The 115,343-nt window shown below is 70.7% G+C and carries 91 protein-coding genes, 1 tRNA gene, 1 other RNA gene and 3 pseudogenes (1 of these 96 running past the window's edge); 44 read left to right on the plus strand and 52 right to left on the minus strand.

Translation table 11 applies throughout. The features are described 5' to 3' along the window. The coding region (locus ACYVGD_RS00005) for an IS30 family transposase (protein WP_460740912.1) at positions 1–290 on the plus strand (290 nt) is incomplete at its 5' end. Positions 291–584: 294 nt separating this feature from the next. On the opposite strand, the gene ACYVGD_RS00010 is transcribed toward ACYVGD_RS00005, so the two are convergent. The 3 genes from ACYVGD_RS00010 to ACYVGD_RS00020 all read right to left on the minus strand — a co-directional run bounded on the left by ACYVGD_RS00010 (position 585) and on the right by ACYVGD_RS00020 (position 3,436). Beyond that, entirely contained in the window at positions 585–1,448 is an 864-nt protein-coding gene (locus ACYVGD_RS00010; RefSeq protein WP_070638156.1) for an exopolyphosphatase, read from the minus strand. A 198-nt stretch (positions 1,449–1,646) separates the two neighbouring features. Beyond that, positions 1,647–2,831: an MFS transporter gene (locus tag ACYVGD_RS00015; RefSeq protein WP_070638153.1), complete on the minus strand. Its 1,185-nt coding sequence runs from the start codon at positions 2,829–2,831 to the stop codon at positions 1,647–1,649. A 17-nt stretch (positions 2,832–2,848) separates the two neighbouring features. Then, entirely contained in the window at positions 2,849–3,436 is a 588-nt protein-coding gene (locus tag ACYVGD_RS00020) for a TetR/AcrR family transcriptional regulator (RefSeq protein ID WP_460740913.1), read from the minus strand. Positions 3,437–3,550: 114 nt separating this feature from the next. Between ACYVGD_RS00020 and mobF (ACYVGD_RS00025) the strand changes: the two genes are divergently transcribed. Next, positions 3,551–6,220: a MobF family relaxase gene (gene mobF, locus ACYVGD_RS00025; protein WP_460740914.1), complete on the plus strand. Its 2,670-nt coding sequence runs from the start codon at positions 3,551–3,553 to the stop codon at positions 6,218–6,220. A gap of 102 nt (positions 6,221–6,322) precedes the next feature. After that, entirely contained in the window at positions 6,323–7,021 is a 699-nt protein-coding gene (locus tag ACYVGD_RS00030; protein WP_460740915.1) for a hypothetical protein, read from the plus strand. A gap of 73 nt (positions 7,022–7,094) precedes the next feature. On the opposite strand, the gene ACYVGD_RS00035 is transcribed toward ACYVGD_RS00030, so the two are convergent. The 5 genes and pseudogenes from ACYVGD_RS00035 to mobF (ACYVGD_RS00055) all read right to left on the minus strand — a co-directional run. Then, a complete protein-coding gene (locus ACYVGD_RS00035) occupies positions 7,095–8,915 on the minus strand; it encodes an ABC transporter ATP-binding protein (RefSeq protein ID WP_460740916.1) in 1,821 nt (606 codons plus the stop codon). A gap of 30 nt (positions 8,916–8,945) precedes the next feature. After that, entirely contained in the window at positions 8,946–9,935 is a 990-nt protein-coding gene (locus ACYVGD_RS00040; protein WP_460740918.1) for an SRPBCC family protein, read from the minus strand. Further along, positions 9,932–10,177, minus strand: a complete 246-nt coding sequence (locus ACYVGD_RS00045) for a hypothetical protein (RefSeq protein ID WP_270238493.1) — start codon at positions 10,175–10,177, stop codon at positions 9,932–9,934. The genes ACYVGD_RS00040 and ACYVGD_RS00045 overlap by 4 nt, the downstream gene beginning before the upstream one ends. Before the next feature lie 155 nt (positions 10,178–10,332). Beyond that, a complete protein-coding gene (locus ACYVGD_RS00050) occupies positions 10,333–11,337 on the minus strand; it encodes an AAA family ATPase (RefSeq protein ID WP_460740919.1) in 1,005 nt (334 codons plus the stop codon). Between the two features lie 493 nt (positions 11,338–11,830). Next, positions 11,831–12,790 (minus strand): annotated as a pseudogene (gene mobF / locus ACYVGD_RS00055) (MobF family relaxase); the annotation flags it as partial. Positions 12,791–13,009: 219 nt separating this feature from the next. Between mobF (ACYVGD_RS00055) and ACYVGD_RS00060 the strand changes: the two are divergent. After that, positions 13,010–14,263 carry a DUF6880 family protein gene (locus ACYVGD_RS00060; protein ID WP_460741115.1) on the plus strand — a complete coding sequence of 418 codons (1,254 nt, stop codon included), beginning with the start codon at positions 13,010–13,012 and terminating at the stop codon, positions 14,261–14,263. On the opposite strand, the gene ACYVGD_RS00065 is transcribed toward ACYVGD_RS00060, so the two are convergent. From ACYVGD_RS00065 to ACYVGD_RS00085, 5 genes are all read right to left on the minus strand, one after another. Further along, on the minus strand, positions 14,260–15,072 hold the full coding sequence (locus tag ACYVGD_RS00065) for a hypothetical protein (RefSeq protein WP_460740921.1): 813 nt from the start codon (positions 15,070–15,072) through the stop codon (positions 14,260–14,262). The two genes, ACYVGD_RS00060 and ACYVGD_RS00065, sit on opposite strands and share 4 nt — an antisense overlap. Next, positions 15,065–16,147: a helix-turn-helix domain-containing protein gene (locus ACYVGD_RS00070; RefSeq protein WP_460740922.1), complete on the minus strand. Its 1,083-nt coding sequence runs from the start codon at positions 16,145–16,147 to the stop codon at positions 15,065–15,067. Before ACYVGD_RS00070 ends, ACYVGD_RS00065 begins: the two co-directional genes overlap by 8 nt. 173 nt (positions 16,148–16,320) lie before the next feature. Continuing rightward, positions 16,321–17,514 carry a tyrosine-type recombinase/integrase gene (locus ACYVGD_RS00075; protein WP_460740923.1) on the minus strand — a complete coding sequence of 398 codons (1,194 nt, stop codon included), beginning with the start codon at positions 17,512–17,514 and terminating at the stop codon, positions 16,321–16,323. Then, positions 17,507–17,713 carry a helix-turn-helix transcriptional regulator gene (locus tag ACYVGD_RS00080; protein ID WP_460740924.1) on the minus strand — a complete coding sequence of 69 codons (207 nt, stop codon included), beginning with the start codon at positions 17,711–17,713 and terminating at the stop codon, positions 17,507–17,509. The genes ACYVGD_RS00075 and ACYVGD_RS00080 overlap by 8 nt, the downstream gene beginning before the upstream one ends. 175 nt (positions 17,714–17,888) lie before the next feature. Next, a tRNA-Met gene (locus tag ACYVGD_RS00085) sits at positions 17,889–17,962 on the minus strand. A gap of 500 nt (positions 17,963–18,462) precedes the next feature. Between ACYVGD_RS00085 and ACYVGD_RS00090 the strand changes: the two genes are divergently transcribed. From ACYVGD_RS00090 to ACYVGD_RS00100, 3 genes are read left to right on the plus strand one after another with little or no spacing between them, the layout of a single operon-like run. Next, positions 18,463–19,071, plus strand: a complete 609-nt coding sequence (locus ACYVGD_RS00090; protein WP_460740925.1) for a DUF4352 domain-containing protein — start codon at positions 18,463–18,465, stop codon at positions 19,069–19,071. Beyond that, positions 19,068–20,360, plus strand: coding sequence for a M16 family metallopeptidase (locus ACYVGD_RS00095; protein ID WP_460740926.1), 1,293 nt, complete (start codon positions 19,068–19,070; stop codon positions 20,358–20,360). The genes ACYVGD_RS00090 and ACYVGD_RS00095 overlap by 4 nt, the downstream gene beginning before the upstream one ends. Further along, on the plus strand, positions 20,357–21,670 hold the full coding sequence (locus ACYVGD_RS00100; RefSeq protein ID WP_460740927.1) for a M16 family metallopeptidase: 1,314 nt from the start codon (positions 20,357–20,359) through the stop codon (positions 21,668–21,670). Before ACYVGD_RS00095 ends, ACYVGD_RS00100 begins: the two co-directional genes overlap by 4 nt. On the opposite strand, the gene ACYVGD_RS00105 is transcribed toward ACYVGD_RS00100, so the two are convergent. The 4 genes from ACYVGD_RS00105 to ACYVGD_RS00120 all read right to left on the minus strand — a co-directional run bounded on the left by ACYVGD_RS00105 (position 21,671) and on the right by ACYVGD_RS00120 (position 26,695). Beyond that, on the minus strand, positions 21,671–24,517 hold the full coding sequence (locus tag ACYVGD_RS00105; RefSeq protein ID WP_460740928.1) for a UPF0182 family membrane protein: 2,847 nt from the start codon (positions 24,515–24,517) through the stop codon (positions 21,671–21,673). It abuts the gene before it with no gap. Between the two features lie 62 nt (positions 24,518–24,579). Then, the gene (locus ACYVGD_RS00110; RefSeq protein ID WP_460740929.1) at positions 24,580–25,143 is read right to left on the minus strand and encodes a PPA1309 family protein; all 564 of its coding nucleotides are present in this window, start codon (positions 25,141–25,143) and stop codon (positions 24,580–24,582) included. Continuing rightward, on the minus strand, positions 25,140–26,255 hold the full coding sequence (locus ACYVGD_RS00115) for a YlbL family protein (RefSeq protein WP_460740930.1): 1,116 nt from the start codon (positions 26,253–26,255) through the stop codon (positions 25,140–25,142). The genes ACYVGD_RS00110 and ACYVGD_RS00115 overlap by 4 nt, the downstream gene beginning before the upstream one ends. Beyond that, positions 26,252–26,695, minus strand: coding sequence for a molybdenum cofactor biosynthesis protein MoaE (locus ACYVGD_RS00120; RefSeq protein WP_460740931.1), 444 nt, complete (start codon positions 26,693–26,695; stop codon positions 26,252–26,254). Before ACYVGD_RS00120 ends, ACYVGD_RS00115 begins: the two co-directional genes overlap by 4 nt. A gap of 213 nt (positions 26,696–26,908) precedes the next feature. On the opposite strand from ACYVGD_RS00120, the gene ACYVGD_RS00125 reads away from it, so the two are divergent. Together ACYVGD_RS00125 and ACYVGD_RS00130 are read left to right on the plus strand one after the other, a co-directional pair. Continuing rightward, positions 26,909–28,336: a zinc-dependent metalloprotease gene (locus ACYVGD_RS00125; protein WP_460741116.1), complete on the plus strand. Its 1,428-nt coding sequence runs from the start codon at positions 26,909–26,911 to the stop codon at positions 28,334–28,336. Beyond that, positions 28,333–28,878: an NUDIX hydrolase gene (locus ACYVGD_RS00130; protein ID WP_460740932.1), complete on the plus strand. Its 546-nt coding sequence runs from the start codon at positions 28,333–28,335 to the stop codon at positions 28,876–28,878. Before ACYVGD_RS00125 ends, ACYVGD_RS00130 begins: the two co-directional genes overlap by 4 nt. Here the strand turns inward: ACYVGD_RS00130 and ACYVGD_RS00135 are convergent. Further along, entirely contained in the window at positions 28,835–29,440 is a 606-nt protein-coding gene (locus ACYVGD_RS00135; protein ID WP_460740933.1) for a YgjP-like metallopeptidase domain-containing protein, read from the minus strand. The two genes, ACYVGD_RS00130 and ACYVGD_RS00135, sit on opposite strands and share 44 nt — an antisense overlap. Positions 29,441–29,789: 349 nt before the next feature. Between ACYVGD_RS00135 and ACYVGD_RS00140 the strand changes: the two genes are divergently transcribed. The 3 genes from ACYVGD_RS00140 to ACYVGD_RS00150 are packed head-to-tail and all read left to right on the plus strand — an operon-like array spanning position 29,790 to position 32,230. Continuing rightward, the gene (locus ACYVGD_RS00140) at positions 29,790–30,695 is read left to right on the plus strand and encodes a hypothetical protein (RefSeq protein ID WP_460740934.1); all 906 of its coding nucleotides are present in this window, start codon (positions 29,790–29,792) and stop codon (positions 30,693–30,695) included. A gap of 42 nt (positions 30,696–30,737) precedes the next feature. Beyond that, entirely contained in the window at positions 30,738–32,069 is a 1,332-nt protein-coding gene (locus tag ACYVGD_RS00145) for an ABC1 kinase family protein (protein WP_460740935.1), read from the plus strand. Beyond that, positions 32,054–32,230, plus strand: coding sequence for a hypothetical protein (locus ACYVGD_RS00150; RefSeq protein ID WP_460740936.1), 177 nt, complete (start codon positions 32,054–32,056; stop codon positions 32,228–32,230). Before ACYVGD_RS00145 ends, ACYVGD_RS00150 begins: the two co-directional genes overlap by 16 nt. Before the next feature lie 27 nt (positions 32,231–32,257). On the opposite strand, the gene ACYVGD_RS00155 is transcribed toward ACYVGD_RS00150, so the two are convergent. From ACYVGD_RS00155 to ACYVGD_RS00175, 5 genes are all read right to left on the minus strand, one after another. Next, a complete protein-coding gene (locus ACYVGD_RS00155; protein WP_460740937.1) occupies positions 32,258–32,542 on the minus strand; it encodes a WhiB family transcriptional regulator in 285 nt (94 codons plus the stop codon). 101 nt (positions 32,543–32,643) lie between these two features. Next, entirely contained in the window at positions 32,644–32,841 is a 198-nt protein-coding gene (locus tag ACYVGD_RS00160) for a hypothetical protein (protein ID WP_460740938.1), read from the minus strand. A gap of 1,099 nt (positions 32,842–33,940) precedes the next feature. Next, entirely contained in the window at positions 33,941–35,185 is a 1,245-nt protein-coding gene (locus tag ACYVGD_RS00165) for a radical SAM protein (RefSeq protein WP_460740939.1), read from the minus strand. Then, positions 35,131–35,538, minus strand: coding sequence for a hypothetical protein (locus ACYVGD_RS00170; RefSeq protein ID WP_460740940.1), 408 nt, complete (start codon positions 35,536–35,538; stop codon positions 35,131–35,133). The genes ACYVGD_RS00165 and ACYVGD_RS00170 overlap by 55 nt, the downstream gene beginning before the upstream one ends. 392 nt (positions 35,539–35,930) lie before the next feature. Beyond that, complete coding sequence (locus tag ACYVGD_RS00175; protein ID WP_460740941.1) at positions 35,931–36,095, minus strand: hypothetical protein; 165 nt, start codon at positions 36,093–36,095, stop codon at positions 35,931–35,933. A 173-nt stretch (positions 36,096–36,268) separates the two neighbouring features. On the opposite strand from ACYVGD_RS00175, the gene ACYVGD_RS00180 reads away from it, so the two are divergent. Together ACYVGD_RS00180 and ACYVGD_RS00185 are read left to right on the plus strand one after the other, a co-directional pair. After that, the gene (locus ACYVGD_RS00180) at positions 36,269–37,459 is read left to right on the plus strand and encodes a sensor histidine kinase (protein ID WP_460740942.1); all 1,191 of its coding nucleotides are present in this window, start codon (positions 36,269–36,271) and stop codon (positions 37,457–37,459) included. Further along, the gene (locus ACYVGD_RS00185) at positions 37,456–38,073 is read left to right on the plus strand and encodes a response regulator (RefSeq protein WP_460740943.1); all 618 of its coding nucleotides are present in this window, start codon (positions 37,456–37,458) and stop codon (positions 38,071–38,073) included. The genes ACYVGD_RS00180 and ACYVGD_RS00185 overlap by 4 nt, the downstream gene beginning before the upstream one ends. Positions 38,074–38,076: 3 nt before the next feature. On the opposite strand, the gene ACYVGD_RS00190 is transcribed toward ACYVGD_RS00185, so the two are convergent. Continuing rightward, the gene (locus ACYVGD_RS00190) at positions 38,077–38,703 is read right to left on the minus strand and encodes an MMPL family transporter (RefSeq protein WP_460740944.1); all 627 of its coding nucleotides are present in this window, start codon (positions 38,701–38,703) and stop codon (positions 38,077–38,079) included. Next, positions 38,634–40,049, minus strand: coding sequence for a class I adenylate-forming enzyme family protein (locus ACYVGD_RS00195; RefSeq protein WP_460740945.1), 1,416 nt, complete (start codon positions 40,047–40,049; stop codon positions 38,634–38,636). The genes ACYVGD_RS00190 and ACYVGD_RS00195 overlap by 70 nt, the downstream gene beginning before the upstream one ends. A gap of 128 nt (positions 40,050–40,177) precedes the next feature. Between ACYVGD_RS00195 and ACYVGD_RS00200 the strand changes: the two genes are divergently transcribed. After that, the gene (locus tag ACYVGD_RS00200; protein ID WP_460740946.1) at positions 40,178–40,882 is read left to right on the plus strand and encodes a GAP family protein; all 705 of its coding nucleotides are present in this window, start codon (positions 40,178–40,180) and stop codon (positions 40,880–40,882) included. Here the strand turns inward: ACYVGD_RS00200 and ACYVGD_RS00205 are convergent. After that, positions 40,868–43,024, minus strand: a complete 2,157-nt coding sequence (locus ACYVGD_RS00205; RefSeq protein WP_460740947.1) for an ATP-dependent DNA helicase UvrD2 — start codon at positions 43,022–43,024, stop codon at positions 40,868–40,870. The two genes, ACYVGD_RS00200 and ACYVGD_RS00205, sit on opposite strands and share 15 nt — an antisense overlap. Before the next feature lie 49 nt (positions 43,025–43,073). Here ACYVGD_RS00205 and ACYVGD_RS00210 point away from each other — a divergent pair, with 49 nt between their 5' ends. The 4 genes from ACYVGD_RS00210 (at position 43,074) to recD (ending at position 51,910) form a co-directional block, all read left to right on the plus strand. Beyond that, on the plus strand, positions 43,074–43,316 hold the full coding sequence (locus ACYVGD_RS00210) for a mycoredoxin (RefSeq protein ID WP_460740948.1): 243 nt from the start codon (positions 43,074–43,076) through the stop codon (positions 43,314–43,316). 70 nt (positions 43,317–43,386) lie between these two features. After that, positions 43,387–46,683, plus strand: coding sequence for an exodeoxyribonuclease V subunit gamma (gene recC, locus ACYVGD_RS00215; RefSeq protein ID WP_460740949.1), 3,297 nt, complete (start codon positions 43,387–43,389; stop codon positions 46,681–46,683). Beyond that, on the plus strand, positions 46,680–50,081 hold the full coding sequence (locus ACYVGD_RS00220; protein ID WP_460740950.1) for a UvrD-helicase domain-containing protein: 3,402 nt from the start codon (positions 46,680–46,682) through the stop codon (positions 50,079–50,081). The genes recC and ACYVGD_RS00220 overlap by 4 nt, the downstream gene beginning before the upstream one ends. Beyond that, positions 50,078–51,910 carry an exodeoxyribonuclease V subunit alpha gene (gene recD / locus ACYVGD_RS00225; RefSeq protein WP_460740951.1) on the plus strand — a complete coding sequence of 611 codons (1,833 nt, stop codon included), beginning with the start codon at positions 50,078–50,080 and terminating at the stop codon, positions 51,908–51,910. The genes ACYVGD_RS00220 and recD overlap by 4 nt, the downstream gene beginning before the upstream one ends. A gap of 25 nt (positions 51,911–51,935) precedes the next feature. On the opposite strand, the gene nudC is transcribed toward recD, so the two are convergent. From nudC to moeB, 4 genes are all read right to left on the minus strand, one after another. After that, entirely contained in the window at positions 51,936–52,805 is an 870-nt protein-coding gene (gene nudC / locus ACYVGD_RS00230) for an NAD(+) diphosphatase (protein WP_460740952.1), read from the minus strand. 20 nt (positions 52,806–52,825) lie between these two features. After that, positions 52,826–56,116 (minus strand): ATP-dependent DNA helicase, encoded by a 3,291-nt coding sequence (locus tag ACYVGD_RS00235; RefSeq protein WP_460740953.1) that lies wholly within the window; start codon positions 56,114–56,116, stop codon positions 52,826–52,828. After that, complete coding sequence (locus ACYVGD_RS00240) at positions 56,113–59,367, minus strand: ATP-dependent helicase (RefSeq protein WP_460740954.1); 3,255 nt, start codon at positions 59,365–59,367, stop codon at positions 56,113–56,115. Before ACYVGD_RS00240 ends, ACYVGD_RS00235 begins: the two co-directional genes overlap by 4 nt. Before the next feature lie 122 nt (positions 59,368–59,489). Beyond that, positions 59,490–60,662 carry a molybdopterin-synthase adenylyltransferase MoeB gene (gene moeB, locus ACYVGD_RS00245; protein WP_460740955.1) on the minus strand — a complete coding sequence of 391 codons (1,173 nt, stop codon included), beginning with the start codon at positions 60,660–60,662 and terminating at the stop codon, positions 59,490–59,492. Between the two features lie 42 nt (positions 60,663–60,704). Between moeB and ACYVGD_RS00250 the strand changes: the two genes are divergently transcribed. The 13 genes from ACYVGD_RS00250 (at position 60,705) to ACYVGD_RS00310 (ending at position 76,123) form a co-directional block, all read left to right on the plus strand. Then, entirely contained in the window at positions 60,705–61,664 is a 960-nt protein-coding gene (locus ACYVGD_RS00250) for a DNA polymerase domain-containing protein (protein WP_460740956.1), read from the plus strand. A 54-nt stretch (positions 61,665–61,718) separates the two neighbouring features. Beyond that, the gene (locus ACYVGD_RS00255) at positions 61,719–62,339 is read left to right on the plus strand and encodes a TetR/AcrR family transcriptional regulator (protein WP_460740957.1); all 621 of its coding nucleotides are present in this window, start codon (positions 61,719–61,721) and stop codon (positions 62,337–62,339) included. 107 nt (positions 62,340–62,446) lie between these two features. Continuing rightward, on the plus strand, positions 62,447–63,724 hold the full coding sequence (locus tag ACYVGD_RS00260) for a toxic anion resistance protein (protein ID WP_460740958.1): 1,278 nt from the start codon (positions 62,447–62,449) through the stop codon (positions 63,722–63,724). 5 nt (positions 63,725–63,729) lie between these two features. Then, positions 63,730–64,389, plus strand: coding sequence for a hypothetical protein (locus ACYVGD_RS00265; protein WP_460740959.1), 660 nt, complete (start codon positions 63,730–63,732; stop codon positions 64,387–64,389). A gap of 2 nt (positions 64,390–64,391) precedes the next feature. Beyond that, positions 64,392–66,098, plus strand: coding sequence for an AAA family ATPase (locus ACYVGD_RS00270; RefSeq protein ID WP_460740960.1), 1,707 nt, complete (start codon positions 64,392–64,394; stop codon positions 66,096–66,098). Beyond that, entirely contained in the window at positions 66,095–67,420 is a 1,326-nt protein-coding gene (locus ACYVGD_RS00275; RefSeq protein WP_460740961.1) for a hypothetical protein, read from the plus strand. The genes ACYVGD_RS00270 and ACYVGD_RS00275 overlap by 4 nt, the downstream gene beginning before the upstream one ends. After that, entirely contained in the window at positions 67,417–68,346 is a 930-nt protein-coding gene (locus ACYVGD_RS00280; protein WP_460740962.1) for a transporter substrate-binding domain-containing protein, read from the plus strand. Before ACYVGD_RS00275 ends, ACYVGD_RS00280 begins: the two co-directional genes overlap by 4 nt. Next, the gene (locus ACYVGD_RS00285; protein WP_460740963.1) at positions 68,343–69,521 is read left to right on the plus strand and encodes a hypothetical protein; all 1,179 of its coding nucleotides are present in this window, start codon (positions 68,343–68,345) and stop codon (positions 69,519–69,521) included. The genes ACYVGD_RS00280 and ACYVGD_RS00285 overlap by 4 nt, the downstream gene beginning before the upstream one ends. Further along, positions 69,518–71,893, plus strand: a complete 2,376-nt coding sequence (locus ACYVGD_RS00290; protein ID WP_460740964.1) for a serine/threonine-protein kinase — start codon at positions 69,518–69,520, stop codon at positions 71,891–71,893. Before ACYVGD_RS00285 ends, ACYVGD_RS00290 begins: the two co-directional genes overlap by 4 nt. Continuing rightward, positions 71,890–73,023 carry a PP2C family protein-serine/threonine phosphatase gene (locus ACYVGD_RS00295; RefSeq protein ID WP_460740965.1) on the plus strand — a complete coding sequence of 378 codons (1,134 nt, stop codon included), beginning with the start codon at positions 71,890–71,892 and terminating at the stop codon, positions 73,021–73,023. Before ACYVGD_RS00290 ends, ACYVGD_RS00295 begins: the two co-directional genes overlap by 4 nt. A 46-nt stretch (positions 73,024–73,069) precedes the next feature. Continuing rightward, a complete protein-coding gene (locus tag ACYVGD_RS00300; protein ID WP_460740966.1) occupies positions 73,070–74,350 on the plus strand; it encodes a vWA domain-containing protein in 1,281 nt (426 codons plus the stop codon). 2 nt (positions 74,351–74,352) lie between these two features. Continuing rightward, positions 74,353–75,519 (plus strand): FHA domain-containing protein, encoded by a 1,167-nt coding sequence (locus ACYVGD_RS00305; protein WP_460740967.1) that lies wholly within the window; start codon positions 74,353–74,355, stop codon positions 75,517–75,519. Positions 75,520–75,898: 379 nt separating this feature from the next. Next, entirely contained in the window at positions 75,899–76,123 is a 225-nt protein-coding gene (locus ACYVGD_RS00310) for a DUF3107 domain-containing protein (protein ID WP_460740968.1), read from the plus strand. Positions 76,124–76,126: 3 nt separating this feature from the next. On the opposite strand, the gene ACYVGD_RS00315 is transcribed toward ACYVGD_RS00310, so the two are convergent. Both ACYVGD_RS00315 and ACYVGD_RS00320 read right to left on the minus strand, forming a co-directional pair. Then, a complete protein-coding gene (locus ACYVGD_RS00315; RefSeq protein ID WP_460740969.1) occupies positions 76,127–76,783 on the minus strand; it encodes an NUDIX hydrolase in 657 nt (218 codons plus the stop codon). Between the two features lie 57 nt (positions 76,784–76,840). Then, positions 76,841–77,515, minus strand: coding sequence for a ferritin-like fold-containing protein (locus ACYVGD_RS00320; RefSeq protein WP_460740970.1), 675 nt, complete (start codon positions 77,513–77,515; stop codon positions 76,841–76,843). Positions 77,516–77,914: 399 nt separating this feature from the next. Here ACYVGD_RS00320 and ACYVGD_RS00325 point away from each other — a divergent pair, with 399 nt between their 5' ends. The 7 genes from ACYVGD_RS00325 (at position 77,915) to ACYVGD_RS00355 (ending at position 86,103) form a co-directional block, all read left to right on the plus strand. Next, positions 77,915–79,429, plus strand: coding sequence for a DEAD/DEAH box helicase (locus ACYVGD_RS00325; protein ID WP_460740971.1), 1,515 nt, complete (start codon positions 77,915–77,917; stop codon positions 79,427–79,429). Positions 79,430–79,539: 110 nt separating this feature from the next. Further along, on the plus strand, positions 79,540–81,234 hold the full coding sequence (locus ACYVGD_RS00330) for an AMP-binding protein (RefSeq protein ID WP_460740972.1): 1,695 nt from the start codon (positions 79,540–79,542) through the stop codon (positions 81,232–81,234). A 74-nt stretch (positions 81,235–81,308) separates the two neighbouring features. Next, positions 81,309–81,857, plus strand: a complete 549-nt coding sequence (locus ACYVGD_RS00335; RefSeq protein WP_460740973.1) for a cysteine hydrolase family protein — start codon at positions 81,309–81,311, stop codon at positions 81,855–81,857. Positions 81,858–81,862: 5 nt separating this feature from the next. Continuing rightward, positions 81,863–82,771 (plus strand): GlxA family transcriptional regulator, encoded by a 909-nt coding sequence (locus ACYVGD_RS00340; RefSeq protein ID WP_460740974.1) that lies wholly within the window; start codon positions 81,863–81,865, stop codon positions 82,769–82,771. Between the two features lie 283 nt (positions 82,772–83,054). After that, positions 83,055–83,255, plus strand: a complete 201-nt coding sequence (locus ACYVGD_RS00345) for a hypothetical protein (protein ID WP_460740975.1) — start codon at positions 83,055–83,057, stop codon at positions 83,253–83,255. Positions 83,256–83,310: 55 nt separating this feature from the next. Beyond that, a complete protein-coding gene (locus tag ACYVGD_RS00350) occupies positions 83,311–84,003 on the plus strand; it encodes an MOSC domain-containing protein (RefSeq protein ID WP_460740976.1) in 693 nt (230 codons plus the stop codon). 552 nt (positions 84,004–84,555) lie between these two features. Next, the gene (locus ACYVGD_RS00355; RefSeq protein ID WP_460740977.1) at positions 84,556–86,103 is read left to right on the plus strand and encodes an HNH endonuclease signature motif containing protein; all 1,548 of its coding nucleotides are present in this window, start codon (positions 84,556–84,558) and stop codon (positions 86,101–86,103) included. A gap of 634 nt (positions 86,104–86,737) precedes the next feature. Here the strand turns inward: ACYVGD_RS00355 and ACYVGD_RS00360 are convergent. Genes ACYVGD_RS00360 through ACYVGD_RS00370 form a run of 3 tightly spaced genes read right to left on the minus strand, consistent with a single transcriptional unit; the run spans position 86,738 to position 92,882 of the window. After that, positions 86,738–87,202: an S-ribosylhomocysteine lyase gene (locus ACYVGD_RS00360; protein ID WP_460740978.1), complete on the minus strand. Its 465-nt coding sequence runs from the start codon at positions 87,200–87,202 to the stop codon at positions 86,738–86,740. 15 nt (positions 87,203–87,217) lie between these two features. Then, positions 87,218–88,075, minus strand: coding sequence for a PHP domain-containing protein (locus ACYVGD_RS00365; RefSeq protein WP_460740979.1), 858 nt, complete (start codon positions 88,073–88,075; stop codon positions 87,218–87,220). A 25-nt stretch (positions 88,076–88,100) separates the two neighbouring features. Continuing rightward, positions 88,101–92,882, minus strand: coding sequence for an NAD-glutamate dehydrogenase (locus tag ACYVGD_RS00370; protein ID WP_460741117.1), 4,782 nt, complete (start codon positions 92,880–92,882; stop codon positions 88,101–88,103). Between the two features lie 240 nt (positions 92,883–93,122). Between ACYVGD_RS00370 and ACYVGD_RS00375 the strand changes: the two genes are divergently transcribed. Beyond that, the gene (locus ACYVGD_RS00375; protein ID WP_460740980.1) at positions 93,123–93,596 is read left to right on the plus strand and encodes a DUF2505 domain-containing protein; all 474 of its coding nucleotides are present in this window, start codon (positions 93,123–93,125) and stop codon (positions 93,594–93,596) included. Between the two features lie 67 nt (positions 93,597–93,663). Here the strand turns inward: ACYVGD_RS00375 and ACYVGD_RS00380 are convergent, their stop codons facing one another. Then, positions 93,664–93,939 (minus strand): hypothetical protein, encoded by a 276-nt coding sequence (locus ACYVGD_RS00380; RefSeq protein ID WP_460740981.1) that lies wholly within the window; start codon positions 93,937–93,939, stop codon positions 93,664–93,666. A gap of 27 nt (positions 93,940–93,966) precedes the next feature. Here ACYVGD_RS00380 and ACYVGD_RS00385 point away from each other — a divergent pair, with 27 nt between their 5' ends. Beyond that, positions 93,967–94,770, plus strand: coding sequence for a class I SAM-dependent methyltransferase (locus ACYVGD_RS00385; RefSeq protein ID WP_460740982.1), 804 nt, complete (start codon positions 93,967–93,969; stop codon positions 94,768–94,770). Here ACYVGD_RS00385 and pruA read toward each other — a convergent pair. The 4 genes from pruA to ACYVGD_RS00405 are packed head-to-tail and all read right to left on the minus strand — an operon-like array spanning position 94,767 to position 99,354. Then, positions 94,767–96,425, minus strand: coding sequence for an L-glutamate gamma-semialdehyde dehydrogenase (gene pruA / locus ACYVGD_RS00390; protein WP_460740983.1), 1,659 nt, complete (start codon positions 96,423–96,425; stop codon positions 94,767–94,769). The genes ACYVGD_RS00385 and pruA overlap by 4 nt on opposite strands. A 48-nt stretch (positions 96,426–96,473) precedes the next feature. Continuing rightward, on the minus strand, positions 96,474–97,307 hold the full coding sequence (gene ku, locus ACYVGD_RS00395) for a non-homologous end joining protein Ku (protein WP_460740984.1): 834 nt from the start codon (positions 97,305–97,307) through the stop codon (positions 96,474–96,476). A gap of 2 nt (positions 97,308–97,309) precedes the next feature. Next, positions 97,310–97,756 carry a DUF6912 family protein gene (locus ACYVGD_RS00400; protein ID WP_460740985.1) on the minus strand — a complete coding sequence of 149 codons (447 nt, stop codon included), beginning with the start codon at positions 97,754–97,756 and terminating at the stop codon, positions 97,310–97,312. Further along, positions 97,753–99,354: a wax ester/triacylglycerol synthase family O-acyltransferase gene (locus ACYVGD_RS00405; protein WP_460740986.1), complete on the minus strand. Its 1,602-nt coding sequence runs from the start codon at positions 99,352–99,354 to the stop codon at positions 97,753–97,755. Before ACYVGD_RS00405 ends, ACYVGD_RS00400 begins: the two co-directional genes overlap by 4 nt. 175 nt (positions 99,355–99,529) lie before the next feature. Here ACYVGD_RS00405 and ACYVGD_RS00410 point away from each other — a divergent pair, with 175 nt between their 5' ends. Next, the gene (locus tag ACYVGD_RS00410) at positions 99,530–100,006 is read left to right on the plus strand and encodes an Rv3235 family protein (protein ID WP_460740987.1); all 477 of its coding nucleotides are present in this window, start codon (positions 99,530–99,532) and stop codon (positions 100,004–100,006) included. On the opposite strand, the gene ACYVGD_RS00415 is transcribed toward ACYVGD_RS00410, so the two are convergent. The 6 genes from ACYVGD_RS00415 to uxaC form a co-directional block, all read right to left on the minus strand. Further along, positions 99,988–100,902: a polysaccharide deacetylase family protein gene (locus ACYVGD_RS00415; protein ID WP_460740988.1), complete on the minus strand. Its 915-nt coding sequence runs from the start codon at positions 100,900–100,902 to the stop codon at positions 99,988–99,990. The genes ACYVGD_RS00410 and ACYVGD_RS00415 overlap by 19 nt on opposite strands. Before the next feature lie 29 nt (positions 100,903–100,931). Continuing rightward, positions 100,932–103,745 carry a preprotein translocase subunit SecA gene (gene secA, locus ACYVGD_RS00420; protein ID WP_460740989.1) on the minus strand — a complete coding sequence of 938 codons (2,814 nt, stop codon included), beginning with the start codon at positions 103,743–103,745 and terminating at the stop codon, positions 100,932–100,934. 229 nt (positions 103,746–103,974) lie between these two features. Beyond that, positions 103,975–105,216 (minus strand): winged helix-turn-helix domain-containing protein, encoded by a 1,242-nt coding sequence (locus ACYVGD_RS00425; RefSeq protein WP_460740990.1) that lies wholly within the window; start codon positions 105,214–105,216, stop codon positions 103,975–103,977. Between the two features lie 278 nt (positions 105,217–105,494). After that, on the minus strand, positions 105,495–106,568 hold the full coding sequence (locus ACYVGD_RS00430; protein ID WP_460740991.1) for a sugar kinase: 1,074 nt from the start codon (positions 106,566–106,568) through the stop codon (positions 105,495–105,497). 46 nt (positions 106,569–106,614) lie between these two features. Further along, positions 106,615–107,937 carry a mannitol dehydrogenase family protein gene (locus ACYVGD_RS00435; protein ID WP_460740992.1) on the minus strand — a complete coding sequence of 441 codons (1,323 nt, stop codon included), beginning with the start codon at positions 107,935–107,937 and terminating at the stop codon, positions 106,615–106,617. A gap of 11 nt (positions 107,938–107,948) precedes the next feature. Beyond that, positions 107,949–109,361 (minus strand): glucuronate isomerase, encoded by a 1,413-nt coding sequence (uxaC, locus tag ACYVGD_RS00440; protein WP_460740993.1) that lies wholly within the window; start codon positions 109,359–109,361, stop codon positions 107,949–107,951. A 122-nt stretch (positions 109,362–109,483) separates the two neighbouring features. Between uxaC and ACYVGD_RS00445 the strand changes: the two genes are divergently transcribed. Then, positions 109,484–110,785, plus strand: coding sequence for a lactate racemase domain-containing protein (locus ACYVGD_RS00445; protein WP_460740994.1), 1,302 nt, complete (start codon positions 109,484–109,486; stop codon positions 110,783–110,785). Positions 110,786–110,821: 36 nt separating this feature from the next. Here the strand turns inward: ACYVGD_RS00445 and ACYVGD_RS00450 are convergent, their stop codons facing one another. Further along, on the minus strand, positions 110,822–111,847 hold the full coding sequence (locus ACYVGD_RS00450; RefSeq protein WP_460740995.1) for a LacI family DNA-binding transcriptional regulator: 1,026 nt from the start codon (positions 111,845–111,847) through the stop codon (positions 110,822–110,824). Positions 111,848–111,895: 48 nt separating this feature from the next. Then, positions 111,896–112,441: pseudogene (locus ACYVGD_RS00455) on the minus strand (NADP-dependent phosphogluconate dehydrogenase); the annotation flags it as partial. 1 nt (position 112,442) lies between these two features. Here ACYVGD_RS00455 and ACYVGD_RS00460 point away from each other — a divergent pair. Continuing rightward, positions 112,443–112,724 (plus strand): annotated as a pseudogene (locus tag ACYVGD_RS00460) (IS30 family transposase); the annotation flags it as partial. Positions 112,725–112,795: 71 nt separating this feature from the next. Here ACYVGD_RS00460 and ssrA read toward each other — a convergent pair. The 4 genes from ssrA to ACYVGD_RS00480 all read right to left on the minus strand — a co-directional run. After that, positions 112,796–113,163: a transfer-messenger RNA gene (gene ssrA, locus ACYVGD_RS00465) on the minus strand. A gap of 73 nt (positions 113,164–113,236) precedes the next feature. Next, positions 113,237–113,959: a DUF1707 domain-containing protein gene (locus ACYVGD_RS00470; protein ID WP_460740996.1), complete on the minus strand. Its 723-nt coding sequence runs from the start codon at positions 113,957–113,959 to the stop codon at positions 113,237–113,239. A 125-nt stretch (positions 113,960–114,084) separates the two neighbouring features. Then, the gene (locus ACYVGD_RS00475; protein ID WP_460741118.1) at positions 114,085–114,462 is read right to left on the minus strand and encodes an FKBP-type peptidyl-prolyl cis-trans isomerase; all 378 of its coding nucleotides are present in this window, start codon (positions 114,460–114,462) and stop codon (positions 114,085–114,087) included. 26 nt (positions 114,463–114,488) lie between these two features. Further along, a protein-coding gene (locus ACYVGD_RS00480) for a DUF2207 domain-containing protein (RefSeq protein WP_460740997.1) crosses the window boundary here: on the minus strand, positions 114,489–115,343 show its final stretch. It continues 975 nt past the right edge of the window; only the last 855 of its 1,830 coding nucleotides appear in the window; its start codon lies beyond the right edge, outside the window — the gene reads right to left on this strand; the stop codon is at positions 114,489–114,491.

Below are 115,343 nucleotides of genomic sequence, written 5' to 3' on the forward strand. Positions count from 1 at the left end.
GCCGCACCCACGTCCACTACCGGGACGAGGACAGCGACCGCGCTACACCACTATCGGGGACTCAACTCGACATGGACGTGTACTTCTGTGACCCGCACAGTCCTTGGCAGCGCGGAAGCAACGAGAACACCAACGGGCTCCTGCGCCAGTACTTCCCCAAAGGCACCGATCTGAGCCTCCACAGCCCCGAAGACCTCGAGCTCGTCGCGCAACGGTTGAATGGCCGACCACGCAAAACGCTCGACTGGGCGAACCCAGCCGAGCGTTTGCGTGATCTACTACCGGCCTAGACCATCAGGTGTTGCGAGGACCGCAAGAATCCACCTGAGTCGTTCAGGGTGCGGGGCCGTCGCGTCTCTCCGCGACGGACGCGCGCATGGAGCGCGGGGCGGTGCAGAGTCCGCGCAGTTTGGCCAATACCGCAGGATCGTTCACGGCGGTAGCGAGGCCCTGTGCGTGCCGCGAAGCAGCGGCGAGTCGCGCGCCGAGCGTGGCGTCAGGTGATGGTGTGGGGGCGGTGGACGTAGCGGCGGGGGTTTCGGTGTAGGTGCTCATACCGTTAGGTGCGGAGTCCCACCCCCAAATCAAGGCGCGGCGCGCTCGGCGGGGTTCGCGGCGTAGATCATCTTCAACAGCGCCTCATCGTCGCGCAGACTGTCCAGCGTTTCACCGTTCAGTAATCGCAGCAGCACACCATCACCCATCGGAGTGCCCGCATGCTTCGGGTCAGGGTGCCCGAGCACGATCCGCAACAGCGCAGACCACGAGCGGGGCGGTATGCCGAGCAGTATCGGGATCGCGTGGTCACGGCGCAGTACCTCAACGCCGCGCTGCCGAGAAGACAGATCGGCAAGCCGGTAGGCCACATGTTCGACGCACTCGGCAACGAGCGCAGCATCCCAGCCCGCAGACTCTAATAGCGTGACCGTGGCAGAGAGCATCGCGGCCACCCGCGCCTCGTGCTCGCTCTCGTCCGCGTCGCCGTCATCATGGTGCGTGAACGCCGGATGGTAGTCAGCCAAGCGCTCACGCTCGGCAAACCGCACAGCATCGTGAAACCCGGCGATCCGAGCGGTGTGACGCACCTTGCTGGCAGAGGTCAGCATCCCAGCGGCACGAGTCTCCGCGTGACAGGTGATCTGCACAGCACGCGTCACCACCGCCCACGGGTTGACAGCGTTCCTGGTCGAGGGCGCGAGCATCACCTCGAACGCGGCGGACGCCACCGCCCAAGCATCCAAGCCATGCTTACGTGCAAGTGGTCGGTACTTGATCGCCGTATAGCGCATGAGGTCGGCGGCTTCAGGCTCACCCCGCCATGCGCCCGGCCCGGCGTCGTGTAACCGGATGAGGAGGGAACGTAGAACTTCTGGGCTCTCGAAGCTGCTGCTGGTCGAGCCAGTCGTTCCCGCAGCATCGTTGGTAGCGGGTGAGGTGTGTTCGTCCACGGTGACGCCTCCCACAAGGGAGGTGCGGCACCGGAACCCAAATCAAGACAGGCGTTAATGCGCCAGCTACGCCTGCCGTTCGTCAGCAGAAGTACTGTCCTGTCACCCCTCGAGTCGGGTATGCGATCCAGCAATCGGGCGGAACCGTCTGCGGACGACAGGCCCGCAGTGGTTCCGCCCGATTGCTGATCCGATGGGCTATTCGGCTTGTCGTGCTGCCTGTGGGAGCCGCGCGAGGGCTGCCCCGCCGATCACAGCGAGCATGGCGGCGGTGATGACCATCGCGCTGGTGAAGCCCCACTGTCCGGTGCTGATGCCGGTGAGGAGTGGGCCGCCCGCGAGTCCTGCGGCGTAGGCGAGGTTGTAGAGCGCGAATGAGCCGCCGAGCGTCGGTGGCGTGGACTTGTATCCCTGTTCGCTGATGAGCGTGGTGGCCGGGGCCAGCAGCAGTGCCGAGGACGCTCCGAGGAGGATCATGCCGATGCAGGTCTGCCACAATTCGGTGGCGAACCCGGTCACCACGAGTGCGGCGGTGACCGCGACGACCCCCGCACCGACGAGCAGCCTGGGTGATGCGGTGGACACCAGGCGACCGACGATGGGGTTCGCGATGATCGAGGCGAGGGCAGCGAGCCCGAACAGCAACCCGATCGTCAGCGAACTTGCCCCCAAATGGACCGGGAGCACCGGCTCGATGCCAGAGAGCACTGCCGCGCCGACCGCGACGGCGAGAACGATAGAGAATGACCCCGGCACTTTGAGTACCGCGAGCGGCCCCGCCGTGTCATCGGTGACGCGGGGCGAGTCCTTCACGAGCACGATCCGCAACACTCCATCGGCCAGTGCGACCGCGGCAGCGAACAGAAACGGAGATGCGGTGCCGAAGTGCTCGACCAGAAACCCGGCCAACGGCGGACCGATCAGCACACCGAGGGTAATGGTGGACAGTGCGATACCCATCGACTGGCCGCGCTTTTCCATCGGGGTGGTGGCCGCGATCAGCGAGAGGGCTGCGACCCACGACATGCCACCCGCGATGCCTTGGGCGAGGCGGGCGACGAGCAGCAGCCAGTACGGGCCGCCGGTGGCGAACAGCAGCGTCGCCGCCGCAAGCCCCACCAGGCCGATCAGCAGCGGTGTGCGGGGGCCGTACCGGTCCACGATGCGCCCGGCGAACAGCGTTGCGATGATCATCGCCGCTGCGTACGAGGAGAACAGGATCCCGGTTGCCTCCGGCCCCACTTCAACGACGGAGGGCAGGAGCGGGAGAACTGGGACGGCGAGGCCGTGCACGAGCATGTCGGTGAACAGCGCGGCGGACGATACGACCAGCGCGCGCGTGGGAGTGGTGCCCCCGGCAGGGGCGGTGTGTGGAGTTGTCATGGAAATGAGTGGTCTTTCTAGGAGATCAACCCCCGAACCAGCGCGGCGACCGCGCTTTCAAGGTGTGGGGATTGTGGAAGGTCTTGTGGGCGGGTCACCGCGGTCACGGTGAGCCCCTGAAGCAGGACGAGCGCCAAGCCCGCGATCTGCGCGGGAGGCAGGGCGGTCGTCACGGAAGTGTCGGCAGCGATCAGCTCGCTCAGGCGGGCATGCCAGACATCCAGACCGGCCCCCTTCTCCGAAGCGTCATCGAACGCCTGCGGTGCGACCAGCACCGTCGAAGACGCCAGCGCCCTGAACAACGGATCAGCACTCAATAGGCGCACGTACTCCGACAGCAGGCGGGCCAGCCCGGTGGCTGCGTCCGGGGTCACCTCGGACGGGAACAGTCGGTCGGCATACTCACCCCAGCCCCATGCGAGGGCATCGCGCAGGAGCGTGGCCTTGTCTCGGAAGTGATGATGCAACGCACCGCGGGTCACTCCCGCCTGTTCTGAGATCGCCTCGAACGTTGCCCCCCGCCACCCCTTCTCCTCGAAGGCCATCAACGCCGCCTCACACAGCGACAGACGCGTATGCTCCGCGTCCTCAACCGAACGTCTCATACATACAGGCTAACACGTACGTAAATGACCGCCACAACCTTCTCCCGCCAACAAGCAGTGATGCACGTATGCCACCGTGGGTGGGGCGTGCGCACCTCCCTCATGAGACGACTCATGAGGGAGGCCGAGATGAAGGGCGGGGTGATCCTGTTTCGCGGCAGCGGGGCTGCCGCGCGCCGGTATGTCGAGGCTGACCGTTCCCGCGCCGACGAGTATTACCTCGGCGCAGATAACGCCGTCGCGGAGTACGCCGTGCTCGACTCTCGCGGCGAGGTCACCGCTACCCGTTCCCTCAGTGCCGAGGAGTATGAGGGGTGGGTGGACTGGACGGAACCGATCACGGGCGAGTCGATGGGCACCCCACGCGCGGCCGCAGAGGGCACTAAGGGTTCGCCGTTGTTCGCGGAAATGACAATCAACGCCCCTAAGTCCTTGTCAGTCGCTGCCGCTCTACATCCCGAAGTGTCGGCGGCGCTCGATGCTGCGCAGCAGGACGCGCTGGCTGAGATTCGCCGCTGGCTCGGCCAGCACTCCGTCACGAGGGTCGGGCCACGTGACGCACGGGAAGTGCTGCCCATCGAGCAGATGCAAGTCGTCGGCATCACTCACAAGACCTCACGGGCGGGTGATCCGCACCGGCACATCCACATGCAGATCGGCACTCGGGTGTGGGCGGCTGGAAAGTGGCGGGCGCTCGATACGGCGGCGTTGTTCAAGCAGCAGGGCGCGATCCGTGCGATGGGCGCTGCTGTGATCGCCGCGCACCCCGAACTTGCCCAGGCGTTGAGCCGCCACGGTCTGACCCTCAATCCTGTATCCGGTGAAGTGGCGGAGTTGCAGCCGTTCAATGGGGTGATGTCGAAGCGGTCGGCGCAGATCAGACGCAACCTTGACCGGCTCGAAGCCGAATGGGAAGCGGCGCATCCCGGCGAGACGCTCGGCCCGGTGATGACGGCGAAGTTGCAGGGCATCGCCTGGACACATCAGCGGCCAGGGAAGAAGCCCGCTGATTTGAAGGATGAGCAGTGGTGGGTGCAGGAACTCGCCGACGCCGGATACGACCCCGCTGAGCGGCAACGCAGCACCGTGCAGCGCCCAGCGCAGGTGGATGGTCTTGCGGTGCAGGAGGTTGCATCGCGGGCGCTGGATCGCTGCGCCGCCGCATCATCCGCATGGACTAGACACAGCGTGCAGGAGCATGTCACCCGCATCACCACCGAGGCAGGCGTGCAGGCAGCACCCGCTGAGTTGCGCGAGTTCATCACGATAGCGACCGATCTTGCGGTCGCGGATTGCTTCTCCGTGCTCCCGCCGGATGCCGCGACACCGGAGCATGTCGCCCACCTGACCAATCTCATCGTGGTCGCCGCGGAAACCGCGCTCCGCGACCAACTCACCGCCGCTACACCGGAGCAAGAACTGGAGAATCCGGACGTGACCCATGCTGCACGAACTGCGGGGCTGGATGAAGGGCAGGCGGTGGCTGCTGCTGCGGTTGCCTCGTCTGACCCGTTGGTGATCGTGGAGGGCGCGGCAGGGAGCGGGAAGACGACGATGCTGCGCACCGCCATCGACGTCAGCGCTGAGCACGGGCGTGCATCGCGGGTAGTTGCACCAACGCTGCGCGCCGCGCAGGTCGCGCACGACGAACTCGGCGTCCCCGCCACGAGTGTTGAGGCGCTCGTGCATGCGCACGGATGGCGCTGGAACTCCGATGGCGTATGGACACGCCTCACCGTCGGAGACGTTGACCCCGACACCGGACGCACCTACACCGGCCCAACCGAAGAGGCACGACTGTCGCGGGGTGAGCGGGTGATTGTGGACGAGGCCGGGATGCTCGACCAAGACACCGCCCGCGCACTCCTCACCATCACCCAAGAGGCAGGCGCGACCGTCGCGCTCGTCGGAGACCGCGCCCAACTCCCCGCTGTCGGACGGGGCGGGGTGCTCGACATGGCCGCACAGCTCAGAGGCCGCACATATGACATGGCCGAACTGCACCGCTTCGCCGACGCCGAGTACGCGTCACTCACGTTGACGATGCGCGACCGGGAGAACCCCGGCGAGTTGTTCGACCGGCTCGCCACGATGGGCCTCGTGACGCTGCACGCGGATGAGGAGCACGCCCGCGACCACATCACGGACCACGCGAGCGTGGGTGAGGCGATCACGGTCGCCTCGAATGATGAGGCAGCTGCGTTGAACGAGCGCATCCGCGCGGCGCGAGTCGACCGTGGTGAGGTCGATGACACGATCACAGTGACCGGGAGCGACGAGCTGCCTATCGGACGGGGTGACCTGATCCAGACTCGGAAGAACGACACCGGGTTGGGTGCGGCGAACCGGCAGCAGTGGATCGTCCAGCACGTCGCTGAGGATGGCACCGTCTACGCCCATGAAGCTCCTAGCGGGCGCAAGAACCTTCGTACCGTCGCCCTGCCGCCTGAGTATGTGAGCGAGCATGCGCACCTGTCCTATGCGGCGACCGCTTACGGTGTCCAAGGCGCGACCGTCGATGCCTCCAACACTGTGCTGTCGGAGGCCACCAGCGCGGCAGCCGTCTACGTCGGTATGACCCGAGGACGCGACACCAACAGGCCGCACATCATCGCCGAGGACATGGCGGATGCGCGGGCGCAGTTCATCGAGGCGATGAAACGAGACCCCGCCGACCGTGGCCTTGACCATGCCACCGCACATGCTGTTGAAGCTGTGCGGGGCATCGTCAAGAACGGCCCGATACGCCGAGTCACGGCCGAACTCGCCAGGCTCGACCGTTAAGCCGAGCGTGCAGAACAGGCGGCGGAGCGATGGGAGCAGACCAGCTACAGGGTCGACGCTCAACGCGCCGCGCACCGGGCCGAGACCGATGAGAGCACCGCCGTGCTCCGCAACGCCGAGGAAGAGGCCGCACGGGTGCGTGCCGAGGTCGCTGCGCCCCTCACCGCGCAAGCCGAACGCGACGGAGCCGCGTACCTCGCCAGCGCCGAAGAAGAGCGGACAGCGAGCACGCGCCTCGCTGCCGTTGGGCGGTTCGGGCGGCGTAAGGCTCGCGATGAGTACCGCACCGCGAGAGAACAGACGCAGGTCATGCGAGATCGCGTCCGCGATGTGTGGGAGGCCGAGCCGCCGCGAACTCCCAGTGCGCTACCCGAATGGGCTGCACGGGTAGCGGAGCGGCGAGCAGAGGATGATCCGCGAGTGCGGGACGTTGCCCAAGCTGTCGAAGTCGCGCACGCCGAGCGAGTCGCAACGGGTGAGCGTCACCGGAACGAACGCCTGGTGCTTCTGGCGAGCGAGTACGGGTCTGAGAACGCGCGTGCTCACCAGTACGGGATGCGCGCCCTCAACCCCAGTCGTAACGCCCGCGACGCTCGCGCACGCGCAGCGCTCCTTCGTGCCGAGAGTGAGGAGATCCGCGGCCTCCCGGTCAACGATGCCGCCAAGCTCATCGAGTCCAAGCGTATGGAACGAGAGCGTGCGCAGCAGCAAGCCGAACAGAGGCAACGCCAACTCTCTTCGCCCGAACCGGTGGCGCGTCAAGGCCGGGATTCGCGGCCTGAACGCGGGATCGGACTGTGAACCGCCCTCCTGCGGTGCGCGCGCTCGTAACCCCTGGCTGAGGTGTGTTCATGGTGAGGCCCTTTGACCGTTCCTATGCTTCGGTCGGGGCGAGGTCGGTGTCTGTATGGATGCGTAGCGCGGTGATGAACTCTTGGTAGAGGGTGTCGCGGTTGAGGAGTTCGCGGTGGGTTCCTGCATCTCGCACACTACCGTTTTCGAGGACGACGATCTGGTCGGCATCGAGCACGGTGGATAGGCGGTGCGCGATAGTGACGACTGCGCCCTCTCGCGAAGCGGTGGCGATGACGTTTTGGATGGCCGCTTCGGTCGTCGCGTCGAGCTGGGCGGTTGCCTCGTCCAGTAGCAGCACGTTCGGGCGGCGAACCAGTGCTCGCGCGACGGCGAGGCGTTGACGCTCCCCGCCCGAGAGACTGGTCTCGGCAACGTTCGCGTCCAGTCCGCCATTGAGGGATCGAATCTTCTGATCCAGTCGCACTGACGCGAGCGCCTCCCATGCTTCGTCGTCGGTGGCGTCGGGAGCGCGGAAGAGCACGTTGTCGCGAACGGTGCCGGGGATGACAGGGGTTTCTTGTTCGACGTAGGCGATGCGGGACCTGACATCATCAATGCTCAACCGGTCATAGGGAATACCGTTCAGTTCGAGTCGCCCTGAGGTGGGTTCGATGAAGCGCAGCAGCAGCGAGAAGACAGTGGTCTTTCCCGCACCGGACGGGCCGACGAGTGCGACGTGCCCCTTGCGTGGAATGGCGAGCGTTACGTCGTGCAGTGCGGGGGCTTCTGCGTCGGCGTAGCCTGCGGTGACCGCACGGAGCGCGAGGACCGGAGCATCGGGGTTGCTCAGGTGGGCAGATGCGTCGGCGGGGCGAGCGTGCGTGTCTTCGAGTTCGAGGTGTTCGGTCTCGCGGATGCGCGCGGCGGCGGCGAGGCCGCTCTGGAGGGTGGCGAAGGCCCCGGCCAGTGCGGTGATTGGGTCGACGATGTTGAAGGCGTACAGCAGGAACGCAACGAGAGTGGACACGGCAAGCTCGCCGAGCGCGACTCGTCCCGCGCCGAGGCCGAGGATGACGATGATCGCCAGTTGCATCCCGCCGCCCGCGACCGTCCACGCCAGTGCCGAGAACCAGACCGAGCGGATAGCGTGCCGGGCAGATTCTTCGGCTTTCGTGTTCACGCGTGCGATCTCGCGGTGCTCGGCGCGGCTGGATTTCACCGTGCGCAGGGCTCGCACCCCGCCCTCCAATGTCGCACCGAGGTCTCCGATGGCGTCCTGGGCGCGTTTGTCTGCTTTACCGATCTGCGGGACGAGCACACCGAACAATGCGCCGACTACGACGAGTGCGAGGAGCGTGGTCAACAGGAGAGGCCAGTCGAGGATCGCCATCAACACGATGGTTCCGACCAGGGACACCATGCCGTTGATAAGTTGCACGAGACTGTTCGTCGTCGCCTCCCGCAAGAGCAGCGTGTCGCTAGTTACGCGGGTGATGAGTTCGCCGGTCCGGAAGCGCTGAATCTGTTCCAGCTTCGCCAGGAAGAACCGGCTGACCAGGCCACGGCGAGCATCAAGCACGATGCGTTCCGAGAGCCTGCCTAGCAGCACGCTCTGGGCGAGGTTCGCGATGATCCCGACGATCAGGATCAGCACCAGGACTGTGACCGGACCGGCGAGGTCGAGATCGGTGCCGAGCGAGTCGAGCACCCACTTGGTGACCATCGGTGTTGCAAGCGTGATCGCCGTCGCGAACAATCCCAGTAGCACGCCGATGATGAGGGTTCGCAGGTGCGGACGCGAGTACGACCACAACAGTGCGATGCCTTCGCGGAACGGGACCGCAGGGCTACCCGACTTCGTGTCGTCGATATCGTCAATCGGAGATTCAGAGGCGTTCATCGTGTCTTTCGTGATCGTCTTCAGTGTGCGTTATCGGAAAGCGCGGCTGATGGCGCTGCCGGTCTGGAACAGGTGAAGCCAGACCATGAGTTTCTGCAGCGGACGCAACGGCACCCCGACCAAGCGCCGCCAACCTGTGCGCCTGGTCCATGAGGTGGTGATGGTGACCTGCGTGCCACCGGTCGTCGGTGCAAGCGTGAACTCGGTGAGGATAGGACGACTCTGCGACGCATCCGGATACTCGAAGCTCCACGCCAGCCGGTGAGGGCATTCTGCGGTCACGAGTTCGATGAGGCGACGACGGAAAAGCGGCTTGATCTTCAGGGGCTTCCCATCCTGGCGCGCTTCGGGCGCTCGGCCTTCCCATACCGCGCCAGGGCGCGCCTCCTGGCCCGAGAGCTCGATCGAGCCGACGCTGACCTCCCACTCGGGCACGCGCACAGGGTCGGCAAGGAAGGCCCAGACCTGTGCGGCTGGGGCGGGGACGAATGTCTCCTGCGTGCCGGTAGTCCGGCCCTTCGACACGCTCGGCTCAGGCGCTGTCGCCATACCACCTGCGACGCTCCGGTCGAGGCGTTCCAAGACTTCCTGCGGCGTCGCATCGAGTCGGTGCAGAATATCCGCGATCAGGCCGCTGGGCTCGGCCAGGAGTTCACGGAGCACCGCCGCCGCGCTGCCATCCCGACTCTTCCCGCCTGCACGCCCGATCAGGTCAGCGGCGCGCTGCTTCAACTCGTAGCCATCGGTCTCGTGGAACACGATCCGTCCAGGATCGGGCAGCACCGCCCGTACGCCCAGGGACGCCAGCTGCGCGTCATGCTGCTCGCGCACCGCCCGGCGCGCATCATCGATGCCGATCCCCATCTCCCGAAGCACGCGTCCTGCGACCTGATCCGACAACACGAGCGCAAGGAAGAGATGCTCGATGTCCGCCTCCCGTAGCCCTTGTCGCGACGCCTCTTCCAAAGCCGTCAAGGACAGCACCTGACTCGTCTGCGCGGCCTGAACGAACTTACTCATGGCTTCCTCCTGGCAATCGGGATCGAGGGATCGACCCTCTTGGAATGCTTCTTGTGCGCGGCCTGACGGCTCACCCCAAGCGCATCAGCGATCTCCTGCCACGTCATCCCCGCCCGCAGCGCTGCCTCGACCTGCCGCAACTCCAACGTGTCTGCAAGCACCCGCAACGACGCGACCGCCCGCAGCCCCGCCCTCGGATCGGTGGTGTCCGCCGCGACCTCGGCGACTTGTGAAGACTCCATACTGTCAACCTACGTTGCACATGCCTGCCTGTCAACCTGAGTTGCAGATTGCGGATGATCGTCGCCTGGAGAGAGCGTTCGTTACAAAGGCAGCTTGATAAGCTGTAACCTCGAAATACGCACGATCATAGGTGAGTGCGTTTGGGGTACCTCGGCTAGCCGAGGTCGAGGTGTTCTGCAACATATGCCGCAGGGAGGACTACAGCTCCGCTGTGGCGGTCCTGGCGTCGGACGACGAGTGAGCCGTCGGGGCGTACGTCCTTGACGGTCCAGCGGTCGCCGTTCCGGACCCAGCCGTTGCGCAGGGTGCGCAGGCGACGATCGTTCTTGCGGGTGATGATCCAGTCGCCAGCAGACGCATGGGTGCCGTCGATCAGGGTGACAACTCGCCCGTGGGCGACACCGCGCTCGGCTTGGGCGCGGATGTTGAGGTCGCGCACTGTGCCGCTGGTGTCGGCGATCAGGATGCTGGCTCGCCCGTGGGCGATGTCGTGCTTCCAGGCGGCGTACGCGACCTCGGTCATGGACTCGCCCGTGCCATCGTCGACTCGCCCGTGGCCGATGTAGGTGTCGATGATCTCGGCTCGCCCGTGGCGCAGATCGAGGCTGGCAAGCTTCTCCCACTCGTTCGTGAACCGGTGGATGTCGGAGAGCTCCGGCGCTTCGCCCCTCGCCTCGACGAGCATCCCGAAGGCGCCTCCGGCTTCGACCGACTGGAGTTGCGCCCAGTCGCCGACCAGGAGCACCTTCGCTCCGGCCTGTTCGGCGTGGGCGGTGATCCGATCGAGCGTGAGGGTGCCGGCGAGGGTGGCTTCGTCGATGATGACGAGCTGACCGCGACTGAAGCGCACGTGACCCTGCTGGTGCTCGTACAGCCACTTCGCGGTGTTCTCGGTGCCGACGCCGAGCTCCTCCGCGAGGACAGCCGCGGCCGCGGCGCTCGGGGCGGGGCCGACCACGCTGTTGCGTCCGTGCTGGTGCGTCCATGCCTGCTTGAGTGCGCGCAGGGCGGTGGTCTTGCCAGCTCCGGCCGGGCCGACGAGCAGATCGAGTTGCCGCCCGGAGACGGCGACCTTCGCGATGGCCTCGGCCTGCTCGGAGCTGAGTCGATGGCCCTTGACCGGTTGTCCGGTGACCGTGTCGACGACCTCGATGTCCACCGTTGGGGGCGGCGATCGCCTCCGCCCGTTTCAGGAGTCGGTTCTCGGCCGCGAGCAGGTGTTCAGCGGAGAAGACCGTGGAGTGCTTCGGACGGAACTCGCTGCTGCCATCGGGGCGCGTGAATGCGGCGGGTGTCGTCGCCAGGTTGGGCGGGGTTAGCCGGAGAGAGCCCTGCTCAGCGGCCTCGACGATCAGCCCCGTGATGGCTTCCCGGTCGCGGGCGGAGGCGAATCGCCAGCCGAGGGTCTGGCGGGCCGTCTCGGCGTACAGGTTGGCGCGTCGCCAGGTCGATCGCTTCTCGCCGACCGCCATCACCACGGAGCCGCCGATTTCCTCGACGAGGTCGAGTGGGACGTCGTCTGCGCGGAGCAGGCGCTGCGGGGTGTTGGCGAGAGTGTTCTGCGCCCAGGTCGTCGCGTCCTCTCCGAGCAGGTCCGTCGCGCGGCTGCGCCACTCGGCTGTGAGGGCGACGAGCGAGTGGAGGTGCTTCGAGGGCCGGGTGGTCAGGTTGGCGGTCTGGCGCAGCTTGTTGATCGTCGAGCGTTTGGGTTGGTGGCCGTGCTTGGCGACGTACTCCTCGATCGCGGTGGCCGTCGCGGCGTCGATGTCCCGCGACCGTTGCGAGAAGGCCGTGACGACCTTGTGCGGTACGCCGGTGATCTCCCAGGCGGGGTTGCGGTCGCGGCCCCGTGCTCGCCGTTCCCAGTCGACGCCGAGCGCTCGGGTGAGGTGGTCGCTGAAGATCGCTTCGTGCAGCTCGGACACGGTGACGGTCCAGTGGTGCAGCGGGGTGCCGTCGAGGGTGCGCCACTTGCCGTCGCGCACGGTCTTGACCTTGTTGGAGATGACGACATGGGTGTGTAGGTGCGGGTCGTTGGCGCGTGAGTCGTAATGGTCGAACGCGGTCGCGACCACGCCGGTGGTGTCGAGCTGCACGACCGATCCACGCGGTTCCTTCGCACCCGCCCGCGTGGCGACGATCTCGCGCTCGACGAAGTCGAGTGCCTCGGCGACGGCCTGAAGGTGGGCGTCGGCAATGATCGCCTGCGTCCCGGCATCGGCGACCGCCCACAGGATGCTGGCGGACTTCGGGATCGAGAACGTCATGTCGAACCCGGCCACCGCCTGCCTGCACCTGCCCGTGTCGGGCTGCTTGTAGGCGCGGAAGCGGGAGCCGAGTTGCTCGCCCGTGACCGGGTCCTGGCCGTGGCCGATGAGTCGTCGGAGATGCTCCTCGGTGACTTCGTCGCCGACCTTGATCTCGGTGTCGAGGCTGGCGACGCCGGAGCCGAGCCAGTAGCCGGGCGGGGTGCCCTCCTCTGCGTAGTAGCGAGTCAGCGGACTACGCAGGGACCTGTCCCCGTCTCCCACCGCGACCGTACGCAGCAGGTAGTCGACCCCCTGGCCGGTATGCATCGACTTGATCGTCACGGTCACCACGACCACCTCCATTCAGGAGGTAGGTGTGAGGGCGGGACCGCCGCTGCGTTCGGCTGTCAGCCGGGGACGGGCGACCTCGGTTGCAAGAAGCGTGGAACGAGGTCAGAGGAGGCGGAGGAGCGGGACGGGCGGAGACTCAGGAGCCAAGAAAAGGACAATGAGGAAGTGGACGAGCAGGAAGACGATAAGCAGAAGAAGCGAGACGCGGGTAGAGACAGGCGGGACGAGAGAATGGCGCCCGTGAGCACCCTGGCCGACGCCGTACTCCCGCTGATCCGCACGCGGTCCGACCTCTACCGCTACAGCGCCGCCAACGCGCACGGCCGGGACATGCACGAGGCGGTCGACATTTTGGAGGCCGCGATCCCGACGACCGATCCGGGCGAGATCTACTCGGTCACGCACAAGGCGCTCGCGTCGTCGCTGAAGGTGATCGCGCGTGCGGACGATTCCAGCGGCATCATCGGCGACGCTTGCCGCAGGTTGCTGGAACTGCACCCGCGGGCGGCTGCCGCGGCTCGGACGCCGGTCGGGAAGCTGATCGACTGGATGATGAAGTTCCAATTTGATGACGACGAGGTCGACTACTTCGAACTCGACCCGGTGGCGTACGCGCCGGCCCTCGGCGAGGTCGGCATGGCGTCGTACCGGAAGCGGCTGGCCGAGATCGAGGCGAGGCTCGGTCCTCGACCCGCCGAGCGGTGGAACTCCGGCCACTCCCACGAGTGGTTCGCCCTGGACTGGAACGCCCAGCGGCTCGCCGTGCTCGATCACGACATCGACGCGATCATCCGCACCCACGCCAAGGACCGGAAGGTCGCGGCGTGGTTGGAGGACACCGCCGAAGCCTTCGAGGAGATCGGTGAGATCGAGCTCGCCATCGACTGGGCGAAGCAGGCGACAGACTTCGACCGCGGTCACCAGTCGCTCAAGGCGGCGGACTATTGGTGCGGGCTCCTGGAGGCGCATCGGCCGGCCGAAGCGCTCGACGCGCGCCTAGCGGTGTTCCGCAAATGGCCCTCGTCGACCTCGGCGGCCCGGCTGCACAAGGCGGGGGGCAAGGCTTGGCCAGATTACCGGGACGAGGTCGTCTCGACCCTCGCAGCGAGTCCGCGGGACGCGGTCCTGTTCGCACTGCTCACCCTGAAGGACGCCGAGTTCGCGTGGAACCTCGCGCACTCGTTGGCGCTCGACAGTGATCACACCTGGAGCGAGCTGGTGAAGGCCTACGAGAAGGTCGACCCGATCGCCGTGCTCCCGATCCACCAACGGCTCGTGGAGAACGAACTGGCCGAGGCAAGCGCGCAGCACTACCGGCTGGCCGCTCGGCGGCTGGCGAAGATGCGGGAGCTGAGTGCCGGGTCCGAGAAGTCAGCCGAGGTCAACGACCTCATCGCGGATCTGCGCGAGATCCATCGGCGTCGTCCGCGCTTGCAGCAGGAGTTCGACCGCGCCGGGCTCCCGCGCGCCGCCCCCGAAAGCTAGGAGCCCAGGGCAACAAGGAGGTCTTGGGCCAGCAGCGCCACGCTCTCGGAGACGGCGGTCGGGTCACCGACCAGTTCCTCGGCCGCGCCAGCCATCACCGACGCGCGGGCAGCCGGGCCCTCCGCAAAGAGAACACGGAGCAGGGCAATCGCCTTGCGAGTGACGTCGCCGCTCACGGCTTGCTCATTCAGGCGCTCGATCGCCTCGACCAACACCGGCGTCTCGACGGCACGAAGCAGGCGGTAGACATCGTGTGCGTCCTTGTTGTCACTCCTTGACGGGTTGTCGATCCGGTCGTGGATCTTGTGCAGTTTCGCCACGAGCAGAGCGGCAGGACCGGCCACCGATACCTCGAATTCGCGCGGGTCGGTGGCGGGGTCCAACGATCCGATGACCATCTTGGAGTTGTCGACGAGCGTTGCCTCGATGCCGCGCGCCTTCCGCATCGATTTCGAATCGTGCGGCGGCACGCGGACGCCGCGGCGACCGTCGCCAGCGACCGCGGCCGGCACCATCAGGTCGACCGGCACGCCGCGCGGCGAGATCCAGGACCCGATCGCGTCGGGCCTCGGGTCCGGCGTGAAGCCGGCTGCACCCATGGCCGATTCGACGAGTGGGTCGGAACTGAGCAGGTCGGGGTCGACGGCCACGTCGCCGTCAGTAGTGAACTCGGCCAGGGCGACCTCGAGGGAACCGGTGTGGAGGTAGATGGCTTGGGCGCCAATGACGACGAGCGCGTCAAGGTGCGACTCCAACGCCTCGAAGGCGTCGAGCAACCCTGCGCGAGCCATCGTCACTTCGTCAGTCACGACGCCAGCGCTCCTCGTTCGCCTTCATCCACTCGATGAGGTAGTCCCCCTCGGCAGGCTCCCGTCCAGGCCCGTTGAGCAAGTCGGCGGCAACCTGCGCCGTCGCAGCGACTGGATACCCGGTCGCCGAATCGATCCTGTTGACGAAGGGCACGTCTCCGACGGTCTTCGGCTCCAACAGAATCACGTTCGGGGCAGCAGCGTTGGGGCGCAGACCCCACTGCTCAGATGCCTCCTGGATGGACGAGACGTAGACGTAGACCGCCTTGGCTGGCGCGTAGGTTGCCCACTCTTTCGCAGCGACCGAACCGGTCACCGCCACTGGAAACGGTGGCTTCGCGCCGATCTTGCCCAGCAGGTTGTCTACGCCGCGAGGGTCGATGAAGGCCATCGTGCGCGTGGTCGTCTGGAAGGACGCATCAGCGCTCCACATGCGCAGCAGTCGCTCCCAGTCGGTCACGCGATAGCGCTTGTCGTCTTTGACGACAAGGTCCTCGCGCTCCAGGTACTCCAGCACGCGATACGCGGCTCCGGTCGACGCCCCGGAGGCCGCGACAAGCTCCCGCACAGTCCAGGGGCGGCGATAGTCCAGCAGAGCGCGCGAGATGCGAGCGGCCGGTTCGCCCTTGAGAGTCCCCCGCGGTCGGCCCTTGCGCCACGGATCCCGATCCTCGCCTCGGGAGGCGATGAAAATGGCCGGCCGGTCGAGCACGATGCGCATGTTGCCGGTGGCGTCGGCGTAGGACAGGCCTTCGGCCGCGAGCGCATCCCGTACGGACGAGGCGAGGTATCGGGCTGCGACCACCGGGACATCGGTTGGCTGCGTGGCCATGGTCCATGCCTGTTCGACGATGCGCGGCACGTCGCGGCGTTCGAGCACCTGTTTGAGTTCGACGATCAGACGAGCGGTGGCGCCATCGGGAGCGTCGATGTCGATCTCCAGGTCTGGACGCAGCGCTCCCCGCCGTGGCTCCATCCGTTCGGACACCTTCCAGCTCTCGGGCAGGCGCTCGCGCACGGATGCGATGAGGAGGCGTGCCACCTCATCGTTCGTGGGTGCGTCGCTGGTCGCCATCTCGCCACCTCCGTTCTGGCAATTGGTTAGTTCCGCTGACGGCGGAATGTCTCAATAACATGAACAGGCTAGCAGAACGTTCGGATAACTACCCTGTTCCGTCGTCGGCGGAATCACACATTTCCCGGAACATCTGGCAGAAGTGTCACGGGAACCGTGACACTTCTGCCGGCTCAAGTCGCCCCGCCCTCCTCACGAGCGAACGCCTGGTCGAGCAGCTCCGCTGTCAGCGGGTTCACCTGCTCGTTGCGGCGGACGTAGTGCTCGATCGTGACCTTAGGGTCGGTGTGGCCGAGCAGCTCCGAGGCCAAGTTGAGGCTGGCCTGCTCGTTGATCACCGTCGCGACCGTGCGCCGGAACAAGTGCGGGCTGACGCCCTCGATGCCGGCGTCGCCGAGCACCTTGCGGAGCTGTCGTCGCACGTTGGCGGTGGTGAGCGGCGTCCCCTCACGGCTGCGGAAAACCAGCCCGTCCAGGGAGTGGTCGGCCATGATCGACAGCCGGCGGCGGAGTGCCTCGGCCGTGAAGGACGGCAGCGCGATCACCCGGTTGGAGCGGTCGGTCTTCGGATGCTCCTGCCGGTAGGTCCCAACACCACGTTCCGAGATCACGGTGCCGCAGATCCGCAGCGTCGCCGGCGTCATCGTCAGGTCCAGGTCGCGGCGACGGATCGCGAGCACCTCGCCGATCCGGGCCGAGGTGCCGAGCATGACCTCGACGATTTGGCCGAGCTGCCCGTCCGGGTTCGGGCCCGACGTGCCCCGCGACAGCTCCCATGCCTTGATCACGGCCCGGATCGCATTGACCTCGGTCGCGATCAGTGCCGTTGGCGTCCTCTTCGGCTTGTGCAGCCGCGCCACACCGTCGATCGGGTTGCGGTGGATCACCTCGTGCCGCACCGCGAGGCCGAACGCGAGGCGGAGCACGGTCTTGGCCCGCTTGGAGCGGGCGTACGACTGTTTGCCGAGCTCCTTGAGCAGCGCATCGCATCGGGCGACGCCGATCTCGCGCAGGGCGTAGCCGCGGAAGGCCGGGAGGACCAGCCGGTTCATGTCGCGCTCGTAGTTGAACCGGGTCGCGGGCGCGATCCTGTTCTCCAGATCGAGATCGGCCAGCCAGTAGTCGACGAGAGCCGGGAACGGGCTGTCCGGCGTGAGCGTCGTGTCGACCGGCTGGAACGCATTGCGCTCGGCGAGCCGCCGCTTCAACTCGACCTCGGCCGCCGGCCTCGACGTAGCAGTCGCCTGCACCAACCGAGTCTGGCCGTCCCAGTCGCGGAAGCGGGTGCGCGCCTCGACCTTGCCCTTCGCGCGCTGGATGAACGCGATCTCGCCGTACCCGCCGATGGGGATGCGCGGCCTACTCATGCGAGCCGCCCTCGTGCCGCTCCTCCAGCCAAGCGGCGATGTCGCTCGCCGCGAACCGTAGGTGCTTGCCAAGCTTGAAGGCTCGCGGCGCCCGTCCGGACAGCCGCCAGTCGTAGATGGTCTGTACGGGCACACCGAGGTACTCAGCGAGTTCCTCGACCCCGATGAGGGGCTCCAGCCCCAGTTTTGTGCTGTTCATGCCCATCAGGTGTGCGAGCCGAACCGAGCAGCCCCGAGGCAACCGGAACCGACGACGATGACACCTGGCCGGACGGCGCTGCGCACCTGCCAATGTGATGGGTAAACGATGGGATCGCATCTCGCCCCCAAAGCGAAAGTCCAGGTCAACCGTGGGCTGACCTGGACTTTCTTCGTAGCGGGGACAGGATTTGAACCTGTGACCTCTGGGTTATGAGCCCAGCGAGCTACCGAGCTGCTCCACCCCGCGTCGACCTGCTCTACTTTACACAACGGTGAACGAAAACCCAAATCGAGGCGTGGAGCGGCGCTGCAGGCAGCCCTCCGGGAACCCTGCCGAGGGATATCCTGCCCCAGACGTAGCGGCGCCGCCGCATCTCGCGAAGGGACTCCAGCATGACCAATCCGCCGTCCGGCCAGAACCAGTGGGGTTCCTCGGGGTTGGGTGGCTCCGACCAGGGCTGGCCGTCCCAGCAGGGTCCCTCGGGTCAGCAGGGTCAACAGCCCGGTTGGGGCCAGGGTCAGCCGGCGCAGTCCGGCTGGCACTCTTCGCAGTCCGGATGGGGCTCGGCATCCGGCGGGTCCATGTCCGATGGGTCGATGTCCGGGTGGCCGCAGCCGGGACAGGCTCAGGGCCATCCCCAATGGGGCCAGCCGGGCCAGCCCGGTGCTGGCGGCACGGCCGGCCCAGGCGGTAGGCCCGGCCCGGGAGGACCGCCTCCGAAGGCCGGCGGCTCGAAGCTACCCCTCGTGATCGGCGCCGCCGTCACCGCGTTCCTCGTCCTGGCCGGCGTGCTGTGGCTCGTGCTCGACCCGTTGAAGGACAACGACGCGCCCCCGCCGCCCACGACCACCGGCCACGTCCCCACCCCCACAGCGAAGCCCTCGCCGACGCGTACGACCAGGACTCCCAAGACCGCGCCGCCCACCGAGATCGATCCCTATCCGACCGGGCCCACCACCCCGCCGCAGGTGATCAACGGCGAGATCGGCAAGCCGATCCCCCTCAAGAGCTACAACGGGTCGGCCGGCGAGATCATCATCCACGCGGTCAACTACAGCAACGAGGGCATCATCCCGCCCGACAACGGCTCCTACCTGAACCTCGACGTCGAGTTCAAGAGCACCAGCGGCTCGCTGCGCTACGGGTCCTCGTCGTTCCGCGCACGCGACGAGGCCGGCCGCGAGTACATGATGGGCATCGGGTCGCGGGCGACCCCGCGGCTCAGCGTCGGCACGCTGCCTGCGGGCCAGAACGTCCGCGGCTGGGTCTCCCTCGACACGCCCCGCGCCCCGCTCAACGTCCTCGTCACCAACGACCTGATGGAACCGGTCGCCATGATCAAGGTTGCCCCGTGACGGCCGGCCCCGCCCCCGCGTACCGCCTCCACCGGCGCACGCTCGCCAACGGCCTGCGCGTGGTCGTCAGCCCCGACCATCTCGCGCCCGTGGTCGCGCTGAACCTCTGGTACGACGTCGGCTCGCGCCACGAGCAGCCCGGCCGCACCGGCTTCGCCCATCTCTTCGAGCACCTGATGTTCCAAGGCTCGAGGAACGTCGGCGCCGGCGAGCACATCGCGCTCATGCAGTCCACCGGCGCCTCGGTGAACGCCACGACGTGGTTCGACCGCACCAACTACTTCGAGGCGCTGCCCACCGGCGGCCTCGAGCTCGCGCTGTGGCTCGAGGCCGACCGTCTCGGCTCGCTGCTCGACGCCGTCACCCAGGACAACCTCGACAACCAGCGCGAGGTCGTCAAGGAGGAGAAGCGCCAGCGCTACGACAACGTTCCCTACGGCGACCTCATGGAACGCCTCGTCGGCGTCCTCTTCCCCGCCGATCACCCCTACGGCCACACGACCATCGGGTCGATGGGCGACCTCGACGCCGCCACGCTCGACGACGTGCACGCGTTCTTCCGGCGCCACTACCTGCCGAGCAACTGCGTGCTGACGATCGTCGGCGACATCGAGCCCGAGGAGGCGTACGCGTTGGTCGAGCGCCACTTCGGCGACCTTCCGACCGGCCCGAAGCCCGAGCGCGCGCTCGCCGGTCCCCTGCCCGCGCTGACGGGCCTCCCCCGCGATGAGCGCGACGCCGACGTGCCCGCCTCGTCGGTGGCCTTCGCCTGGCGCCTACCCGCACTCGGCGAGCCGGAGCTCGACGCCCTGGAGCTCGCCTGCTCGATCCTCGGTGGCTCGCAGACGTCGCGGCTCCACCGCGAGCTCGTACGCCGGCGCGAGCTCTCCCAGGGTGCCGGCGCGTCGCTGCTGGCGCTCGCGGGCGGGACCTCGATCGGCTTCGCCACCGCGCGCACCCGCGACGGCGTCGAGGTCGAGACGCTCGAGGAGGCGCTGGTCGACGAGATCGACCGGTTCGCCGATGAGGGCCCGACCCCCGACGAACTCGAGCGGGCCCACGCCCGCTTCGAGCGCGACTGGCTGCAGTCGCTCTCATCGTTCGACACGCGCGCCGACCAGATCGGAGCGTACACGACGCTGCTCGACGACCCCGGTCTCATCAACCGACGCATCGCCGTCATGCGTGGGATCGACGCCGACGCCGTGCGGGACGCCTGCCGTACCCACCTGCGCAGCGACCAGCGCGCCACCGTCGTCCACCGCGCCACCATCAAGGAGGACTCGTGAGCCGTCCCGCGGTCGCACCGCCCGCCCCCTGGGCGTTCCCCGTCCCCGCCGAGCACCGGCTCACCAATGGTGTGCGCGCACTGCTGCACGACATGCCCGGTCAGCACGTCGTCTCGGTCGAGGTCGTCGTCGAGCTGCCGGCCAGCGCCGAACCCCGTGACCAAGAGGGCGTCGCCACGATCCTGTCCCGCGTCCTCGACGAGGGCACCCACGCCCATCCGGGCGACGCGTACGCCGACGCGCTCGAGTCCGTCGGCGCGGCGTTCCACGCCGCGGTCGGCGCCTCGGGCCTGCGCCTGATGGTCGACGTCCCCGCCAGCCGGCTCGGCGCCGGCATCGACCTGCTCGCCGAGGCCGTGCGTACGCCGGAGATCCGCGACGACGACGTACGCCGCCACGTCGCGCTGCGCCTGGCCGAGATCGAGCAGCAGCGGGCGTCGTCGGCCACGCGCGCGGGCATGGAGCTGCGCGAGGCGCTGTGGGACCCCACCGATCGCACCCACCGCGCGCTCGCCGGCGAGCCCGACACCGTCGCGACGCTGACCGCCGACCACGCCCGCGCCCACCACGCGCTGCTGGGCCCCGCCCTGACGACGGTCGTCGTCGCCGGCGCGCTCCCCGAGGACACCCTCGAGCGGCTCGAGCGCGCGTTCGGCGACTGGGCCGGCGTTCTCGACGAGCGCCCCGCCGAGAGGCTCCCCCACCCCGCTGCACCGACCGTGCGGCTCGTCGACCGACCCGGCTCCGTCCAGGCCGATCTGCGGCTCGCCGGCCAGGGCATCGACCGCCTCGACCCGCGCTGGGCGGCCTTCCAGGTCGCCGTCCACGGCGTCGGCGGGGGCTTCCTCAGCCGTCTGAACGCTCGCCTGCGGGAGGACCTGGGCTGGACCTACGGGGTGGGGCTGCAGCCGTCGCCGCGCCGAACCGGCGGCTCGTGGTCGGTCGCCGGCTCGTTCCGCACAGAGGTGGCGGCCGATGCGGTCGTCGAGGCGCGGCGCCTGCTCGACATCGCTGGCTCCCCCATCACGGGCTCCGAGGTCGCCGACGCCGTCAACCACCTCGGCGGCACCACCCCCCTGCGCTACGCGACCGCGGAGGGGGTGGCCGACCAGCAGGCGGCCAACGTGCTCAACGGCACGCCGACCGACCACGTCACCCGCTGGCTCGCGGCCCTGCGCGACGTCACGCCCGAGCAGGCCACCGCGGCGTACACCGAGATCGTCGACCTCGCCGCGCTGACGCTGATCGTGGTCGGCGACGCCGCCGCGATCCGCCCGGGGCTCGTGGCGGCGGGCTGGATCGCTGACTGACTACCCCGTGCCGCCGAGGGCCTTCGAGGCCTTCTTCACGGCGGCCGCGGCCTCCCTGTTCTTCGCCTGGTAGGTCGCGAGGTCGCCCTCCTTGAGCGCCTTCTCGGCGGCCGCATACGCGGCGTCGGCCTCTTGGATGGCCGCCGACGCGGCCGCCGGGTCGACCGGGCCCGGAGCCTGCTTCGGGGCGTCGGGGTCGGCCGGCTGGTTGGGCGTCGCCTGCGTACCGTTCTCGCCGGTGTCGGCACCCGCGTCACCGGCGAAGACCTGGTCGAGGGCCTCCTTCAGTGTGTCCCCCACGCCGACGGTCTCCCCGAAGCGCACGACGACGAACGACAGCGTCGGGTAGGAGCCCTGACCCTTCTTCTGGGTGTACACCGGCTGCACGTAGAGCAGGCCGCCGCCGACGGGCAGCGTCAGCAGGTTGCCGTGGATGACTTGGGCGGTCTGTTGGTAGCTCAGCAGGCGCCTGGCCACCTCGGGATGGGTGTTCATCTCGTTGAACGTCTGGCCCGGACCGGAGATCTGGCGCGTGTCGGACATGCGCAGGATGCGCAGCTGGCCGTAGCCCGGCGAGGCCGCGTCGGCGTTCACGGCCATGTAGGCGGCGAGGTTGTCGCGACCACGCGGCGTGAACACCGTCGTCTGGGAGAACACGGGCGCCTGGTCGCCCGGCCACTTCACCGACAGGTAGAAGGGGTTCTCCTTCTGGTTGGGTGTCACGGGGTCGGCCGGGATCTGCCACTGGTCGTTGCCCTGGAACCACAGCATCGGGTCGGTCACGTGGTAGCGGCCCAGCACCTCGCGCTGGATCTTGAACAGGTCCTCGGGGTAGCGCAGGTGGTCCAGCAGGTCGGCCGGAATGGTCGAACGGTCCTGGACGACGTTCGGGTAAGCCTTCCGCCACGTCTGGAGGACGGGATCGGCCTCGTCCCAGGCGTACAGCTTCACCGTGCCGTCGTACGCGTCGACGACGGCCTTGACGGAGTTGCGCACGTAGTTGACCTGCTTGTCGGGTGCGACGCCGGTGGTGCCGACGCGCGACTGGGAGTCGGCCGTCGCCTCCATCATCCCCAGGCGGTGGCTGTTCGGGTAGTCGTTGGAGGTCGTGTAGCCGTCGACGATCCACACGATGCGGCCGTCGACCAGCGCCGGGTAGGCATTCGAGTCGACGGTGAGCCACGGCGCGACATTCGCGACGCGCTCCTTCGGGGTGCGGTCGTAGATCAGCCGCGACGCCGAGTTCACGCGCCCCGACAGCAGAAGGTTCACGTCGACGAACCGGCCCGCGTACAGCACGCGGTTGAACCAGTTGCCGATGGGTACGCCGCCCTTGCCCGTGTAGGTCGTGGTCGGGCCACCAGGGGTGTCGATCTCGATCGGCGGCGTGCCCGGGGGCGCACCGACGACCGAGTACTCGTCGAACTGCTCGCCGAAGTAGACGCGCGGCTCCGGCTGGTTGAGCTTGCCCTTCGGCGGCAGGTCGCCGACGATCCACTCGGGTTCGCCGCCCACTGTGCGGTTGCCGTACGCGGCCACCAGCCCGTAGCCGTGGGTGTAGACGGTGCGCAGGTTGTTCCAGGACTGGGACTCCAAGCCGTCGGTCTCGAGGTCACGGACGGCCACGACGGCGTCGGTCTCCTGGCCGTCGATGTTGTAGCGGTCGACATCGAGCACCTGCGGGAACGTGTAGAAGCCACGAACCTGCTGGCGCTGCTCGAACGTCGTCCCCACCACGGCCGGGTCGACCAAGCGGATGCCGGGCAGCGCCTGGGCGTCGGCGCGCAGCTGTCCGGCGGCGGTCTTGGTCTCGGCGGCGTACTCGGTGATCTGGGTGCCGTCGATGCCGTACGCCTGCCGCGTCGCAGCGATATGGCGCTCGATGAACGGTTTCTCCATGTCGGGCTCGTTCGGGCGGACGGTGAACGTCTGGAGGATCGCCGGGTAGATCGACGAGAGCACGATGCTCGACACCAGCGTCAGGACGACGGCGGTCGCCGGCAGGATCCAGCGGCGCAGCCAGATGTTGGCGAAGAACAACAGCGCGCAGATCGCGGTGATGACGGCGACGACGAGGCTGCCGGTCACGCGAGCGTGGTCGTCGGTGTAACCGATGCCGGTCAGCAGCGAGTTCGTCGTGGTGGTGTAGGCGTAACGGTCGAGGAAGCTGTTCGCGGCGAACGCCAGCGCGGTGAAGCCCATGAGCGCCGACAGCTGGGCTTGGGCGGCTCCTGCCGCCGGTGACGGCGCGGCGGTGCGCGCCACGCGCAGCGCCCCCATGACGTAGTGGACGACCGCGGCAGCGAGCGTGGCGAAGATGCCCACGGCGATGAAGAACCCCGCGACGAAGCGCCACCACGGCAGGTCGAAGACGTAGAAGGCGAGGTCGTGGCCGAATTGTGGGTCGACCTGGCCGAAGGGGGTGCGGTTGCGCCATGCGAGGTAGGTCGGGAGCGCCGACGACGCGGACAGGCCTGCGAGCAGTCCCACGATCAGGCCGATGGCCATCATGATCTGGACGAACCCGGTCTCCATCGCGTCGCGGTAGCGCTCCAGCAGCTGGCTGGCGATCGGCCCGCGCGTGGGGGGACGCATGCGGTAGGCGAGGGCGATCGATCCGACGACGGCACCGGCCATCACGAGACCGAACACGGTGAACAGGCCCACCTGCGTCCACAGGCCGATCGAGAAGACCTGCGGGAACTCCACCGACGTGAACCACAGGCGGTCGGTCCACACCGTCATGAAGCCGTAGAACACCAGACTCGCCACGCCCAGAACCGCGATCGTCGGGACGAGGGCGGAGCGGCGGGCTCCCCCGGGGGCGGTCCTCGTGGCCTGGGACACGTGCTCTCCTTCTCCAGCGGGGTCGACGGTCGACGTCGACCGTCGGGGTCAGCGTAGTCGGGTCAGTCCAGCGTCGCGGCGAGAGCCGCGGCGATGCCAGGGGCGAGCTCCTCGCCACCCAGCAGGTCGTCCGGGTTCGACACGAGCCGGGCGACGCCGTGGGTGATGCCGTCTCGCGTCGCACCGACGACGACGCGGAGGTCCTGCCGCTGGGGGTGGCCGGCCACGAACGCGGCCGCGTCCTGGGGGTCGGCAGGGATCTCGGACTCCGCCGAGGGTGGCAGGAAGCTGCGCTCGAGCGCGATGGCGCACCCGTGCACGGCGTCGGGCCAGGCGATGCGGCCCAACACCTGCGGCAGGTCGGACTCGTCGCCGCCCTGTCCCACCTCGCGGAAGTCCTCCTGCTCGACCGACGTCAGCGCGTCGATGGGAGCGCCCTCCGCCGACGGGCGCAGCCCCAGGTGGGCGGCGAGGTCGGGCTCGGCGGCGATGAGCTCGTCGGTCTTGACGAGCGCGAACAGGCGGGCCGGCTGGTCCCAGCCCAACGTGCCGACGTGGCGCTCGATGTCCATCAGGGCCGCGATCAGCGCATCACGGGCGTGGGCGGGCGGAGTTAGGTCGGTCATGAGCAGCGCGGAACCTCGTGGACGGTGGCGGGGACGGCGGCCTTCTTCAGCGCGTCGACGGTGGAGACAAGCGAGTCGGCCCGGATGAGGTCCATCTTCGTCGACAGGCCGGCGAGGTCGCGGCAGTTGCCCGCCGGGACCAGGAACGTGGTCGCGCCGGCTTCCTCGGCACTGGCGATCTTCTCGTGGATGCCGCCGATGACGCCCACCGTGCCGTCGGCTCGGATCGTGCCGGTGCCGGCGACGCGGCGCCCGGCGAGCAGCGGCTCGGGGGTCAGCTTGTCGTAGAGGCCCAGCGCGAAGATCAGGCCGGCTGACGGGCCGCCGACCTCCTGGTTGATGCCGAAGCGCACCACCTGGTCGTAGCGGTAGCCCGTGCCCAGGTCGACACCGACCGTCGCCGCCTTCGCGTCGCTGTGGCGTCCGGTGGAGGTCACCGACACCTGCTGTTCGCGGCGGTCGCGCCACACGGTGAACCCGATCACGTCGCCCGCGGTGTGACGGGCAATGGCGGTCTTGACGTCGTCGATGGTGTGGGTCGGCTCGCCGTCGACGGCCAGCACGAGGTCGCTGGGACGCAGCCGGTTGTTCGCCGGGCCGGAGACAGTGACGGACGCGACGACGGGCCACGACTCCACGGGCTGGCCGGCCGCGCTCAGCGCCGCCACGACGGCGTCCTGCTGCGAGGTGTCCATCTTGCGCTTCTCCTCGGTGCGGACCTGGTCGACGGTCTGGCCGTCGGCGTACACCGTGTCGCGCGGCAGGGCGTCACGCTTGGGCAGCACGTACGCCAGCAGCACCTCCGGCAGGCTGACCCGCGCGTCGGAACGGCTCACGGCCACCGTCGTCATGCTGAGGCTGCCCGGGGTGTCGTAGGTCTTCGCGCGCTCGATCTGGAGGATCGGGCGTCCGTCCGCGTTGTTGCCCATCACGTCGTACGCCCGGCCCGGGCTGTAGACCACGTAGGGCACCGGCATGAACGCCAGCCCGAGCGCCAGCCCCACGAACGTCAGCGCGGCCGTGAGCGCCGTCCAGGTCTGCCGGGTGAGGATCTTCGCGCGCGTCCGGACCACGGGCTGGTCGCCGGTGGTCGGAGGGACCTGCACGCTCATGGCAGGCCCACCCACTCGGTGTCGCCCTCGGTGAAGGCCTGCTTCTTCCAGATCGGCACCCGCGCCTTCAGCGTGTCGATGAGGTCGCGGCAGGCCTCCAGAGCGGGTGCGCGGTGGACGGCGCTGACGGCGATGACGACAGCAAGGTCGCCGATCTCGAGGTGGCCGACGCGGTGGTCGACCGAGACCGCGACGACGTCGTGGCGGCCGGCGACGTCGTCGGCGACTCGTTGCAGCTCCGCGAGTGCGCTGGGGTGGGCCGTGTAGTCGAGGTGGGCGACCCCACGGCCGCCGTCGGCGTCACGCACCGTGCCGAGGAAGGTGGCGACTGCTCCCGCCCGCTCGTCCTGCACCGACGAGAGCAGGGCGTCCACGCTGAGCGGGGTCGTCTCGAGTCGGGCCTGGACACGTGTCGGGACCGGGGCAGGAGGCTGCGGCACACCCCGACCCTACCCCGGGGGCGCAACATCGGGCACATCCCCTTCTCGGGCGGCCGGCACGCCCTCGCACCCCTGTCTTGCCGCGTACGGTTCAATGGAGCACACGCCGATCCCACAGGAGTGAGCTCGATGGCCGAGAACCACGACCCCGAGAAGGGTCCCCACGACGACGACCGCCAGCCCCAGAACCCGTTCGAGATGCTGTTCGGGAACATGGGCCTGGGCGGGGCCGCCTTCGGCCAGCCCGGCGCCGGCGGCCAGCAGCCCGATCTCCAGGCGATGATGCAGCAGTTCCAGCAGGCGTTGTCGCAGATGGGCATGGGGGGCCTCTTCGGCGGCGCACCCGGTGCCGGCGGTGATGCCGGCGGAGCCCGCTGGACCCAGATCCGTGACATCGCCCGGCGCGTGGTCGCCGTCGAGGGCCCCGACCCCTCCCCCACCTCGCGCGACCTCGACGGCGTGCGCGATGCCGTGCGCCTCGCGGACGCCTGGCTCGACGCCGCCACCCAGTTCCCCGCCACCGGCGGCCCGGTGGCGGCCTGGTCGCGCGCCGAGTGGGTCGAGAACACCATGCCCACCTGGCGCCGGCTCATCGACCCGGTCGCTGCCTCGCTGGCCGAGGCGATGGCCAACTCGATGAGCCCCGACGAGGGCGAGGGCGACGACATGCTGGGCGGTCTCGAGGCCCTGCTGCGCCCCTGGTTGCGCTCCAGCGGCGCCACGATCTTCGGCCTCCAGGCGGGCCAGGCCATCGGCGCGCTCGCCGCGAGCGTCGTCAGCCCCACCGAGACGGGGCTGCCGCTCGACGGCGACCGGGGCAACGTCATCGCGCTCGTCCACCACAACGCCGCCGCGTTCGGCGAGGGGCTGTCCCAGACGCCCCAGGACGTCACGCTCTACCTCGCGCTGCGTGAGTGCGCCCGCCAGCGCCTGTTCGCGTCCGTGCCCTGGCTGGGTCCCCAGATGCTCGCCCTCGTCGAGCAGTATGCGCGGGGCATCACGATCGACCTGTCCGGGATCGAGGAGGCCGTCGGCGAGCTCGACCCGGCCAGACTGACCCCCGATCGGCTGCAGGAGCTCTCGGAACAGCTGCAGGGCAATCTCTTCGAGCCCAAGCAGACGCCCGAGCAGCGCGCCGTCCTCGAACGCCTCGAGACCCTCCTGGCCCTCGTGGAGGGCTGGGTCGACGAGGTCGTCACACAGGCGACCGCCCGGTGGATGCCCAGCTCGGGCGCGCTGGCCGAGGCCGTCCGGCGCCGCCACGCCTCCGGCGGCCCGATCGAGGCCACTTTCAAGACCCTCGTCGGTCTCGAGCTGCGCCCCCGGCGCCTGCGGGACGCGGCCAACCTGTGGGCCGCGCTCCGCGACGCGCGCAGCGCCGACGGCCGCGACGCCGTGTGGAACCACCCTGACCTCCTGCCGACCTCGGCCGACCTCGACGACCCCTTGGGCTTCGTGGCGGGCGAGCGTCGAGAGGCCGCGACCACCGACCCTCTCGACACCGTCGACGACGAGGTCGACGACATGGACGCCGAGCTCGAGCGTCTCCTCGACGACGCCGCGCGTGCACGCGACGACTCCGACCGCGGCGACGACGCACCCGGCGACGACCCCGCGGCCGGCGACGGGCCGAAGCGGTGACCCCGCTGACGCAAGCCTGCCGGGCCGAGCTCGAGGCTTGGGAACCCGCAGACGAGCTCCAGGGCGGGCTGCGGCGTACCTTCCTGCGCCATCTCGACGACACCTACGAGGGCTGGTCGCGCGACTGCCCCGGCGCCCACCTGACCGGCAGCGCGATCGTGGTCTCCCCCGACGCCGGACGCGTGCTGCTGGTGATGCACAAGCGGCTGGGCCGCTGGCTCCAGACCGGGGGCCACGTCGAGGCCGACGACGCCGACCTGGGCGCCGCCGCGCTGCGGGAGGCACGCGAGGAGTCAGGCCTCCGCACGCTCGAGCTCGTCCCTGGAATCCTCCAGCTCGACCGCCACGAGGTGCCGTGCGGGACCGTCCGCCCGACCTTCCACCTCGACGTCCGCTACCTGGCCATCGGCGACCCCGTCGAGGAGCCCGTGGTGAGCGACGAGTCCGAGGAGGTCCGCTGGTTCGACGCCGACGCGCTGCCGGAGACCGACGAGTCGGTCACGAGCCTGGTGCAGGAGGCTCGTCTGCGGTTGCGGGGTTGACCGGGTCGCCGTCGTCCACCGGGTCGTCGGGGCGGATCCTCGCGTACGCCTGGCTCCAGCCCTCGAGGAATCCCTGGGCCCGCTCGGAGCGCTCGTAACGGTTGACCAGCGCCCAGAACCGTGGCGAGTGGTCGGCTTCGTACAGGTGGGCCAGCTCGTGGACGAGCACGTAGTCGAGCACCCACGACGGCATCGACTGCAGCCGATGGGACACCCGGATAGTGCCCTCGCGCACCGAGCACGAACCCCACCGCCGGTTCTGGTTGGTCACCCATGCCACGCTGCGCGGCCGCCGGACCTGATCGACGTGCGGGGCGAGGACCGCGTCGTGGAGGGCCGCCGCACGCCGGGTCAGGTCCTCGTCACCCACCGGGCCCCGGGCCCTCGCCTCGCGGGCGCGCACCTTCGCGACCATGCGATCGATCCACTCGCGCTCCTCGGCGGCCGACATGAGCGCCGGAAGGAGAACCACGATCCGGCCGTTCTCGCGGTGGGCGGACACGGTACGGCGACGTCGCTGGCTGCGGCGCACCTCGACCTCGTCGGACAACGTCTCTGGCATGGCTCGACCATAACCCGCGCCTTGATGAGAGTCGCCTCATGCACCCAGAGCGGGTGTCCACAGGGTTAACGCAGAGTGACAGGACATGACCGACGGCGTTCCACACGCCGTCCCCACCCCCGCACAGGTTCTCCACACACTTGTCCACAGGCAGTGGACAGTGCGTCCGGCGGGCCGTTTGACGTGGGGCCGCCTACCCCCTAGGTTCTTTACCACGAGGCCCTCAGATGGTTGACCCGCTCGCAGGGGAAGGCAAGCGGAGTTCGATTTCCTGGGGGCCTCTTCCCTTCGCCAGAACTGGTCTGTGGACAACCGGCACGACCCCGCGTACGCCGCCAGACTCGTCCCCATGCCACGCAAACAACCGAGGCTGGACCCCCGCCTCCCCCTCGTCGAACGCAGCGACGGCCTGCAGGTCGGGCTCTCCCCCGACCACGGCCTCCTCCTCCGCGGCGACGCCGGCACCTGGCGAACGGTGCTCTCCCAGATCGACGGGACCCGCGCACTGCACACGGCCGCGGCGCGCGTCGACATGGACCCCACCGAGATCCACGGACTCGTGGCCCGCCTCGAGGAGCACGAGCTCCTCACGCCGCGGCGACGCCGGCAGCCCCGGGTCCGCCTCATCGGCTCAGGGGCCCTGGCGCGCGACCTCGCCGAGACGCTGGTCCGCACCGCCACCGCCCGCCTCACCGTCGTCGACCCGGATCCCGCCCCACCCAAGGTGTACGCGGCGGCGCACGCCACCGGGGGGGAGAGCCTCGTGGCCCACCTGCGCGCCCAGGGGCTGTCCGCCGAGCACGAGCCCCACTGGTGGTCCACCCCGCACACGTACGACCTCACCGTGGTCGCCGACGACCACCTCGAACCGGATCGCGCGCTCACGGAGGTCCTGCACCGTACGGGGACTCCGTTCCTGCTCGTCCGGCCCCAGCCCCGCGGGCTGGCACTCGGGCCAATCGTGGTGCCCGGACGCAGCGCGTGCGTCGGTTGTCTCGACCTCGTGCGCGCCCGCGACCCGGAGTGGGGCACCGTCTTGACCGAGCTGTGCCGCACCCGGCTGCCGAGCTCGGCGGCCCATCGGGCCTGGGCCTGCGGACAACTGGTCCAGGTCGTCCGCGAGGGCGTCCCGGTCCGCGACACGCTTCCCCCGCTGGCGGGCCGCACCCTCGAGGTGGACCCCGACTGGTCGGTGGAGGTCCGCTCCTGGCCGCGTCACCCCGCGTGTGCCTGCCGGGTCGCCCGCGCAGCCTGACCCCGCCGGTCCGCGTTTGGGCGGGCGGGGAACAATCGGGCCATGACCAGTCACTCCCGCGACGACGATCTGAGCGGATCGGCGCTGCGCCGCGGCTCACGGCTGCTGTCGCTGCCGCTCGGAGCCGCCGGCCGCTCGGCGCGCGGCCTCGGCCGACGCATCGGCGGCCAGCGGGCCGAGGACGTCAGCGCCCAGGTGCGCGCCGAGGCCGCCCAACAGCTCTTCCAGGTGCTCGGCGAGCTCAAGGGCGGCGCGATGAAGTTCGGACAGATCATGAGCCTGTTCGAGGTGATGCTGCCCGAGGACATCGCCGAGCCGTACCGGATCCAGCTCAAGCGGCTCCAGGACTCGGCCCCGCCCATGCCGACCTCACGCGTCCAGGCCGTTCTCGCCCGCGAGCTCGGAAGCGACTGGCAGGCCCTGTTCAGCGACTTCTCCGCCCGCCCCGCCGCCTCGGCGTCCATCGGCCAGGTCCACCGCGCCACCTGGGCAGCGACCGGCGAGCCCGTCGCCGTGAAGGTCCAGTACCCCGGCGCCGACCGCGCGCTCGAGTCCGACCTCAAACAGCTCTCCCGCCTCACCGGGGCCATGACCCCGCTCACCCCCGGCATGGACCTCAAGGCGCTCATCGGCGAGCTCGCCGAACGCATCATGGAGGAGACCGACTACGACCTGGAGGCGGCCTCCCAGGATCAGGCTGCGCGCGGGTTCGAGGGCCATCCCGACTTCGTCGTGCCTCACGTCCTCGCCCACACCCCGAAGGTCATGGTGAGCCAGTGGATCGACGGCGTACCGCTGTCGCGCGTCGAGGAGTGGGCCGACGACGAACGCAACGCCGTCGGCCTGAAGTACGCCACGTTCCTCTTCGCCGGGCCCAAGGAGGTGGGGCTGCTGCACGCCGACCCCCACCCGGGCAACTTCAAGGTGCTGCCCGACGGGCGCCTCGGCATCGTCGACTTCGGGCTCGTCGACCGCCTGCCCGACGGGCTCCCGCCGGCAATGGGCCACCTGATGAGCATCGCCGCCAGCGGTGACGCCGCCACCATGAGCGAGGGGTTGCGCCGGGAGGGCTTCTTGATGCCGAAGGCCGGCCAGGTCGACCCGGCCGAGCTGCTCGACTACCTCAGCCCGTTCATGGAGCCCGCCGAGGCCGACGAGTTCCACTTCAACCGCGCCTGGATGCAGGCGCAGTTCCGCCGCGTCAGCGACGCCAAGGCCAGCGGGAAGCTGCTGCGCCAGATCAACCTGCCGGCGTCGTACGCGCTGATCCACCGCGTGTGGCTCGGCGGCATCGCCGTGCTCTCCCAGCTCGACGTGCGCGCCCGGTTCTCGGCGATCCTCGACGACTATCTGCCGCAATGGCGGCCGCAGTGATCGCCTGTGCCGGATGCGGACGACGCTGCGGGTCCGAGGTCCCTCCCTGGACCTGGACCCGCAGCGTCGACGGTGAGCGGATCAGCTGGTTGTGCGAGGACTGCGTACGCGACCACGCGCGTGACATCGAGGCCAAGCTGCCCGACGACTGGTGGGAGTGACTCCCCCAGCCGCCGGGCGAGGCCGCCTCAGGCGGCGACCTCCTCGGGACGCGGGTGCTTGCGCGGACGCCCACGGGGACGCTTGCGGGCCACGACCTCGCCGTTGATGAAGAGCTGACCGCCCCACACACCGGCGAACTCGCGACGCTCCAGCGCACCGGCGAGGCACTCCTCGCGGATCGGGCACGGGCCGCACAGCGACTTGGCGTGTTCGATCTCGGCGGGCAGGTCGGCGAAGAACGTCTCGGGCTCGACCAGGTGGCACGGCAGCGCCACGGCGGTGCTGATGCGCTCGTCGAGGATGGCGGACATGGGTGTTTCCTTTCCGGTGATTCGGTGCCGGGGCTGGGCGGGAAACACGAAGGCCGTGGTTCCCGATGCTGGGATCCACGGCCTGCGACGAGCGGCGAGGGCTAGCCTCGGCGGCTCCGGGACATGGGTGCCAGCGGGTGGGGACGCTTGGTGGCGTCGACGAGGGACTCGTCATGGCGCGGATTGGCCGTGGCGGTCGCGGCGGCGTAACGGCTGCGCTCTTCACGCGAAGAGGCGACACCGGTCAGGGCAAGGACGCACAGCGCGGCCAGCCACGCGGTCATCAGGATCGTGATCATTTCGTCCCCTCCTCTGGTCGTTCGTCGCCGTCGTGCGGCACCTGCACCGTGCAGGCGTGAACAACCCTAGGCAAGCCCGGGTAGGGCGTGCAACCGATTTATCCGGCGTCCGCGAACCGCCCCGCACACCCCCCACTCGGTGACACCGTGCATTCACGCAGCGTTCACCAACTCGTCACCAATGCCGGGCGGCAGCGCCCTAGCGTGTGGGAACCAGTACGACTGCACCCCCGGAAGGTTGTCCTGCGAAAGATGCCGTCTGCCCGACACCCAGCACCGACCGTGACCAGACGAGCCCTGCTCGGAATCGGAGCCGGCGCCGCGAGTGCTGCTGTGACCGGGTGCGGCCGGCGAGGAGGCCGCCCACGCACCACGACGTATGTGCACGGCACGACCGGTGGCGGCGCCAAGGACACCCTCGACCCACACTTCCCGGTGACCGTCCCCGACATCGCCCGGGTGGTCAACCTCTACGAGCCGCTGCTGCGCTTCTCCCCCGACCACGTGCTGGAACCGTGGTTGGCGGAGTACGCCGAGCACGACGCCGAGGCCGTGCGCTGGACCATCCGCCTGCGCGAGGGCGTCCACTGTGGAACAGGTGTCCGAGGACGAGCCCGGTGGCTTCGGCCCCGATCCCCATGTCCCACAGCGCCGGGTCTCCCACGATGCCGGCCGAGGATCTTCCGGCATGAGCACGACCGCGCCTGCAGGGCACCACCCACGGCGAGTGGCGGACGCGGGCCACGCTCGAGCCACCGGGCCGGCCCGGCACCAACCACTCGCCGGTCGACGAGACGGTGATCGACTCCACCCCTGCACGCACCGGGATGTCGAGCGGCACGCCCCGCAGCGTGGCCGCGACCAAGCATGGGGTGCCAAGGCCGTCGTCGAGGTGCCAGTGGGCCTCCAGACGGGGTCCCACACGTCCGATACGCCGGCCCCGGCCCCGGGGGCGTCCAGCGTCAGGCCCGGGGCGCCAGGCCGGAAGAGGTGGACGCGGTCGTCGGTGACGGCCACAACGTTGCCGCGGCGCCGGTCTGCGTGGAGGTGCCGCACGTCCTGCGACACGAGGTTGGCCGCGTCCAGCGGGACCCAGCAGTCACCGGTGCCGACCATCGGGTTGTCCGGCGTGCGGGCGACGGCCATCTCCTCGTCGCCGAGACCTAGCATCACGAGCTGGCGGGTCCCCTGGGGCACCGCGCCGCGCCCGACGACGCGTGCGCCCGACTCGGAGAGCGCGATGCGCGTCCACGTCCGCGCGCAGTGGACGACGAACTCGGCGGCACCGGCGGAGGCCGCACCGGCCACCTCGGCCTGGAAGGCACCGAGCGGACGGGCCCAGTGCTGCCCGGCGGCGAGCCGTCCGGCGGCGAGCCCGGTGCCCGGTTCGCACCACAGGGCGGTGCTCCCATCGCTGTCGAGGACGAACAGTCGGCTCACGACGTGATCCTTCCGCTGCGTACGAGGGTGTCGTAGGTCTGGAGGTTGGGGCCGATCCAGGTCTTCGTGGACGGGCACGGGCGGGCCCCTCCTGGATCCTGATGAGCGGGCCGTGCGCCCCCTGGCACGACGGCCGGAACCGGCAGCTCTGGCACCCGCTGTCGACGGCCTCGTCGTTCTCGGTCCACAACCGCAGCCGTTCGAGGTCGATGTGGGGGTCGCCGTCGGAGGTCAGCCGGCCGACCATGTTCTCTGGACGGGTCAGGGCGACGGTGCACTTCGACACGATCCCGTTGGGACGAACCACCAGCGACCACGGGTTGGCGGCGTAGCAGACCGACCCGCCGGGACGCAGCTGGCGGTCGTCGCCGAAGCCCAGCCCCTCGTCGGCGACGCGCCCGTAGAGCCGGAGCTTGGCGTCTTCGCCCTCGCGGCCGGTGCACACCTCCATGTCGTCGTCACCTGCGCCGCCCCAGCGTCCGACGGGCCGCATGATGACCTTGAACCGGGGGTCGTGAGCGGCCATCTCACCGAGCTCCTGGAGGAGTTCGGGCACGCTCCCCACGTTCTTCGGGGTGAAGTTCGTCCGCAGCAGCACCTGGGCGTCCAGGTCGCTGTCTGCGAGGTGGCGCAGATGGCCCTTGATCACGTCGAAGGTGCCCGCCCCGCCCATGAGGGTGCGTGAGAAGTCGTGGGTGTGGCGCGGACCATCCAGAGTGATCTGGTAGTGGCGCACGCCGAGCTCCACGCAGCGGCGGGCGGTTGCCGGGTCGAGCAGGTAGCCGTTGGTCGTCATGCCGGCCGCGTACTCGATGTCGTTCTCGGCGCAGAAGTCGAGGAAGAACTCGCTCAGCTGCTCAATGACGTCGGGGCCGGCCAGCGGCTCGCCCCCGAACCAGGACACCAACAGCAAGTCAACGGGTTCTCCGCGTGGCGCCGACGCAGGAGATTGCGTACGCCCTCTCGCACCCCCGCCGGCATCAGCCCCACTCCGAAGTCCTCGTAGCAGTAGTGGCAGCGGAAGTTGCAGGCCTCGGTCGGCATCAGGATGAGCTCGAGGCGGTCGGTGCGCTGCAGCCTCGCGTCGCGGCGTCGTCGGGCCAGTCCGTCCTCGTCCAGGTCCTCGGGCACGAGGAACCTGCGCTCCAGAAGCCCACCCGCCATCTTCTGGGCCGCTCCTTCGAGGGCCTGCAGGTCGATGCGGTTGGTCGACGGCACAAGCAGGTCCCGGGCCGTGTCGACGTGGGGTTCAGGCACGTATGTCACCGCGCCGCGGTCGGAGTTGTAGACGACCAGCCCCCGCCCCCGTCGTCGTGCGCGATGGCGTAGGTGAACTGCGAGGGCTTCAGCCGCGCTGGTGCTGTCACGGTCGGTTCCTCCTTGTCGTGGACGAGCGGGTCGTGTCGTGCCCGGTCGTGCGGACTCTCCCCTGTCGTGGAATGGCCAGGGCCGGGAAATGGCCGGGGCCGGGAAACGGCCAGGGCCGGGGAACGACAGGGGCCGGCTCCATGGTTCCCACGCTAGGCAGGAAGACCACCGCAGGGTGGCTCCTGAACCAGAGCACCGCACACCGTGCAATCCGATGCCACGTTCTGCCCGTTGATGCAATCGATGGTGGCGTCGGAGGGCGGCTCCCGGCCGGGTTGCGGTCAGCCCTTGCGCACCGCCTGCACGACCACGAAGGCCAGGATAGCCACGATGACGATGCCGAAGATGCCGAAATCGAATCTCCAAGGACCCACACCGATCTCCACGTCCTGTGGCGTGAGTCCCAAGGACACGGACGCATGGGTGAGAATGTCGGGGACGTTCATACCTGCTCCTCGGTTGGTTGGCTCGCTCTGTCTCCAGCCTGCCTCCCCGGCGCGGCCGCCACATCGGCCGGACCGGCGAAATCCGGGTGTACGCCTCCCCCGGACGATGTAGGCCTCGCCCACACGAGGGACCGACTCAGCAACGGGAACCTGAGCATGTTCCAATGTTGTGCATGCATCCCAGATCTCACCCCGCTGAGATGCGGACCCGTGATCGGCTCGGTGATGACCGTGCGTTCCTCGTCACCGCGGCCTACGCCGTGGCGATGCTCCTGCTCGGGCTGGCGCCCGACCTGCGCCTGCAATGGTCCGCGGCACCGGTGACGTCTTGGACGGCGACGGCCCTCGCCGCGGTCCCGCTGACGGCCGCCCACCTCGCGCGACACCTCCGGCCAGGACGGACCCTGACCCTCATGCTCGTCGTCGCCGTGACCGAGGCGGCCGTGACACGCAGCACCTCTGCAGGGACCTTGCTCTTCTGCGCCGACGCCCTCTATCTGTTCATCACCTGCAGCCGTGCCCCCCAGACCTCGCGCCAGGTCGGGATCGCCTCCGTCGCCTCCCTCAGCGCCATCATGCTGGGGCTGGTGGTCTCCCCCAGCATGGGGGCCCCGTTCGACCAGCTCTTGTCGCTCGGGATGATCGTCACCGTGACCCTGTGGTGGGCCAGCACCGTTCAGGCCCCCCGTCGCGAGGCCGAGAACGAGCGCCTGCGGGCCATGGCCATCCAAAACGTCGCCGAGAGTCGAGAGGCCGCGACCGTCCTGCGGGAGCGGATACAGTTCAGCCGCGAGCTCCACGACGCGGTGTCCGGCCACCTGGCCGCGATCTCGATCCACGCCCATCTCGCCCTGGACGGCGATCCCGACCAGACGACCAGCAGCCTGCGCCGCATCCAGCACAGCGCCGAGGCGGCTCTGAAGGACACCCACAGCCTCATCGACATGCTGCGCAACGTGGAAGGCTCCCCGCAGCGACACGACCTCAGCGAGTACCCCGCCTTCATCCAGTTCATCCGCGACCAGGGCACCGACATCGAGGTCGACGCCGACCCCGTACCGGACGAGATCGATCCCCTGGCCTCGGCGGCCGCGTACCGCGTCATCCACGAGGGCGTCTCCAACGCCATCAAGCACGCGCCCGACCAGCCCCTACGGGTCGAGATCCGTTGCGGCGACCTCCTGGAGATCCACATCACCAACCCGCTCAGCGGCACGCGTTCGTCGCTGTCGGGCGGTTTCGGCCTCCTCGGGCTGGACGAGCGCGTACGCCTGGCGGGCGGTCGGCTGGTGTCCGAGGCGCGTGATGGGCAGTGGGTGCTGGAGGCACGGATCCCGCAGGACGAGACGGTGGAGTTGCGATGAAGGACATCAGGATCGTGGTCTGCGACGACCACGAGGTGATCAGGATCGGGCTGCGCGAGGCGCTGGGCCGCAAGGGGTTCACCGTGGTCGGTGAGGCCGCCACGGGTGCCGACGCCGTGGAGGTCGTACGGCTCCTGCGCCCGGACCTCGCGCTACTCGACCTGCAGATGCCCGAGCAGGACGGGATCGCGGCCTGCGCCAGCATCACCTCGGAGTGGGGGACCCCCGTGGTGATCCTCAGCGCATTCAAGGACGCCGACCTGGAGGCCGCTGCGCGGAGTGCGGGCGCCTCAGCGTTCCTGCTCAAGTCGATGCCACTGCCGGCGCTCGTGAACGTCCTCCAGTACGCCGTCGGCACCCCTTCCGCCCCTGACCAGGGCCACACCCCTGCTGCGCGCAGGGCCGACGAGGAGCAACCCGCTGCGCGGACCGAGTCGTTGACCTCACGTGAGAAGGAGATCCTGGGTCATCTCGGCGAGGGCCTGTCCAACGAGGAGATCGCCGCGCGGCTTCATATCTCAGCGGCCACGGTGAAAACCCACGTGTCGAACATCCTGCGCAAGCTTGGGCTGACCACGCGTACGCAGGCGGCGCTGCACGCGCGAGGTCGCTGACCGTCAGCCCACGCGTTCGGGGATCCTCGACGCGTGCTCCGGAGCCCGTGGCGTTGTCGCGGGGGTGTCCTCGCGGCGCCGGAGTGTACCCGGCCACCAGAACCGGTCCCCGAGCGACGTGGCGACGGCCAGCCCGAACAGGGCCCCGACGACCCCGCAGGCCAGGGCGATCCCAGCGGCGACGGAGAAGCCGAGCTGCACGGTGGCGGGGATCGCGGCGAGCATCAGCGAGCCAAACGTGCCCGCCAGGATGACGCCGGCAGCGACGACCGCCGGCGTGGCGTGGCGTGCGGCGTCGACGGTCGCCTCCTTCACGCCCATCCCCTCGGCACGGCCCTCCCGGATCCGCGGCAGGGTCAGCAGCGCGTAGTCGGTGCCGATGGCCAGGACGAACACGTACAGCACGATCGGCACGTTGAACGCCACTCCGGCATCGCCGAGCGCCTTCTGGAACACCAGCGCCGTCGTACCCAGCGTGCCCAGGACGACGAGGAACAGCGACACGAGCAGCGTCACCGCGGCCAGCGGGCTGCGCAGCACCACTGTCAGCGCCACGAACATCACCAGCGCCGCCGCCCCGGCCACCACGACCAGGTCTCGGTGGTTGGCGTCCCGGAGGTCCCTGGCCACCGCCGTGTCACCGGCGACCTGGTGCTCCGGTCCCGGCAGTGCGGCCAGGGCCTCGTCGAGAGGTGGTCCGCCTCCGTGGTAGTGGTGAACACCACCAGGTCGTCCAGGTCCTCCGCGTGCGGCACGGCCACGCACTGGACGTCGTGCCCGCGGGCCCGCAGGTGCTCCTCGACCGTCGCGGTCCAGACCGTGGCGTCCGGGCGTCGGCAGCGCTCGGCCCTGCCGGCCAACCTGAGCTGACCATCCCTGCCCAGGCGCCCCAGGTCGCCGGTGGGGTGCAGTCCCGGCCCACCGTGCCAGTGCATCGAGCCGTCGGGGTCGACGTACGCGTACTCGATGGCGCCACCACCCGCGCGCCCAACCATCAGATGCCCGAGCTCACCGGGCGGCACCGCGCGCCCCCCGGCGTCCACGACCTCCACGACCACGTCGTCGAGCAGGCGCCCGCAACCCTCGGCATGGCTCGGCGTGGCGTAGCTGATGTTGCCCAGCTCGGTGCTGCCGTAGCAGTCGAGCAGCGGTCCCCCCAACTCGGCACCGACTGCAGCGGCGGTCTCCGGGGCGATCGCCGCGGCCCCGGAGTAGCGCAGTCGCAGCGCTCGCAACGCCTCACGCCACTGCTCGTTCCGCCGGGCCAGGCTGACCACTCGTGCCCACACCGCGGGCGTGGCGTCCATCACGGTCGCACCGTGACGCGCCAGCAGGTCGAGGTCCCGGTCGAGCCGGGTCAGCCGCGGCAGCACCAGGGAGCACCCGGCGGACCAGGCGGCGAGGAGCAGCGTCACACCGTACTGGTGGCTCAGCGGGACGATCCCGCACAGGACGTCGTCAGGGCGGTAGCCGACGGCACGCGCGGTGGCCGCCATGTTGTCGAGCAGCTCTCCGCCCGGCTTGGCCACGACGTGGTGACGTCCGGTGGAGCCCCCGGCCACCATGATCAGGCCGTCGCGCCGGGCGCGCCAGGCGCTCGGATCGACCCGACCTGCGCCGGACGGCCCCGTCACGAGACGGTCGAGGTCGACCACGTTGCAGCCCGGCACCTCCGCCTGGTCGGAGGGCGCGTCACTGACGACGAGCTGTACCCGCCCACTGGCCAGGAGTCCCTCCACCTCGTCCCTGCCCAGACGCGGGTTGATCAGGACGACCGACACGTCGAGGTGGATCAGGGCGAGCAGGACCACGACGCCGGGGACGCCGTTGGTCGCGCGGAGCGCCACACGAGTTCCCGGCGTCACGCCGAGGCGCTGCAGGCGGCCGGCAACGCCTCGCGCACGCGACTCGGCCTGTGCGAACGCCACGACCTCGTTCGGATCCCTCAGGCTGCCCATGGCTGCCATGGTCGCCATCGCTCCTTCGCCCCGGCCCGCGCCTGGACAGTGACATGGTTTCGTGCAATCGCACTTCGTTTGCACGATCACCGGCGATACCTGGACGTCCCCTCGGGACGACGACGCCCTCGCTACAGTCAGCCGGCGTGACTGCCACGAAGGTCGGAATGCTGGTGGGGCTGGCGCTCGTCGACTCCACGAGCGTGGGCACCCTCGTCATCCCGCTGTGGATGCTGCTGGGGCGCCAGGTGAGCCGGATCAGCATGATCGTCTACCTCGCCGTCATCTCCGCCTTTTACTACCTGCTCGGAGTGGCGCTCCTGCAGGGCGCGGGGCTCTTCGCCCGCATGAGCGAGCAGGTCATGCAGACCCAGGTGGCGTCCGCCGTGCAGTTCGTCCTCGGGCTCGCCATGATCGCGGCCAGTTATTGGTTCGACCCGCCGGCGGTGCGCCGCCGTCAGGAACGCACCGGCCGCCAGCCCTCCGAACCCCGGTGGATGACCGCCGTCCGCAGCGGGTCGATCGGCCCGCGGGCCGCCGCCGTGCTCGCCCTCGTCGCCGGGGGCATGGAAGCGGCCAGCATGCTGCCCTACCTCGGCGCCGTCGCCCTGATTGTCGGCTCCGGCATGAGCCTGCCCGCCCAGCTCGGCACCCTCGCGGGCTACGTCCTCGTCATGGTCGTCCCGGCCCTCGTGCTGTTCGCCGTCCGGATCGCCGTGGGGGCACGCGGAGACCGGTTCCTCGGCCGTCTCCGGGACTGGCTCGGACGCCACACCGAAGGACTCGGCACCACAGTGTTGTTCGTGATCGGCCTGCTTCTGGCGCTGAGCGGTGCCTCAGAGTTCTTTTGAGCCGTCTTCAGTTCCAGGAGGACTCGACGGCTCCTCCCCGGCCACGATCGAGAGCACCTCGGCGCCGTGCCGCTCCAGCTTCGTGCGGCCGATGCCGGGGATGCGCAGCAGGGCCTGGTCGTCACCCGGCTCGGCCTCGGCGATCGCGATCAGCGTGGCGTCGGTGAAGATCACGTACGCCGGCATCTTCGCCGCCGCCGCGGTCTCGCGGCGCCAGTCCTTGAGGCGTTCGAGCAGGGCCTCGTCGTAGGTGGACTCGCAGCCCGCGTGACGGCCGAGCTTGCGGTCGGCCGCCGTCTCGAGGTGGTTGCCGCAGACCCGGCACGTGGCGGTCATGCGCGTGCCGCGCGCACCCGGCGTACGCGACCGGCCGCGCGCCGGCTCGCGGCGCTCGGAGGCCGGGCGCACCCCGTCGAGAAACCGCGACGGGTTGCGGTTGCCGCCCGACCCGCTGCGCGAGCGCGCCCAGGAGACGCGCAGGTGTTCGCGGGCGCGCGTCACCGCGACGTAGAGCAGGCGCCGCTCCTCGGCGATCTCGGCCGGCGTCTGGGCCAGCACGAACGGCAGGGTGCCCTCCTGACAGCCGACGACGGCGACCGCGTCCCACTCCAGGCCCTTGGCCGAGTGGATGGTGGCGAGCGTGACGCCCTGCGCCACCGGCGCGTGCTGGGCCTCGGCGCGGCGCTCGAGCTCGCCGAGCACCGCCTCGACCGTCGTGTAGGGGTCGTCGGCGACGAGGTCGTCGGCCACCGACACCAGGGCGGCGAGCGACTCCCACCGCTCGCGGACCTGGCCGCCGCCCGAGGGGGCCTCGCGCGCCCAGCCGATGCCTTCCAGGATCGCGCGCACCTGCTCCCCCACCGGCTGGGAGTCGCCGACGCGGGCCTGCGTACGCAGCACGCCGAGCGCCTGACGCACCTCCGGTCGCTCGTAGAAGCGCTCCGCGCCACGGACCAGGTAGGGGATCTGGCGCTGGGACAGCGCCTGCTCGTAGGCGGGCGACTGGGCGTTGATGCGGAACAGCACCGCGATCTCGCGCGGGTCGGTGCCCGCCGCGACGAGGCCCGCGATCCAGTTGGCCACGCCGGCCGCCTCGGACGCCTCGTCGTCGTGCTCGACGAAGACCGGCTCGGGGCCGTTCGGTTGCTGGGCCTCGAGGGTGACCGCAGTGATCGCGGCGCCGGAGGCGGCCTCCTGGCTGGCGCGGCGCATGATGCCGTTGGCGACCCTCACCACCTGAGGTGTGGACCGGTAGTCGCGGACCAGACGGATGACCGTCGCGTCGCGGTGGCGCCGGGCGAAGCCCGTGAGGTAGTCGGCCCGCGCACCGGCGAAGCTGTGGATCGTCTGGGCGGGGTCGCCGACGACGCACACGTCGGTGCGGTCGCCGAGCCACTGGCCCAGCAGGGCCTCCTGGAGCGGGGAGACGTCCTGGTATTCATCGACGACGAAGTGGCGGTAGGTGCGGCGTACCTCGTCGGCGACCTCGGGCCGGTCGGACAGCAGCGCCGTCGTGGCCAGCAGGATGTCCTCGAAGTCGATGCGCTCGCGGGTGCGCTTGGCCTCCTCGTAGGCCCGGAACACCCGCGCCACGACCTCGGGCTCGATCGAGGCGAGCTCGCGGCCGAAGCTGCGGGCGATCACCGGGTAGTCCTCCGCGGTGACGTTGGAGACCTTCGCCCAGGAGATCTCACCCACGAGGTCGCGCAGGCGCGCGGTGTCGACGGGGACGCGCAGCCGCGAGGCCGACTCGGCGACCAGACCCATGCGGTTGTCGAGGACCTGCGGCAGGTCGCCGCCGTACGCCCTCGGCCAGAAGTACTGTGCCTGGCGCAGCGCCGCCGAGTGGAACGTGCGAGCCTGAACGCCGCGTACGCCGAGCTGCTGCAGGCGGCCGCGCATCTCGCCGGCCGCGCGCGTGGTGAAGGTGACTGCCAGCACCGTGGTGGGGTTGTAGGCGCCGGTCCGCACACCGTACGCGATGCGGTGGGTGATCGCCCGCGTCTTTCCGGTCCCGGCGCCCGCGATGACCGCGACCGGCCCCTGGAGCGCCGTCGCGACGGACCGCTGCTCGGGGTCGAGCGCGGCGAGGAGGGCCTCCGGGTCGCGCGAGCGCGCCGGGTCGAGTGGCGAATCGGTCACGTTTCCACCCTAGGGGAATAGTCCGACAGCCCTTGGTGGTTGCGCTGCCATGAGCCAGACGAAGCCCGCCGTGTACCTGACCACCTGGTGCCCCTACTGCACCGCGCTGGTGGCCGATCTCGACCGCGCCGGGATCGACTACGAGCCCGTCGACGTGGACACCGACGCCGAGGCCGCCGAGTTCGTGAAGTCGGTCAACGGCGGCAACCGAGTGGTGCCCACCGTCCGGTTCGCCGACGGCTCGACGCTGACCAACCCGGACGTGTCCGAGGTCGCTGCGCTCCTCGGTTGAGCTGTTCGGGCGGGGACGCCGACGACGCCCGCGCAGATCTGTCGGAGGGACTCTTTAGGCTGGCGCCATCATGAGTCTCCAGGTCCACCACGCCGCGCGCGCCGACGTCCTCGCCGCCGCGCTCGCGGAGTCGTTGACGACGCCGCTGCTCGACCCGTTCGCGACCGAGGTCGTCAGCGTGCCCACGCCCGGCGTCGAGCGCTGGCTGTCCCAGACGCTGTCCCACTGCCTCGGTGCAGGGCCGTCCGGCGACGGCGTCTGCGCCGGCGTCGCGTTCCCGCGTCTCGACCCGCTGCTGCGTCGGCTGGTCGACGAAGCCTGCGAGATCGATCCCGCCGACGACCCGTGGCACCCCGACCGCGGGACGTGGTCGCTGCTCGCGCTGATCGGCGAGTGCGCCGACAAGTCGTGGATGGCCCCCGTCGCCGACCAGCTCACCGGCAGCCACCGCTTCCTCACCGCCCGGCGCATCTTCGGTCTGTTCGGCTCCTACGCGGCCCAGCGCCCCGAGATGCTCGAACGCTGGCGCGCTGGCGACGTCGTCGACCAGGCGGGTGTCGCGCTCGAGCCCTACCGGGCGTGGCAGGCCCACCTCTGGGCCGGCCTGGTCGAGGGCCTGGGGGTGCCCGACCCCGTCGCGCGGGTCGCCCAGGCCCGACGGCGTCTCCTCGAGGACCCGACGGTCATCGACCTGCCCCAGCGGTTGGCCGTCTTCGGGCCGACCCGGCTTGCCCACGCCCAGATCGGCGTGCTCGAGGCACTGGCGGCCCACCGGGACGTCTCCGTGTGGCTGCCCCACCCCTCCCCCGCGCTGTGGCGCGCGACAGAGGCGGTTGAGCCCCGCCGCGGGCCACGTCGGCTCGACCCCACCGCGACGCTGCCCCGTCACCCGCTCAACGCACGCCTGGCCCGCGACGCGCGCGAGCTCCAGTCGATGCTCGCCTGGGCCCCCGCGGTCCTCCACGAGGCGCCCGAGACACCGGCCGTCACGCTTCTCCACCGGCTCCACGCGGCCGTCCTCGCCGACGACGAGCCCGAGCCGGCGCCGCTCGATCCCGCCGACGGGTCGATCCGCTTCCACGCCTCCCATGGTCCCGACCGTCAGGTCGAGGTGCTCCGTGAGGTCGTGCTCGGGCTGCTTGCCGACGACCCCTCCCTCGAGCCCCGCGACATCATCGTCATGTGCCCCGACATCGAACGTTTCGCGCCCCTGATCGCCGCGGCCTTCGCCCTCGAGGGCACCGAGACCGACTCCCCCCACCCCGGCCAGCGCCTGCGCGTACGCCTGGCCGACCGCTCCCTGCGCCAGCTCAACCCGCTGCTCAACACGCTGTCAAACCTGATCGAGCTCGGCGCGTCGCGCGCTAGCTCCGCCCAGCTGCGCGACCTTTGCGCCGACCCGCCGGTCGCCCAGCGCTTCGGCTTCGACGAGGCCGACCTCAAGCGCATCAACGAGCTCCTCGACGAGGCCGGCGTGCGCTGGGGCATCGACACCGACCACCGCGCCCGCTTCCACATGGGCGACTTCGACCAGAACACCTGGGCGGCCGGGCTCCAGCGCATGCTCCTCGGTGTGGCGATGGACGAGCGGGGTCTCCACGCCCGCAACGGCCATCTTCCCCTCGAGGCCGTGGAATCGTCTGACGTCGACCTCGTCGGCCGCCTCGCTGAAGTCGTGTCCCGGGTCCGTGAGGTCCTGGCCGGGTTCCAGGGCAGCCACACCCTGACCAGGTGGGTCGCGGCCTGCCGTCGGGCCCTCGATCTCCTCACGGCGGTCCGGCCCGCCGATGCGTGGCAACAGGCCCATGCCTACGGCGAGCTCGCCGACATCGCCGGGTCCGCGAGCCCCGAGGACGACCTCGAGCTGACGGTGGCCGATCTGCGCGGCATCCTCGCCGACGCCTTCGCCGGCCGACCGTCGCGGGCGAACTTCCGCACCGGTGCGCTCACGATGTGCACGCTGCAGCCCATGCGGTCGGTCCCCCACCGGGTCGTCGTCGTGCTCGGCCCCGACGACGGCGTGTTCCCGCGGCGCAACCACATCGACGGTGACGACCTCCTCGCGCTAGACCCGTGGGTGGGCGACCGCGACCCGCGCAGCGAGGACCGCCAGGTCCTCCTCGACGCCCTCATGTCGGCGCGCGACCGCTTCGTCGTCGTGTACGCGGGCGCCTCCCCCAACACCGGCGCCCGCCGTCCACCGAGCGTCCCTGTGCAGGAGCTCCGCGACGCGATCTCCGCGCTGTGCACCGAGTCGCCGTGGCCGCTGATCGAGCGCCACCACCCATTGCAGCCGTTCTCGTCGGCCAACTTCGCGACCGTCCCGCCCGTCAGCTTCGACCGGGCCTCGCTGGCGGCGGCCCGGGCAAGACTCGGCGACCACCACGCGCCGCCCGAGGTGTTCCCCCACGAAGACCTACCGGCCCTGCCCGAGTTCTCCCACACCGACGACACCAGCGCGATCCAGGTCGAGCTGGCCGACCTCGTCCGCTTCTTCAACCACCCGGCCCGACACCTCCTGCGTCGCCGTGGCGGGATCGCGTTCACCGCGGCCGACGATGCGGCGGTCCGGGCCAGCGCGTGGTCCAACGACCGCGACGAGGCGCCCGCCGACGAGCTGCCGATCACGCTCGACGGTCTGGGTCAGTGGGCGATCGGCGACCGCATGCTCGAGCTCCACCTCCGGGGCCTGCCGCTCGAACGCATACGCGCCGCCGAACAGCTGCGCGGCGACCTGCCTCCGGCTGCGCTGGGCGACGACGTGCTCGCCCGGCTCGAGCCGAAGGTCGCGGCCATCGCCGATGCCGCCCGGCCCTGGCTCGCCGAGCCCGCGGCGAGCACGTGGGTGCGTGCCGACGTGGCGCGCTACCGGGTGACGGGCATGGTCTCGGGCATCCGCGGCAGTTCCGTCGTCGACGTCGTGTTCAGCAACCCGGCCGGCACCCATCGCATGCGGGCGTGGCTCAACCTGCTGGCGCTCGTGTGCAGCCAGCCCGAGGTGCCGTGGACGTCCGTGCTGGTCGGCAACCGGGTGACGCGCACGTTCGGGCCGGTGGCTGCCTCCGACGCCCGCGCCCACCTCAACCAGCTCATCGGGCTCTACGTCGTCGGCACGCGCCGGCTGTGCCCGCTCCCCCCTCGCACGGCGGCGGTCGTGGCCGACAAGAGGCTCGGCGGGGCCAAGGCATGGGAGAACCCCAAGGAGGTCTGGGAGCGCGAGCGCGACGCCGCGTGGAGCCAGTACGTGGGGCCGTGGCTCACCGACCTCGAACGGATCCCCTCGCCGCGCGGCGGCAGCGCGTTCGACCAGCTCGCCGCGCTGGTGTGGCGTCCCTTGAAGCTCCACGAGGTGAGGAAAGAACGATGACGACCCCCCGTCCAGCGAGCACGATCGACGCCTTCGACGTCTGCGGAGACCTCCCGCGCGGCGGCACGTGGGTGCTCGAGGCGTCGGCCGGCACCGGCAAGACCTACACCATCGCCGCCCTCGCCGCCCGCTACGTCGCCGAGGGGCAGCCGCTGCCCAGCCTGATGATGGTGACGTTTTCCCGTGCGGCGACCCGTGAGTTGCGCGACCGCATCCGCGAGCGACTCACCTCCTCCGAGGATGCACTGCGCACCGTGCTGGCCGGCGGCGACCCCGGCGACGACGCGGTGACGCGCCTGCTGTGCACGGGTCCCGACGACGAGCTGCGCACTCGGCTGGCGAACGTCAGCGCCGCGCTGGCCGACTTCGACAGCGCCACGATCGCGACGACCCACGAGTTCTGCGGACGCATGGTCGACGGCCTGGGCGTGCTCGCGGACGCCGACCCCATGGCCGTCGAGACCGGTTCCCTCGACGACCTCGTGCGCGAGTTCGCCGCCGACCTGTGGCTGCGCAAGTACGCCCCCCACGACGCCCGCGGACCCGTCCTGCTGTGGGAGTCCGCCCTGGCCATCGCCCAGGCGGTCGGCGACAACAGCCTCCCCGTCGAACCAACCGACGACCCGCTGCGTGCCTCGTTCTGCGCGGCGGTGCGACGCGAGGTCGCCGCCCGCAAGCGTGCCCTACGGTTGAAGACTCAGGACGACCTGCTCGGTGACCTCGACCTCCTGCTGCGGGGAGTCCGCCCGTCCGACCGGGGGAACACCAACCGCCCCACGGCCGATCCCGAACTCGCCGAGGCCGTCCGCCGGCGCCTGTCCGAGCGGTTCCCCATCGTGCTGATCGACGAGTTCCAGGACACCGACCCCGTCCAGTGGTCCATCGTCCGCCGCGCTTTCTCCGACACGTCGACGCTGGTGCTGATCGGCGACCCGAAGCAGGCGATCTACGGCTTCCGCGGCGCCGACGTCCACTGCTACCTCGACGCCGTCACCACCGACGAGGCACGTCAGCTCACGCTGCCGGTCAACTGGCGTACCGACGAGCCGCTCGTGCAGGCTCTGCACGCGGTGTGGGGCGACGCCGAGCTGGGCCACGAGCGCATCCGCGTACGCGAGGTCACCGCCCACCACCGAGGGTCGCGTCTCGACCAGCCGGTCCCGGAGCTTGCCGCACCGCTGCGACTCAGGTTCGTGCCGCCCCAGGGCAGCGGCCAACAGATGGCGACGCTGCGGCGACTGGTCGCCGACGACCTCGTCGCCGACATCGCCGCCGTCCTCGACTCGGGGGCCACCCTGCACCTCGACCCGCACGGCGCCCCTCGCCCCGTCAGCCCCCGCGACATCGCCGTGCTCGTCCACCGGCGGGCGCGTGCTCAGGAGATCCGCGACGCGCTCGCCGCACGCGGGATCCCGGCGGTCCACACCGGCGCCAACAGCGTGTTCGCCGGCGAGGAGGCCCGCCACTGGCAGGCGCTCCTGCGCGCGTTCGACACCGGCCGCTCCGCCGATCAGCGGGCGGCCGCCCTCACCCCCTTCATCGGGTGGACGTTCCCGCGGCTGGCGTCCGCCACCGACGACGATCTCAACGAGCTGTCCACGACCTTGCGGGTTTGGGCGCGAACACTGACCGACCATGGCGTGGCCGCACTCATGGAGTCGATGGACTCCGACGGGCTCGCCGCCCGGCTCTTGTCCGAGCACGGCGGCGACCGGCGCTACACCGACCTCAGACACATCGGCCAGGCGCTTCACGGCGCCCGCACGCGCGACCGTCTCGGTGTGGCCGCGCTCATCGACTGGCTCGAGGAACGCCGCCACGAGGACGCGTCCTCCGACGACGACCGCACGCGACGGCTCGAGACCGACGAGGACGCCGTCCGCGTCATGACGGTCCACGTGAGCAAGGGGCTGGAGTTCCCGCTGGTCTACGCGCCGGACTTCTGGGACCTCTACGAGCGCGAGACCCCCGACTCGGGGCCCATCGTCCATCGCCGCGACGGCCGACGCGTGGTGTGGGTCTCCGACGACCACCACAGTCGCGAGGAGGCCCACGACGCGAGCCTGGCCGAGAGCCGCGGCGAGGAGCTCCGCAAGCTCTACGTGGGGTTCACCCGGGCCCAGTGCCAGCTCGTGTGCTGGTGGGCCGCCAACTCCCGCAACACGCCGCCCAGCCCGTTGCAGCGACTGCTCCAGCGCACCGGATCGGCGCCCCGGGGCCGCTATGCGTTCAACGCGCCTCCCGACCAGGTCGCGCGGCTGCGTGCAGACGGCATCAGCGTCACCCCCATCGGCCATCTCGACCCGGGTCACCGCGAGACGTCGAGGACCACCGACGAGCTCCGCGTACGCGAGTTCTCCCGCGACGTCGACGACGACTGGCGGCGAACGTCTTACTCGGGGCTCACGGCCGCCGCCCACGAGCTTCCCCACGCCCACGAGGAGCTCCTTGACGACGAGCTCGCCGGACCATCCGACGAGCCCGAAGGACCGGCCGCCGACACCCCTCCCCCGTCTTCCGCGCCCTCGCCGGGCGTCAACGGGCTCGACCGGCAGTCCCCGATGGCCGGGCTGCCGCGGGGCGCTGCGTTCGGCACCCTGGTCCACGCCGTCTACGAGACGTTCGACCCGGCCGCACCAGATCTCGCCGCCGAGCTGGCCGCCGTCTGCGCGGGATGGCTTGACCGGTTGCCGTCGGCCGGGCTCGACGCCGCCACGCTGGGGCACGCCCTGCTGCCGTCGGTGCTCACCCCGCTGGGCGCGGTCGCCGACGGCCTGCGACTGTGCGACATCCCTGCGGGCGACCGCCTGCCCGAGCTCGACTTCGAATACCCGCTGGCCGGTGGCGACCGACCCGACGCCCGGCTGCGCACGACCCTGGCCGACGTCGCCGACCTGCTCGACCGCCACCTCGACGCCGCCGACCCCTTGGCCGCGTACGCCGATCACCTGCGTGACCCCGTCCTCGCCCCGCAGGTCCTGCGCGGATATCTCATCGGCTCCATCGACGCGGTGCTGCGCATCCCGTCGGGCGCCGGACACCGCTACCTCGTCGTCGACTACAAGACCAACTGGCTCGGCCCGACCGACGACGAGACGCCGCTGCTCCTGGCCCACTACACGATGCCCCACATGACGCGGGCCATGATCGACGCCCACTACCCGCTCCAGGCCTTGCTGTACTGCGTCGCGCTGCACCGCTACCTTCGCTGGCGCCAGCCGGGCTACGACCCGGCGACCCATCTCGGCGGCGTGGCCTACCTGTTCGTACGCGGTATGGCCGGCCCCGAGACCCCCGTCGTCGACGGCACGCCCTGCGGGGTGTTCACGTGGCACCCGCCGGTCGACCTCGTGGTCACACTGTCCGACCTCATCTCCGCCCACGAGGAGCAGCCGTGAGCCAGCCCGCCGTCCACGACGCCCCCGGATCGCTGACCCCGTTCGTCGAGGCGGAGGTGCTGGCGGCCGCCGAGATCCACCTGGCCGGGCTCGTCACTGCCCTGTGGGAGGTCGACGACACCGTGCGCCTGGCGACCGCCCTGGCCGTGCGCGCGCTGCGCGGTGGGTCGGTGTGCGTCGACATCACCTCACCCGACCGGGTCGCCACCGACCTCACCGAAGACCAGGTGGCCGACCTCCCCTGGCCCAGCGGCGACGACCTGCGCACGGCGCTGACGGCCTCGCCCGCGGTGGCGCTGGGCCCGATCGGCGACGACGACCGTCCGCTGCGCCTGGTCGGAGACCTGCTGTACCTCCAGCGCTACTGGGCCGAGGAGGAGTCCGTCCGCGACGAGCTCGACCGTCGCCAGACGCAGGTTCCCGTCCTCGACGACATGGCCGGGGCGCGCGCCGTCCTCGACCGCCTGTTCGACGGCGGCGACCTACCCGCTGACGAGCCCGACCTCCAGCGCCTGGCCGCTGCGATGACGCTGGCCAGCTCGGTCACGGTGCTCGCCGGGGGCCCGGGCACCGGCAAAACCACCACCGTCGCCAAGATTCTCGCCCTCCTGACCGAGACCAGCGAGACCCCACCGGTCACCGCGTTGGCCGCTCCGACGGGCAAGGCCGCCGCCCGCCTCGAGGAGGCCGTCCGTGGTGCCCTGGCCGAGCTCGACGCCGAACACCTCGTCGACGGGGTGTCCGGCACGACGATCCACCGCCTCTTGGGCGGCTATCGCCGGTTCGACCACGATCGCTGGAACCCCCTGCCCCATGACGTGGTCGTCGTCGACGAGATGTCGATGGTGTCGCTGTCGCTGATGGCCAAGCTCCTCGAGGCCGTACGCCCGGGCGCCCGCCTCCTGCTCGTGGGTGACCCCGACCAGCTCACCTCGGTGGAGGCCGGTGCGGTGATGGCCGACATGACGCGCGCACAGGTCGACGCCAATCCCGCCCTGCAGGCGCGCGTCATGGACCTGTCCACCGGCGACCGGCCCAAGCCACCCGAGCCCAGGCCCGGCGTGGTCACCCTCACCCACACGTGGCGTTTCGGCGAGGGCATCGACGCCATGGCGCGGGCCATCCGCGAGGGCGACGCCGACGCCCTGGTCGAGGTCCTGCGCTCCGGTGACGAGCGTCTGTCGTGGCTCGAGGTCGACGCCGCGCAGGCGCCGCCCTCGGCGTTCGACCCGCTGCGCGACCGGGTGGTGGCCGCAGGCGCCGAGCTCCACGCCCTCGCCGTCGATCCCTCCCCCCAGGCCACGCTGGGGGCCCTGGACGCGCTCGACGCCCACCGGCTGCTGTGCGCCCACCGTCACGGCCCCCACGGTGTCGCCACCTGGGAGCGCCGCGTCGAGGACTGGCTGCGCGAGGCCGTGCCCGGCTATGGCGTCGAGGGTGAGTGGTATCCGGGGCGTCCGCTCATGGCGACCGCCAACGACCGCGATGCCAACCTCTACAACGGTGACACCGGCGTGCTGGTCCGCACCGAGAAGGGACTGCGTGGCGCCTTCGCACGCGGATCCTCCCCGGCGCTGTACTCGACGATCCAGCTCGACTCGGTGGTGTCGGTCCACGCGATGACGGTGCACAAGTCACAGGGCTCCCAGTTCTCGGAGCTGACGTTCGTCGTGCCACCCGAGACGTCGCCCCTGCTGACGCGCGAGCTGGTCTACACGGCGGTGACCCGTGCCCGCGAGCACGTCCACGTGATCGGCACCGAGGCCGCGCTGCGGCGGGCTGTCGAGCGCCCGGCCAACCGGGCCTCGGGCCTCGCCCGGCCTCGCTGAGCGGGCGAGTCCGGGAAGCGTGGGGCTAGTGCTCCAGACGGCGCTCGCGCCACGCGGAGATGATGCGGTGGGCGATCGTGCCCTCCAGCGGAAGACTCACCGTGCCGTCGGCCAGCCGGGCGTCGAGGTCGGCGCGCGAGAACCACTGGGCATACTCGATCTCCTCTCCGTCGACCGAGAACTCACGACTGCTCGCGCGGGCGACGAAGCCGACCATGAGCGAGCGGGGGAAGGGCCACGGCTGGGACCCGAAATAGCTGACCGATTCGAGCGCCACGTCGGCCTCCTCGGCCATCTCGCGATGGACGGCCTCCTCGAGCGACTCCCCCGCCTCGACGAAACCGGCAAGCAGGGAGACCCGGCCCTCGCCCCAGCCAGCCTGGTGGCCGAGCAGGATCTCGTCGCGGTCGTTGAGGATGGCCACGATGATCGCGGCATCGGTGCGCGGGAAGTGGGTGCGCTCACAACTGGCGCAGTGGCGTGTCGTGCCGCCGGTGCCGACGCTCGTCTCGCCGCCGCAGCCGGCGCAGCGCGGGTCGAGGGAGTGCCAGTGGAGCATGGCGACAGCAGTCGTGGCCACGTCGAGCCAGGGCCCTTCGAGGTGGGCGTTGAGCTGGCGCAGCGACGCCGTGGGGCCGTCGGCGATGGCACGCACGGCGAACACGGGGGCCTCGTCGACGAGCCCGAGCAACACGTGGCGCTGGGCGTCGAACTCGACGAAGGGCCGCGTCATGCGCAGCCGGCGCTCCTCGGGATCGCAGAACAGTCGCCCGTCGTCGTCGACCTTCACCAGCAGCGCGTCCTCGCGCTTCCACAGGCCGGCGACCCATTCGACGGAACCGCGATGCATCTCGGCTCGGTCTAGCTGGCTGGCTGTGGCCCACTGGTCGTTCACGGGTCCACCGTACCGCCGAGTCACCCCAGGTCGAGCCAACCGGCGAGCTCGTCGCGGCCCGGCAGCGAGGTGGGTCGGACAACCTCGTCGTCGCGCACGTGGTAGAACACCGCGTCCACCTGGTCGAGGCGTACGCCCTTCAGCTCGGCCCACGCCAGCCGGTAGAGCGCGAGCTGGCCTTCGTCGGCGCTGTGGGCGCGCCCGGTCTTCCAGTCGACGACCTGCCACAGCGCTCCCGGCGCATCGGGGTCGGTGCCGTCAAGAGCGAAGACGGCGTCGATGCGGCCGCGGATCAGCTGGCCGTCGAGCACCAAGGTGAAGGGTGCCTCGAGCTCGGACGGCACACGATCGCCGTAGCGTCCGGCGGTGAAGGCCTCGCACAGCTCGGTGAGGTCGCTCTCGTCGACCGCGCCGGCGTCGGCGCGCCCCGGCAGCTCGTCGGGATCGACCAGCGGCGTAGGCAGCCCCATCTCGCCGTAGTGACGCTCGATCCAGCGGTGGAAACGCGTGCCGAACCGGGCCTGGCGCGACGGCGGCCTGGGCATCGGCCGCACCAGCTCGGCGGCGTACGCCTGCGGGTCGCGCCGGGCCGCCAGCAGCTGGGTCGCCGACAACGCCGCGGGCAGGCGTACGCGACGCCGCCCCCGGCGTGACTCGCGGGCCTCCGCGACCAGGCGTGCGAGGTCGGCGTCCCACTCGGCGACCCGTGAGGCGTCGTCGAGCATGAGGGACTCGGTGTCGGCCTCGTACGTCCCCGTCGCGATGAATCGCTCACGGGCGGCCTGGACGGCGAGGGCCGCGTCCCGACGCCGGCCGCGCTGGTCGGGGTCGAGCGGTCGGGGCCACGGCACGGGCCGGGCCTCGACGTCGAGGGGGTTGACAGCATCGACCGCGACCGGGGCCGCCTCTGCCACCACGTGCCCCTGACGCGTCGCCTCGATCTGGATGGCCCGGAGGTAGTCCGACGGCGTGCGCGGCCTCGTGGCCTCGGGGCGCCACGTGTGACCGGTGCCGACCAGGATCCGCTTGGCGCGGGTGACCGCGACATAGCCGAGACGGTCCTCGGAGCGCACCTGCTGGTCCTTCAACGCCGCGCGATAGGCCCTGAGCCCGTCGTTGGAGGCCTCTTGGAGCTGGGGGATCGAGTGTCTGTCGCCGCGCAGGTCGGCGGGGATCGCGGCGGGGGTGGTCACCCAGTTGTCGCTGACCCGGTCGGACGGGAACACGCCGTCGACCAACGCGGGCAGGAAGACCATCTCCCACTCCAGCCCCTTGGCCTTGTGGACGGTGAGCAGCTTCACCGAGTCGACGTCGCTCGGGACCGCCCGCTCCAGTCCCGCGCCCTGCTCGACCTCGGCCCGCAGGTAGGCCAGCAGCCCCGACAGCGACGCGTCCCCGTCGACGTCGACGTAGTCGGCCACAGCATCGACGAACACGGCGAGCTGGTTGCGTCGCTCCGTGCGGGCGAAGTGAGGGGTGGCGACGAGCTCGATGTCGAGACCCAGCACGGCGATGACCCGTCGCACGAGGTCGAGCACCGGCTCGTCGGCGTGGGCCCGCAGACCCCTGATCTCGGCGGCGAACGCCGAGAGCCGGGCTCGGGCATCGGCTGACAGCGGCGCGTCACCGGGGTTGTCGATGGCGTCCAGCAGCGACACGACCTCGGTGGGGTCGACGTCGGCGATCGCCTCTTCGAGGGCCGCGAGCAGGGCGTCGTCACCGGCGGGTCCGTCGCTGCGGGAACGGGCCAGTTCGCGGGCCCGGCCGCCGAGGGCCGCAAGATCGGCCGGTCCGACGGCCCAACGGGGGCCCGAGACGAGCCGCACGAGATCGGGGTTCGCGGTGACGTCGTCGATGAGGGTCAGCGTGGCGACGACGTCACGCACCTCGGGCAGCTCGAGCAACCCCCCGAGGCCAACGATCTCGACCGGGACGTCACGTGAGGTGAGATCGGCGAACAGTGCGGCGATGTCGGCGTTGCGACGGCACAGCACCGCCATGTCGGACCACGCACCGACCTCCCCTGTGTCGTGGGCGGCCGCGATCGCCGCGCCGACCCAGGCGACCTCCTGGGGCCACGTGTCGAACGTCGCCGACCTCACCTCGCCCGGGTGGGCACCCCGCGGGGCCACGAGCTCGGTCCCGCTCAGGTCGGCGGGCTGCCCCTCGAGCAGCGGGTCGGCGCGCAGCGGGCGGGCCAGGACGTTGGCCACGTCGAGGATCGTCTGGCCCGAGCGCCGGTTTACCGTCAGCGAGAAGCTCGCCGCGGGACGGCCGTCGGCGCGCGGGAAGTCGGTGGCGAACTGCAGGATGTTGCTGGCCGCGGCCCCGCGCCAGCCGTAGATCGCCTGGAACGGGTCGCCGACCGCCGTCACCGGGTGACCGCGTCCCGACTCGGCGTCGCCGCCCGAGAACAGGCCCTGCAGCATCATCGCCTGGGCCGACGACGTGTCCTGGTATTCGTCGAGGAGCACCACCCGGAACTGGTTGCGTACCATCCGCGCCACGGCTGGGACCTCGCGGACCAGACGCGCCGCCACCGCCATCTGGTCGGCGAACTCGACGACCCCGAGCCGTGCCTTGAGCGCCTGGTAGTCGGCCACGAGCGAGGCCAGCTCGAGGCGCTCGGCGAGCATCGCCTCGGCGCGCACCACGTCGGCGTAGGGGCGGCCGCCACGGGCCAGCGGTGCCTGCGCCCAGGCCAGGGCGTACTCACGTGCGTGGCGGTCGAGCTCGTCCTGGCCGACGAGGTGGGCCTGGAGGTCGGCGTCGAGCTTCAGCACGCGCTCGGTGATCGTGGCGGGCCGCAGGCGTGACAGCGCCTCGAAGGGGCCGGCGGCCGCGCGCACCACCCGCGACGCGAGCCGGTAGCGCGTCGCGCCGGTGATCATCGTCTGCTCGGAGTCGACGCCGATGCGCAACCCGTGCTCCGAGACCAGCCGGGCGGCGAACGCGTCATAGGTCATGACGACCTGCTCACCGGCCTCGTCGACCCCGTCGGCGGTCACAACACCGGCGTTGGCCAGCGTGCGACGCACGCGCGTCGACAGCTCGGCCGCGGCCTTGCGCGTGAACGTCAGCCCGAGCACCTCCTCGGGCCGCACCGCGCCGGTGCCGACCAACCACACGACACGCGCAGCCATCACCGTCGTCTTGCCCGACCCCGCGCCGGCGATGATGACGCCGGGCTCCAGCGGAGCGGTGATCGCCGCCAGCTGCTCGTCGGAGAACGGGATGCCGAGCGCCTCGCACAGCTGGTCGGGGTCACGCAGCCGCCGTCGCACCGGCAGCGGGCTCACGTTGTCGATCACGGAACGATCCCCCCTCCCTCGGCGCGCGCCGGACAGCTTCCCGCGAACGCGCAGTAGCGGCACGACGACCCCACCTGGGCGCGGAAGTCCTCGGTGCGCACCGTTCGGCTCGCCTCGCCCAGCCGGGCGTGGACCCAGGTCGGGGCGACGGTATCGGCGTCGTCGACGTGGGGACGGTCGTCGAGCGAGTCCTGGGGCAGCACCACCGGGTAGGGCACGTCCGTCTTGTCCTGGACCCGCAGGTAGACCAGCTCGGCCCCGGCGACCCGGCGCTCCCCCGGCGCGTACGCGTCGAAGGCCCCCAACGACGCCGCGAGCTGGTAGACGCCCAGTTGTTCGTGGGTGGGCACCTCCTTCTTGTCGACGGGGCGCCGGCCCGTCTTGAAGTCGACGACGTGGAGGCGCCCGTCGGGAAGGCGCTCCAGGCGATCGACGGTGCCGTGGAGCACGACGTGGTCACCGTCGACCTCGAGCGGGACCTCGAACCGGATCTCGGAGCCGAGCACCTCGCGGTGGGCGTTGGCGTCCTGCCAGGCGACGAACCGCTCCAGCACCCCCTCGGCCTCGGCCCGCTCGACCGCCGAGAGGTAGGTCGCGTCGAACTCGATGCGGTCCCAGACGTGGTCAAGGGTGTCGGCGAGGTCGGTGGCGTCGACGCCCTCACGCTCGGCGTGGTCGATCAGGACGTGCATGACCTCGCCCGCGCTGGCGGCGCTGGAGCGGCCCGCCTCCGCGGAGGCGCGGCGTGAGAGGAACCACTGACGGGGACAGCTCACGAGGGCGCCCAGCGTCGAGCCGGAGATCCGGATGGGCTCGTCGGGCGGGACCACGGGCCGGTCGCCCTCGGTGAACTCGTGCATCCCCCACCACCGACGAGGATCGGCGCCCGGGGCGACGGGGCGGCCGTCGTCGTCCACGGCGTCCGCGAGCCGCGCCAGCCGGACGGCGGCGGCGTCACGCACCGCGGGTGGCCGGTCGGGGTCGACGGCCACGCGGCGGAGCTCACCCACCAGCGCCGGGAGGGTCAGCGGACGTGCCGGGCGGCCCACGACGTGGACGGCCTTCACCCCGAGCTCGCCGAGGAACCGTGACGGCTGGTCCCCCTCTCCCTCGGTCCCCTCGACCGCCGACACGACCAGGCGTTCGCGGGCCCGGGTGCACGCGACGTAGAACAGGCGTCGCTCCTCGGCCAGGCGAGCGGAGGTCGGCGGCGGGTCGGTGATGCCCCACCGCCCGGCGACCCGGCCGAGACGGTCGGCCTCGAGCAGCGAGCCACGCGTACGCAGGTCGGGCCACATGCCCTCCTGGACCGAGGCGACCACGACGAGCCGCCACTCCAGACCCTTGGCGCGATGGGCGGTCATGACACGTACGCCGCGTCCGCGCACATCGGCTTCGCGCTGGGTATCGGCCGGGATCTGCTGGGACGCCACCTCGGCGAGGAACGCCTCGAGGCCACGCTGACCGGCGAGCTCCTCGGACCGGGCGGCGACCTCGAACAGGGCGCAGACCGCGTCCAGGTCACGGTCGGCGCGTCGGCCCTGATCACCGCCCGCGAGGGCCGCATCCTGGAGCCGTTGCGGCCACGGGGTGCCGCTCCACAGCGCCCACAGCGCCTCCTCGGCGGTGGCGGCGGCGTTGACGCCCGCCTCGACCGCCTTGAGCAGGTCGGCCAGCGTGCGCGCCCGTTCGAGCTCGGGGGACGTGCGCCCCAGCGCGGCGACGGCGTCGTCGATGCGCTCGGGCTCGATGACCGCCCGTCGCACCAGCTCGTCAGACGGAGGCGGCACCACGCCGCCCAGCTCGAGACGCTCGGCGTCGCGCAGGTCGCGTCCGAGGCGCCGCAGCCCCAGCGAGTCGAGACCGCCGAGCGGGGACAGCAGGAGACGGGCGGCCTCGTCGGCGTCCAGCTCGCGCCCGCGGGCCACGACCTCGAGGGCGAGGAGCAGCGGCCGGACCGCAAGCTCGGCCGACAACGCAATCTCGTCGCCGGCCACCTCCACCGGCACGCCAGCGGCGCCCAGCGCCCGCGACAGGCCGGGGATGACACGGCGTCCGGAGCGGACCAGCACCGCCATCTCGTGCCAGCCGATGCCGTCATGGAGGTGGGCCTGGCGCAACAGGTCGGCCAGGTGTTCGGCCTCGGCGCCCGCCGAGTCGAACGTGAGGACCTCCACGCGCCCGCGGGGTGCGCCCGGCGCGAGCGTCGGCGTGCGGAACGTCTCGCGCACCTCGGCGGGGACGCCGACGAGCGGCAGCCGCTGGGCCACGAGTCGGGTCGCGGCCGAGATCGCCGCGCCGAAGCGCCGGGTCGTGCCGAGCGCGACGACCTCGGCGGGCTGGTCGTCGACGGTGCGGAACCGCTCACGGAAGTCGGTGATGCCGCGCGCCTCGGCACCGCGGAAGCCGTAGATGGACTGGTCAGGATCACCCACGACCACGCAGTGTCCACCGCGGCCGGCCAGCGTGCGCAGCAGCGCGGCCTGGGAGGGGTCGGTGTCCTGGTATTCGTCGACGAACACGCCGTCGATCTCACGTCGCACCGTGGCCAGCACGTCGGGGTCGGCCAGCAGGATGCGGCTGCGGTGGACGAGCTCCGCATAGTCGAGCGCCTGCTCCCAGTCGAGCACCTTCAGGTATTCGTCCATGAACTCGGCCACGTTGAGCCATTCGGCGCGACCGGCGCGGGCTGCCACTTCTCCCAGATCTTCGGGGTCCATGCCCAACTGGCGGGCCCGGGCCAGCACCGCGCGTACCTCACCGGCGAAGGCCCTGGTCTCGAAGGCGGCCCTGACCGACTCGGGCCACTCCTCGGCCCCCTCCAGCGCGCCGGCCAGGGTCTCGCGCACGCGGAACTCCTGCTCGGGTGCGGTGAGCAGCCGCAGGCCGCTGCCGTAGTCGTCTTGATCGGCGAACCGGCGCACGAGTGCGAAGCAGAACGCATGGAACGTGAGGACCGAGGGCGTCTCGACCGACCGCCCCAGGCGTGCGGTCACCCGCGCCCGCAGGTCGAGCGCCGCGCGTCGGGAGAAGGTGAGCACCAGAGGAGCGGCTCCCGGACGCGAACCGCGCTCGATGCGGCGCACCACGGCCTCGACGAGCGTCGTCGTCTTGCCGGTCCCCGGACCGGCGAGCACCAGCAGCGGCCCGTCGGTGTGGTCGACGACCCGCTGCTGGTCGGCGTCGAGCATGGGCACGGCGACGTCGGGCACCACCCGCTCGAGCTCGAAGGATCCACGCACGTCCTCCATGCAATCAGACGCCTCCGACAGGTTCGGTCCGCCACCCCCGCGGCCCACCATCGACGGCGCCTCCGCACGGGGGGCGCCGCGTCGTGCCGGGGGCTCTCTCCGGACGCCCGGGTCCGGGTGACTCAGTAGGTCGGCTGGGAGGGGTCGACGCGCTCGACCCACGCCAGCACGCCGCCATCGACGTGCCACGCGTCGAGCCCGACCTCGCGGAGCCGGCCGAGCACCTGGGACGATCGCACCCCCGAGCGGCAGTAGACGACGACGGGCCTGTCCCCCAGCCCCGCCAGGGCCTCACCCGACTCGAACCCGGACATCGGCTCGAGCCGTGAGCCCGGGATCGCGTTGATCGCCCGCTCGCCCGGTTCGCGCACGTCGACCAGGTCGAAGTCGCGTACGCCGGCCTCGCGCTCGGCGAGCCACGCCTGCAGCGTCACCACGTCGAGTGCGCGCCCCGCGAGGGCCACCGGACGCGGCACGCAGGCCTCCACGAGCGGCTCGACCTCGGTGATGGTCGGCTTGGCGCCGCACAGCGCGCACCCGGGGTCGGCCGCGACGGGCAGCGCCGCCCAGGTGCCGCGCAGCGCGGAGTGGACCGACAGGCGGCCGCAGGCCACGTCACCCGCGCCCACGAGCAGCTTGATCGCCTCGGTGACCTGGGCCGAGCCGACGGCGCCACACAGCACGCCGAGCACGCCTCCCTCGGCGCACGACGGCACCGACCCAGCGGGCGGCGGCTCGGGGAACAGGCACCGGTAGCAGGGCCCGTGGCCGGCCCAGAACACCGACACCTGCCCGTCGAAACGGAAGATCGACCCCCACACGTAGGGCCGGCCCTCCAGCGCGCATGCGTCGTTGGCCAGGTAACGCGTCGGGAAGTTGTCGGTCCCGTCGACCACCAGGTCGTACGCGGACACGAGCCGCCGCGCGTTCTCGGCGGTCAGCCTCGCGTGATGGACCTCGACGGTGACCAGCGGGTTGATCTGCGCCACGCGGTCGCCCGCGGACTCGACCTTGGGCCGTCCCAGATCGGCGACGCCGTGGATGACCTGCCGCTGCAGGTTCGACTCGTCGACGACGTCGTCGTCGATCACGCCGATGGTCCCCACCCCGGCGGCGGCCAGGTAGGTCAGCGCGGGCGAGCCGAGGCCCCCGGCCCCGATGACGAGCACGCGGGCGTTCTTCAGGCGGCGCTGCCCCTCCAGCCCGATCTCCGGCAGGAGCAGGTGGCGCGAGTAGCGCCGTACCTCCTCGGGCGTCAGCGGGGGTCCCGGCTCCACGAGCGGCTCGACGATCACCGCGCCAGCGTACCCACCGCACCTCCCCTCTAGACTCCGGTCATGGCTACCAGCTCCGAGGTCCGCACGGTCGTCGACGGGCGCACCCTGAAGCTGACCAACCTCGAGAAGGTCCTCTACCCCGAGACGGGCTGGACCAAGGGCGAGGTGCTGAGCTACTACCTGCAGGTCGCACCCGTGATGCTGCCGCACCTGCACGGTCGCGCCATGACGCGCGTACGCCAGCCGAACGGGACCGGTCCCGGCGCGTTCTCGTTCTACGAGAAGAACGTGCCCATGGGGTGCCCCGACTGGGTCGACCGTCTGACGGTCCGTTCGAGCGACGGGACCATCACCTATCTCGTCGCCGAGGAGCCCGCGACGCTGGTCTATCTGGCCAACCTGGCGGCGCTGGAGATGCACGTCCCCCAGTGGCACGCGGCTCCCGACTCCGTACGCGGTGACGACCCCGTCGACCTCGACACCGTCGACTCCACCGCGGTGGTCGTCGACCTCGACCCCGGGGAGGGCCTGGCGACGCGTGACCTGGCGCGCGCGGCCATGCTGGCCGGTGGGCTGATGGCCACCGACGGGCTCACCCCGCTGGTGAAGGCCTCCGGGTCGAAGGGCCTGCAGCTGTACGCGCCCGTGCGGCCCACGGCGGGGAGGCTGTGCACGGCGTACGTCCAGGACCTGGGGCGCCGACTGCTCGCCCATGAGCCGGACCTGTTCGTGGCCACCGTCAGCGTGGCCGAGCGGGCGGGCAGGGTGTTCGTCGACCACAACCAGAACCTGCCCGGGCGCAACACCGTCGCGCCCTACTCGCTACGCGGCAAGCACCGCCGCCCCACCGTCTCGACCCCCCTCGACTGGGACGAGATCGCCGCCCTTGACGCGCCGAGCGACCTGCTGTTCCACCCCGACGACGTCCTCGCCCGCATCGCAGAGCGGGGCGACCTCCTCGCCGACCTCGTCGACCCCGGGGCCGAGCGCCCTGAGCTTCCCTGGACCGACACGGCGTGACTCTCCCGGTGCGCCCACGTGCCCGCACGGTGACCGGGCAGTAGGATCAGCAGAATGGAGAACCCCCGGCCCGCCGCCCGCAGCCCACGCATGCCCCGTGACCAGCGTCGTGCCCAGCTGCTCGGCGCGGCCGGCGGGGTCTTCGCCGACAAGGGCTACCACGCCGCAGCGATGGACGACATCGCCGAGGCAGCGGGCGTGTCGAAGCCCGTGCTCTACCAGCACTTCCCGTCGAAGCTCGAGCTCTATCAGGCGCTCCTCGACTCCGCGGCCGAGGCGCTCACCGAGCGGGTGACCGATGCGATGCGCGCCCACGACAGCAACAAGGAGCGCGTGCGCGCGGCGATCGGCGCCTTCTATGACTTCGTCTCCGAGTCGGGACGCCAGTTCCGTTTCGTGTTCGAATCCGACCTGACCGACGTGCAGGTCCAGCAGCGCATCTGGCAGGTCCACCAGGACCTCGCCCAGACAATCGGCGATGTCATCACCACCGACACCGACATCCCGGAGGACCGGGCCAGGCTGCTCGGCGTGGCCATGGTCGGGCTGGCCCAGGTGAGCGCCCGCCACTGGGTCGCCGCCGGCCGTGACATCCCCGTCGAGGAGGCCTCGAACCTCGTCGCGTCCCTGGTCTGGCGCGGCATCGCCTCGTTCCCGAAGACCGGACGCGCCTGAGCCGTCCCACACGGTCGACGCTCGGGGCACAGTTGCCCCGTCGGGCCACTACTGTGGCCCAGCAAGGGGATCCGATAGCGGAGCCCATCAAGTCAAGGGGAGACACCATGACCCAGCCCGGCGCCACCGGTCAGCCCGCACCCCTCGAGCCGCCCGCCGGCGGCGAGGCCGTCCTCACCCTCGAGGCTCCGCCCGCCCCGGCGCCCGTCACCGCCACGCAGGCGCCTAAGATGGCTCCCCCGGTCAAGACCGAGCAGGTGCCGGTCCTCGACCAGAAGGTCGACGCGTTCATGCAGTCCCTGACCGCTGCAGAGGCCCGCTCCCCCGAGATGGACAAGCAGGCCGCCGCCGTGCGCAACATGGGCGACGCCGACATCCGCAAGGCCGCCGAGGCGTCGAACCGCCTCCTCGACGCGCCCGTGCGTGCGATGAAGGAGGGCGGCACCTCGTCGGGCGACGCCATCGGCAAGACGCTTCTCGAGCTGCGCCGCACCGTGGAGGACCTCGACCCCTCCCAGGCCACGGGCACACGCAAGTTCCTCGGCATGATCCCCTTCGGCGACAAGGTCGTCGACTACTTCCGCAAATACCAGTCGGCCCAGTCCCATCTGAACGGCCTGCTCCACTCGCTGCAGAACGGCAAGGACGAGCTCGCCAAGGACAACGTCGCTCTCAACATGGAAAAGCAGAACCTCTGGGCGACCATGGCGCGGCTGAACCAGTACATCTACATCGCCGAGAACCTGGACGCGAAGCTGTCGGCCCAGATCTCCCAGCTCGAGATCACCGACGAGGAGAAGGCGAAGTCGCTGAGCCAGGACGTGCTGTTCTACGTGCGCCAGAAGCACCAGGACCTGCTCACCCAGCTCGCGGTCTCCATCCAGTCCTACCTGGCCATCGACGTCATCATCAAGAACAACATCGAGCTCATCAAGGGCGTCGACCGCGCGTCGACCACGACCATGTCGGCGCTGCGTACGGCCGTCATCGTGTCGCAGGCCCTCACCAACCAGAAGCTCGTCCTCGACCAGATCACGGCCCTCAACACCACGACGTCGAACATCATCGAGCAGACGTCGCTGGCGCTGAAGGAGAGCTCGGCGAACATCCAGGCCCAGGCCGCGTCGGCGACGATCGGCCTGCCGCAGCTCCAGAACGCCTTCCAGAACATCTACGACACGATGGACTCGATCGACAACTTCAAGTCCCAGGCCCTCGACACGATGGCCCAGACCATCGGCGTCCTCGAGCACGAGGTCGACAAGTCGAAGTCCTACTTGGAGCGCACTCGCAAGCAGGACCAGCGCCTGGCCGACGGAAGCCTGGAGTTCGAGGGCACCCCGCAGTCGAACTACGGCATGCCCAACTCCAACAGCCTCCGCTGACGCCCATGGGGTTCCTCGACTGGGTCCAGAGGGTCAACGACAAACTCGAGCCCGAGGGCGCGGTGACGACGCCGCCGGTCCCCACGGCCGACGACATCCTCAACGCCCTCGACCGCACCGAGCAGATGGCGCGCGACGCCCGGCTCAACCCGATCGTTCTCGCGCGGGTGGGGCGCGTGGCCAACCTGGTGCGCGAGACCATCCCGCGTCTGCGTGCGCTCGGCATGGGCTCGTCCGACTCGTACGCCGTCATGGCCACCGCGACCGACTACCTGCCGGAGGCGCTGTCGAACTATCTGCGCCTGCCGCGCGACTGGGCCGACTCGCGTCCGGTCGAGAACGGCAAGACGTCGCTGATGCTGCTGATCGACCAGCTCGACCTGCTCGGCGCGACCATGGAGAAGATCCTGGACGCCGTGGCACGCCAGGACGCCAACGCCCTGATCGCCCACGGCCGCTTCCTGCAGGAGCGCTTCGGCCACGCCTCGACCGGAGGCCAGCTCGACCTGCAGCAGCCGGGGCCCGGCCTACCGCCGCAAGGCATGCCGCCGTCCCCCCAGCAGCCCGGTCAGCCGATCGCTCCGCCGAACATGCCGCCTCCCCTGCCCCCGCTGGGTCGCTCCGGACGAGCTCCGGGTCCCGGCAACCCGCTCGATCTGGAGTGACCATGGACGCCACCACCGATCCCACGCTGCGTACCGCACTCGCCCGGCTCGAGGAGGTGGCCACCGCCGCGGGGCTCGACGGGGCGGGGGCCCGTCACGAGGGCGAGGTGCTCGCCGCCGCCGTCAGCGAGTCGAGCAGCCAGGCCTTCGTCGACTGGGCCGCCGAGACCGGCCACGAGCCCAGCGCCGAGGCCTATATGCGTGCCGCCCAGCAGGGCCGGCGCTGGCGCGGCGCCGCCACCTCCCTGCTCAGCGAGCTGGTGCTCGCGCGCTCGCCCCACGCGGGCGCGTACGCGCAGGCGCTGGCGGAGGTGTGCACCACGGCCTGCCTGCTCGGCCGTCCGAGCGCCCGCGTCCTCGGCAACGCCCAGTCCGCGGCCGCCGCCCAGCTCGAGGCCGCGCGTACGCCGACCGCCCCGCAGCCGGAACGGCCGGCACCGGGTCTCGACCCGACCCTGCTCCAGCCCACCGACCAGCAGGAGTTCGCGCGCCGGGCACCCGAGATGCTCAACCGCGTGCTGAGCTCGCTGCAGGACTCGATCCGTCGCCAGAACGACCTCGCCTCCCAGGGGGTGTCCGGGTCGTCGCTCGATCTCGACCCTTTCGTCCCGCTCGGGCCGGGCGCCTTCCCCGGCCTGCCCGGTGGAGGCGCCCAGCCCTCCGGGACGGGCACGCCGGCGAGCCCGGACGCCACCGCCCCCGAGAACGTGACACCGCAGGCCCCGCCCGCCGCCGCGCCGGGTGAGCCCGCGAAGGACGAGGAGGTCGAGCCGGAACCCGAGCCGAAGTCGCTGGAGGAGCTCCTCGCCGAGCTCGACGCCCTGACCGGCCTCAAGCGGGTCAAGGAGGAGATCCACAAGCAGGCCGCGATGCTGCGCGTCGAGGGGCTGCGGGCCAAGCAGGGCCTGGCGACCCCCACGGTGACGCGTCACCTCGTGTTCGTCGGCAACCCGGGCACCGGCAAGACCACCGTCGCCCGTCTGGTCGCAGGCATCTACCGTGCGCTGGGCCTGCTGTCGAAGGGCCAGCTCGTCGAGGTCGACCGCTCCGAGCTCGTGGCCGGTTACCTCGGTCAGACCGCCATCAAGACCGCCGAGGTCGTCAAGTCCGCCGAGGGCGGCGTGCTGTTCATCGACGAGGCCTACTCGCTGTCGGGCGACCAGTACGGCGTCGAGGCCATCAACACGCTGGTGAAGGAGATGGAGGACAAGCGCGACGACCTCGTGGTCATCGTGGCCGGCTATCCTCTGCCCATGCAGGTGTTCATCGCCGAGAACCCGGGCCTGCAGAGCCGTTTTCGCACAACGATCGAGTTCGACGACTACACCGACGACGAGCTGGTGGGGATCTTCCGCGGCATGGTCGACAAGGCCGACTTCGAGGTCGACGACGCCTCGGTGGAGAAGTTCCGGTCCATGCTCGCTGAGCAGGACCGCGGCATGACCTTCGGCAACGGGCGCTTCGCGCGCAACGTCCTTGAGGCGGCGATCGGCGCCCACGCGTGGCGCCTGCGGGACATCGAGGAGCCGACCGTCGACGACCTGCGCCGGCTCGTCCCCGACGACCTCGACGTCGCCGACGACGAGGACGAGCTGCCCGACCTCGCCGCCCACCAGCCCGCCCCCGGCCAGCCGCTCGTGGCCCCCGAAGGCGTGGACGAGCACCCGCCCACCGTCGACATCGAGGAATCGCCCGAGGACGAGTCATGACGACCGCCGTACGCCCGGGCACGACGTACGCCCCGCCCACCGGTCAGCCTCGGCCGGTACGCGGTCCGTTGCCGCCGCAGGCTGCCCCGACGGGCCGGCTCAAAGACCCGCTGCGCGGCACACCGACGCCGCGGGCGCTGCAGATCCTGCTCGTGGTCTCGATCCTCACCACGCTGCTGTTCGGCGCGGTCGCGACGAGCCAGCTGTTCGCGGCCTCCCGGGCGATGAACGAGGCGACGCGTCACACCGCCCAGCTCACCAGGATCCAGGCGATCGAGGCCAACCTGCTGAGCGCCGATGCGACGGCGACCAACGCCTTCCTCGTCGGCGGGCTCGAGTCGTCGGAGCAGCGCAACCGCTACGTGACGGCGATGTCGGAGGTGGCGCGGCTGATCCCTGAGGCGGGTCAGGCCCAGCCCGCCGACCAGGACGTACTGCGCGCGCTCAACGAGGAGGTCGTCACCTATGCCGCGATCATGGAGCAGGCGCGCGCCAACAACCGCCAGGGGTTCCCCCTGGGCAGCGCCTACCTGTCCGATGCCGGCGACCACCTGCGGGGCCGGGCGATGCCGCTGCTCGACAGCCTCGTGAGCGCGAACGACGGGCGCGTACGCACGACCCTCGAGCGCGACCGGACGGCCGTGGCGGTCGTCTCGGGGCTCATCGCCCTGCTCGCGCTGCTGGCGACCATGTACGTCGTGGCCATCCGCTTCCGCCGCATCCTCAACGTGGGCCTCGCGACCGCGCTGGCCCTGGTTCTGGTCGCCACCTTGACCGCGACGTCGTCGCTGGCCTCGACGCAGACGGCGGCCGACCGCATCCAGAGTGGCCCGCTCGCGATCGCCCGTGCGGCGGGCGCCGCTCGCGTCCACGCCTACGACGCGAAGGCGTACGAGTCGCTGACGCTCATCGCCCGCTCGCGCGGCGGCGAGAACGAGGCGCTGTGGGCCCTGGCGAACCTTCGTGCCAAGCGGGCGATGAAGGCCATCCCCAACGGTCAGGTGCGGGCATCGCTGCAGCGCGACTGGAGCTCCCACGTCGTCAGCCACCGCAAGATCCGCGAGCTCGACTCCGACGGCCGCTGGGACCTCGCCCGCACCGCCGCCACCGGCACGGGCGAGGGCAGCTCGAACGCCACCTTCATTGCTTTCGATCGGGCCGCCACGCAGGCGGCGGCCACGGCCGGCGACGACGCCGTACGCCAGCTGGGCCGGCTGCACACCCCGCTGGTGTGGTCGGCGGTGCTCACCGTGCTGATGAGCCTGGGCGCCGTCGTGGCGGCGATCGCCGGCATCAACAAGCGCCTGAAGGAGTACGCATGATCCCCCGCCACCTGCGTACGCTCGCCGTGCTCGGCTGCGCCCTCGCCCTCAGCGCGTGCTCGGCGGGCTACTCGCCCACGCCGATGCCGACCCGGCGGCCCACCGCCGCGGCCGACCCGGCCGACCCCGGAAATTGCAACAACCCCGCCCAGAGCTACGACCCCGTGCCGCCCGGCCCTCCGCTGGCCGGCACGACCATGGCGCGGCTCGCCGACCGTGGCCGCTTGGTCGTCGGGGTGTCGTCGGACGCCATGCCGTTGGCCTACCGCAACGCGGTCAACGGCGACCTCGAGGGCTTCGAGATCGATCTGGCCCGGACCCTGGCCCGCGCCATGTTCAACGACGAGTCCAAGCTCGAGTTGCGTGTCATCAACGCCGGTGACGTCCGGCGCGCGATCGACGACGGCGACGTCGACGTCGCGATCCGCCAGGTCGGCATGACGTGCAACGGCTGGCAGAACATGAAGTTCTCGGCCCCCTACGCGGTCGTCCCGATCAAGGTCCTCGGCCGCGCCACGGGTGTCCCCGGCAAGGACGAGCTGCGCAAGCACCGCATCTGCAGTGCGGCCGGGAGCCACGCCTCGATGGTGCTGGGCCGCGGCGACACGCGCGTGACGGCCGCCACAGACGCCCTGTGCATGGTGCAGTTCCAACGCGGCGAGGTCGACGCCGTGGCTGGCACCGCACCCGCGATGGCAGGTCTGGCCCGTCAGGACCCCTATGCGAAGGTCTCCGACTACGACCTGGGCACCTCGAGCCTGGCCGTCGCCGTCCGCGCCGACCGTGCCGACCTCGCCGCCTGGGTGAACCAGGTCCTGGCCGGCTGGTCCGGCGGGGCCTGGGCCGAGTCGTGGAACCGCTGGGTACGCCCGTACGTCGGCGACGCCGCCCCGCCGAAGCCCGCCTACGGCAGGCCGGTGCGATGAGCATCGTCGCCCCCACCGCCCCCGGACGCATCGGCGTCCCGCTCCCGCCCGAGGTGGCCCTGGCCTACCTGACCGACCTGCGGATCTGGGTCGACGAGCGTCGCCGCGAGCTCGACACGCTTGACGGCGCCGTGCTGCGCTCACCGCTGCGGGCCCAGCTGACGCGGGACATGATGCTGGCCATGGCGCTGTGGAAGGCCGTGTCCGACCGCCTGGGCCTGCTCGAGGCCACGTGGGACTCGGGCCGGGTCGGCCCGACCGAGCTCGAGCGGATGGCGACGCTGATCTGGGGTCGGCTCGACGCCACGCTCGACCCGAGCCTCATCGCCCGAGCCGACGCGCGCGGCGGCGACCACGCCCCGGGGTCGACCGCGGCCGGCCTGGCGGTGAGCCTGCCCGAGGCGTGCCGCCTGTCCGACGCGATGGCCTCCCAGCTGCGTACGCGGCTGGCGATCGACCCCAACGCCGACGCCGTCACGGCGCGGCTGCGCGACCTGCGCGCCCAGCTGGAGCGACTGCGCGATCAGGTGGCGCTCGAGCCGGCGGGGCTGCGCGCCGAGCCCACCCGGCGCCTGTCCGAGCTGAGCGGGCGCGTCGACGACATGGTCGCCCGCGTCGGCCGCGGTGGCGACATCGGCGGGATGATCGGCCCCGCCGAGATCGACGCGGCCCGCTTCGAGCGCGACCTGATCGTCGGCGGCGTCGAGCGCCGCAAGGCGCGCGACCTGTTGGAGAAGACCCGCGAACTGCGTGACGACCTGGTCGCCCGCGAGGCCGCCCTGCAGGGGCTGGTCAACCAGACGCTGACCACGGTGTCCCCCGCCCCGAAGTACGCGGTGCCCGACGTCGACGCGCTCGGCCCGCTGCCGAGCACCAGGACCGAGATCGAGGCGTACGCCAGGCGGCTGCAGCAGGTCTCGCGCGCCATGGGCGTGGTGCAGGACGCGTACGCCAAGGCCATGGCCGACCACACCGACCTGACCGCGCGGATGGCCCGCAGCCGTTCGACCGTGGGCTCGTTCGGTGCCGACGACCACCCCGACCTGGTCGCGATCGGCCAGATCACCGACGACGTGCTCGCCCGTCGCCCGTCGCCGATCCCGCTCGCACGCGAGCTGGTGGAGGCGTTCGAGACGTGCGTGCAGACGCTGGCCGAGGAGGACCGACGACGATGAGGTGCACCCAGCCCGGATGCACGGGCACCATCACCGACGGCTACTGCGACGTGTGCGGCATGCCCGGCACCGGCGCCCCCGCATCGGCAGGCAGCGCCTCGGAGGTGCCGGCGATGCCCGGGCTCAACGCCGTCCGCGGTGCGGCTCCGGCCAAGGCCGCCACCGGTCGCTGCAACGTGCCCGGCTGCGGCGGCGAGATCCGCGACGGCTACTGCGACGTGTGCGGGGCCCCGGCGACCGCCGGGACAGGCCCCGTCGGTGACGACGCCGGCGACCAAGGGGTGCTGTCGACGGTCACGCGCGGCTCCAACCGCCTCGGGTCGGCCGCGCTCGGCTCGGAGCGCGCCCGCACCAGCGGCTCGCGCGCGACCCGGCGTACGGGCTCGGGCAGCCAGCGCCTGCGCGGCGCCCGCATCGGCGCCGGGTTGACCCGCGTCCCTCCCGCACCGGCTGTCGATCCTGCCAAGGCGATCATGGCCGACCCCACGGTGCCCGAGAACAAGCGGTCGTGCCCGAGCTGTGGTGCCCCGGTGGGCCGCTCGCGCGACGGCCGCCCCGGGCGTACGGCGGGTTTCTGCCCGAAGTGCCGCAACCCCTACTCGTTCGACCCCAAGCTGAAGGCCGGCGACATGGTGGCCGGCCAGTACGAGGTGCAGGGCTGCCTGGCCCACGGTGGTCTCGGCTGGATCTACCTCGCGAAGGACAAGAACGTCTCCGACCGCTGGGTCGTGCTCAAGGGCCTGCTCAACTCCGGCGACCCCGACGCGCTCGCCGCCGCCATCGCCGAGCAGCAGTTCCTCGCCCAGGTCGAGCACCCGCTCATCGTCGAGATCTACAACTTCGTCACCCACGAGGGTGCGGGCTACATCGTCATGGAGTACGTGGGCGGCCGCTCGCTGAAGCAGCTGCTCAAGGAACGCATGAAGAACAACGGCGGCGCGTACGACCCGCTGCCGGTCGACCAGGCGCTGGCCTACGTCATCGAGGTCCTTCCGGCGTTCCAGTACCTGCACGACCTCGGCCTGATCTATTGCGACTTCAAGCCCGACAACATCATCCAGGTCGGCGACGCGGTCAAGCTGATCGACCTCGGCGGCGTGCGCCGGGCCGACGACGAGGACTCCGCGATCTACGGCACCGTGGGCTACCAGGGCCCGGAGGTCGCGCGGGTCGGCGTGAGCGTCGAGTCGGATGTCTTCACGATCGGCCGCACGCTGATGGTGCTGTGCAGCGAGTTCCGCGGCTACCAGTCGACGTACGAGTTCACGCTGCCCCCCGTCGAGCAGACGCCGCTGTTCCAGGCCAACGACTCGCTCTACCGGCTCCTGCTCAAGTGCTGCGCGAGCGACCCCGCCGACCGGTTCACCTCGGCCGACGAGCTGCGCGTCCAGCTGCTCGGCGTCCTGCGGGAGACGGTCGCCAGGCGTACGCCGGGCACGGCCCTCACGTCGGCGAGCTCGCTGCTGTTCGAGCCGCCCATGATCATGGGCGACTCGCTCGACTGGCACCAGCTGCCCCGGCTGCGGCGGGACACGTCCGACCCCCATCAGGCGTGGCTGGCCAACATCGACATCGACGATCCCGCCGAGCGGCTCACCGCGCTGGCGTCCGCACCCGGCGAGTCGCCGGAGGTCTTCCTCGCCCGCATCGCGGCCGGCCTCGAGCTCGGCGACCATGCCACGGTGCGCAGCAACATCGACGCGATGCTGACCGCCGACCCCTGGGAGTGGCGTGCGGTGTGGTGCGACGGCCTGCTGCAGCTGCACGACGGCAACGTCGATGCCGCCGTGGCGGCCTTCAACGCCGTCTACGGGCAGGTTCCCGGCGAGCTGGCGCCCAAGCTCGCCCTGGCTCTGGCCTGCGAGCACCGCGGCGAGCTCGACGTCGCCGAGGCCCTCTACCAGACCTGCTTGGCGACCGACGCCAACTACGTCACGCCCGCCGGGTTCGGCCTGGCCCGCGTACGCCGCGCCCGCGGCGACCTGCCCGCCGCCATCGCGGCGCTCGACCTCGTGCCCACCACCAGCCGAGGCTTTGCCGAGGCCCGTCGTCAGAAGTCGCTGACGCTGCTCCAGCTCGGCCGCGGCCTGGGTGACCTCGCCGATGCGATGGCGTCGGTGCGCGGCATCCGGATGGACGCCGACGCAACAGACGAGCTGCGTGTCACGGTCTATGAGCGGGCGCTGGCCATGGTGTCGCAGACCGCCGAGCAGCCCAACCTGGCGATCGGTGACCAGGTCGCCACCGTGGCCTCGCTGCGCGAGGGGCTCGAACAGGCCTATCGCTCTCTGGCACGTCACAGCTCCTCCGCCGAGGAGCGCGTCGAGCTCATCGACCGAGCGAACAGCATGAGGAAATGGAGTCTCCTGTGACCACGAGCGCGCCCCCTCAGGGACCGATCTCCTGCGCCGCCTGCGGCGGTCGGGTCGAGGCGTGGGAGTCGTTCTGCGAGGGCTGTGGCGCCGAGCTCGCGCCGACGGTCGAGGCCCCCCAGCACACGGGCTCGGAGGTCCCCGTCAGTCGGTCGACGAAGCGGCCGCCCGGTGAGCCAGCCGAGGTGCCTGCGCCCCCGCGCCGGTGCGGCGAGTGCGGCGGCGCGGTCGACGACGACGGCTACTGCGAGGTGTGCGGGGCGAAGGCTCCCAGGCCGCGCGACCACTTCGAGCAGTCGCCGGCGCCGTGGGTGGGCGGCGTCTGCGACCGTGGCGTACGCCACCACCGCAACGAGGACGCGATGGCGCTCTCGGCCACCGGCCCGCGCCCCGGCTCCGGTCCCGATGCCGGGCAGAGCCGCGCTGTCCTCGTCGTCTGCGACGGCGTCTCGTCGTCGAGCGACTCCGACGTCGCGTCCCTGGCCGCCGCCCGCGCCGCGCTGGAGGTCCTCGACTCGCAGCGCCCCGCCGGCATGGACGTCGAGGCCTCCCGGGTGAACGCGATCACCCAGACGCTCGCCGAGGCCGTCATGGCCGCCAACGACGCGGTCGTCCGCACCCATTCCGCCGACACCCGCAACCCGGCCTCCTGCACGTTCGCGGCCGCCGTGGTCGTCGACGACCTGATCGTCCACGGCAACGTCGGCGACTCGCGCATCTATTGGGTGGCCGACTCCGGCGAGTCGCGCCAGTTGTCCGTCGACGACTCCGTCGCCCAGGTCCGCATGGCCCACGGCCTGTCCCGCGAGGAGGCCGAGAACGGCCCCCAGTCGCATGCGATCACCCGCTGGCTGGGCGTAGACGCCCCCGATCTCGTGCCCACCTCGGGCTGGCTGCGGGCACCGGGCCGGGGCTGGCTACTGGTGTGCTCCGACGGCCTGTGGAACTACGCCTCGGCAACCGATGCGATCGAGGAGGTCTTCGCCCGCGTGCTGGTCGACGACCCGACCGCATACACAGACCCGACGCGCCTCGCCCAGCGCCTCGTACGCTGGGCCTGCGACCAGGGCGGACGCGACAACATCACGGTCTCCCTCGCCCGCTTCGGGGAACCGACGACGGGCCGGTAGCGTCCCATCCCGAGCACTGACCACCGCCCGACAGCCAGGAGGAACCATGGCCAACTTCACCTCGACGGTCTACCAGAACGAGTTCCTGCCCGAGGGCGGGACCGACGTCCACGCGATCGTCACGATGGAGTGCTCCGAGGCCGGCAAGGCCGGTGTCGGCGCGGGCGGCGACGCGGGCGAGATCATCATCGTCGACACCTCGGGGTCGATGGGCGAGACGAACATGGAGGCCGCCAAGCGCGCCGCCGTCGCCGCCCTCGACCACATCGTCGACGGCACCTATTTCGCGATCGTCGCCGGCAACCACCAGGCCTACCTGGCCTACCCGACGCGTACGACGGGCGCCGGGATGGTGCGCATGGACCCGCAGACCCGACGCGAGGCCGCCCAGGCGATTTCCTACTTCCACTCCGACGGCGGCACCGCCATCGGCTCGTGGCTGAACCTCACGCGGGCCCTGTTCGACTCGGTGCCGGGCCTGCGTCAGCGCCACGCCCTCCTGCTCACCGACGGCGAGAACCACAACGAGACGCCGGTCCAGCTCGACATGGCGATCCAGGCCTCCATCGGCAGCTTCCAGTGCGACTGCCGCGGCATCGGCGTGGAGTGGAAGGTCTCCGAGATTCGCAAGGTCGCCCAGGCGCTCCTCGGCACGGTCGACATCATCCCCGGCCCCGGACAGCTGTCCTCGGCGTTCGCCGAGATCATGCAGCAGTCGATGGGCCGTGGCGTCGCCGACGCCCGCCTGCGCGTGTGGGCGCCGCAGGGTGCGCAGGTGCTGTTCGTACGCCAGGTCGCTCCGACGGTCGAAGACCTCACGGCGCGCGCCGAGCAGGTCAACCCGCTGACGACGCGCTACCCGACCGGCGCATGGGGCGACGAGTCGCGCGACTACCACGTGGCCGTACGCCTCGCGGCGAAGGGCATCGGCCAGGAACAGCTCGCGGCACGCGTCCAGCTCGAGGTCGGCCCCGACGTGGTCACCCAGTGTCTGGTCAAGGCCAAGTGGAGCTCTGACGACGCGCTGACCACGCGCATCGACCCGGCCGTCGCCCACTACACGGGCCAGGCCGAGCTCGCGACCGCCATCCAAGAGGGTCTGGCGGCCAAGGCCGCGGGTGATGACCGCACCGCGACGACCCGCCTGGGCCGTGCCGTCCAGCTGGCCCGGGAGACCGGCAACGCGGAGGCCACGACGCGACTGAGGAAGGTCGTGGACATCGACGACGAGGAAACCGGTACCGTGCGTCTGAAGAGGACGGTCGACAAGGCCGACGAGATGGCCCTCGACACCGCCTCCACCAAGACGACACGAATCCGAGGTTGACAGTGCCCACCTGCTCCGCCGGTCACGCCACCCAATCGACCGACTACTGCGACGTCTGCGGTACGCCCATCGCCCCGGACGGGACGTCCGGGCCGACCGCGCCGTCGGCTCCGCCCGCGCCCCAACAGCCGGAGACGGCGCCGTGCCCGAACTGCAACACGGTCAACCCCCAGGACGCCCTGTTCTGCGAAGCGTGCGGCTACGACTACACCACCGGCGCGCTCCCGCGGCCGTCCGAGGTCCCGTCGATCCTCGACCTCGACCTCGACGCCCCGGTGAGCGCGCCGTCCGCCGCGGGTCCGCACGCCCCGACCCCGCCGGCCCCGGGCCCGCCGGCACCCGCGGCGCCGAGGCCGCCGGCACCCCAGCCGGCCGCTTCGCAGGCGACCGCCGAGTTCCCCGGCGACCAGCCGTCGGCGTCGCAGGGTCCGGCCCAGCCCGACGCCTCGGGGACGAACGGTGCCGGGTCGCTGCAGGGCCTGGTCGGCCTCGACGCCCCGGCCGCCCGCAGGATCGAGGCCCGCTTCAGCCGTCCCGAGCAGCCGTCCGCCCGCGTACCCCTCGAGTCGCCCGGGGCCCCGTCGCCCGGGGCCCCGGCGCCCGTTGGGACTGGTGCGCCAACGGGGATGTCCGTCCCGCGCGCGCCGCAGGGCCAGGCGTCGGCCACCCCGCACCCCTCCGCCACCCCGCAGCCCTCGGCGAACCCGCACGATCCCGGTGTCGCCCACGACGCTCCGCAGGCGCCTTCGACCGACTTCGACTGGATCGCCGAGGTCTGGATCGACCCGGAGTGGTACGCCATCCAGCAGGCCCCCGACCCCCTGCCGTCGATGGGCCTGCCGACGATGGTTCCGCTCCGCAAGCGCTCGCTGCTCGTCGGACGGCCCTCCCGCAGCCGAGGAATCGCCCCCGACATCGACGGCGACCCCGACTCCGGCATCAGCCGTCGCCAGGCCCAGCTCACCAGCGACGGACGCCGCTGGTACGTCGAGGACCTCGGCTCCGCCAACGGCACCTACGTCGCCCCGGCCGCCGCACCCCTGCCGACCACGCCGCTGGCGCCCGGCCGCCACGAGCTCCAGCCCGACGACCGCATCTTCGTCGGCGCCTGGACCCGCATCGTGCTTCGCCGCGCCACCCCGGAGGAGCAGCAGATCTACGGCGCGTAGTTCCCATCTCGCACGCGTAGGTCCCAGCTCGCGCGCCGGTCCCGGCGCGCGCGACGCCCGGGGTCGCCAGTCCACTGCCTGCGTGGTCCCTGGGCAAGCGCCAACTCCCACTGTTGTCCCAGCGCCTCGAAGTGGTGGGGGCCCCGCCGCCGGGTCGTGGTTGGGCCTGGCCGTCGCGAGCGAGGACGAGCGACGGGACTGGCTAGACGCGGCGGCGAGGCCTCCACCACCACGGATGCGGACGCAGCCTGTCCACGACCACGTGCGGGCGAGCCGCCTTCCCATCCGCCTTGGGCGAACACACCCGTGGTCGCGCCCGTGGACGTGGCAGGGTTGACCCTGTCGGCGACAGCCCCGTCGCCCCGCACCAGGAGGAACAGTGGAAGTCAAGGTCGGAATCCAGCACATCGCCCGCGAGCTCAGCGTCGAGACCGAGCAGACCGCCGACGAGGTCGAGCAGGCGTACACCAAGGCGCTGGCCGAGGACTCGCTGTTCACGCTCGTCGACTCGAAGGGCGGCCGCACGCTCGTACGTGCGTCGTCGGTCGCGTACCTCGACCTGGGCAAGGAGAACGTGCGCCGCGTCGGTTTCGGCGCGGTCTGAGCCTCAGCGCCGCCGCAGGATGGGCGGGTGCAGGACCCGCGCCCGCCCGTGGCGATAGAGGGTGGCGGGCCGGCCGCGGCCGTGCGTACGCCGCCCCGTGTCGACGACGAACCCCTTGACCGACATGACCTTGCGATGGAAGTTGCGGGCGTCGAGGCGCTCGCCCCACACGGCCTCGTAAACCTCCCGCAGCTGCGGGATGGTGAACTCGCGCCGGCAGAACGCCGTCGCGAGCGCCGAGTACTCGAGTTTCGCGCGGGCGCGCTCGACCCCGTCGGCGAGGATCGTGCCGTGGTCGAACGTGAGGTTCTCACGGCCTGCGAGCGCCACCGGCCACCAGTCGACGAGGAGCTCGTCGGAGTCGGGGACCTCCAGGTCGGCGCCGAGCACCATCCACGCCACCGAGACCGATCGTCCGCGCGGGTCGCGGTCGACGTCACCGTAGGTGCGCAGCTGTTCCAGCACGAGCTCCGAGACGGTGAACCCGACACGTTCGAGCTCGACGTAGGCGGCGTCCTCGAGCGACTGGTCGTCGGCGACCTCGCGGCCGGGAAGCGCCCAGGCCCCGCGCCAGGGCTCCTGCGTACGCTGCTCGAGCAGCACGCACAGCTCTCCGTGTCGCAGGGTGAGGACGACGAGGTCGACGGTGAGGCGGGCCACGGACTCCAGCATAGGCGCTTCCATGTCAGAGCGACACGAAAGAAGATGGGCTCTTGGTCAGGAGGCGAGGCCGAGCCGCTCCATGCGCAGCTGGTGGTTCTCGACCAAACGGGTCAGCAGCCGGTTGATGGCGGCGAGGTCGAGCGCAGGCCGATCGACGGCCCCCGACAGCAGCGCGGTCATCGCGTCGCGATCGGCGGCGACGCGCTGGGCCTGCGACAGGGCCTCCCCCATGAGCCGCCGCCCCCACAGCGCGAGCCGGCCGCCCACCTTCGGATCCTCGGCGATGGCTTGGCGTACGCGCCCCACGATGTAGTCGGACCACTGGTCCTCGGCGAGCACCTCGTAGACGACGTCCCGCGTCTCTGCGTCGACGAACGCAGCGATCTCGCGGTAGAAGTCGGCGGCGAAACCGTCCCCCACGTAGGTCTTGACAAGACCCTCGAGCCACGACCGGGGATGGGTGAACTCGTGGTAGGAGTCGAACGCCTGCTGGAAGGGCTCCATCACGTCCATCACGTCGACGTCGAGGTCGAGGAGACGGGCGCGTACGCGGTCGAAGTGGTTGAACTCGAGCGAGGCCATCGACGACGCCATCACCCGGTCGGCCAGCGTGGGCGCAGCGGCCGCGTCCTCCGCGAGGCACTGGAAGGCGGTCAGCTCGCCGTAGGCGATGATGCCCAGCAGATCGATCGCGCCCTGGCGGTAGTCGTCGGTGGCCTCGGTGCTCATGGGCCCATCGTAGGGGTGGGGCTGCGGCGGAGCGTGGAGGGCCTGAGGTGGGCGCCGCGTCCTGCGGCGCCCACCTCGGTGCGGGCCCCACCCGAGTTCATCCCCCCAGACTCCCCTTGGCGGCCCGCTCATCAGTAAGAGACCGCGGAACCCCGGAAAGTTCTGGAGCGCCACGAAATTCCCGGAAAGGTTCGCGAGGGCATTTCGCGCTACAGTGGCGGGGTACGCAAGCCCGCGTACACCTTCCGCGAGGTCCGCCCTCGCCCCGACACCGGGACGCGCCGAGCGCCACGCGCCGCGCGGGAAGAACGCAGCTTTCCGGGTCCTGACGGGTCCGGGCCCCACAGAAAGAACAGAATCCTGTCCCAGGAAATCTCTGACATTGTCGCCGCCGACCTGGTGGCCGATGCGACCCCCGTCGAAGACACCCGCCAGACGTTCGCCGACCTCGGCGTCGTCCCCGAGATCTGCCAGTCGCTGGAAGAGGTGGGCATCACCCACCCGTTCCCGATTCAGGCCATGGCCATCCCGATCGCGGTGGCCGGCACCGACATGATCGGCCAGGCCCGCACGGGCACCGGCAAGACGCTGGCGTTCGGGATCTCGCTGCTGCAGCGCATCGAGTGCGACAACGAGCCGGGTACCGCGCCGCAGGCCCTCGTCGTCGCGCCGACGCGCGAGCTCGCCCTGCAGGTGTCGAAGGACATCGCTGTGGCGTCGAAGGCGCTGGGCGCCCGCGTGCTGACCGTGTACGGCGGCGTGGGCTACGAGCCCCAGCTCGACCAGCTCGCCGCCGGTGTCGACGTGGTCGTGGGTACGCCGGGTCGCCTGCTCGACCTGATGGACCGCGGCGCGCTGGACATCCGCTACATCAAGGTGTTGGTCCTCGACGAGGCCGACGAGATGCTCGACCTGGGCTTCCTGCCCGACGTGGAGCGCATCCTGAAGCACACGCCCGAGTCGCGACAGACACTGTTGTTCTCGGCGACCATGCCGTCGGCGATCGCGTCGCTGGCCCGCAAGCACCTCACCCAGCCGGTGAACATCCGCGCCGAGTCCGCCGAGGACTCGACGACGGTGCCGCTGACGACGCAGTTCATCTACCAGGCCCACGACCTCGACAAGCCCGAGATCGTCGGCCGCATCCTCCAGTCGCGTGACGTCGAGAAGGTCATGATCTTCTGCCGCACGAAACGTTCGGCCCAGCGCGTCGCCGACGACCTGGTCGACCGGGGCTTCGACGCGGCCGCGATCCACGGCGACATCCGCCAGGAGGGCCGCGAGCGTGCGCTGAAGCGCTTCCGCGAGGGCAAGACGAAGGTCCTCGTCGCGACTGACGTGGCCGCCCGCGGCATCGACGTCACCGGCGTGTCCCACGTCATCAACTACGAGTGCCCCGACGACGACAAGACCTACGTCCACCGCATCGGGCGCACGGGTCGCGCCGGCGCCAAGGGTGTGGCCGTGACGTTCGTCGACTGGGCCGACATCACGCGCTGGAAGGTCATCAACAAGACCCTCGGGCTGGAGTTCTTCGAGCCGGTCGAGACCTACTCGACGTCGCCCCACCTGTTCTCCGACCTCGACATCCCCGAGGGCACGAAGGGCCGCCTCAAGGAGGCCGAGCCGAAGCCCCGCAGGGAGTCCGAGGAGGGCACCGAGCGCAAGCGCGAGCCCCGCAAGCCCCGCGAGCGCTCGCGCCGCCGCATGCGCAACGGCCAACCCGTCGACGAGACCGGCTCCGACAAGGCCCAGGACGCCAAGCAGCCGGCTTCCGACCCCGCCGAGGGTTCCGAGGGCGAGGCCCGCAAGCCGCGCCGTCGCCGCCGTCGCCGTTCGGGCGGTTCTGGTTCGAGCCGGGACGGGCAGGGCCACCAGGACGCCGGAGTCGGCCCCCAGTCGTCGGACGACTGATCCACGGGTGACCGCCCGGGAGGCCTTGCCTCCCGGGCGGTCTCGTCGTCTCGCACCTCCCCCCTTGAGGGGGTAGGCGATGTGGCGTGGCACACATTAGGTTGCCGCCCATGCGCAACGAAGCGATTGATCCGACCCTGTCGTACGCCGCGGGCCCGACCGACGCCCCCCTGCTGACCACGACCATCGGCGCCAACTTCGAGGAGACCGTCGCGAGGCACGGCGACAACGAGGCCCTCGTCGAGCGCTGGACCGGCCGCCGCTGGACCTACCGCGAGCTCGACGCCGTCGTCGACGACGTCGCGAAGGCCCTCGTCGCCGCCGGTGTCGCCACGGGTGACCGGATCGGCATCTGGTCGCCGAACTGCGCGGAGTGGACGATCCTGCAGTACGCCACCGCGAAGGTCGGTGTCATCCTGGTCAACATCAACCCGGCTTACCGCACGCACGAGCTCGCGTACGCCCTCAACCAGTCCGAGTGCACGATGCTGGTCTCAGCCGCGCGCTACAAGACGTCACAGTACGCCGAGATGGTCACCGAGGTCGCCCCGCAGGCCCACTTCCTGAAGCAGGTCGTGCTGTTCGGCACGCCGGGCGAGCCCGACGCCGCGTTGCCCGAGGGTTACGCCGCCGGCGAGCTGAGGGTCATGTCGTGGACCACCTTTGTCGCCGCCGGTGCCGACGTGGACGTGCAGGCCGTGCGCGACGTCTCCGCGGGCCTGAAGCCCGAGGACCCGATCAACATCCAGTACACGTCGGGCACGACCGGCTATCCGAAGGGCGCGACGCTGTCGCACCTCAACATCCTGAACAACGGTTACTTCGTCGGCGAGGGCATCTCGATGACAGACGCCGACCGCCTGGTGTTCCCCGTGCCCCTGTATCACTGCTTCGGCATGGTGATGTCGAACCTGGCGTGCACGACGCACGGCGCGACGATGATCCAGCCGGCGCCGGCGTTCGACCCGGCGTCCTGCCTCGAGGCCGTTCAGGACGAGAAGGCGACGATCCTCCACGGCGTACCGACGATGTTCATCGCCGAGCAGAACCTGCCGAACTTCGCCGACTACGACCTGTCGACTCTGCGCTCGGGCATCATGGCCGGCTCGCCGTGCCCGGTCGAGGTCATGAAGAAGTGCATGGACCAGATGAACATGGCGGAGGTCGCGATCTGCTACGGCATGACCGAGACCTCGCCCGTGTCGGCCCAGACGCTGCCCGACGACGACGTCGAGCACCGCTGCGGCACCATCGGCATCGTCCACCCGCACGTCGAGGTGAAGGTCGTCGACCCGGTCACCGGTGACACGCTCGCCCGCGGCGAGACCGGCGAGTACTGCACCCGCGGTTACTCCGTCATGAAGGGCTACTGGAACGAGCCACAGAAGACCGCCGAGGCGATCGACGAGGAGGGCTGGATGCACACCGGCGACCTCGCAGTCATGCACGAAGACGGCTACCTCAACATCGTGGGCCGCATCAAGGACATGGTGATCCGCGGCGGCGAGAACATCTACCCGCGCGAGATCGAGGAGTTCCTCTACCAGCATCCGTCGGTCACCGACGTGCAGGTCGTGGGTGTCCCCGACGAGAAGTACGGCGAGGAGCTGTGCGCGTTCCTGAAGGTCAAGGAGGGGGCCGAGCACCCTGACGCCGCGTCCATCAAGGAGTTCGCGACGGGCAAGCTCGCCCACTACAAGATCCCGCGCTACGTGATGGTCGTCGACGAGTTCCCGATGACGGTCACGGGCAAGGTACGCAAGGTCGAGATGCGCGCCACCGCGGCGAAGCTGCTGGGTCTTTGATCCTGTCCTGATCCTTCCGGCGGCGGTCCTCCCCAGGTCTGGGGCGGGGCCGCCGCCGGCGTCATCGTTGGACCATGACCACAGCGCTCGTCGTCATCGACGTCCAGAACTCCTTCGTCCAGCACCCCCTGTGGGAGCACATCTCCGCACCCGACATCGCCGCCCGCTGCGCCCGGCTCGTCGACCACGCCCGCGCGGCAGGCGACCTCGTGGTGTGGGTGCTGCACGCCGACCCCGGCACCGGCTCGCCGTTCGACCCCGCCCGCGGGCTGGTCGAGCTCATGCCCGACCTCGTGCCCGCCGAGGGCGACGTACGCGTCCTCAAGACCAGCCACAACGCCTTCACCACCACCAACCTCGGGCAGCAGCTGACTGCCCGCGGCGTCACCCGGCTGCGCCTCGCCGGCATCCGGACCGAGCAGTGCGTCGAGACCACCGCGCGGCTCGCGAGCGACCTCGGGTACGCCGTGGAGGTCGTCCTCGACGCGACCGCCACCCATCCCCTGCCGCTCGTCGACGGCTCCGGCGTGCTGGCGGCCGAGGACATCATCGCCCGGACGGCCGCGGCGCTGTCGGGCCGGTTCGCCACGATCACGTCCATCGACGAGGTCGTGGCAGGCTGAGGCCCATGAACCGTCGGCCCCGCCGTGTCGTGATCGTGCTGCCGCAGCACGTGCACCTGCTCGACGTGGCGGGGCCCGCCCAGGTCTTCGTCTCGGCCGGCGAGGCTGTCGACGGTCTCGATGGCGGGCCGGCGTACGACGTGGCGTACGTCGCCACTCCCGGCACCGTGGCGCACCAGGGTCTCCCGCTGGCTGCGGCGACGACGTGGCCGGAGCTCGAGGGGGACGACCTCGTGGTCGTGCCGGGCTGGAAGACCCAGCGGACCCTCACCCCGCTGACCGACGAGCTGGCTGCGCGCGTCCGCGGGCACTGGGACGCCGGCGGCCACGTCGCGAGCGTCTGCGGAGGTGCGCTGCTGCTCGCCCAGCTCGACATCCTGCGCGGGCAGCGGGCGACGACCCACCACGACCTCGTCGACGCGCTCGCCCGGTTCCGGGACGTCAGCATCGTGCACGACGTGCTGTTCACCTGCTCGGGCCGTCTGCACACGTCGGCGGGGATCGCCAGCGGCATCGACCTCGCCCTGCACCTCGTCGCCGCCGACCACGGGCCGTCGGTCGCCGCCCGGGTCGCTCGTACGCTCGTCGTGCCCGCCTGGCGTCCCGGCGGCGCCAGCCAGGCCTCGATCATGCTGCAGCACCGCGGACACCTCGACGACCTCACCCACCGCGCGCAGGACCTGCTGGAGGATCCGGCCTCCCCCGCGCTCGCCCTCGACCAGGTCGCCGCGCGGCTCGGCGTCAGCGGGCGTACGCTCGCCCGCCGCTTCACCGCCGCCGTCGGCATGACCCCGCACGCCTACCAGACCGCCGTCCGCCGCGAACGCGCCGCCGAGCTCGTCGCGCGCGGCTGGACGCGCGGGGAGGCTGCCCGCGCCGTGGGGTACGCCGACGCGCGCTCGCTGCGCGCCTAGCGGGAGGCCCGGAACGTCACGACGGGTGGCGGCGTCGGGAACGGGAGCCCCTGAGCTCGACCCAGCGGTCGCCGTTGCCCCAGCGGTGCGCGGACTGCGTCACCGCGGGCTCGCCGAGCAGCACCGTCATCCCCTCGACGAGCTGCCGTCGCTGATGGACCCGTGGAACGCGCCGAGGTTCCAGCGGCCGGGCTGCCGTAATTCGGGCCCACACGCTTCGTGATCTGGCGCGGGGCCGCCTTCGCAGCCTCCGCGTACGCGTCGACTCGCGCCGTTGCGCGGGATGATCAGGTCGAGGTGGCGTACGCGGTCGTCGAACGCGCTGACCTTCAGCACGCCGTGCTGTCAAGACGCGAACCAGCTGCCGGGGTCCGGCGGCGCGTGCACGCGGGAGGTCACGTCGAAGCCGAGCGCCGACGGCGTCCACCACCTCCTCGCGGGTGGGCGCCACCCACTGCTCGAGGTCTCGCTCAGCTGCACGTAGCTGTCGACCACATCCATCTGCCCGACGTCAGCAACCGCGAGGTTATGCTCTCGGCGTGACGACGACGCTGCGCAGCATCTTCCGGCATCCGGTGAAGTCCATGGGCGGCGAGGAGCTGTCCCACGTCGAGCTCGACGAGCGCGGGATCGTGGGCGACCGCTGGTATGCCGTCGAGGACGGCGACGGCCACTTCGCCTCCGGCAAGAACACCCGCCGGTTCAGACGACGCGACGCGGTGTTCGGGTTCACCGCGGCCACGGTCGGCGAAGGCGTGCGCGTATCCGACGGTACGCACGAGTGGGCCGTCGGCGACGCCGCCCTGGATGCGCACCTCTCGGAGCTCATGGGTGATCCCGTACGCGTCCTCCCGGAGCGTGACGTCCTCCACCAGGACGGCGGCCAGGTCTCACTGATCGGAACCGCCACGCTCGCATGGTGTGCCGAGCGCTGGGGCGTCGACGCCGATCCACGCCGGTTGCGCGTCAATCTCGTCGTCGAGACCGACGAGCCCTTCGTCGAGGAGTCGTGGGTCGGCTCGAACGTCTCCGTGGGTGACGTCGTGCTGCACGTCGACGCCCGCGTACCGAGGTGTCGCATGATCGACATCCAGCAGGTCGGCGTACGCGCCGACGGCGCCTGGTTGAAGCCGCTGGGTGGCGAGCGCGACGCCTGTCTGGCGGTGTACGCGTCTGTGGTGAGCACGGGCACCCTCCACGCCGGAGCCCCGGTCTCCCCCACACCTGCCTGAGCTCCCCGATCTGCTGCTCCTGGAGCCAGGCCAAGCCGAAACCGCTCTCCGCCGAGCCCGCCCACTGCTCTCCGAGCGAGTCCACCCGCCCACTGTCCTCCGAGCGAACCCAACCCACCCACTGCTCTCCGCGCGAGCGCCGGCGAGACGAGGAGCCGCCTCCGCCTAGGTGGCGTGGGCTGCGCGGGCAGCGCTGCGCGGCTGGGACGCCGGCCGGCCAGATCGTGGGTCACGCCGGGTCCGCGGCGTCTTTACGCCGCTTCCGCGCTGCCCGCTCCGCCCACATCACACCCAGCCTGGTCTCCTACCGAGCGCCACCCGCCCACTGTTCTCCGAGCGAGCGCCAGCGAGACGAGAACCCCTAGCCGACCGGCAAACCCGCCCACTGATCTCCGAGCGAGGCCGCCTGCGGCCGAGACGAGGAGCCGGCGTGGGACTGCACTCCGGGCGGGCGCGAGCGAGACGAGGATCTTGCCCGCCGCTCAGGAAATGTCAGACCCTCTTCCTACGATTAGAACATCAGTTCTCATCAAGGAGAGGAAGGTGGTTCCGGTGGATACCCCCGCCGCCCGGACCCTGCAATCCCTACCCGACAGACCCGCCCTCATCGGCGGACTCCGCGACACCGCCGAACGCATCCGCCAGGCCGAGATCGACCAGCTCCTCCTGCTGGCCGCGTGCGCCCAGGCCTATTCGTGGATCGACGAATACGCCGACCACGACGCCGACGCACGCGTCCTCCACGGCGAACGCCTGTTACCCATCGGAGCCGACGGAACCCCCGACGTCGCCGAATTCCTCACCCTCGAGGTCGGCCCCGCCCTCGGGATCAGCCCCGGCGCCGCCTCCCAGCAGATCTCCGACGTGCTCAACCTCCAACACCGGCACCCCCGCCTGTGGGCCCATGTGATCGCCGGACACGTCCGGTTCACCTCCGCGAGAAAGGTCGCGCAGGCCGTCGCCGCACGGGGCCTGTCCCAGGCCCAGGCACTCAAGGTCGATGAACGACTCGCCCCGTTCGCACCGGGCATGGGCACCACCCGGATGGTCAACCAGGCCGAACGACTCTGCGCGGTCGTCGACCCCGAAGGCGAAGAACACCGCCGTCAACGGGCCCTCGACGAACGCTACGTCCAGACCCAGCCCGCCGAAGGAGGAGTCATCGAGATGTCAGCCCGGCTGGACGGTGCTGCCGGCCTCCGACTGGAAGCAACCATCACCGAGCTCGCCGGCATCCTCGCCACCCAGCCCGACCCGCCCCCCAGTGACAGGCCGCAGGCCTCGTTGATCGCCTGGCCCTCCGGCGGACGCAACACCCGCGCCCGCGCCCTCGAACTCCTCGCCACCCCCGCCCGTGCGGCTGCTGTCCTCGCCGCCGGCCGCGGTGAAACCGCTCCTGTGGCCGGTGACATGGTGCTGGAGCTGGAGGTCCGGGTGCGGCCCGACGAGGTCGATCACGGTGCGGGCGGGGAGGTCACCGGCCTGGGCGTGGTCGCACGCTCGCAGCTCGACCACCTCCTGGCGACCGCAGCCAAGGTGGTGGTGCGGCCGGTGGTCGATCTCAACGTGCACCACCAGACGTCGGGCTATGTTCCGACGCCGGCGCAGCGGTGGGCGGTGCTCGCGCGTGAGCAGGTGATGGCCTTCCCGTTCGCCACACGGCAGTCTCGTTCGAGGTTCGTCGACCTCGATCATGTGGTGCCGTGGCCCGCGGGTCCGACGGCGACGCACAACCTCATCCCTCTGGATCGGCGGGCGCACCGGGCGAAGACCCACGGCGGGTTCCGGGTCGAACCCGTCCGGCCCGGAGTCGCGAAGTGGACGACGCCGGCCGGGCAGACCTACTGGGTATCACCGCACGGCACGTTCGCCGACGGCCCCGCCATCGAACGCAAGCTCGACCCCAACGGAGTCCGGCGGCGGATGCGCGCAGCCACCCGTGAGGCCGCCCGCCTCGCACGGGAGGCCGAGCGGGCACAGCTCGAGGCCGAGGCCTCACGGGTCGCGGCCAGGCTCCTGGCCCGAGCCCCCGAACTCATCACCCTCGACCCCACCCTGCATCAGCCCGGCCAGAATGGAACGGAGGACCAGGCCGCCTGACCGGACCCACCTGATCCGATCGCACCGCCCGACCGTCGCCCCGCCCGACCGTCGGGCCGCCTGACCATCGGGCCGCCTGACCATCGGGCCGCCTGACCATCGGAGCCCTCTGAGCAGACCTGATCTGGTTGGCGCGCCCGACCTGAACTCTGGCCGAACCAGCGACAGCTGGGATCCAGGTGCACCTTCGCACCGTCCCGCCTGCAGCGCCTGTGCAGCGCCGAGCCGTCACCTCGAGGGGGTGGACGGCCATCCGGCATGCCCAGGCACACCGCCCCGTCCTGCCCGGAACCAGCGCCACGCCGTGACCCCAAAGGCCAACGCTCCTCCGGCATGCCCAACAACCGGGAGGTCCAGGAGCCTCTGCCCTGCGCAACCGGTGAGCCGCCAACGGCTCAGCTCCAACCAAAGCACACCGTCTAAGGGAGAACTACCTGCGCCATCCTGTCCGGCACCAGGCGCGAACGTGAAGACGTGAGAGAGGCGGAGTCGCGGGTGATGCCTCAGCCAGCGAGAACCCGACATCGGCGCGGACGACGGGCAGTCAGTCAGGCAGACCGTTGACTAGGGGGCACTGCCGGACAGTACGGGGAGACTCCCGTGGAGCGGCCACGACCAGACCGCGCCGGACGGATCAGGCCATGACCTGAGACCACTCCGAGCGCTTGTCGAGCATGCCCTGAACGGCCGCCTGTGCGTCTTCGAGGGAGTGGTTCGCACCCCAGCCGCACTGGACCTCGTTCGCGGCCGGCACCTCGGTGGCGTCCATGATGTCCCGGAAGGTCTTCTCGACCAGGTCCATGGCCTCCTCGACGCTGCGCTCGCCGGCCATGATCAGGTAGAACCCGGTCTGGCAGCCCATCGGCGAGAAGTCGATCACGGCATCGGAGTGGTTGCGCGACTTCTCGGCGAACGTGTGCTCGATCGAGTGGATGGCCTTCATCTCGAGGTGGTCGCGATTGGGCTGGCGGAAGCGGACGTCGAATTTGGTCAGCACATCGCCGTTCGGCAGCCGCTTCACATCGGCCACCCTGACGTATGGCGCGGCGACGGCGGTGTGGTCCAGGTTGAAGCTCTCGACGTTCATGCGATCAGTCATGGGCCCCAGTCTGCCTCACATCCGGCGTGCGGCCTCCATCAGCGTACGCAGCCGCGCGAACGTCTCCGGCGAGGTGAGGTTGCAGCCCAGCGGATGGTCCTTCTTGCCGAGCCCGTGGTAGTCGGACGATCCCGTGCCGAGGCAGTCGAGCGACTCGGCGAGCTCGCGGAGCTCGGCGCGGCGGTGGTCGCCGGGCCGACCGTGGTCGTTGTGGTCGACCTCGAATCCGGCCAGGCCGTGGTCGCGGACGAGCCCGGTGAGCACGTCGGGTGTGAGGACCTCGGCCGAGCCGCGACCCCAGGGGTGGGCGATGACGGCCACTCCCCCGGCGGCGCGCACCAGCGGGATCGCGTCGACCAGCTCGCACGCGTACCGCTCCACATGAGCCGGACCACCGTCGTGGAGGAACCGGTCGAACGCCTCCTTGCGATCGGCGACGTAGCCGCGCGCGATCATCGCATCGGCGATGTGGGGACGGCCCAGCGCCGGCGCGGTGCCGGCCTGGACGCGCACCTCGTCCTCGCTCAGGGGCATGCCGAGCCCCTCGAGCAGCGCCAGCACCTTCGGCAGCCGCCCGTCCCGCCCGTCGAGGATCCGGTCGAGCTCGGCCCGCAGAGGATGGTCGTCGACGTCCATGCCGTACGCCAGCAGGTGGACCGACCGCCCCTGGTGCTTCGTAGACATCTCGAGACCGGGAACGACCTGCACCCCCACCTCACGTCCCGTCGCGACGGCCTCGGCGAGGCCGTCGAACGTGTCGTGGTCGGTCAGGGCCACGACGTCGAGCGCGGCGGCGCGCGCTCCGCGGACGACCTCCGCGGGGCTGTCGGTCCCGTCCGAGGTCGACGAATGGGTGTGCAGGTCGATCCTCATGCCACTTTCCTCCTGGTTCACATCGTCAGGACAGCAGCGACCGCACCGTACGCAACCCCACCGACAGCTTCGCGATCTCCGGCCTGCCCTCGCTCACGCCCGCGATGGTCTCCTGCGCCACCTGACCGCGCGGCGCGTCCTCCAGCCACGACTGGACGCGCGTGTACGCCTCGCCGTCGCCGCCGTCCTCGAGGACGGCCTTCGTGAGCTGGTTGTGCACCTGCAGCAGGTCGTCGCGCAGCGCCGCGCGGGCCATGGAGTCCCAGCGGTCCTGACGCGGCAGGCCGTTGATCTGGCCCAGCAGCCGGTCGATGCCGAGCGTGTCGGCCACGGCGAAGTGGACGCGGGCCACGGTCAGCACGTCGGCGTCTAGCGCATGGGCCGACTGCACGATGCCCAGCCCCTGGTAGAGGAGGCGCGCACCGGCGACCACGCGGGCGAGGTCGTCCGGGACGCCGTCCTCGACGAGCTTCGCGTACCGCTCCTCGACGAGCTCGGCCGGACGTCCCTCGAGCACCTCGCCCAGGTGGGCCTTAAGCTCGGCGACGTCGGCGGCGAACTCGTCGATGGTGGCCTGCACGTCGAGCGGCGCCGTGCGGTTCGACAGCAGCCACCGGCCGCCGCGCTCGACCAGGTCGCGCAGCTCGAGACGCAGCCGGGTCTGGACGTCGGCGTCGATCTGGTTGTCGAGCCGCTGGGTCTGCACCTCGTGCAGGCCGACCGCGAAGATCGCGCGGGCCGCGAGCTGGGCACGGATCACGTCGGGCGCGGTGGCCTGCGTGTCGGCCGACATCCGGTAGTAGCCGGTGATGCCCGACGAGTTCACGTAGCGGTTGATCGCGACGGTCGTGATGATCTCGCGGTGGAGGCGGTGCTCCGGCATGACGTCGGCGTACCGCTCCTGAAGCGCCTTCGGGAAGTACTGCACGAGGCGGTCCGCCAGATAGGGGTCGTCCGGCAGGTCCGAGGCGAGGATCTGCTGCTCGAGATAGATCTTCGTGTACGCCAGAAGCGTCGACAGCTCCGGCGACGTCAGGCCGCGCCCCTCGGCGACACGGTGCAGCATCTCCTCGGTCGAAGGCATGAACTCGATGTCGCGGTCCAGCAGGCCGGTCTTCTCGAGCTCGGCCATCCAGCGCTCGTGGACGCCCGCCATGGACGCTGCCTGGAACACGCCGTTCGCGAGCGTCAGGTTCTGGTCGTAGTTGTGGGCGAGCACGTGTTCAGCCACGTCGTCGGTCATCGAACCGAGGAGCTCGTTGCGCTCCTCGAGCGTCAGCCGGCCGGCGGCGACCTCGTTCTGGAGCAGGATCTTGATGTTCACCTCGTGGTCGGAGGTGTCCACGCCTGCGGAGTTGTCGATGAAATCGGTGTTGATGCGGCCGCCCTTGGCGGCGTACTCGATGCGACCGAGCTGTGTGCAACCGAGGTTGCCCCCCTCGCCGACCGCGCGGGCCCGCAGGTCGCTGCCGTCCACGCGCAGCACGTCGTTGGCCTTGTCGCCCACCTCCGTGTGGGTCTCGGTCGACGCCTTGACGTAGGTGCCGATGCCGCCGTTCCACAGCAGGTCGACCGGCGCCTTCAGCATGGCTGAGATCAGGTCGTTGGGCGCCATGGCGGTGACACCCTCGTCGAGACCGAGCGCCTCCCGGACCTCGTCGGAGACGGGGATGGACTTTGCCTGGCGGGAGTAGACGCCACCGCCGGAGGAGATCAGCGACTTGTCGTAGTCGTCCCACGTGGAGCGCGGCAGGTCGAACAGGCGCTTGCGCTCCTCCCACGACGAGGCCGCATCGGGTGTGGGGTCGAGGAACACGTGCAGGTGGTTGAACGCGCCGACGAGGCGGATGTGCTTCGACAGCAGCATGCCGTTGCCGAAGACGTCGCCGCCCATGTCGCCGATGCCCACGCAGGTGAAGTCCTCGTTCTGGCAGTCGACGCCCATCTCACGGAAGTGACGCCGGACCGACTCCCACGCACCGCGGGCCGTGATGCCCATGCCTTTGTGGTCGTAGCCCACCGAGCCACCCGAGGCGAACGCGTCCTGGAGCCAGAACCCACGGCCCGTCGAGATCGCGTTGGCGGTGTCGGAGAACGTCGCGGTGCCCTTGTCGGCCGCCACCACGAGGTAGGGGTCGTCGCCGTCGTAGCGCAGCACGTCGGTCGGCGGGTCGATCTCGCCGTCGACGATGTTGTCGGTCACGTCGAGCAACGAGTTGATGAAGATCTTGTAGGACTCACGCCCTTCCTCGAACCAGGCGTTGCGGTCCTGGGCCGGGTCGGGCAGCTGCTTGGCGTAGAAACCGCCCTTGGCGCCGACGGGCACGATGACGGTGTTCTTCACCATCTGGGCCTTCACCAGGCCAAGCACCTCGGTGCGGTAGTCCTCACGCCGGTCAGACCAGCGCAGGCCGCCTCGGGCGACGGACCCGAAGCGGAAGTGGACTCCCTCGACGCGCGGCGAGCACACGAAGATCTCGTACGCGGGCCGCGGCTCGGGCAGGAAGGGCAGGTCGCGCGGCTGGAGCTTGAGCGACAGGGCCTGCTTGTCGGTCCGGAACGCGTTCGTGCGCAGCGTTGCCCCGATGACGTCGAGGAACATGCGGATGATGCGGTCGTGATCGAGGCTGGCGACGTCGTCGAGCGCACTCGTGATGGAGGCTGTCAGCGCCTCGACGCGGGCGGCCCGCTCGTCGGCCTCGGCGAACGCACCGGGGTCGAGCTTGGCGGCGAACAGCTGGGCGAGCGTGCCGGCGATGTCGACGTTCGCTAGCAGCGCGCCGGCGATGTAGTCCTGCGAGTAGGTAGAGCCGGCCTGCTGCAGGTAGCGCGAGATCGTCCGCAGCCACGCGACCTGGTTGTGGTCGAGGCCCGCGCCCATGACGAGGCCGTTGAGGTCGTCGGACTCGGTGTTGCCCGTGTAGGCCGCCTCGAAGGCCTCCCCGAAGCGGCGTCGCGCCTCGGGCGTCCAGCGAGCCAGGTCGTCGCCCTCGGGTACGCGCAGGCCGAAGTCGTAGACGTAGGCGCGGCCGATCCCCGGGAGGTCCATCTCGTAGGGGCGCTCGTCGATGACATCGACGCCGAGCCGCGTAAGGTGGGGCAGCACGCGCGACAGCGACATCGACGCCCCGCGGCGGAACACTTTCAGACGCAGGTCGGCCTCGTCGCGCTCGTCGTCGGGCACGTACAGAACCCCGTCCATGACCTTCTGGTCGCCGAGCCCAAGGAGGCCGGCGAGGTCCATGACCGCCTGACGCGCCTCGAAGTCCTCCTTGTAGCCCTCGGGCAGCGCGTGCACCAGCGGGGCGAGGTGGCCGGCCTCCTGGTCGGAGACGACCCGGGCGAAGTCGTCGTCCCAGCTGCGGGTGACTTTCGCGACCTCCCGCTCGAGCGCGGGGACGTCGATCTCGCCGACACGCTGACCAGGAGCCATGCGTACGACAAAGTGCAGGCGGGCGAGCACCGACTCGTTGGCGCGGGCCTGGAACTCCACCGACTCACCACCGAGCTGCTCCAGGAACAGGTTCTCCAGCTTCACGCGGACCGCGGTGTTGTAGCGGTCGCGCGGCAGGTAGACCAAGATCGAGGCGAAGCGGCCGTAGCCGTCGCGGCGGGCGAACACGCGCACCTGACGTCGCTCGCGCAGGCGGGAGATCTGCTCGACGACCGGTGAGAGCACCTCGGCCTTGGTCTGGAACAACTCGTCACGCGGGTAGGACTCGATGACCGCGGCGATGGCCTTGGCGCCGTGGGAGTCGGGATCGTAGCCGGAGCGGCGCTGGATCTCGGCCGCCTTCCCCCGCAGCATCGGGATGTGCATGACCGACTCGGTGTAGGCGGACGCGGCGAACAACCCCAGGAAGCGGCGCTCCCCGATGACGCGTCCCTCACGGTCGAAGACGCGTACGCCGATGTAGTCCATGTGGGCCGGGCGGTGTATCGACGACGGCTCGTCGTCCTTCGTGACGACCATCAGCGACGGACGTTCGTGGGTGGGCGGGAGCGCGTCGAAGCGCTGGGTGCGCTCGTGGCCGTCGCGCAGGATGCCCAGACCGGTCCCCTCGACGGGGACGTAGTGCTGGTCATCGCCGCTGCCCTCGAGCGCGTATTCGTGGTAGCCCAGGAACGTGAGGTGGTTCTCCTCCAGCCACTTGAGGAACTCGATCGTGGCCAGGCGCTCGCTGTCGTCGAACGGGATCTCGTAGCGCATCGCCTCGAGCAGGCGGACGGTCTCACCCATCTTCGTACGCATGGGCTGCCAGTCCTCGACGGCCACCTCGACCTCGTCGACCACACGGCGCAGGCCGTCGGCGAGCTCGCGGCTCGCGGTCTCGGCATCGCGCCCGTCGACGGGCGGGTCGACCTCGAGATGGATCCAGGACTCACGGGTGGTGCGGGGGTCGGTGAACGCCTCGGCGCTGCGGACGATGGCCTCGAGACGGCCCTGCTGGTCGCGGCGCACGACGTACTGGGGGTGGAAGATCTCGCGGATGCTCCAGCCCTGGCGCAGCAACTCCATGGAGACCGTGTCGACGAGGAACGGCAGGTCGTCGTGGACGATCTGGACGACGTGGCGTCCCACGGACCAACCGTCGGCCTCAGCGGTGGGGCGGAACACCTTCGCGTTGGTCTCGGCCCCGGGGCGGACGCGTGCGACCTCGAAGTGGCTGTGGACCAGCCCCACCAGATCGCGGGACTCACGGTCGACCACGTCGGCCGGGTCCACATGGCGGAAGTAGTGGGAGACGAATTTCTCCGCCTGCTCCGGCTCGGCCCGCAGCGCCTGCTGTGCGAGCTCGGCGCCCATGCGGGCCACCTCCGCGATCCTGTCTTCCTTGGCCGTTGTGCTCGCCGCTGCCACGGCATCGACTCCAGTCACTTCATCGCTTCCGATCGTGTCGTCACGGGTCCGGATCATGGGTCTTGTGGACCTCTCCGGAGGGCACTTCGGTGTGCACCTCGTCACACCCTAACGGCCCCTCCCGACGGGCTCATGGACAGGCGGGGTGTCGCCCCGGGCTACCGGGGAGTAAGGCATAGTTGTGGCATGGATATCTCCACCACCGCAGATTTCGCTGCTGATCCGACCAAGGTCTTCGAGATGCTCACCGACCGGGAGTTCCTGGTGAAGGTGGCCGAGGCCAGCGGAGCCGTCTCCCACGACGTGAAGGTCGTCGACGCGACGACGACGTCGACCCGCGAGCTCCCCAACCCGCCCGAGATGCAGAAGTTCGCCGGCAAGACCCTCACGGTGGTCGAGACCATCAACTGGGGGCCCGCCTCGGACGACGGCTCCCGCACCGGCACGCTCGACCTGAAGGTCCCCGGCCAGCCGGTCTCCATGCCCGGCACCGTGACCCTGGCCCCCGGCGGCCGCGGCACAACCGTGACCGTCCAGGGCGACCTGTCGGTGAAGGTTCCGCTGCTCGGCAAGAAGATCGAGAAGGCCGCCGCGCCAGCCATCCTCGAGGGCCTGGAGATCGAGCAGAGGGTCGGCGACCAGTGGCTCGCCGAACACTGATCTCAGCCTGACCCCACGACACCCGCTCACCCCGTCGGGGTGGGCGGGTGTCCGCGTACCCGCCCCGCTAGCGCTTGGGTTCGGTCGGCAGCTCGTTGGCGGCAACGCCGGCGCGGGTCCCCGTCGTCGGGTCGGAGACCTCCACGAACTCGTCGCCGTCGCCCACGAGCTCGGTCACGGCCTCGAGCGGCGCGTCGGTCGTCACGACGTGGACGACCTCCTCGTCGTCGTCCTCGCCCGCGAACCGCTCCGCCGCGGCCTCCGCCAGGAAGCCGCCCTGGACCAGCACCTCGACGAGGTCCTCGGCACCGGCTTCGTCCGCACAGTGGATCCTGATCGCCATGGGCCCACCCTATGCGAGCCTGCCGCCATGACGCCCGAGCCCCAGCAGCGATACCTCCACGGCCACCACGAGAGCGTGCTGCGCTCGCACCGCTGGCGCACTGCCGAGAACAGCGCGGCGTACCTCCTGCCCCACCTGCGCGAGGGCATGACCCTTCTCGACGTCGGCTGCGGTCCCGGCACGCTGACCTGCGACCTCGCCGCACGCGGCCTGCGGGTGACCGCACTCGAACAGACCGGAGACGCCCTGGACCTGTGCCGGGCCGAGGCCGGGCGTCGCGGGGCCGCCCTGGCGTACGCCGTCGGCGACGTCCATGCGCTCCCGTTCGAGGACGGGACCTTCGACGTCGTCCATGCCCACCAGGTGCTCCAGCACGTCACGGACCCGGTCGGGGCGCTCCGCGAGATGCGGCGGGTCTGCCGTCCCGGCGGCCTGGTGGCGGTACGTGACTCCGACTACCACGGCTTCGTCTGGGCCCCGGCGTCGCCGGGCCTGGATGCGTGGCTCGGCGTGTACCAGCAGCTCGCGCGGGCGAACGGCGCCGAGCCGGACGCCGGACGGCACCTGCTCGGATGGGCACTCGCAGCGGGCTTCACCGACGTGACGCCCTCGTCGAGCACGTGGTGCTTCTCGACCGACGACGACCGCCGCTGGTGGGGCGCCCTGTGGGCCGACCGCGCCGTGGCCTCCCGCTACGCGGAGGAGGCTCTGGCACGGGGCGCAGCCACACAGTCCGACCTCGACGAGATCCGCGCCGCGTGGCTGCGCTGGGCCGACGAGCCCGCCGGGTGGTTGTCGATCCTCCACGGGGAGGTCGTCGCCAGACGCTAGTCGGGGCGACCCGCCGCATCGTCCTCGACGCCCTGGTGGGGGTAGTCGATGGCCGTCGGCGGCACGAACGTCTCCTTGATCGACCGGGGGCTCACCCAGCGGATGAGGTTCCACATCGAGCCGGCCTTGTCGTTCGTGCCCGAGGCACGGGCGCCGCCGAACGGCTGCTGGCCGACGACGGCACCGGTCGGCTTGTCGTTGATGTAGAAGTTGCCTGCGGCGTTGCGGAGCTTCGCCATGGCGCGGTCGGTGGCGTAGCGGTCCTGGGAGATGACCGCCCCGGTGAGCGCGTACGGCGAGGTCGAGTCGACGACGTCGAGGATCTCGTCGAACGCGTCGTCGTCGTAGACGTGGACGCCGAGGATCGGGCCGAAGTATTCGGTGACCATGACGTCGGCCTGAGGGTTGGTGGTCTCGACGATGGTGGGGCGGACGAACCAGCCGGTGGAGTCGTCGTAGGTGCCGCCGGCGATGATCTCGGTGTCGTCGCCGTCCTTGGCGGCGTCGATGGCGGCGGCGAGCTTGTCGAACGACTTCTTGTCGATGACGGCCGAGGTGAAGTTGGACAGGTCACGCACGTCGCCGACGCGGATCGCGTCGGTCTCGGCGGCGAGATCGCCCTTGATGCGGTCCCACAGGCTGCGCGGGACGTACGCGCGGCTCGCGGCCGAGCACTTCTGGCCCGAGTACTCGAACGCGCCGCGCATCAACGCGACCTTGAGCACCTCCGGGTCGGCCGAAGGGTGAGCCAGCACGAAGTCCTTGCCGCCGGTCTCGCCGACCAGGCGCGGGTACGTGCGGTACTTCTCGAGGTTCTCGCCGACGGTCTTCCACAGCATCTGGAAGGTGGCGGTCGAACCGGTGAAGTGGATGCCGGCCAGCTCGCGGTGGGTGAGAGCGACCGAGGAGATGTCTTTGCCGTGGCCGGGCAGGAGGTTGATGACGCCGTCGGGGAGGCCTGCGGCGCGCAGGAGCTCCATGGTGTGGTGGGCGGCGTACTGCTGGGTGGTCGACGGCTTCCAGATGACGACGTTGCCCATGAGCGCGGGGGCAATGGGCAGGTTGCCGGCGATGGCCGTGAAGTTGAACGGCGTGATGGCGTAGACGAAGCCCTCGAGCGGGCGGTAGTCGGTGCGGTTCCACACGCCGGGCGAGCTCTCGGGCTGGTTCTCCAGCAGCTGCTCGGCGAATCCGACGTTGAAGCGCAGGAAGTCGATGAGCTCGCAGGCGGAGTCGATCTCGGCCTGCTGCACGGTCTTGGCCTGGCCCAGCATGGTGGCGGCGTTGAGCTTCGCACGCCACGGGCCCGACAGCAGGTCGGCGGCGCGGAGGAAGATCGCGGCGCGCTCGGCGAAGTCGAGGCTGGCCCACGCCTCCTTGGCGGCGAGGGCGGCGTCGATGGCGTCCTGGGCGTCCTGCGGGGTCGACTCGGCGCTGGTGCCGAGGACGTGCGCGTGCTCCGAGGGCATCGTGACGTCGAAGGACTCGCCGCCGGGCATCCGCGACTGCCCGCCGATGCGGGCGGGGAGCTCGATGGCGCCCTGCGCGTACTGCCGCTCGAGCTCGGCGGTCAGTTCCTCGCGCTCGGGAGAGCCCGGCGCGTAGCCGAGCACGGGTTCGTTGACGGGCTGGGGTACGAGGCTGTAGCTATCCACACACCGAGGCTAGTCTCCGCCTCCGACACACCCGGACGGGGGTGCGCCTCAGCCGGCCTTCGACTTCTTGGCGGGCTTGGCCTCGGCCGCGTCGGCGTTCTCCTCGCGGCGCTTCTTGGCGGCCTCGACCGATGCGCGGAGCGCGGCGACGAGGTCGACGACCTCGGCCTCCTGCTTGGGCGCCTCGGTCGCCTCGATGGTGGTGCCGGCCAGCTTGGCCTGAACGACCTCCTCCAGAGCCTCACGGTAGGAGTCGGTGTATTCCTCCGGCTGGAACTCGCCCGCGAGCGCGTCGATGAACGACTGGGCCATGGTCACCTCGGCGTCAGACACCGTGACGTCGGCCGGCGGCGCGGCGAACGCGCCGTCGCGGATCTCGTCGGGCCACAGCATCGTGTGGAGCAGGAGCTGGTCGTCCTTGACGCGGATGAGCGCGAGGTTCTCGCGCGAGCGCAGGGCGACCTTGACGACGGCCGACCGCTCGCTCTTTCGCAGCGCGTCGCGCAGCAGCACGTAGGGCTTCACACCCGGCCCATCGGCCTCGAGGAAGTAGGTCTTGTTGAAGTAGGTGGGGTCGACGGCGTCGTCCTCGACGAATTGGACGACCTCGACGGCCTTGGTGGTGGCGAGCGGGAGATTGTCGAAGTCGGACTTCTCGAGGATCGCCATGCGCCCGTCGGCGGTCTCGTAGCCCTTGGCGATCTCCGCGTACGGGATCTCCTTGTCGCACTTGTCGCAGACCCGCTTGTACTTGATACGGCCGCCGTCGGCGGGGTGCACCTGGCGGAAGGAGATGTCCTTCTCCTCGGTCGCCGAATACATCTTGACCGGGATGGTCACCAGGCCGAACGAGATCGCGCCCTTCCAGGTCGAACGAGGCATCGTCAGTCTCCCAACAGGTCGAGGACGGGCCCGGCCTCCGACGGCGCGAACCACAGCAGGGGATAAGGATCCAACGCCGAGAGTTCACCGTCGGCCGCTTGGGCGAGGGTGGCGTCGTCGGGCAGGTCTTCGGGGTCGTCGACGAACAGCGAGGTCGCATCACGCCAAGCGAGTCGGGTCAGGCGTACGACGCCGGGCCGCTCCCCCGGCTCCGGGAGCCGGTCGATCTCGGCCGTCACGACGAGCCGCGGCAGACCACGGCGTACGCAGGCCAGCGAGGCGAGGACCTGCGCTGTGTGCTCGGCCTCCTCGTCCTCGGCCGGGTCGAACCCGTACGCCCGGTACAGCGCGGGGTCTGCGGCGTACGCCTCGGTGACATCGGCGGTCCCGGACGCGACCAGCGCACGGAGCTCGTCGGCGGACAGCGGCACGAAGACCAGGGGCTTCACGCGTTCTCCTCCTCGGTGGGCACGGTGGGGACGACGGGCGCCTCGGCGGGCGTACGCCGCGGCGCGCGCTTGGCCGGGGGCCGCTTCTTCGCGGGCGTCCTCCTGGGGGCCACCTTCTTCGCCGGCCGGGTCGGGGCCTGCGAGGCCGCGGCGAGGGCCTCGGTCTGGACCAGCTCGTCGCGGGCGTCGACGACACACTGGGCGAGCACGTCGAGGTCGCTGAGCGCGTCGCGGTCGCCGGTGAACCCGAAGCAGACCTTGCCGTCGTAGGAAGTGATGCCGATGGCCAGCAGCTGGCCGGGGGCCAGTGGCAGCATCGGATAGCTGGCGACCATGCGCGCGTCGGCCACGTAGAGCGGATGCTGCGGCCCGGGCGCATTGGTGATGAGCAGGTCGTGGGAGCGGCGTACAACCATGCCCGACACGCGCGCCCCGAGCGAGTGGAGCGTCGTCGGCGCGAAACCGGCGATCTGACTGAGGGCGCGGGCCCCCACCGCGCGGCCGGTGTCGAGGTGTGCCCTGGTCCCGAACGAGACCTGGTGGAGCCGCATCATCGCGTTCGACTCGTTGACGGGCAGGGCGATCAGGTGGGGTTCGACGTGGGCGCCGAGCGAGGTGGGCTCGTCGTCGTCTTCGGTGACGCCCATGGGCACCATGGCCAGGAGCTCACCGCGTCGCATCGTCTCGCCGCGGGTGGCGAGCCACGAGCGGAGGCCCCCTGCGACCAGCGCGAGAACCACGTCGTTGACGGTGTAGCGCTCGTCCATGCGCAGGCTCCGCAGCTCCTCGAGGTCGAGCTCGACGGTCGCGAACCGACGCTGCTCCGACGGCGTCCCGGCCAGCGGGCTGTCGTCGCTGGCCCGGCCCCCGCCGCGCAGCGCGGTCCCCGCGAGCTGACCGAGCGCGCCGCCGATCCCGCCAATCGCCTCACCGACCGCGACGGCGGTGCCGAGCACTCCGGTGACGCCGCGGCGGACCGACTCGATGAGGGCCGTGCTGTCTCCCATGCCCTCGGCGATGGCCCCCATGAGCAGGTCGACCGGGCGCGGCTCGGGCACGGGTTCCCAGCGCGGCCTGACGTCGTCGACGTCGTGGTCGTAGGGAGACTCGGGCGACTTGTCGAGCAGGACCTGGCCCAGGTCGACGCCGTCGATCCCGTCGACGAGGCACTCGTGGCTCTTGGTGACGATGGCGAAGCGCGTGGTGCCGTCGCCGGCCTCGGAGGCGAGCCCCTCGACCAGATAGCACTCCCACAGCGGGCGGCCACGGTCCAGACGGCGAGCCATCACGCGCCCCACGAACTCGCGCAACTGTTCCATCGTGCCCGGCCGCGGGAGCGCGGAACGACGTACGTGGTAGGTGAGGTCGAAGTCCTCGTCCTCGACCCAGACGGGGGCAGCCAGCGCCCCCGGGACCTGGCGTACGCGCATCCGGTAGCGCGGCACGAAGTCGAGACGGTCGCTGATCAGCGAGACGAGGGCCTCGTAGTCGAAGTCGTCCGACGCCTCGAAGATCGCCACCGTGCCGACGTGTGCGGGCGTGTGCAGCGTGTCCCCCGCGAGCATCGCGACCTCGCGTGCGCTCAGACGGTCAGGCATTGGGCCCTCCTCCTTGACGACGTGACTCCACGGTAGCCCAGCGGTCCGGGCGCGGCCACGGTCTCATCCCCGGGTCGCACCGCAGGATGGAACACGCCCGCGAGGTTGTCCACAATTCCGCGTGCGCGCGAGGCCCTCGTCGGCACACGTCCGGCCGCGCGGGCACGCTGGCGGCATGTCGATCACCGCCATCCCCGATCACCGCCCGCCTGCCCGGCGGCTGCTGACCCCCGTGCCCGACGAACCGCTGGGGCTCGTCCCGCTCCCCCTGCCCGAACCCCGCCCGGTCGACCTCCTCGGCGACGACGACGTCCCCGCGGAGGCGTCGCGTGCTGTCGTGGTGGCGGCGCGGGCCGTGGCGGACCTCGCCGCACGCCGCCGCACCGCCGAGCAGCTGCGCGGGCTGGTGCTGCCCAACGCCCACGCGACGCTGTGCCGCTGGGCCGCCGCCCAGGACCCCCGAACTCCCTGGACCGTCCGCAGCCTGCGCGCCCAGCGCACCCGGCCGGGCGTGGTCGAGGCCTGCGTACGCCTGCAGAACCCGGGCGGACGCAGCATCGCGCTGGCCGTACGCATGGAGGCACGTCGAGGGCGATGGGTGTGCACGGTCGCGGAGATCGGCGGCCGGCGCGGTCAGCCAAACCGGGTGTAGACCTTGCCCGGGGTCGTGCCGCCCAGGAGCTGGCTCACGGTGACGAACACGTAGCCCTCGGCCTTCAGGTCGTCGACGACGTTGGGGACGGCGGCCACCGTCGAGGCGTGGATGTCGTGCATGAGGACGATCGAGCCGGGCCTGACCTGCTTCTTCACCTCGGCGCGAACGGCCGACGCGTTGCGCGACTTCCAGTCCATGGTGTCGACGTCCCACAGGATGACCGACTCGCCGACGGCCTTGGCGGCGGCGTCGACCGACGCGTTGCGCGCGCCGTACGGGGGCCGCATGACGGAGACGTCCTTGCCCGTCAGCTCCTTGATCTTGTCGTGGGTCTGGCGCATCTGCTTCTCGGCGCCGTCACGGCCCAAGCCCGTGAGCTGGGGATGGGTCCACGAGTGGTCGCCGAGCTCCATGCCCGGCGTCGCACCGACCTGCTTGGCGATGTCGGGGTAGGCCTTGAGCGAGGGCCCCTGCATGAAGAAGGTCGCGACCGCGCCACGCGAACTCAGCGCCTCGAGCACCTTGGGGGTGTCCTTGCCGGGCCCGTCGTCGAAGGTCAACGCCACGCACTTCACCGCACGACAGTCCACAGCGGCCCCCGGGGCGGGTTGGGGGGCGTTCGCCTTCGGCGCCCCAGACTCCTTCGAGGGGCTGGCGGGAGCCTTCGCCGGGGTCGATGGGGCCTTCTTCGCGGGCGTCGACGGGCCCCGGGACGGCGTGGGTGCCTCCGTCGGGCTCGGCGCCGGCGGCGTGGTCGGGGCCGGCGCGGAGGTCACCGCGGGAGGGGGCGCCGGGACGGCCGGCGCCGCCACCTGACCCTTGTCGGAGGAACATGCCGTGGCCGCGAGCAGGATGCTCGCGGCCACGGGGAGGACGATGCGAGGGGTGGTCACGCCGACATGGTATGTGTCAGCCGTCCGAGTCAGCGGTTCTTGCCGTGGCAAGCCTTGAATTTCCTGCCCGACCCGCACGGGCAGGGCTGGTTGCGACCGACCCCCGCGTACACGTCGTCGTCGGACGACTCGCCGTCGGAGTGCTGCTGGGCGTTGCCGTCCTCGCCCGGGGCGCTGTAGGTGAGCTTGCGCGCGCGGCGCTCCTCGGCGCCCTTGACCTGTACCTTCGGCTTCTCCGTGGCCTCGTCGCGGGCGGCGAGCTCCTCGCTGGTCGGCTCGCTGGTGTCCTCGGACTGGCCGGCGAGCATCGACTGCAGGGCGTCGGCGTCGAACTCTTGGCCGCCGGCCAGAGTCTGCTGCTGGACCTCCGGGACCTGGACCTCCACCTGGAAGATGAAGCCCACGACCTCCTCGAAGAACGCGTCGCGCATGGCGTTGAACATGTCGCCGCCCTCGCGCTGGTATTCCACGAGCGGGTCGCGCTGGGCCATGGCACGCAGACCGATGCCCTCGCGCAGGTAGTCCATCTCGTAGAGGTGCTCGCGCCATTTGCGGTCGAGGACCGTTAGGAGGACCTGGCGCTCGAGATCACGCATGCCCTCCGCGCCGATGGCCTCCTCACGGGCGCCGTAGGCCTTCTGGGCGTCGTCCTGGAAGTCGTCGATCAACTGCTGCTGGTCGACCTCGGTGTCGAGGTAGTCCTCGATGTCGAGCGTGACCGGGTAGAGCGTCTTCATGTCGGCCCACAGCTTGTCGAGGTCCCAGTCCTCGGCGAACCCCTGGGTGTTCTCGAGCACGTACGCCTTGACGACGTCGTCGGTGGTGGCGCGCAGCTGCTCCTCGAGGTCGGCACCCTCGAGCACCTTGCGGCGGTCGGCGTAGATGACGTGGCGCTGGCGGTTCATCACGTCGTCGTACTTGAGGACGTTCTTGCGCATCTCGAAGTTCTGCGACTCGACCTGCTTCTGGGCCGACGCGATCGAGTTGGAGACGCGCTTGTCCTCGATGGGCTGGTCGTCGGGGATGTTGAGCGCGTTGAGCACCCACTCGACGATGTCGGACTTGAACAGGCGCATCAGGTCGTCGCCGAGCGACAGGTAGAAGCGCGACTCGCCCGGGTCGCCCTGACGGCCGGAACGACCACGGAGCTGGTTGTCGATGCGGCGCGACTCGTGGCGCTCGGAGCCGACTACGTAGAGGCCGCCGATCTCGGTGACCTCCTCGTGCTCGGCCTTGGTGGACACCTCGATCGCGTCGAGGGTCTCCTGCCAGCGCGCCTGGTATTCGTCGGCGTTCTCGAGCGGGTCGAGGCCTTCGGACTTCAGCTTCAGGTCGGCCATGAACTCGGCGTTGCCGCCGAGGATGATGTCGGTGCCTCGGCCGGCCATGTTGGTGGCGACGGTGACCGCACCCTTGCGGCCGGCCTGGGCTACGATCGCGGCCTCGCGCGCGTGGTTCTTCGCGTTGAGGACCTCATGCTTGACGCCGGCCTTGGTGAGCATCGTCGACAGCACCTCTGACTTCGCGACGGACGCGGTGCCGATCAGGACCGGCTGGCCCTGCTCGTGCCGTTCGGCGACGTCAGCGATGATCGCGTTGAACTTCGCCTCCTCGGTGCGATAGATGAGGTCCTTGTTGTCCTTGCGGATCATCGGCCGGTTGGTGCGGATCGGAACCACCGAGAGGCCGTAGATCTTCTGGAACTCCGACTCCTCGGTCTTGGCCGTGCCCGTCATGCCGGCGAGCTTGTCGTACATGCGGAAGAAGTTCTGGAGGGTGACGGTGGCCAGCGTCTGGTATTCGTCCTTGATCTCCACGTTCTCCTTGGCCTCGATGGCCTGGTGGAGCCCCTCGTTGTAGCGGCGGCCGTGGAGCGTACGCCCCGTGTGCTCGTCGACGATGAGGACCTCGCCGTCGATGACGACGTAGTCGCGGTCGAGCTTGAACAGCTCCTTGGCCTTGATCGCGTTGTTCAGGTAGGAGATCAGCGGAGTGTTGGCCGACTCGTAGAGGTTCTCGATGCCGAGCCGGTCTTCCACGACCTCGATGCCGGGCTCGAGGATCGAGATCGTCTTCTTCTTCTCGTCGACCTCGTAGTCACGGTCGCGCTTCATGCGGGTGACGATCTTGGCGAACTCCGGATACCACTCGTGGGTGTCCTCGGCGGGGCCCGAGATGATCAGCGGGGTACGCGCCTCGTCGATGAGGATTGAGTCGACCTCGTCGACGATGGCGTAGTGGTGGCCGCGCTGGACGCACTCGTCGACCGAGAGCGCCATGTTGTCGCGCAGGTAGTCGAAACCGAACTCGTTGTTGGTGCCGTAGGTGATGTCGCACGCGTACGCCTCGCGGCGCTGGGCCGGGGTCATGTTGGCCAGGATGCAGCCGACGGTGAGGCCCAGGAACTGGTGGACACGGCCCATCTGCTCCGACTGGGTCTCTGCGAGGTAGTCGTTGACCGTGACGACGTGGACGCCCTTACCGGTCAGCGCGTTGAGGTAGGCCGGCAGCGTGCCGACCAGAGTCTTGCCCTCACCGGTCTTCATCTCTGCGATGTTGCCCCAGTGGAGCGCCGCACCGCCCTCGAGCTGGACGTCGAAGTGGCGCTTGCCGAGCACCCGGCGCGCGGCCTCGCGCACCGTGGCGAACGCCTCGGGCATGATGTCGTCGAGCGTCTCGCCGTCCTCGAGCCGCTGCTTGAACTCGTCGGTCTGGGCGCGCAGCTCCTCGTCGGTCATCGCCTCGAAGTCGGGCTCGATGTGGTTGACCTTGTCAGCGACCTTCGTGAGGCGCCGGAGGATCTTGCCCTCGCCCATGCGGAGCAACTTGTCAATTACAGCCACGAGACCTTGTCTCCCTGAGTTCTGAGTCGGTGTAGGCATCCCTGTGCGGGGACATCCTTCCCCAGCCTAGTGGGTCGGGGGCAACCGGGCGAAGGGGCTGAGCGCGGGACGCCGACGGGCAATCCGGTGACGGCGGGGAATTGGGCGGAGCAGGCACACGACGGGGGGACGCGTGCCTGCTCCGGCTCTCGGGGCCGCAGCGGGACTCAGTGCCGGGAGGCGGAGGGAGTCACCAGACCCGGCCGCGGCTGCCGCCGACCGGGACCAGCGCGGGGGCCAGGTCGCCCCGGTCGACGACCTCGATGCGCGCCAGGCCGAGCCACGACCTCAGCTCGTCGAGCTCGGCCATGAGCTCGGCGGCGACGTGGACCACGTCCAACCCCGGCTCCGCCCAGGCGGCCTTCACCACCAGGGCGTCTGACGCCCGGTCGGCCTTCAGGTCGACGCGTGCTGCGAACCGCTCCCCCAGCAGGAACGGGTAGACGTAGTAGCCGTGGCGCCGCTTCGCCTCGGGGACGTAGATCTCGATCGTGTAGTCGAACCCGAACAACGCCCGCAGCCGCGCCCGCTCGAACACCATCGAGTCGAACGGGCTGAGCAGTGCCCGGGCCCGGACCCTGCGCGGTCGCCGCGCCGCGTGCCAGAGGTACGCCGGCTTCCCCCAGCCCGCGACCGTGGCGGGCAGCAGCTCGCCCGTCCCGACCAGCGTCGCGACCGCAGCGCGGGCGGCGCCCCGCGGCAGCCGGAAGTAGTCGGCCAGGCAGCCCACCGAGGCGACCCCCAGCGCCGCCGCGGCCCGGCGTACGAGCGCCAGATGGGCCTCGGCATCCGTAGGCGTCGGCGCCCCGACCACCGCCGGGGGCAGCACACGACCGGGCAGGTCGAAGCGCCGCTCGAACTGACGGTTGCGCCCCGCCGAGGTGATCTCCCCGGCCCAGAACAGGAACTCCATCGCGGTCTTGGTGTCGGACCAGTTCCATCCCCAGTGCTCGCGCGCCCGTTCCTCCGGTTCGTCGAGCAGGGCCTCCATCTCTCGCGAGGACAGGGGCGCGTGGTCGGCCACGAGCCCACGCACGCGGGCGACGAGGTCCGGCTTCTCGGCGGCGATGCGCTGCATCCTGCCCCACGCCTCGTCGCGGGCCGCCGCCATGCGGAACCGCAGCGCGGGCTGCAGCGTGACGTCGACGAGGCTCGCGGCGTGGCCCCAGTACTCGAAGAGGCGCCGCGGCGCCCGCCCGTACGCCCGCTCCAGCAGCGCGGTGTCGTAGGGCCCGAGCCGCGAGTACAGCGGCAGGTAGTGGGCACGCGCCACCACGTTGATCGAGTCGATCTGGAACTGCGCCAGCCGGTCGATGACGCGCTGCACGTCACGCATGGTCGCGGGGCGCCCGAGCCGGGGGCGGTCCAGGCCCTGGGCGGCGATCGCGATGCGGCGGGCGGCGGGCGCGGACAGCCGCAGAGGCGAGCTCATGGGAGCACGCTATCGGTCACACCCAGGTGGCGGTGTCGGGGCGGGCGTACGCCACCACCGCGTCCCAGTCGCGCGGCGGGACCCGGGGTCCGTGCGCGCCTTCGTGAGGTCGACGTAGCCCGTGCCGACCGGGACCAGCGACGGAAGCCATCGCGGTGGCGGGGGCGAGGCGGGTGACGGAATGCTTGACGTCCATGGGTGTGTCGTCTCGTTCGGTGCTGTGAGACGAACGCACCCCGCGGGCCGGGCCCACGGGGTGCGCCGAGGTCGAGGTGTGATCAGCGCTTGACGCGCGCGTTGCCCTTCCAGATGCTCCAGACCTGCTCCTCGTCGGCGGGAGCGGCGTAGTCGGTCAGCGAGGTGGCCGCCAGCGCGCCGGTCGCCCAGCCGAACTGCATGCACCGCTCGGGCTCCCAGCCCTGGAGGATGCCGTAGAGCAGGCCGCCCACGGAGCCATCGCCGCCGCCCACGCGGTCGAGCACGCCGATCTCGCGCGGGTTGGCCACGAAGAACTCGTCACCGGCGTTGACGATCATGCCCCACTTGTGGAGGTTGACCGACACGACCTCGCGCAGGGTGGTCGCGCGGAACTGCGCGTTCGGATAGGCCTGCTTCAGGCGGCCCATCATCTGCTTGAAGCCGTCGATCTTGGCCTCGAGCCCCTCGCCGCCGGCCTCCGGGCCCTCGATGCCGAGACACAGCTGGAAGTCCTCCTCGTTGCCGATGAGGATGTCGCAGAGCCCGGCGATCTCGTGGAACGCGGCGCGCAGCTCCTCCTCGCGGCCCTTCCAGAAGGACGCGCGGTAGTTCATGTCCATCGACACGACGGTGCCGTGCGCCTTGGCGGCCTTCGCGAGCTGGACGCAGAACTGGCTCGTCTTGGGGCTGATGGCCGCGATCAGGCCGGACAGGTGCAGGATCTTCACGCCCTCGGTGCCGAACAGGCGGTCGAGGTCGAAGTCGTCGACCGACAGCTCACGGCCGACCTCGCCGGCGCGGTCGTTCCACACGCGCGGGCCGCGCTGGCCGTAGCCGGAGTCGGCGATGTTGAACTGGTGCCGGTATCCCCAGGCATCGCCCTGGGGCACGTCGGGACCCTCGTACGCCATGCCGCGCTTGCGCAGGTCGGCCTTGATGAACTGGCTGATCGGCGACCCCGCGACGAAGTTCGTGAGCACCTTCGTGGGCAGCCCCAGGTGGGAGGCGATCGAGGCCACGTTCGATTCGGCCGAGGTGGCCGTCATGAGGTAGCGGTCACTGACGTGGACGCCCTGACCGTTCTCGGGCGTGATGCGGATGCCCATGCTGGTGGGGACGACGAGTGCCCACCGGGCGTCGGTGCGGAGTTCCATGGTTCGTGTGTTCCTGTCTTCGTGCGGGTGTAGCGGGTGAGGTCGGTCAGGCCGTGAGTTCGGCCATGGAGCGGGCGACGAGGGCGACGAGCTCGTCGTCGGCGCCCAGGTCGGGGTCGAGAAGGGTCAGGACGCCGGGCGCGGCGGAGGTTTCGTCGCCCCGGGCGGCGTCGACGAACGGGCCCGCGTCGGCATCCTTCAGGGGCGCACCGAGCCCACGCAAGTGGCAGGTCCAGGCGGCGACGGCCATGGCGCAGCCGGCAGGCGTACGCCCGGCCGCACGCTCGGCACGCAGGGCCGGGAGGACGCGTACGGGGATCTTCGCCGAGCCGTCGGCGGCGATCTGGGCGAGCAGGTGGCCGACGCGCGGGTTCTCCCAGCGCTCCACCAGCGCGGCGCGGTAGTCGGCGAGGTGGTCGGCGGGCAGCGTCAGGTGGCGGCAGTTCTCGTCCCACAGGGCTTCGACCCAGGCGCGGCAGCGCGGGTCGGTGACCGCCTGGTCGACCGTGGTGTGGCCGAGCACCGACCCCGCGTACGCCAACAGCGAGTGGGCCCCGTTGAGCAGGCGCAGCTTGCGCTGCTCGTACGGCTCGACGTCCTCGACCATCGTCACCCCCGCCTTCTCCCAGGCGGGGCGACCCGCGGGGAAGCGGCCGGCGACGACCCACTCAGAGAACGTCTCGGTCGGGACCGGCGCGACATCACGGACGCCGGTGGCGTCCTCGACGAGCGAAACGAGCTCGTCGGTCGTCGCCGGGGTGATGCGGTCGACCATGGAGGTGGCGAAGTCGACGTTCTGCTCGACCCAGGCCGCGAGCCCGGGGTCGTCGATCGCCGCGAGGACGGTGTCGTGGGCGACGCGACCGTTCTCCGGCAGGTTGTCGCACGGCAGGATCGTGATCGGCCCGGCCCCGGCGCCGCGGCGGGCGGCGAGCCCCTTCGCGATGCGCTGCGGCGTCGCGCCGCCCAGCCAGCCCTGCTCAGTCACCGTCGCCGTCACGACGGCCACCTGCGGGTCTGCGAATCGTGCGAGCAACGCGTCCTCGTCGGCGGCCGGGTGGACCTCCACGATCGAGCCGACGACCTCGAACGAGTCGCCGTCGGCCGCGCGCGTCACCAGCGTGTAGAGCCCGTCCTGGGGAGTGAGGGCGTCGGACATCGCCGCCGAGCGTCCGGTGAACCCGGCGATCCCCCACCGGTCGGCGTCGGGGGCGCGGTGGGTGTACCAGGCCTGATGGGCGCGGTGGAAGTTGCCGACGCCCATGTGGATGATGCGCACCGGCGCGGCGGACGGCATGCCGTCGAGGGCACGGGACAGGCGCGGGGCCTCGGTCCGGCGCGGAGTCTCGGTCGGGCGGGTTTCGGTCACGGGTTCACCTCTCACAGGCGGAAGGCGCGGCGGGGGTTGACGGTCACGAGGTCGTGCAGCGTCTCGGCCGCCTCGTCCTCGGTGAGCCGGTGCTCGACGACGAGCTGGGCCAAGAACCCGGCGTCGAGGCGGCGGGACATGTCGTGGCGGGCGGGGATGGAGCAGAACGCGCGCGTGTCGTCGATGAACCCCGACGTGCGCGAGAACCCGGCGCTCTCGGTGATCGCGGCGCGATAGCGGCGGATCGCCTCCGGGGCGTCGATGAACCACCACGGGACCCCGGCGTACACGCTCGGATAGAAGCCGGCCAGCGGGCCGATCTCGCGGGAGAACGTCGTCTCGTCGAGGGTGAACAGGACGAGCTGGAACCGCGGGTTCGTGCCGAACGCGTTCAGCATCGGCGCCAGGTTGTTGGTCCACTCCACCGACACGGGGATGTCGCAGCCCACGTCGGCGCCGAACTTCTCGAACGTCGGCCGGTGGTGGTTGCGGTGCACCGCCGGGTGGAGCGTCATGACCAGCCCGTCGTCCGCCGACATCCGCGCCATCTCGAACACCAGGTGCCTACGCAGGCGGGCCGCGTCGCCCGGCTGGGTCTGGGCCCCGGTACGGAAGGCCGCGTACAGGCGCTCGGCCTCGTCGGCCGGCAGCCGCTCGGCGCCGGGGTCGGCGTGCGAGTGGTCGGCCGACACGGCGCCGTGGTCGCGGAAGTACGCGCGGCGGGACTCCATAGCCGCCACCCAGCCAGCGAGCGTTCCCGTGTCCTGCCCGGCGACCTCGCCCAGCCGGTCGACGAGGTCGACCCAGTCGGCACGAGCCGGCTCCAGGTAGCGGTCGGGGCGGAACGTGGGCAGCACACGGCCGGTGAACGACTCGTCCGCGGCGAGCGCCGCGTGGTGGACCAGGTCATCACACGGGTCGTCGGTCGTCGCCAGCACCTCGATGCCGAACGCGTCGAACAGCGCCCGCGGCCGGAACTGCGGCATCGTGAGCTTCGCGGCGATGGTGTCGTAGATCGCGTCGGCGGTGTCCCGGGCAGGCACCTGGTCGACCCCGAAGGCGTCTGCGAGGATCGCCTCGAACCACGCGCGCACCGGTGTGCCACGGAAGACCGACCAGTGCTCGCACAGCAGGCGGAACGCCTTGCGGGAGGCCTCCGCGTCCATGTCGCTGCGGCCGACGCCGAGGTCGGCCAGGCCGACACCCGACGCGTGCAGCAGGCGGTTCACGTAGTGGTCGGGCGTGATCAGCAGCTCTGTCGGGTCGCCGAACGGCACGTCCTCGGCCAGCCACACCGGCGGCACGTGCCCGTGCGGCGAGATGATCGGCAGGTCCGCGACCTCCGCGTACAGGCGGCGGGTGACATCGCGTACGCCCGCGTCGACGGGGAACAGGCGGTCGGGGTGCAGCTCCAGCTTGGCCATGAACCCATCGTCGCCAGTCCCGTGCGCCGCCTGCCACGGGTTGCCACATGTTGTCGCGTACGCCGGCTCCCGGCGGAGCGTGCCCTGTCCCGCCGCGGCGGGGCGGGGCTAGGCTCACGGGCATGAACGACGACGCGTACGGCACCGAACCCGGCGATCCCACGCGGGCGGCGATGCTCGGCGGGCCCGAGTCGCGCCTCGACCCGGACCAGGTCGCGGAGTTCGTCACCCAGCAGCTGGCCGGGCAGGACTGGGACGGCAAGCGGGTCGCCCTCGTCATCCCGGACGGGACGCGGTCGTGCCCGCTCCCCCTCGTGCTGGGCGCCGTCCACCGGGCGCTGCACGGACGAGTCGCGTCGATGACCGCCGTCATCGCGCTCGGCACCCACCAGGCGATGTCGGAGGCGGCCATCGCGGCCCTGCTCGGGTACGCCGAGGGCGAGCTGGAGCAGACCTATCCCGGGCTCGCCGTGGTCAACCACGAGCACTGGGAGCCGTCGACGTTCGCGACGCTCGGCTCGATCACGGCCGAGCGCGTCACCGAGCTCACCGGTGGCAGGCTCCACGACCAGGGCGTCGAGGTCCAGATCAACCGCCACGTCGCCGAGGCCGACGTCGCGCTGGTGATCGGGCCGGTGTTCCCGCACGAGGTCGTCGGGTTCTCCGGCGGCAACAAGTACTTCTACCCCGGCGTCGCCGGGGCCGACCTGATCGACCTGTCCCACTGGGTCGGCGCGCTCATCACGAGCTACACGATGATCGGCTCACGAGGCGTCAGCCCCGTGCGTGCGCTCATCAACGAGGCCGCCGCCATGATCCCCGCCGAGCGCCGCGCAGTCTGCCTCGTCGTGGCGTCGGGCTCGGACGTGCTCCACGCGGTCGCCATCGGCTCGTGCGAGGACGCCTGGGCCGCGGCCGCCGACGTGTCGGCCGAGACCCACATCACCTACCTCGACGAGCCGGTCAAGCGCGTCCTGTCGATCATGCCGACCAAATACGAGGACATCTGGACCGGCGCCAAGGGGTTCTACAAGCTCGAGCCCGTCGTCGTCGACGGCGGCGAGGTCATCATCTACGCCCCGCACATCACCGAGGTGTCGGTGATGCACCCCGACATCCTCGAGGTGGGCTACCACAACCGCGACTACTTCGTCGGCCAGTGGGACCGGTTCAAGGACCACCACTGGGGCGTGCTGGCCCACTCCACCCACCTGCGCGGCATGGGCACCTGGACGCCCGAGGGCGGCGAGCAGAACCGGGTGCGCGTGACGCTGGCGACCGGCATCCCGCGGGAGGTGTGCGAACGGATCAACCTCGGCTACCTCGACCCCGCCGAGGTCGTCGTGGCCGCCTACGAGGCCGATCCGGACACGCTCGTCGTGCCCCACGCCGGTGAGGTGCTGCACCGGCTGCGCCGGGCCTGAGAGCAGCCGGGCGGCAGGGCCTCCCGGGCTTGGGACTCAGGTCCGTGGCCCGCTGCCCGCCACCGGCCCGACGGATCCCCGCACGACCAGCCGCACCGGCAGGTGGACCGTGGGCGGCGTCCCCGGCTCACGGGGCGGGTTCAGCAGGTTCTGCACGGCCGCGCTGCCCATCGCGGGCAGTGGCGCGGCGAGGGTCGTCAGCGACGGCGTGGTCTGGGCACCGTTGACGATGTTGTCGAAGCCCACGACCGACACGTCGTCGGGGATGCGCACGCCGGCCCGTTGCGCCTGGGCCATGAACCCCAGTGCCAGCAGGTCGTTGTAGGCCATGACCGCGCTGGTCGAGCGGGCCTGCCATTGGGCGAACAGCTCCGCGCCGCCCTTCATCGTCGGGTCGGCGGGGCCGAGCCGGCGTACCTTGAGCGACAGCTCCTGGCCCGCCTCGACGATTCCGCGCCAGCGCATCCCGGCCGCCCAGGACAGCTCGGGGCCGGCCAGCCAGGTGATCTCCCGGTGGCCGAGCTCGCCGAGCAGCTCGGCGGCGCGTCGGACCGCGCGGGCGTTGTCGGGCACGATCGAGCGCACGTCGGTCACCACGCGGTTCAGCACGACGACGGGACGCTGCTTCGCCAGCCGGCGGACAGCTCCGTCGTTGATGCGGGCCGAGGTCAATATCATGCCCTTCGCGACCGGGACGAGCCGTTCGAGCAGCCGCTCCTCCACCTCGGGCGAGCCGTGGGTGTCGATCAGCATCAGGTGGTGGCCGGCTTCCTCGGCGGCCCGCTGCGCACCCCTGACCAACGGCCCGTAGAACGGGTTGCCGATGTCGGCGAGCGCCATGACGATCAGCCCGTCGTCGCCGCTGACGTCACGCTGCAGCGTCCGCGAGCGGTAGCCCAGCTCCCCGGCCGCGCGGCGGACCTTCTCCGCTGTCTCGAACGACACCCGGCCGGGCCGCGAGAGCGCGCGGCTCACCGTCGACGGCGACACCCCCGCGTGGCGGGCGACGTCGTAGATCGTCAGGTCGGCCCCCGAGCCGTCCGCGTCGTCGCCCCTGGTCATGGGGCCACACTAGCGGCGCGGGCCCGGGGGCCGGTCTGGTACGCGTGATCAGCGAGGCATGCGTCCCTGACCGGGCTCCACGTCGGTGCGCGTCTCGGAGCGGTCACCGGTCCACTCGATGTGGTAGCTGCCCTCGTCGTCCACACGACGGTAGGTGTGGGCACCGAAGTGGTCGCGCAGGCCCTGCACCAGCGACGCGGGCAGGCGTTCGGCCCGCACCGTGTCGTAATAGCCGAGCGCCGCGGCGAAGCCCGGCACGGGCACGCCGGCGGCGACGGCGCGGCCCACCACGCGGCGCCAGCCGTCCTGGGCCTCGGCGAGGTCCTTGGCCACCGACGGCGCCTCGAGCAGCGTGGTCAGGTTGGAGCTGGCGTACTCCCCGCGGATGCGCTCGAGCAGGCGGGCCCGGATGATGCAACCCGCACGCCAGATCTTTGCGACCTCGGCGATGTCGATGTCCCAGCCGTACGCCTCGGCGGCGGTGCGGATCTGGTCGAGGCCCTGGGCGTACGCGACGACCTTCGAGGCCCACAGCGCCTGGCGAACGTCGTCGAGCAGCTGCTGGCGGTCGTCGTCGGCGAGCGTGCGGTCAGGGTCGTTGACCTGGGACCAAGGAGCGGAGATGGCGTTGCACAAGTCGTTCGCGATGGCCACCGACATGGACGTGTACTTCTGTGACCCGCACAGTCCTTGGCAACGCGGAAGCAACGAGAACACCAACGGGCTCCTGCGCCAGTACTTCCCCAAAGGCACCGATCTGAGCCTCCACAGCCCCGAAGACCTCGAGCTCGTCGCGCAACGGTTGAATGGCCGACCACGCAAAACGCTCGACTGGGCGAACCCAGCCGAGCGTTTGCGTGATCTACTACCGGCCTAGACCATCAGGTGTTGCGAGGACCGCAAGAATCCACCCCTGGTGGTCGGGGCCTCGCGTACTCACAGAGGTGATCGTGGAGATGGCGGGAATCGAACCCGCGTCCTCAAAACGTGGACCAGGGCTTCTCCGGGTGCAGCCGGCTGGGCGATCTGCTCGGCCCCTGCACTCACGCCGGCGAGTTGCAGTCGGGCCCAGTCCTGAAAAAGTCCCCTACTGACCCCAGGACGCGGTCAGCAGAGCAAGCCTTCTGAATGAGGCCAGGAACCGGGGCGAAGGCGACCCCGGGCTGACCCTTCGGTCACTGCTCAGGCAGCGAGAGCGAAGTCAGTGCGCTGGTTGTTGGCACTTATTGGTTTCCACAGAACGTTTACGAGATGACTGTGGCTTCTCGACCCGCTTCCCCTGGAGCAAGCGCCCCAAGTCGAAACCGATCATCCCCTCTTGAGTTGTCCCGGTGGGCCGCTGCGCCTGAGCGGGCGGTTGACCGCCGGAAGATCCACTATACATGCGCGTCAGCCGCGCTCGTCGAGCGGTTTCCACGGCATCAGGCGGTTGACCGGGTTGGTCCAGTCCTCACCTTGGGAGGCGCGTACGCCGCCGATGAGAGTCAGCACGAACCACGCGACGCCACCGAGCGCAACGGCCCATCCCATGTCGCCCGGCCCGACCGCGTCCAGCACGCCCAGACCGACGAGCCCGCCGAACGAGTACAGCTGGAAGTTGAACGCCTTCGCCGCCTCACGCTTGGCGTACGTGCCCTTGCCGCCGATCAGGTACATCATCAGCGGGCCGAAGATCCACAGGAAGAACACCGAGAAGTGCGACAGCGACGCCATCGCCTTGCCGGTGCGCCCCGTCTGACCCTGGTTGACCAGCGACGGGCGGTACGCCGGGTGCAGACCGAGCGCCGCCGAGGTCGGCGGAACGGCCACCAGCCCATAGAACGCCTGGTTGAGGTCGCGGCGTGTCGACGCGCCGAGCACCTGGTCGAGGCGCACCTCGAAGTCGGCGTGGGTGAGCCGCCCGTCCGCGTACGCCTCCTGCAGGAACGCCTCCGCGCGCTCGCGCTGCGCCGGCGTCACCAGCATGTCAAGGCCGTACGCCGTCGCCCCGCTCGACACCGGCGCCGGGGTCGGCGCGGGCGCGTACGTCTCCGGCTCGGCGTACGCAGACGCCTGCACCGTCGGGTTGGTGTAGGAATCGAACCTCTGGGGCGAAGACGTGGGGCTGCTCATGGGTCCATTCTCCGGCGGCCGGCCCTCCCAGCACATCGGGTGAGCCCCTGAACGACCCCCGAGAAACCCCGAGGACGACGAAGACCCCGACCATGCGGGTCGGGGCCTTCGAGGTCGGGCGCGGGTCACTTGCCGCGGATGCCCACCAGGTCGCAGACGAAGATCAGCGTCTCGTTCGGGCCGATCACCCCGCCGGCGCCCATCTGGCCGTACGCCATGTGGGGCGGGATCACGAGCTGGCGGCGGCCGCCGACCTTCATGCCCTGGACGCCCTGGTCCCAGCCGGCGATGACGCGGCCGGCGCCGAGCGGGAACTCGAGCGGTGCGCCGCGGTTCCACGAGGAGTCGAACTCCTCGCCGGAGGAGAAGGAGACGCCCACGTAGTGGACCGCGACGACGTCGCCCGCGACGGCCTCGGGGCCGTCACCGGTGACGATGTCGGTGATCTGCAGGTCGGCCGGCGGCTCACCGCCGGGGAAGTCGACCTCGGGCTTGCTGTTCATGTCAGTCATGGGGCGACCCTAGCGGCTCACCACGATCCGCCGCCGCCGCCTCCACCGCCACCGCCGGAGAAGCCGCCGCCGCCGAACGACGAGCCACCACCGAAACCGGAGCCCATCGAGCCCGTGGTGGGTGGCGGGGGCTCGGGCAGCGTGGACGTGCGCACGGCCGAGTCGAGGTAGACGAAGTCGTAGGGCGAGAAGTAGAACCAGCCCGGCTGGATCGTCTCGAGACGGCCCATCTCGACGAGCCGCTCGCACACCTTCGTCCAGCGGTCGGTGAGGTCGAACATGACGGCCCACGGCAGGTATTTCGAGAAGATGTCCTCACCCTCCTCGAACCGCAGCTGGTCGGCCTCGGCCGTCGCCATGTAGGTGCGGAAACCCTCGATCTGGTCAGCCACGGCGCGACCCGCCGCGGTGCGCTGGCCGCGGCGCATCTTGGCGCGCGTCACCCACCAGGTGACCAGCACGGGCACCAGTGGCACCAGCCACAGCAGCGAGGCCGCCGGTCCCATGAGGTCCAGGAGCACGTCGGGCCCGAAGGCGTACAGCGCGAACCCGCCGAAGGCGACCACACTCCACAGCGAGCCGATCCCGAGGTGGTGCCCCGCGCCGGGGAGCCGCTTGAACCAGCGACGCATCGTCACCTGGGAGCGCAGCGACGTCGTCACCGCCTGGTGGGCGGCCATCATCTCGCCGTTCTGGCCCAGCGTCACGGCGCCCGCTCCCCCGCCGAACAGGGTGTTGAGCAGGACGGTCTCGTGGGGCGCCGAGACCCGCTGGGGGTCGAGCAGGGTCATCGAGAACTGCCTGTCGCCCACCTTGGACAGCTGGACCGCCCCGCGCCGGGCGAGCTCGACGATCGTCGCGGTCGTGTCGCG

Source organism: Mariniluteicoccus endophyticus (genome assembly GCF_054780035.1).

Bases quoted from the DNA above. Each gene is read 5' to 3' on its own strand.
- ACYVGD_RS00015 (WP_070638153.1), bottom strand. From the start codon at position 2,831: ATGACAACTCCACACACCGCCCCTGCCGGGGGCACCACTCCCACGCGC.
- ACYVGD_RS00020 (WP_460740913.1), bottom strand. From the start codon at position 3,436: ATGAGACGTTCGGTTGAGGACGCGGAGCATACGCGTCTGTCGCTGTGT.
- mobF (WP_460740914.1), top strand. From the start codon at position 3,551: ATGAGGGAGGCCGAGATGAAGGGCGGGGTGATCCTGTTTCGCGGCAGC.
- ACYVGD_RS00035 (WP_460740916.1), bottom strand. From the start codon at position 8,915: ATGAACGCCTCTGAATCTCCGATTGACGATATCGACGACACGAAGTCG.
- ACYVGD_RS00040 (WP_460740918.1), bottom strand. From the start codon at position 9,935: ATGAGTAAGTTCGTTCAGGCCGCGCAGACGAGTCAGGTGCTGTCCTTG.
- ACYVGD_RS00045 (WP_270238493.1), bottom strand. From the start codon at position 10,177: ATGGAGTCTTCACAAGTCGCCGAGGTCGCGGCGGACACCACCGATCCG.
- ACYVGD_RS00060 (WP_460741115.1), top strand. From the start codon at position 13,010: ATGGCGCCCGTGAGCACCCTGGCCGACGCCGTACTCCCGCTGATCCGC.
- ACYVGD_RS00070 (WP_460740922.1), bottom strand. From the start codon at position 16,147: ATGGCGACCAGCGACGCACCCACGAACGATGAGGTGGCACGCCTCCTC.
- ACYVGD_RS00075 (WP_460740923.1), bottom strand. From the start codon at position 17,514: ATGAGTAGGCCGCGCATCCCCATCGGCGGGTACGGCGAGATCGCGTTC.
- ACYVGD_RS00080 (WP_460740924.1), bottom strand. From the start codon at position 17,713: ATGAACAGCACAAAACTGGGGCTGGAGCCCCTCATCGGGGTCGAGGAA.
- ACYVGD_RS00110 (WP_460740929.1), bottom strand. From the start codon at position 25,143: ATGACCGACCTAACTCCGCCCGCCCACGCCCGTGATGCGCTGATCGCG.
- ACYVGD_RS00115 (WP_460740930.1), bottom strand. From the start codon at position 26,255: ATGAGCGTGCAGGTCCCTCCGACCACCGGCGACCAGCCCGTGGTCCGG.
- ACYVGD_RS00125 (WP_460741116.1), top strand. From the start codon at position 26,909: ATGGGCCTGGGCGGGGCCGCCTTCGGCCAGCCCGGCGCCGGCGGCCAG.
- ACYVGD_RS00135 (WP_460740933.1), bottom strand. From the start codon at position 29,440: ATGCCAGAGACGTTGTCCGACGAGGTCGAGGTGCGCCGCAGCCAGCGA.
- ACYVGD_RS00140 (WP_460740934.1), top strand. From the start codon at position 29,790: ATGCCACGCAAACAACCGAGGCTGGACCCCCGCCTCCCCCTCGTCGAA.
- ACYVGD_RS00145 (WP_460740935.1), top strand. From the start codon at position 30,738: ATGACCAGTCACTCCCGCGACGACGATCTGAGCGGATCGGCGCTGCGC.
- ACYVGD_RS00150 (WP_460740936.1), top strand. From the start codon at position 32,054: ATGGCGGCCGCAGTGATCGCCTGTGCCGGATGCGGACGACGCTGCGGG.
- ACYVGD_RS00155 (WP_460740937.1), bottom strand. From the start codon at position 32,542: ATGTCCGCCATCCTCGACGAGCGCATCAGCACCGCCGTGGCGCTGCCG.
- ACYVGD_RS00160 (WP_460740938.1), bottom strand. From the start codon at position 32,841: ATGATCACGATCCTGATGACCGCGTGGCTGGCCGCGCTGTGCGTCCTT.
- ACYVGD_RS00175 (WP_460740941.1), bottom strand. From the start codon at position 36,095: ATGAACGTCCCCGACATTCTCACCCATGCGTCCGTGTCCTTGGGACTC.
- ACYVGD_RS00180 (WP_460740942.1), top strand. From the start codon at position 36,269: ATGCATCCCAGATCTCACCCCGCTGAGATGCGGACCCGTGATCGGCTC.
- ACYVGD_RS00185 (WP_460740943.1), top strand. From the start codon at position 37,456: ATGAAGGACATCAGGATCGTGGTCTGCGACGACCACGAGGTGATCAGG.
- ACYVGD_RS00195 (WP_460740945.1), bottom strand. From the start codon at position 40,049: ATGGCGACCATGGCAGCCATGGGCAGCCTGAGGGATCCGAACGAGGTC.
- ACYVGD_RS00210 (WP_460740948.1), top strand. From the start codon at position 43,074: ATGAGCCAGACGAAGCCCGCCGTGTACCTGACCACCTGGTGCCCCTAC.
- recC (WP_460740949.1), top strand. From the start codon at position 43,387: ATGAGTCTCCAGGTCCACCACGCCGCGCGCGCCGACGTCCTCGCCGCC.
- ACYVGD_RS00220 (WP_460740950.1), top strand. From the start codon at position 46,680: ATGACGACCCCCCGTCCAGCGAGCACGATCGACGCCTTCGACGTCTGC.
- ACYVGD_RS00240 (WP_460740954.1), bottom strand. From the start codon at position 59,367: ATGGAGGACGTGCGTGGATCCTTCGAGCTCGAGCGGGTGGTGCCCGAC.
- ACYVGD_RS00250 (WP_460740956.1), top strand. From the start codon at position 60,705: ATGGCTACCAGCTCCGAGGTCCGCACGGTCGTCGACGGGCGCACCCTG.
- ACYVGD_RS00255 (WP_460740957.1), top strand. From the start codon at position 61,719: ATGGAGAACCCCCGGCCCGCCGCCCGCAGCCCACGCATGCCCCGTGAC.
- ACYVGD_RS00260 (WP_460740958.1), top strand. From the start codon at position 62,447: ATGACCCAGCCCGGCGCCACCGGTCAGCCCGCACCCCTCGAGCCGCCC.
- ACYVGD_RS00265 (WP_460740959.1), top strand. From the start codon at position 63,730: ATGGGGTTCCTCGACTGGGTCCAGAGGGTCAACGACAAACTCGAGCCC.
- ACYVGD_RS00270 (WP_460740960.1), top strand. From the start codon at position 64,392: ATGGACGCCACCACCGATCCCACGCTGCGTACCGCACTCGCCCGGCTC.
- ACYVGD_RS00275 (WP_460740961.1), top strand. From the start codon at position 66,095: ATGACGACCGCCGTACGCCCGGGCACGACGTACGCCCCGCCCACCGGT.
- ACYVGD_RS00280 (WP_460740962.1), top strand. From the start codon at position 67,417: ATGATCCCCCGCCACCTGCGTACGCTCGCCGTGCTCGGCTGCGCCCTC.
- ACYVGD_RS00285 (WP_460740963.1), top strand. From the start codon at position 68,343: ATGAGCATCGTCGCCCCCACCGCCCCCGGACGCATCGGCGTCCCGCTC.
- ACYVGD_RS00290 (WP_460740964.1), top strand. From the start codon at position 69,518: ATGAGGTGCACCCAGCCCGGATGCACGGGCACCATCACCGACGGCTAC.
- ACYVGD_RS00300 (WP_460740966.1), top strand. From the start codon at position 73,070: ATGGCCAACTTCACCTCGACGGTCTACCAGAACGAGTTCCTGCCCGAG.
- ACYVGD_RS00320 (WP_460740970.1), bottom strand. From the start codon at position 77,515: ATGAGCACCGAGGCCACCGACGACTACCGCCAGGGCGCGATCGATCTG.
- ACYVGD_RS00330 (WP_460740972.1), top strand. From the start codon at position 79,540: ATGCGCAACGAAGCGATTGATCCGACCCTGTCGTACGCCGCGGGCCCG.
- ACYVGD_RS00335 (WP_460740973.1), top strand. From the start codon at position 81,309: ATGACCACAGCGCTCGTCGTCATCGACGTCCAGAACTCCTTCGTCCAG.
- ACYVGD_RS00340 (WP_460740974.1), top strand. From the start codon at position 81,863: ATGAACCGTCGGCCCCGCCGTGTCGTGATCGTGCTGCCGCAGCACGTG.
- ACYVGD_RS00345 (WP_460740975.1), top strand. From the start codon at position 83,055: ATGATCAGGTCGAGGTGGCGTACGCGGTCGTCGAACGCGCTGACCTTC.
- ACYVGD_RS00360 (WP_460740978.1), bottom strand. From the start codon at position 87,202: ATGACTGATCGCATGAACGTCGAGAGCTTCAACCTGGACCACACCGCC.
- ACYVGD_RS00365 (WP_460740979.1), bottom strand. From the start codon at position 88,075: ATGAGGATCGACCTGCACACCCATTCGTCGACCTCGGACGGGACCGAC.
- ACYVGD_RS00370 (WP_460741117.1), bottom strand. From the start codon at position 92,882: ATGGGCGCCGAGCTCGCACAGCAGGCGCTGCGGGCCGAGCCGGAGCAG.
- ACYVGD_RS00375 (WP_460740980.1), top strand. From the start codon at position 93,123: ATGGATATCTCCACCACCGCAGATTTCGCTGCTGATCCGACCAAGGTC.
- ACYVGD_RS00380 (WP_460740981.1), bottom strand. From the start codon at position 93,939: ATGGCGATCAGGATCCACTGTGCGGACGAAGCCGGTGCCGAGGACCTC.
- ACYVGD_RS00385 (WP_460740982.1), top strand. From the start codon at position 93,967: ATGACGCCCGAGCCCCAGCAGCGATACCTCCACGGCCACCACGAGAGC.
- ku (WP_460740984.1), bottom strand. From the start codon at position 97,307: ATGCCTCGTTCGACCTGGAAGGGCGCGATCTCGTTCGGCCTGGTGACC.
- ACYVGD_RS00405 (WP_460740986.1), bottom strand. From the start codon at position 99,354: ATGCCTGACCGTCTGAGCGCACGCGAGGTCGCGATGCTCGCGGGGGAC.
- ACYVGD_RS00410 (WP_460740987.1), top strand. From the start codon at position 99,530: ATGTCGATCACCGCCATCCCCGATCACCGCCCGCCTGCCCGGCGGCTG.
- ACYVGD_RS00425 (WP_460740990.1), bottom strand. From the start codon at position 105,216: ATGAGCTCGCCTCTGCGGCTGTCCGCGCCCGCCGCCCGCCGCATCGCG.
- ACYVGD_RS00430 (WP_460740991.1), bottom strand. From the start codon at position 106,568: ATGGAACTCCGCACCGACGCCCGGTGGGCACTCGTCGTCCCCACCAGC.
- uxaC (WP_460740993.1), bottom strand. From the start codon at position 109,361: ATGGCCAAGCTGGAGCTGCACCCCGACCGCCTGTTCCCCGTCGACGCG.
- ACYVGD_RS00445 (WP_460740994.1), top strand. From the start codon at position 109,484: ATGAACGACGACGCGTACGGCACCGAACCCGGCGATCCCACGCGGGCG.
- ACYVGD_RS00450 (WP_460740995.1), bottom strand. From the start codon at position 111,847: ATGACCAGGGGCGACGACGCGGACGGCTCGGGGGCCGACCTGACGATC.
- ACYVGD_RS00470 (WP_460740996.1), bottom strand. From the start codon at position 113,959: ATGAGCAGCCCCACGTCTTCGCCCCAGAGGTTCGATTCCTACACCAAC.
- ACYVGD_RS00475 (WP_460741118.1), bottom strand. From the start codon at position 114,462: ATGAACAGCAAGCCCGAGGTCGACTTCCCCGGCGGTGAGCCGCCGGCC.